Origin of the sequence: Desulfitobacterium dehalogenans ATCC 51507 (assembly GCF_000243155.2) — a bacterium.
Classification (GTDB): Bacteria; Bacillota; Desulfitobacteriia; order Desulfitobacteriales; family Desulfitobacteriaceae; genus Desulfitobacterium; species Desulfitobacterium dehalogenans.
The window spans coordinates 807403-922745 of the sequence record NC_018017.1 but is presented as its reverse complement, the minus strand read 5'-3'; the positions used below and the strand labels follow the sequence as shown (position 1 = coordinate 922745).

The window sequence follows — 115343 nt, the reverse complement described above, 5'->3', positions numbered from 1 at the left end:
TTCCTTTCTGTTTAAAAACTCATAAGGTCTTGGTAAAACAATTACTATTTTTATAGTTTACCACGCTTTATATGAAAACTCCAAATTACTGCCTTCAGGAGGGAATATCTCCCGAGTATTGCTTACAAAAATGAAGGGCGCCTCTTAAGCACATTGCGCTTATAAAGCGTCCTCTAATAGCCCTTCACTGCCACAGTTCTTATATAAGAAACATAATGAGTTGGTATTCCGGTATACTTTTGATGTATTCAGAGTTGCTTGAAAGCATGCCGGACATTATCAAATCAAAGGTCAGGGAACGGTCGTTGGCTAATACGATGACACCACTATCTCTTAACGGATTACCAAACTGCCCTTTTAGAGTTAAAAGATGCTTAAAGGGCTTTCCACTTAAATCCTTCGCACTGGAATCAAATAAATAGTAGTAACCCTCCTTGTAGAATAAGTCAGTAAAAAATGGGTTGCCTTCATGCTCTGAATAGAACTTTGCCATGCGCAGAGAGGCAGTTTTTCCCTGGGAAGAAGCCGCCAGAAAACCATCCCACAAACTACCGTTGGCAACTACCTCTGAATCATTCATGACGTAATATCCGGCATTTTGAGCCATTTCAAGCGTGTACCTTGATGGTAAACTATTAAATCCAGTGTACTGGTCCATATTGTCGAAAGAAAAATCAAGGGGAGAGCTTTGCTGTACCACGGTAACGCTGCCTGTAAGCAACACTAAGAAGCAAGCCAGACAAACGACAATAGAAGCCCCTTTCTTCATCATTAATCCCCTTTCATCCACGCCGATACACGGCATCTGATTCATAGTTCCTCTATATCCCCGGATTCCAGGTCAATAACATAGTGCTTCATAGTAAAACCCCAAAAACCAAAGTACATTTTTCCATCCCTAATACGGTTGACCCGGATAACGTCATATGAATAATTCGGATAAAAGCCCAAGGAGTAAGTTCTTTCAATAGCCGCTGTTCCTAAATCAATTCTCATCAGTTTATCATTTGCAAACAGATATCCTTTTTCACCATCGATAGCGGCTCTGATTACTCCACCTTCGATTAATTTTCTGTACTTTTTTGTTTCTAAATCAAGTACTCCGAAGTAACCCGGTCTGCCTTCACTCGCCGGTTCCCAAGTATCGGAAAGAATATATAATTTATTGTCATACTTGCCTAATAGGTTATAAGTATAATTTCTATCACCTTGATACAGGCGTTCGGTTTCACCGGATTGACGGTTGACACGATGTATTGACCCTAAATATTCTTTAATAGTTGCATAGGCCGGCTCATTATTTCTGGGTGGTAGAAAATCCTTATCTCCGTAGTAGGACCACAGCTCATCTTCATAAATCACATTTTGTTTTTCAGATGGCGCATATTGAGTCTTTGGCATCTCGATGGGTTTATAATCCGGACTAAAATACTGAGCTATTTGCTCTACCGACAGCCATGTTTCTTCTGCACCATATAGTGTAAAGCCAACTTGCCTGTTTCTAGCATAACCCTCGTGATCACTTTCCCCCCACCAATAAGCACCTTCCCTAGGTTTCACATCAAAAATGATCACTGCGTCTATCCGTCCGGAACGATAGGCCTTCTTAACTTGTACGGTTTTAAGGTCATACTCCGATACTGCGTAATCCGGATTGCTGCTGTATAAGAAGTTGTCGAGAAGCAGCTCTGCATAGGCTTTAGGAGCCTCCTCATAGGATGCTTTTATCTGCTGTATATAACTCATCCCATATCCAGAATCAATATCCAGCAAAAAATCCCCGGAAGGATTAATCGTTACCTTTCCTCTTGTCGTACACCCGGATTGAACCGAAGGATCAACTTCTGCAACATTGACCTGATGGATATTTCCCCGTTCATCTACTGCCAACCAGGTATTATTTGTTTTCTTGATAAACACTACCTGAGTGGTGTACTCCTCTGCTAAATTTAGTTTTTCTGCTTCTGGAATATCTAATGATGTGCCTGCCTCTTGTACGCATCCGGTTACACCAAATATCAGTACAAATATTAGTATTAGAAGCATTAGCATTATCCTTCTTTTTCTTTTCATTTTCATTCCCCACCCCTTTAAAAATTGGATATGAGGATTTCCCAAAGGAATTATAAAAAAGAAAAGTATACTATAAATAAGTTGGCGACGAATAGAATTCCCATGAGCATATTCCACAATATATCCTCATCTGAACTTTTGCTTAATATAATCGAAAAGAAAACGATTATAAGGAGCAGCGCAAAAGCAACAAGTGCAAAGGGTATGAATGGATTTAAACCCAATAGTAATCCAGGATCTGTGTCCAACACCAATACCCTATACCCATTGAAAGTGTTAACAGCCGCCAGCATATAGAAATTCATGATATAAGCTTTTCTTCCCTTCCTATATAGGTTTCTATCTTTCTCAGCACAGTTTCGATAGAAGTGTGGATTCAGAAAAGAAAAAAATCTATGATAAAAATTTTCATTAATACTCAGCAATACAGCCAGTATCAAAAAGCTAAATCCCAAGGCTAGAGAAGATGCACCCGTTTTAATGATTAGCATTACAATAATAATTTGCAGCAACAATGCCAAAATACCAAATGATTTTAGATTTGACTTTAGATCCATTCCATCTCCCCCCGACCCTTAAAGCTGCCCTCTACGTATTCGGTTCATATAATTCATTATACTATTTTTACCCAGGAGCATCTTTTTGCTTTAATTCAATTTATCTTTATCCCGGGCTCTTCTATCCAATGTCAATAAAATAGCTGAAGCTAAATAACCAAGTGAAACCAACAAAAAAGGTCTAAAGGCGCTAGGGGTCATTACTAAGTAAAGACTTAGTGGCAAGGAGTAAATAAACACAACATACATTAACCAAATTACTCCATAAATCGAAGCAACTAATCCGAGAATCGCCGGGAGTCCAAGTCCTACAAAAGTTATTGGCAGCACTTCTTTAAATATATTTAAAATTGCCCATAATATAATTCCGCTCACCGAAGCTGCTAAACCAATAAATGCTCCAACTCTGCCTATCCTATTCATTTTTTGAAATGAATTTATAAGGCTTATCACTTGAACTCCTCCCCTCTTAGTTACATTTTCTATTCCAAAACCCAGATGCCATCCCCAAATCAAGTTCACTTAAGCTCGGCCCTAGCCTTGGTTTTTGAGCATATCCCCTAATTTTGTATCAGGCTCGTGATAACGGCGGTAAATATGGGTCAATGTCGTGTAGGTGCAAAGCTTGTTAAGCAGTGAAATATGAATAAGCCAAAAAAGAACAAGATAGGCTATAAAAAGTGCAAACAAGATGTAACTATAATTAAGCAGAGCATTAACAACGAAAAAATAGGGTCCTGTGGGCATGAGCTCACTAAGTCCATTTAATATATAGACGGATACCGGCAGTGTCGTCAAAAAATACAAGATAATGGCAAAGGAGTGACTCACTTCAACGGCTTTGTTAGGGCAATAACCCATGCATCTCATGCAGCTTTCACAAGTAAATGTCCAATATGGCCGAGGTTTGATATTTCCCACCATTTTTATAGCCTTAACCGGGCAGCTTTCAGCACATAAACCACAACCTGCAATCCTCGGAAGCAAAAAACAGTTTCGACAGAAAAAAACGCCCCTAAACTCTTTTTTCCCTTCTAAAACGCTGTTCATAAAAACATCAGCCTTAGCCTTTGCCCTGTCAATGATGAATCTGGAATTTACAAAATTCAGCCCCCGGTGCAATGCCATCCAGTTGGATGGCATATCAAGTCCCATAACTCCCCGAACACTGTACCCCTTTAATTACATGCCAAGGTGCTGTAAACCGATGGGTCGGAAACACCACTCCCAACAGATCACCAGAGCCTTTATCCAAAGCAGACTCATTCCGGCATCTGGTGATCGGATATAGTTCCGACCTTATCCCTCTTTGGCTACCCACTTTCGTCATCCATGCGGCGGCTCTGAAGGAATTTCCTGTTCCACTCATAAAGTTTATTATCAGGGATTTATAGTCCATACCTGTCTCCCATTGCCTGACTATTTTTGCTCAATTTCGGTAACACATTCGTTTTTAATCTTCCCTACCAGATATTGGAGAGCATCCACCACATGAGGCCTGATGTCGCCCCCTATCAGTACATACATAATGTCATCTCCTAATTCAAGCTGGCCTTCATTAAGCCAAACCCTAACATAAAAAATCCCCTTCATCTTATAGGTTTCGGCAATCACCTCATCAACCTTTGCTGCATCGTAAGCGAATTCCATTCCCTTAACCATGGACCCGTCATCAATTCCTTGGCGGACCTTTGCTTTAGGCGTTTGGCGCACAACGCCATTATGAACTAAGAACATCCCTTCCTGTATAGCCACTGGGTCAGCTTTTGCCTCTTTGAGCCATTCATCAATTGATGGCGATACTTTTTTCATTTTTCCATTAGTCATAACCTAGAACACTCCTTTATTTAGTGCTTTTAAAGCACTCTCTTTCCCGCAATACCACTCCCTGGGCAACTAAAAAATCCCAGGTATTAGGTAGGCAATATAAAGCCCAAGACCAAAGGATACTATATTTGCAGTCAGGGCATATAGAATAGCAAGTCTTTTTTTCGTCACTACCATACTACTATACTTGGGGAGAAGAATAGAATATATTCCTGCTTCAATGATAAACACGAATGCTTCCATCCAAATATAGTAAAAAACAAACATCATACTGCCTTGACTATAATTGATGACATTAAGCAAAATGTTAAGTATGGATTGAGTAACAATATTTACAGCCCCTATAATCAACAGTTGCTTTTTGGCTCTGAAACCAAACAGTAACGCAACCAAAATTTCAATTGCTATGGTTGCAATAATTCTGACAAAAAGAGAAATTAGTTCCCAGGTATAATCATAGTTCCTTACGGCTTTTATATTCTCAGTGGGTGTAATTGACCCTAACTCCAAACCTTTCGCATCTACACTATAATAACTGTGAAAAGCATAACGATCATAGACATCTTCACTAACAGCAAATTGGTCGTATTCAGGGAAGTAAATTAAGATTTTAAACTCAGGTGGAGGATAATACCCCCAGGTGAACTGGGAGGTTTCACTGCATTCTCTGAAGTACTGCAGAAAATAATACCCGTCTTTATCCTGATAGGAAATGAACTTTTCCCAAATCTCATAGTCTTCATCATCTTCATGATATCTCTGGTTATTAGGATGTTCACCTAAGGCACTATGAGGCCCTGTGGAAGCTATTTCAGATAGTAATGTTACATAATATTTATCATTTCCAAGGCCTTTGAAGTCAATCACCACTGAAGGTTTGGGCCCCATATCTGCATAGGCCGGTGCGGGCATGATAAGTATGCTTATTAAGCACAACATTATGAAAAATACTCTCTTTTGCAAAAGCTTCACCCACTTCCACTAAACCTACCCTATGGAACATCGTTAGAACGACTCATAGACCGCAAAATTCTTGAGCCGCCCTATTCTAAATCTCCGCTTCAATTGCTGATTCTTTCTTTAATGAAAACGAAGTGCCTATAAATTCAATAATTAATGAGTTAATTAATAGTAAATTCCGCTGCTAAATAGTAATTAGTGTACTCCTCTGTACCGCTAACCCCTTTTATTATGCGGTAATCACCTGCTTCCAAAGCCCTATAAAGATGACTCCAATCGACTGTCCATTCCCGCGCATATCCAGGAGATACTCCATAACCTATAAGATGAAATCCGTAGTCACCCTCTATGCTAACCGGAACCTTATACCATATTCTGTTGATTTTCTTTTCTAAATCAAAGAAATCTCCATAAGTACATTCATTGTTTGAGTTATTCACAATAGTTACTGTCAATTTGGTTGTGGGCACTGTTCCTTTCTTTATGGTCATAATAACGCCATCAAGATTATTGACTGCATAGTATGTTGTAGGCTTCCAGTCTGCTATGTCAATAGACTCCCTTGAAGCTTTTTTATTTATAGGGATTTTTATATTTACAGTCGAAGTACATTCATCAATAACCAAACTCCCTGTAATAAGGATTAAACACGTGGCCATAAAAATTAATGTTGATAGGCGTTTCAGTATAAGACTCCCCCCCTTTCTCTACATCCCGCTATGATAAGCGGTACTAAAAAATATCTATCAATTTAATTATTTGATAATTATTAAGTTATCTCCCACTGAAACTCAGCTTTCAGCCAAATCCCTGTTCTTCATTTTATATGCCATGCCCTTATGTCGTCCGTTCCACTAAATAATCATTTTATTATACGAAGACAGCAGTCTGTATCCTCAAGTAGTTCAAAACGAAGATTATTGGTTTGGGACAAACTCCACTTATGATGCACAATATTATCCATTTCATCTCCAAACCATAATGACCAAAGCTCTATACCACCTCCTTCATTAATATTCGAATGGAGATATTCCAAAAGTTGATTGATACATTTGTTCATACGAAATTTTCCATTGAGCCAATAGATATACTCCTTTTTAACATAGTTCTCCAATCCGTCAGGAGGGTTGGTACATAGTGAAACGGAGAGTCCACCTGTATCATTTTCATCTGGAATATACAGTGCTTTACAATCATCAGGAAGTTCATCAAGGTTCCAAAACGATTGAGGCCGGGGATTCATCTCTTTCAGATCCTTTACAGTCAGCTCTATTACACCCGAATAATTAACCTCCGGCAACTGATAGTCAGATGCCATAAAAGTAAATCTACTCAAATAAATCGCCCCATTCCATCCCGCCATGAATGGCGGGTCTTCACATTATTCTGTGGGTTTTCGCACCATGAATATTGACTCAACACTTTCAAAACCAAATTGTTCATACAACCCATGAGCATCTCTAGTTACTAAAGCGCTCCTGACATTTTTGAACTCCGGCGTTTCCAGAATACATGCTATTATTTTTTTGCCAAGACCTTTTTCCCTATGAATTCTATCTATATAAACATCGGATATCCATACTATCGTTGAATAGTCGGTCACAACACGAGCAAAACCAACTAACTCTTCTTCATGATATACTCCGTAACAAAAAGAATTCTCTATAGTTTTTTCAATAAGCTCTTTTGACCTATCCCTAGCCCAGTAACTATCGGACAAAAACTCCTTCACCCGATCCGCAGATATCAGAGATTTATCAGTATTTATTGTGTATCTCCCAAATTCCCATCTCAATCATAAATCCCCCAAAACAATTTCTGTTATACGAAGCTTATTATTTGATGCGCAAATGTCCGGGAAAGTATATCATATGGGACAAATATAGATTTATATCCTAAATCTCTTTGCGCAGCCATAGCCCAAAGGGAAGGTCCCTTTTCATCACCATAGTATTTATTCATTCCATATACTAATCGGTCCAGCAATGACTTCATTGGTGGCGTACAAAACCAGGAATAAATAGGTGTAGCTAATACAATTACATCACAGTCACATAGCTTATCAAATATTTCCTGCCCAGCCCTTATCGTAGTAATAATCTTACAATCATGAAAATTCATTTTTTCAATGATCTCTGTGTCTAAAGATTCTGATACTTCTTTGTGGTATTCTTGATATTCCTTCAGCGACTAATCTTTAGGGCTTAAATCTAAAAGTTTTAACTATATCGTCAAACAACCTTTCTTCGACTTCATCTCTGATTTGGTTATGCGAGTATATGGTAACCGTGAATCCGTATGTACCATCACTGATCATATACATATGAGGATACCACTTTCCAACCTCTGTGCCCATTAATAAAATAATTTTTGTTCCTTTATACTTATAAAAAGATATAGGTTCTTTCGTAAGAATTTGTCCCTCAATGGTTTCATAATCCAAAAACTGTATTTCTTCACCCTGTTTGAGCAAGATGACCGGAGCTATTTCAGCCACCTTCTTTTTATTGCTGTCTTCAAATACCGTGCCCTGCAATGCCCAATCCGCCGGAAAATTCATGGAATATTCGACTCTTTCATCTCCTGCTAAGTTTGTAGATCCCCTGCTCTCCCCATAAAAGATCATTTCGCTTAGCGAAACCTTAGCCGAAAGCTCTTTCCACTCATGATTCAATGTTGTAATCGTGAACTGATCTTCATGTGTTGATGGTGCTCTTGCCGATTCTTCTTCCGTCTCATATAAAGAGGGGTCTGATTGACTTGAGGATTGTTGTTGTACTTCACTATTTTCTTCACTTCCACTGGATGACATTTTGGTAAGATCTAAATCGCATCCAGTGACTAAAATCAATAAGGTCAGAAGCACTATAGCCCAGATTCCCTTCTTCATCCTACTCTCTCCTTTTCTAACTAGGCGGTTCCCAATACCATCTTTTTTCATTTCTTGTACGATTCTTACTATATGATTGGTGCCATAAATCGTTTCCCCAGCCAGATAAATTATTTTCTTTGACGCTTTTTATAAGTAAGGTATAAAGATATGACTGCAACCACAAAAACTTGCGGAATTAAAAACAACAATGCCAGACTCCGCGTTTCGTAATAGGTTAACACATCCTGAAATACAATGACATCAACTATTACCGTAATCAGTATCGACAACCAGATTAACTCTCTTTTTAAAATGTAGAACATAGCCAGGGAAACTATTGGTGGTATAAAGAACATCCCCACCGAAAAAACCCCTAAATACTCAAATGGTATAATTTTGATCCACATAGCTTACCCTTCCTACTCGAAAGCTTCATTCAAACTCCATTCCCAATAACACATATTCCTCATTGAAACCACATCTTCGATAGAATCCTTGCGCCACCATATTTGTCTTCTCTGTTCCTACTTCAATTTCATCAAAACCTCTTTTTAAAGCTTCTTCTTGAGCCATCAGAACCAACCTTTTTCCAATTCCTTTTCCGCGCTCTGCCTGCGTAATAATTAATTCATTAATAAGTGCTGTGCCACCCTTATGGAAAACCGTTCTATAAAAAATTACCGAGATGAATCCAACTACTTTTCCCGAAAACTCTGCAACCACATTCAAATATACTTCCGGCAGTTGCTCCATTTCTGAAAAAACTTTGCTTATACTTTGAAATGTGACTTCATCACCCTGAGCTACTTCCCTAAGCTCATTCATCAAAGTAACTACGCCAGTCAGATCATCCGTTTCACACAGCCTCACAATTACTTCCGACATAAAGAGTACCTCTTTTCGTTTTGTTCCAACAATCATCACCTACAGATGCGCGCTTTACTAATTCACTTTCTAAGCCTTGATTCCGGCATTCCTCATCTACAACTTTCTGTGATAATATTGCTTCCTTGCCTTCATAATTCACCCTGGCATATCCATTAACCTTTCCTTTAGTGCAGCCCCCTCCCGAAGTCTGGTTAATAGATTTCTTTGCGATGCTGTAGGTGAATGCCAATATGTCCGATCCCTAAAATCACTACCGAAATCAAAAGCCAGACTACTTTCCCATATATACCAAGCAACAAAAACGCAATAACAGGCAGTGTCGCACCAGCTACAGGTACACCGCAAAAGCTGCTATAAAAATCCCTCAATGTCTTTTGGCTTCTGAAATATCTAACCCACCAGCCTTCATACATGAGCATTAATATCACTGCGGCAATAAGCCACAACGTCCATGCCGACCACGGACGAAGATTAAAGTCTGAGAAAATGAGTGCTGTACAGGTAACAAGAACCTGACCGACACGTTCAAAGATCAGCAAGATCTTGTTTTCACTTTGAGAATCATATCCCTTTGGCTGATGTCTTATCCATATGAGATTAGGAATTGTCAACATCAGCAAGAAAATCAGTCCTACGTATGAAAAACCTAAATGCCCCATTGCTTATCCTCACTCGATTCATGTTTATCTGTATGTTATATGAATATATGCGATCACAATAGCCCCCAAAAATAATATCTACAAAGGAGTCTCCTAACCCACACATGGACATGCAGCGTTTAGACCCGAGGGACTTCTACTTTTTCTTACACTGGTATCTCTGAGTAATAATCTTATTCATCGCATGTTGGTGCGGTATACCAGAGGAATCACAGTCAACAATCACTTCTGAGCATTCTTGAATCAGCCAATCATGATAATATGTGAACAGTTCTCCTGAAACCCATTTACACGCAGTCGGCTCCTTTTCAGGAGGTGGATCTATGAATGGTTTGTTTACGAATACATTAAAAACGTGCAAACCATTGGGATTAGTAAATTGTTTATAGTTGCTAAACATTTCTTCCCGCAATTGAGGTTTCACATAATGAAAAACACCACTGGAAAATAGAATATCAAAATTAGTATCCAAGCGGAAATCTAAAATATCCGCCTTAAAAACTTTAACTTGGACGCCGGCATTGTCAGCGAGACGTTTGGTCTTCTCTATACCAGCATCAGAAATATCAAATGCAGTTACGTCATAACCATTCCTTGCAAAGAACACAGCGTCCTTCCCTTCACCGCATCCGATATCTAATAGTTTTAAATGAGTAGATGGCGGCATTAATTCAAGTACACGTAAACACATTTTTGAAGGCACCATACCCCAATAATATTCCTGAGTCTTATATTCTTCTTCGTAGATGGTTATTTGCTTATCATAAGAGATGTAACCCAGTAATTTATCAATACTTATGTCCAATACTTGTGACAACCTTGGCAACAGAGTTATATCAGGTAAAGTCTGAGCCGTTTCCCACTTTGAAACAGCTTGAAATGTCACTCCCAGCTTTCTAGAAAGCTCCTCTTGTGTAAACCCTTTTTCCTTACGATATCTGCAGATATTTTTAGCCAATTCCTCTTTCATATTTTCACACTCCTCTCTATAGGATTTATTTTATTGTTCGGAAAGGTTCGTTTCAATAACTCAATAGTTGAAAATCCAGTATATTCAACCTATGGTTGAAAAACTTTAAGGATTAAACGCTCGTTTCCGGCTCATCAAAATTATTTTAACTTCTTCTTAAATCCCTTATATACTTCCGGTCTATATCCTACAGATTCATAAAAATTACATGCATCAATTCTATTCGCTTCAGTAACAAGAATTATTTGGCTACATTTTTCTACTGCTCTTCTTTCAATCTCTGATATCAAAGCCCTACCAATTCCACGATTTCTATGGTCTTTATCGACTATCATATTTTCAAGAACCAAAAACGATTTACAATCCCCATACAATTCTTCACAAATCACCCCCATAACAGAACCAATAAGCTGGTTATCCTCAACTGCACTAAGTAATATGTGAGAACCATTTTCTTGAAACTTCTTAAACTGTTTGTACATCGTATCAATAGAGGATTCCTCTCCCCAAAATTGTTTATATAATTGAGCCAGTTGAGGAATATCCTCTATAATCATGGTACGCACTATCATTGAAATCTTCAACCTTTCTTAAAATGCTAGACCTCCCCAGGATTCCTGAGCATCATTACGTTCATATGTTCTAACTTTCTCATCGGCGCACCCCAAATTACTTATGTACCTTATACAATAATTGAGGTATCATACGTCCCCTTTTAAGTAATGATTCAACTTCGCCAAGAAAAATGGCACCTAGCTTTATATAAAAATCTTTTGCTTGTGGGCTTGTTACTATCACGAACTCACGAATTCTTAAGTTTTCACAAGTAATATCCACCATATGGTTCCATAATAATTTTCCATACCCCTTACCTATGCATCGGGGTTCGATAAAGAAGTATTCTAAAGAACTCACTTTATCGTTTACTAACAGACCATAGAACCCAAACACACCACAATGATCCTCAATCACATAAGTCTCATTATTCTTTATAAAATATTCAGTTACCTGATACATTGATTTGAACTTTTCCATATAATCGGAGTCATATCCCCAATAGGCCTCGGAATGATAAGCTATGTCCGATAATAATTGCCAATCACAAGCCTTGGCTCGACGAATATTTAACATTTGCTTCTTCCCTTGCTTAAAATAAAATTCCTATTCAATGCAACCAATGATCATGCTTATAACCTACCGACAAATCGGAATTTATCCTACAAGCTTAGCTCCATACCTTCCGCTGTCTTTGAAAATCCCAGCTTATAATATAATTGTTTGCCAACTTCAGTTGCATCTAGATTTAGATGGGTAACACCTTTTTCTTTCGCTTCGAATATCAGTAGCTCCATCATTTTTTTCGCAATTCCCTGTCTGCGATATGCATCCCGCGTATAAACATTCATAAAATGTGCACGCTTGCCAGTAGGATGACTGAATGTTGGCATTACATCGATATAACATATCGTCGCGCAACCAATAGGCACCATCCCATCCATTGCTACTATCGTAGTCTGATTTCCGTTAACAAAATAATCTTTTGTAATATGTCTGAAACCCTCATTGAACACATGATTATCCAACTTATTGACTTTCATGAGCATTTCATACCGCAAGGCTAATACTACGTCCAAATCAGCCGGAACTGCCCTTTTTATGCTTATCATTGATCAAGATCACCCCCTTAAGATGGATGATGGTCCACACCTCATGTGCTCCCGGGCCCCAAATTCAGCCGAAAATCAATTTTACTTTGCTAACCTTCCAAAACCTTCTAAAGGCCAATATCGAATGAAAACCTTCCCTATGATCTTCGTCTTAGGCAGTACACCCCAATAATGACTATCATTACTATTGTTCCGATTATCACCCATTACGAAGTAGGTCTCTTCCGGAACAATTTCTGGTCCATATGTATAGTTCGGTTCCTCCATTTCATACGATTCAATTAATTCTTTTTCGTTGATAAAGACTTTTCCGTCCTTAATCTCAATCTTATCGCCGGGAAGTCCAATAACTCTTTTTACATAATCGACTCCTTTTTGATCTACATTTAATGGAGCATGAAATACAACAATATCTCCCCTATTAATGTCTTTAAATCTGTAAGAGATCTTATCAACCAGCAACCTGTCATTAACTTGAATTGTCGGAAGCATTGATGGGGTTGGTACAACTCTAGCATCTACCACTGTCGCTCTTAGTCCCCATGAAAGAACAAATGCAAATACAATTATTTTTACAGCTTCTTTAATTTGCTTTTTGTATTCTTTCTTCATATATTCAAATCCCTACCTTCTCTCGAAATTTCCCCTTAATCCGAAAGTATCACATAACGTTTGAGGGTTTGCGATGTCGGTTATTACATTCATAGTACTCCCCGTTGTCGCAAACCCTCTGCTAAATGACGCTCCCGTCCTTATTCCACTCATTTAAAATTCAACATCCTTTGTAAAGGATCTTATCGAAAAACTTATTATGGGCTTAGCCAACTTATTGAGCCGCTTTAAGATTAATTATAATCTTTCCATCCTCATATTGAATTAAGGGACTTGACTTTATTCCAGCTACGCCAATGTTATCACTTACCAAACCACCGGTACGGAATATTGAAAGCAAAAATCCTATCAGACACATATTTATTAACAAGGCTCGCCCGCCGTAAGAGATTAAAGGTAATGACACAGGACCAAACAGTAAAAAGCCTAAATTGGAAGCAATATATGTCAAGAATTGTATAGCAAATGTTAAAATAATCGCTAATGAAACTATCTGACTAAGGATACTTTTTTGTCTTTTACTGATGATAACAGATCGAACAATAAAGGCTACAAAAACGAGTAGAATACCGATCAATAAAATCCAGCCAAATTTATAAGTCAAGTAAGTTAACAGGAAGTCAGTATTTATTCCAGGAAAAATCTTTGCTATCGGATATTGTCCATAATCACTTACAGGTAACCCCTCTCCAAATAGTTGTGAATGAAGCAGTAACCTTCGGATAAGAGTTGGCATATATCCGACTCCCATGGGGTCTGACGACGGATTCAATGCAAGTTGCAGTCTAATTCTAACATAATCTTGATTTATCATCATAAAAAACATAGTTAAAAAAATAACCGCGGAGGAAAGATATAACATAAGCAAAGCGTATAATTTTCTTACGTTAAACCATCCTTTGGCAATGGCAACTGTCAAAATAATAAGACAGGAAGTACCAATCAGAAAAAGAACCGTTGAGTTATGGATAAGTAATATTAAAAATACCGGGACAATTACTGACGCCCCACAAAAAGCAAGACCCCAATACCCCTCATTCCGCATCCTGTAAACAAGCCCAGCAAATATGGTAGGAAACAACAAAAACGGATAAATTACGGTATTATACCCGGCAGCTCTGACACCGAAAAACCAATAATCACCTAAGGTTATGGCAATGAGCAGCAAGTAAATAATCAATGAGTATTTCCCTACGATCGTAAAATCCAAAAAATAAGCGACCAGAAAAACTATAACGGCCAGTCCGGCCCAAGTAACCTGTCTGTAGAACATTTCCATTCCATTGTTGATATCCGTTCCCACAATGAATTGAAGAGTGAGACCTAAAATAATCAGCATCGCTGTCATGGCCAGCAGCGGCCAATCCGGCTTGGGCCTATGAGTACGGTCAAGCTGCTCACCGACCACCACAGGATCACCCATTTCTGCTATAGCCTTAATCGTAGCCATTTCCTCGTCAAATCCGTCTCTTTGAAACGCATCCTTTTGATCAGCCAGGTGGTTTTCGATTTCTTCTAAAACATAGGTTTGAGCCCTTTTCCATCGTATCTGCTGGCGGACAGTTTCCAAATAATCGGCAAACTTATTTGACTGTAGCAAAGTCTACACCTCCCAGGACATTATTTACGGCAGAGGTATAAACTTTCCATTCTTTTGTTTTCTCGCTCAAATACTTGCGGCCTGTTTTTGTAATACTGTAGTACTTACGCACCCTCAGATTGCCCGAGTTTTTTTCGTAAGAAGTGAGCATATTTTTTTGTTCCAAGCTGTGGAGTAGCGGATATAATGTTCCCGCTTTTAATTCAAATATGTTCTGCGATTTCTTGCTTAGTTCTTCAATCATTTCATACCCATACCTATCCGTTTCTTCCAGTAGTTTTAGGATAAGCATGGTGGTGCTACCGGTTAATAGACTTTTATCAATTGACATAAGAACAGCCTCCTTATATAGATGATCTATATAAGGGTATGATATATCGACAATCTATATATGTCAATAAATTCGACTCTTTGAGTTCCCAAATGTCACCCCCGGATTCGCTGTATCCGATGCCGTACGCCCTCGTTCTAGAGGCCGCCATGGATGGCGGTCCCTTATATACATCTACTTATTAGATAAAGTAATTACTGATATTTCAGGTTTATTAAAAACTCGAATGCCAAAGTTGCCGTTTCCTAATCCTCTATTGACTATCATATTTCGATCCTCAATAGAATAAATACCTCCATAATATTCAGGAAAAAAATCTCTCTCCGGTGAAAGCAGCCCTCCTTTGAATGGTATAATTACTATTCCTCCGTGAACATGACCTGATAAGGTTAAATCTGCTCCCCACTTAGCATAAGTAGTAAAATACAAAGGATTATGAGTTAAGAGGATATTATACTCATTGGAATTGGAGCTACCCAGCGTCTCCTGCATTGTGTCAAGATCATAATAAAGATCTTTTGTATAAGGATCATTCCTATCTTTATAATACTTGAGATTGAACCATAATCCGTACAAATTAATATGATCGTTTCCTCTCTCTATTTTAACCCCTTCATTATCTAAGACTGTAATTCCGTTATTATTAAGAAATTGAACAATTCTATAATCCATTAGAATTTGTTCATGATTACCAACTATATAATATATTTTGTATCGTTTAGCTAAATCAGCTGATAATTGATAGAAGACATCATAATTTTCATCAGAGGTATTGACCATATCACCCGTCATTACAATGATGTCAGGTTCTTCTTTATCTATTATTCGAATCAGTCTCCAGCTCTCCCTGCCAAATTGTTTGCTATGCAAATCAGATAACTGCAGAATTTTGAAATTATTAAATTCAGCCGGCAACCGTGTCGTGCTAATTTGATACCTGGATACTCCCACCGTGTTATTACCGAAATATAAAGCCCCAATAATCATTATCAAAACAACAATTAGAAAATGTTGTATCTTCTTTTTTCTATTAAACTTCATTTAGATAGCCTCCGTCGGAGATTAAGAAACTCCTCTGTTATTCGATGCTGTATACCCCCAGACCCAGAGGCCGCCAATGACAGGGGCCCCTTGAACTTCCGCATATTTTGGTACGCTTTAATAAGAAATGCGTGCCAAGTAATTTTATATTTTGGTATCTTTCCGACCAAAGTATGGTCCACATAGCAAAGTTTCATGTGTCTTCACATAAGTCCAGCTAAACTCTTTATCCACAACATAGATATCATATTCGTCCTCTAAATCTTCTGAGTCCAATATATATGCATTCTCAAGAATCAAAGCATGATCTGTGTGTTCCCAAAAAATATAGCAGGAGCCTTTATTCTCATTATTAAAGGCTTTTTCAGCTTCTTCGCCCTTTAGACAATCTCTTTTCTTATAACTAAACAAATGCCATAAGTATCCGCAAAATTCACTATTGTCCCAGAGACAGATATTCTTTTTCTCTTCGTTACTTAAATGATTAGCAAAATTATTTTCCCACTGCTTTCGTAGGAAAGCTCCCCTCTTCGGCATTTCAGTTACCTTAACCTTCTTATTTTTAAGCATATTTACTATCTCCATTATCTACCCTTCCTTATAGCTTTGTCACACAATTCCTTACAAATGTACACCAGCAAAGCACTCCGTAATCCGTGCATAGATGCGCGGCTCTGGAACAATGTGTTATCCATTAAACATTGTTTCTATATCCTCAAGTTGTTCATAAATAAGTACTTTCTTTGAAATCCCGAGCATTGTATTTGAGATTTCAGAACCCTTCTTTGCAATTATGTAAACTGGTATTCCTTTTGCATATGCGTATCCCGACTCTATTCCTAAACCAACACCTTTTTCGGTTACATCGATTACAACAACGTTGCTCGAATCAATTTCTTTGAAAGTTATTTCCATTAGTTCGTTTGGAGTAACCGTCACTGATCCCCATTTTTCTATGTCTCGGATGATGCAACTGGTCTCGTACCCTGCACCTTCGAGAATCGAAGATATTTTTTCGATTATAACCCTATTTCTGCAGTCATGATGATACTTAATTCCAATATATGCTTTCATAAGTCAACTCCAAATAATAAGTATTGCTTGTTAGAAGCTGGGCGGTACGCCCCCCGGAGCCAAGCATGTACAGCTGCCACACACCCAGTGCTACCCGAATGATCTCATTATGTTAGAGTAGTTTTTCATATAATTTAAACCAATTTAATCCGTAGTTTCCTAATCCTAAGTCAACCGTATCAATATATTTAAAACCACATTTTTCATACAACCTTATGGCAGGTATATTTCCTTCGTATACATCCAAACGAATTGATCTGACTTGTGATTCAATACCATGTTCCATTGAAAAGCCAATCAATGCATTACCTACACCACATCTCCAAAAGTTTGGGTGTACAACAAATGTATGTATAACAAAAACATCTGAATAGTCAGATTCATATTCCCATTTAGCTTTATAGTATGCAACTTCAGGTACATGATTTAAAATTACCGAACCAACTATTTTACTATTATATTTTGCCACATAGAGATTACCCTGCTCTATTCCATCAATTGCATCTTGTCTTATAGGATAAACCCCCTTTTTCCATCCAGGAAAGTTTATTCCTTTTGCCAAGTGGTCATTCAAATCATTATAAAGCTGTTCTAATTCATCAATATCATTTGCTTGTCCCAATTCAATATGAATGTTCATAATGTAACCTTCCCAAATTTACCTTAGATTTTATGAGTAACATTTATCGAAATTACTTTTACAATATCTTCTATATCTCCATTGGATCCAACGATTGATACAAAGCCTTTGTTCTTCTTGAAATAAATCTTTCTCCCATATACTCCAAAAGAATCAATATCAACCCATTTTAACAAACTCGGAAATGGATTTAAAATTATAATTCCTTTTTCTCTTATAGTTTTTTTACTTATTAAACTATGACTAATCATATATACACCTATCAGAAAAGTGGATATAGCATAGTATCCGTATCCTTCACCTCTTATGAAAAATAAATATATACATCCTACAAAACAAATTAGGCTTAATGCGGCATAGGGAATTGTCTCAAGACTTTTTACCCTAAGTAAAATTCTCCCTGACTTTTTTATTAAAACCAATAAAACAATAAGCATTACTAAAGGTAAGAGTCCCATTAAAGTGCTTAATATAATTTGTGAGTTCATACCTTTTAACCATCCTAACTAAATATTTTCAAGAATTATCTCAAATAGAATATGTAGCTTAGAACACTTCACAAAGACAACACATTTGCTTATAGGGGTGTCGTTTAACGTTCTAGGTATTCCCGACGTCCACCCGCCTTAGATAGCTCTTATCTTAGGTGGGGAGATGTGGTGCCTGAACCTTCCTCAAACTTTCGTATCTGACCTGCAAAATCATCTTTGCCGGTAGTTTTTCTGATTTAAATAGGTCCTACCTGATCACCTCCTTAGACGACAGCTCAAAATCGTACCAGTGACGATTTTGAGGTTTATCAAGGCGTGGTAGCTATAGACAGCTTGTCTTCCCCTCAAATTCCCAAGCGTTTGGGAATTTGGTCCATTAATGGGAAACTGAGGAATGCCTAAAAATACACTATCTATTTCTCGTATATTCCGCACATGGATGAGCGGCTCTTTGCGTACAGTTTCGGATAACGTCCTGAGGAGCCCCTCAGCGTCCCAACCACATTCATCATCCTCTAGTTGAGGGAATCCCCTGTTATCCGATGCCGTACACCCCTGGATCCTGAGGCCGCTATGGGCGGCGGCCCCTTGAACCTCCGTGTCTTTTTGTACACATATTTAATTGCCTCAGGAATACATTTCTGTTGCCGTTTTTGGTAACTCTCTTACATGGTTTAAATGTGCGGTCACACGTCTATCGTCACTATATGGATATATAAAGCCAAATTGGTCTGCAACCTTTTCTGCCATAACCCTAAATAAATTGCCTGCCGTAAATAAAGCTTCCCATAGGTTTTCATAGTTACTATCACAGTACGTTTTGAGGTACATATCCCAAACTTCAGCTTCAAGATATTTCTTAAAATGTTTCCCGCATTTCCCTACGCTAATAGTAAAATCCGTCTTTATGCCTATATACCACAATATCATTTTAAAAAGCATATCCCTAAGAAGCCTATCATACATGCACATGGCGTATGGTAGTTCATCACGCCATATTCCTTTGGCTACATAAGTACATATCCACCAAAACTCATTACAGCAGTCATTGTAAATTTTCTCGGTCGGCTGCTTAACAATAAAATCGGAATCACTCGTAGGGGGAAACGGTTCTATAATTGCGTCCTTATCTAACAGAAGTAGACTTTGACTCTCTCGCTTCATAAAGCTGATTTTGTCAACTTGATACTCGTATTATTCAATTGGTAAATTGTGCTGTTTTAAGAAAGATAGTTTATCCCAGTAACCTCTCTGAAATAATATCTTATTATTCACTATCTGAAAAAAGCCACAACCTCTCAAACCTAATGGGTCACGCCACTCCAGTATTGCCCATTGTCCATCTTCAAAAATATTTTCAACAATACAAACCATTTTTGCTTGAGAAAACTCTTTTTCAAACATTTTCTTTATAGCCTCTTTACCGATAACTGGCTCATTAGCAACCTGGTGGTTTATTGCATTATCATCATATAGATTTGCAATAGTTTCTGTATCTGCATTGTTAAATGCATCAACCCATTGACAAAGTATTTCTTTAGGTTTCATATAAGTTACCCCCTGTTATGTAATAATCTTTACTTCACCTTATTCTACAAGTACGAAATAAGCTCTTGTCTAAATCCAGCCATGGACGGCGGGCGGTCCTACAGGAAATGTCATATAACGTTCCGAGGAGCCCCGCAGCGTCCCAACCACATTCATCATTCTCTAGTTACGGGACTCCTCTTTTAGACGATGCCGGTTAGGCGGCTCAATCAAAAAATGGCTTTTTCCATTAAGATTGGTCAATAGAAATAACTTCAAGTGGAAAAGGTAATGTTCCTCCTGAATTCAATAAGTTAAATTCAGGAAACAAGATATAAGCGCCAAAGACCTTTTTAACATTTCAATCCTCCTTAGTCCCAGTATTAGACTTAGATGTAGTCTAACGTTTCGAGGAGTCCCACAGCGTCCTAACCACATGCATCATCCTCTAGTTGTGGGCCGTACGCACCCAGATTCAGAGGCCGCCATCGACGGCGGAGCTTTGAGCCCTTCGTCCATTTGTTTCACATTCTATGAATACCTCGAAATAAACATATACGGGTAACTCAATTTTACTCAAAATATTTTTACTTGTTTATGAATTGAAAAAGAAAAAATAAAACCACAATGATTATAACTGTAGTAATAATCTGATTAAGGCAACCACCTTGTGTTAGTCCCCTTAAGTCACCAAACTGTGCACGGTTTACTGAGTCTGCAAAATTTATCATTGGATTTTTTCTATATTCTTCTCTTTTGCGTTTCTCATGTTTATCCTGTTCATCTTTTATATCCAAAATTTCACCTTCCTGTTATTTTAGTCAGCGGTGAGTTAGCTACAAAATCCTACAAGTGTGTAAAAATCGCACCGATTCCTAATCCGCGCATGGACACGCGGCCTTTGTGTACGGTTTCGGATAACATTTCGTGAATTCCCGAAGTCTGGTTATTACATTAATAATATCTCAGATTTTAGGAATTCGCTGTTAGGCGACGAACTATGCCCCAAGCTCAGAGACTACCATGAATGGAAATTCCTAAAACAATTCAAATTTTACTATGTTTATCTTCAAGATTTCGTATATGCTTGATTCATGTACTTCTGTTAATTAGAATCCAGTTTCATAATAATACCAATTATCTATAATCTTCTCGGTATACATCCAATTATCACTATTTGGATTTTCCCACTTTTCCTCCCATCTCCAACCATCCCCATCTAGTTTAAACTCCACAGGTTGAGCTTGAAATCCCAAAGGCTTATCATTACTGATGTAATAGAAACCATAATAGACAGAATTCGGAACTAATCCACTTCCAGAACAATAGAAATCAACAAATTTCTCTTTGTTACGCAGTGGATATGGGGTGATCTTATTTATTCCTATTATTTTGCTTGCTTTCTCATATGTCTGGTTCTTGATGCATTCGTTTAAAAAACCTTTATGGGTATATACAATGAAGAAAATTTTCTCTTTCTTAAAACCAAAAAACGACATTATAATAATTAAAATAGAGATAAAAATGATTATATTCTTATATCTTTTGATATTTACATGCTTCAACATCTGAAACACTTCCTTCATTACACACGGATTGAATTATCTCGGTACCCTTGCATGGTCTGTCGCCTAACGTTCAGGAGTTCCCGACGCGCCCTAACCACATTCATCATCCTCTAGTTGCGGGAATTCTGTGTTAATTGAAATTGCCCTTGCTAAATACGCTCATAACCCTAAATCAGAAATTCACCGTAGTATTAAAGTCTTTTTCTTTGTAATTATCAAATATCCTGTTATCCGATGTCGTACGCCCCCAGATTAAGAGGCCACCATGGACGGTGGACCCTTTAGCCTCCGCATTTTTTAGTACGCTATGTAAGAATATTGCGTAATAAACTTTAACAGTTTGTTTCTAAGCCGTTTGAATTTGTACTCAAAGAATTTATAAAATCATCTTTTTTAAGTACTATAGGAGTAATGGAATCCTTATAAAAATTTATTGGCTCTCCTACTACTTTACCTCCAAACTTTTCTAATATGCCTACAGTAACATCTCTTGCTTCAATAGAAATTTTCTCAGCACCAAGATTGAAAACTTCATTCAGTGAAAACATGGCTAATTTTTTACCTATGCCTAGGCCTCGCATTCTTTTATTAACTGCAAATCTCCCCCAATGCCATTCTTCTTTTTCAATCCAACTAGCTACTATACCAACAATCTCCGAATCAATTTTTGCGTACCACCAAATTGGTTTTAAGTCTTCATTTATATAATGTAACTCTACCGGAATATTCTGCTCATCAGTAAAAACTTCTCCCAATAGAATAAGAGCTTTTTCCTTATAATTTCGTGGTAATCTCTCTATTATGAACCCCATGTTATTATTACTTCCCTTCTTACTGCATTACTAAAGAGAGTCCTTACTTCGTAATATCCTACAAATGTGCTATAACCAGCAATTTCTCAGGCTAATCCGCGCATGGACGCGCGGCCCTGCATACGGTTTCGGATAACGTTCCGAGGAGTCCCGCAGCATCCCAACCACATTCATCATTCTCTAGTTGTGGGACTCCTCTGTTATATGACGGTTCCTGCCCCGCGAAGCCGGACTACATACCAATATATCAATCATATTCATCGTTCAGTTTGCTTTATATTCAATTTGCTTCATATGAAGAATCATTAAAAAGTTCTCCTCTATATCTCCCTTTTCCACTTCAGTACTTTCGATTTCTGATAATGTTGTTTCGTTAGTATCCAGATTTGTCGTCCTGATAGAAGAACCATGAGTTTTATCTCAAAAGAACCTTCTTCACTTGTTGCTAGATACATATATAAACCGTCATCATCTAAAATAGATTCAAGATACTCAACTTTTCCTGTTTCAAGATTGGTTATTTTTACTTTTTCATAACCCTCTCTTTGTTCCATAATTTCTGTCTTATAGATTTGATGTGCTGATATCTTTATATTAGCAAAGTAAGATGTCGTACAAGCTAATAATAATGAGACCACTAAAACAAAAAATATAGTCCTTTTCATTAAAAACTCCCCCAATACAATAAAGAACAGTTTTTGTGTTCCCGCAGCATCCTAACCACATGCATCATCCTCTAGTTGCGGGACTTCTCTGTTATATGACGTTTCCTGCCCCACGAAGCCAGAGCGCCATGGACGGCAAGCCCTTTCATACCGCTTATTTTTGAATAAAATATTCACTATCCAAAATAGAGTATACTACCGAATCTCTCCACCGCCCTTTAATCCATCTATGTTCCCTATAGCAACCTTCTTTTATCATACCTATCTTTTCCAATACTTTTATAGATGAGGCATTTCTTGAATCACACATTGCTTCAATTCTATGTAATCCTAGCTTTTCAAATCCCAAGCCTACAACCTCACTTGCTGCTTCAGTAGCATATCCGTTTCCCCAATATTTTTTATTAAGCCTGTACACAAGCTCCCCTTCTTTGTGTTGGATATTGGGCATATTCAAACCACATTCTCCGATTAAACAATTACTAAGTTTTTCAATTATAGCAAATCGCACAAAGAATCGAGGATTATCTTTCTGAAATTGAAGGAACTTCTTTAAATACGCATTTGAGCCTTCTTCCGTATTAGTATCTTGCATCATAAATTGAAGAACTTCTGAATCAGATAGGTAATGATGCATTTCATTTAAATCTTCTTCTCTAAACTCCCTTAAAGTTAGACGTACGGATTGTATTGGAAGAAATATACTCAAGTGATCAGCTCCTGCAAAAATACTAAAAAGTATAATCAACAATAAATTCCGCCACATGTCTTATAACGTCCCTCGGCAGTTCCCGAAGCGTCATACTACATTCATCAATTCAAAGTTTTGGGAACTGCCTGTTATACGATGCCGGTTAGGCGACTCAATCAGAAAATAGCTTTTTCCATTAAGATTGGTCAATAGAAATAACTTCAAGTGGAAAAGGTAATGTTCCTCCCGAATTCATACCGCCGTTAGAATCTTTGCTTCTTGTACAGTCGCGCTACCAGGAACCTGAATTCCTTCACCACTTATTGGATTTGCTACCAGCAGGTTCGCTAATTGTCTATCATCTAAGTAAAAACTCACTCTCTGACCAATTAATTTCTGTGTGGCAGTTTCCAACTTCTTTTCGGCTTCATCTGTAAATCTAACTTCAAAAGTTTTGTATGTTTCATCCATGCACGGTGTAGCACTTATTAAATCTTTTTCAAATAGAATAATTTCGTTGTTCGGCCCTACAAGTTTGAATCTATTTGGTTTACCGACGATTTCAGCAATCTGTTTAATATCAGGATTACTTGGCGTTAATTCTACCCTCACTTGATTAGCAGCTTGATTTATAACTATTGACTCAAAACCCAAACTCTTAAATCTGGCTGTAAGAGGGTCCTTCATAGATGAAATGATTTCGTTCGTAAAAGTAGAGCTTGTATCAGCTTCATATATAATAACATTTACCTCTTGGGATGAATTACCGGTCTGTATCGGCGAACTGCAACCAAGTAAAGTTAAACTCAGCAAACAAGATATAAGCGCCAAAGACCTTTTTAACATTCCAATACCTCCTTAGTCCCAGTATAAGACTTAGATGTCGTCTAACGTTTTGTGTATTACCGTCGCGTCCCAACCACATTCATCCTTTCTAAGGTATCGGTAATACACTTTCTACGACGTATCGTGCCCCCAGACTAGGACAGCGCCATGGACGGAGCTGTCTTGAACATATCATCCGTTAACCATTAAGTCAAAAAATAAGAACAATTACGCCATTGATGCCACTGCCATTTTAGATATATTGGCCCCAACATCTTCAGGCCTATGCGCATCAGAGGCCGTAAGCATAATCACTCCTCGTTGCTTAAATATGTTTAGCATTTTGTCATTCATTCCTATTGTTGGATAGCCATAGTTCAATGCAAGCCCTCCGCTTTGTTCGGCATACATGTTACTATTTCTTAATGCATTGGCAAGTAGTTCATATATAGGAGTCAGGTCAAATGATGGAAAACATTTGAAACATTTAACCGAATCTGGATGTGCAAGACCGGTGAATAATTTGCTATCAATGAGTTGCAACATAAGCTCATAATATCGTTTATATAATTTATCAACATCTACACCGTTCCATAATTCTGCCTTATGGTCAAACCCAAACCCGTCTACCCAATGTATTGAACCTGTTATAAAATCAAAACTATTTATTATATCTGAAATCAGTTCTTCACTTTCAGGGAAATAACACACCTCTAACCCCCACTTGACTTGAATTGGGAATTTGTACTGTCGAATTTCTGTAATTAAAGATGTGTATTCGTTAATTGATAAATTACTCTTCCTTTGAAGCCAGACTTTTTGATAATCACTATACTCCTTCACGGACTGATACATGGGTTTAAATTCCTTGAAACGATGAGAATGTTCCAGCAAATATATTTCATCTAAACCCATTTTCACAGCTTGATTGATAAATTGCTGAACCCATTCTTTTGTATATTGACCTCTTTCGATATGAATATGAGCATCTATCATTTTTGTTTCCCCTTAAAAATACAAGTATGCTTATGTCGCGTTATCCTACTTAACGCGAAAGGAAATCTAGATTCGTTTCCCGGGCCATGAACGGCGCGGCCTTTGCACAATATGTCGCATATCGTTTCGAGGAGTCCTGCAGCGTCCCAACCACATTCATCATCCTCTAGTTGCGGGACTCCTTTGTTATACGATGCCGTACGCCCCCAGAGCCAGGCATTCATAGCAGTCCTGCCCTGTATCCACCGTATAATCTTTTTTATACAATAAGAAAATTAGGTACTAAATTACTGTACAGAATTGTTTCTCTTGTACTTATCTAATCTTTTTTAGCAATACATGATTAAAAAAGGAGATATTTATAAAATCTCTTATATCCGATACCTTCATTTCAAGGTCAAACATCTTTTCTTGCCAATTTGTGTCATATCTAACTTCATTGTTTGAGTGTAAAGCAAAAAACGCTCTAATTCCAAGTACTCTCTCAATATTAATGTCTAAACCACTCATCCACTCTTCAATATCATTCAACTCATAATAATTAACTTCTCCAAAATAAGCCGCTTCGGCCTTCCCCCCGTTGAGTAACATGATTGCCGCATCCAAATTATTTTCAAAAACAACTTTTTGCATGATTCTTCCTGCATGATTATGTTTTACGATAGATAATACTCCATTGGGTTTAAGCACTCGGTAGAGCTCTTTAAATATATCGTTTCGCTCTTTCGTATATTCTAAAACATTGTGGCATACTACAACATCAAACGAAGCATCTTGCTGCTGTCTTAATTGTTCTAAATCCCCTACTATCTGTTGATAACCATTTTTACATATTCGCATTTCCACCATTACAACATTTGGTTCAATTGCAACCACATCATTGTTCTTTGATAAATAATCTGCAGTAATTCCCAGTCCACTTCCGAAGTCAAGAATTTTAGAATTGATTATGGGATGAATTCGAGATAGTTGTTCCCAAACAATTCTATAATATAGAGTATTCCAAGGTTTTTTTATGTTTTCATAATATGTTTTTAAATCATTACTCATCATGTTTCTCCATTAATATAAACCATCTTAATTCGCAATATTTTACCATGTGAATGCTGCAAGCTTTCTCGTAATCTATTGCGTACAGTGTCGTATAACGCCCCTGGGATCCCGTAGCTGTTTATGGCAAACTAGAAATACAGAAACCGGCAGCATAAACGTTTGCTCTAACATGTGTTAATTTTGTTTTATTGGTCTATTCCTCCAACATAAGAATATTATTGCCGTCAAGATCTTTAACATTAAGCTCTTTCCCGCCCCAAACAGCAGTAATTGGCGGGTCAAGAATGACACTTTTTTTCTTTTAGTTCATGGTATGTTTTATCAAGATCATCGCAACGAAATCAAATGTAACTGCACCAAAATTTGATTTATCCCATTTATTTTCGTTCCAAATCCAAATAACAGGTTCTTTAATATTGACCACGGATGGTAGCCCCTTAAACTTCCCCTCCCCAAGACTTGGCGATAAATAACCAATCAATTATTAAAGGTATTTTCAACAACACCAGGTAATAAACTATATATAGAAGTTCCTATTAGCTTTTCAAGGTACTGCTTTATTTCAAAGGTAGCTTTCCACTTAGGTATAATATACTCGTGAAGTCCGTGCCTTAAGGCAACATCGATCATTCTTTTTTCCATTAGTGAAAAACCACTTGGTAAAGCTAGCGCATCACATAGCTGGATTAATCTATCATAATCATCGTATACTACAGATCTCAAATAACTTTCAACAAAAGCATATTCTTCATTACTGCAGTCCCACTTTCCAAAAGCTTCCCTCATATTTTTTGTTGGACATGAATGCGTTAAGCATATTTTGCCTAACACATCATACCCTTTTCCTATCGAAAATGTATATCCATCTAAACTATGCCGCATGTTTGTTACACCAAACCTTCTGCCTATGTCATGAAGCATTCCCAATATATATGCTTTTTTCGAATCCAGCTCCTTACAATTACTTGCTATTATTTGGGCCGCTTGCGCCGTATAAATTGAATGTTGCACCCAAGGTCCTGGATTCAACTGCGAAGCCTCTTCAAGTATCATTTGTGCTTCATCTAGTGCAGGCAATCCCTCTTTATACATATTCTTACCTCTCAACTATTCTTTATATGATAAACTAACTCTTCAACCGCTGCTTTTATAATCTGCGCAAGGATGCGCGGCCCTTTGCCTTATCTGTCAGATAACGTTTTGAGGGTTTGCGACGTCGGAATAATACCCAAGATGTATTCCCCGATGTCGCAAACCCTCTGTTATATGAAGTCGGCTATCTTATAATCTATACCCAATTCCTTTAGATAATTGATGAATTATCAACTGATTCAAACTTACATTTTCATCCTTAGCCATTTGTGAAAGAGTACGATGTAATGATTTAGGCATCCTAACTCTCAATTGCCCCGAAAATTCATCAGTTGTGGGTTCAGGAATTTCTCTGCCTAATTCCAAGCTGGCCTCAATCCATTCCCTTTTCGCACCGCCTAGATTCTCAACTGCTTCTTCTAAAGATTCACCGTCTGACATGCAACCAGGAAGTAAAGGTATTTCTGCAAACCACCCGTCACCTTCTTCTTGGGAAAGCTTCTTAAGTTTAATTTCATATTCTAGGTTGAGGTAATACTCTAAATCTTTACCCATCATTCTTCGCCCCTATCTAATCGTTGGATCGCACTAATCGCTTTCTTTACATAAACTGCCTTAATGGGTCTGTTCTTCGGTATAGTCAAAATATCGGGTAGTGAGCTATGAAAATATGTGTAATGACTCGATCCACCCTTAGCATTCCTGCGCTCAAAACCATAGTACTTCAAAACTTTATCAATATCTTCAAATTTAACATCTTTTGGATTATTGACTATCTCTGCAAATAGCTTGTCTAGTTTAGTCATTATATCTCCCCTCTAATTATATGATGCCACATATGGAACCATGAATACATGAGATAATTTGTTCGACCCTTAAAATTATCAAGCAAACCGATTTCATATAACGTTCCCGCCATTCCCGCAGCATCACAACCGCATCCATCATCCTCTAGTTGCGGGACTCCTCTGTTATGCGCCGTTGGCAGAGGAATACCCTATTATATCTTTTCCTCTGAATCATTTTCTCTTTTAATACCCGCACTCCTCATCGCTTTAAGGAAGTTAACTAAGCCTTGTGAGCCGAGAAAAATTCCTAATCCTATAATAAATTGAGTTAGTATCCCTCCTAGGCCAAGCATAAATATTGTCGTAGAATTAGGGGCATTCGTTAGAAAATACATATTTATTAAAGATGATACTAACTTAGGTAATGAACTCCCTATAAAGTAGAGTCCAAGAACTGAAAAAGCTACATAACAAAATTCCACAAATAATGTAAATTAGTGCGAAACAAATGTTTAACAAACTTTGATAACCATTCAAGCCCGGCGTTGAAGCTGTAAATGAAATTATACTGGCCAATGTATTCGTCCCTTGTACAATAAAGAAGATTCCGAGAATTTTACAAGCAATGTTTCCAATTTCACGTCCATTCACTCTTCTTCCCTCCTCCTTTTAATGACCCAAATGGCGCATAACGTTCTGAGGAGTCCCGCAGCGTCCCAACCACATTCATCATCCTCCAGTTGCGGGACTCCTCTGTTAGATGAAGTATTTGCCTTCGAAGCATTGCTCAATACTTATCTTTTGCCATCATTTTGTCTAATTGCGCGATTAGCATTTCTTTGGTAACTCCAACTTTGCTACTCATATCATCCGTAAATCTTTCAAGTTTGTTATCAGTTATTTTTGCTTGCTCTATAAAATCTTTTAATTCAATTATCATTGAGTCTCTTCCATCTTTACTGTATGCTAATGCAATTCGATCTTTAAAGTAATCGTGAACAATAAAATTCCTCTTTTCCAATATTGTTTTATGTTGCTTAACCTCATCATCTTCAAGCCAAAAAATCTGTTTTATTTCGTTAATCAATTTCCCCATCGTATTTGATAATTTTCTTGAATATAGTTGTTCAATATCATTACTCGTAATAACTTCTTTTTGTAAGTATTTCATTAGAACAATCATGTTCACCAGTTGATGTTCTAAAACTTGAGCATGAAAAACTGCTAAACCAAAGTAAGCATATAATTCTTTACTATGCTCATCTTCGTTATATTCTTCTAGAATCACTTTCATCACCTTTAGCAAATATTTCATCTAACGTTTTCGCCATTCCCGCAGCGTCATATTACATTCATATTTTCTAAGTTGCGGGAATGAACGTGTTATATGACGTTTCCTGCCCCACGAAGCGAGAGCGCCATGGACAGCGCGCCCCTAGGTGTTCAATTGTTCAATTATTACTTTCTACCAATGAGATAACTTCTTCAAGCATTTTTTCACTATCCTTAATCTTATACCCACCCTTGTCACTACTCTCATATACAACATTTATTTCACCTAAAATGATATGTATTGGCTTGTTATCATAAAACCCATCAATCATGTAAAGAACATCTTGCCCCTGATAGGGTGAGAAAGAATGGGGTATTCGACTGCATTTATAACGGCCGATAAGTTCCTTCAGTAAATCTAAATCTATTTGCTCTGTGATATCAGTACGTTCTTCGTTATCTACATTGTGGATGACCGTATCTATATCTAGTAAATCTATATCTTTTGCTATCAATCTGGGTTGTAAAAGGTAAATAGAAATACCTACAAAGGCGATTGCTATTACAACTGTCAGAACCAATTTCTTTTGCAAGCAAATCACCTCCAATAATAATCTTCGTTGCATATTTTCCTATTTTTACGACGTATTATGTGCATATAAAAGCTTACCGGACCCTGAGTTGCTAAAAAGCCACGGTGCTGGCTGCAGCAACGTTCAAAGAGTCCACGTTATGGGACATAGGGATGCACGCGGTGTAATCGCAGTCAGCAATCGTGCAGGGCGCCAGTCCATTACCTTCTGAACCCAATACGATAGCAAGTTTTTCTTCTGCCATGAGCTGCGGATCGTCTATGCTGACAGCGTTATCATTTAAAGCCATGGCAACGGTCTTAAAGCCCAGCTTGCGTAGACTCTTCATGCCCTGCTGCGGCCACTGCGAGGGCTCGCTGCCAATACGGGCCCATGGCACTTGAAAGATGGTACCCATGCTCACCCTCACCGCACGCCGGCACAGTGGGTCACAGCATGAGGGGGTAAGCAACACTGTATCGATGCCTAGTGCCGCAGCCGAGCGAAAAATGGCACCGACGTTGGTAGAGTCCGCAATACCTTCAAGCACAGCCACTCGACTTGCACCGGCACACGCCTCCTCAACGCTGGGTAGATGAGGACGCCGCATGGCACACAGCACACCGCGGGTCAGCTGAAAGCCAGTCAGCCCTGCTAGCAGGTTGCTATCGGCAGTATAGACGGGGATATCTCCGCAGCGGGTGATTATACCGTGCGCCTGCCCTGCAATGTATTTGCGCTCCATCAAAAGTGAAATAGGCTCGCATCCAGCGTCGAGGGCAAGTCCAATTACCTTGGTACTCTCCGCAATAAAGATGCCCATCTCCGGCTCCAACCGGTTGCGCAGCTGCGTTTCCGTCAGGCGAGCAAAGACATCCAAATTGGGCAATGAAAAATCGCTTATCTCAATGATATTTGACATCTTATCGCCTTATGTTCGAGGTTAGTGGAAACATATAAACCTTGATTTTTTTGCAATATAAAATCCTTTTTTACCGTAAGTAAGAATTACACCACCATCAACATACTATACTATTAACTACACTATATTGCATATAAGATACATCTTTCTACCACTACGAAACAATAATCTACAAGTACGAAATTAAGTTCTCGTCTATATCCCGCCATGGACGGCGGGCGGTCTTGAAGGAAATGTCATATAACGTTCCGGGCATTCACGAAGCGTCATACTTCCTTTATCTTGGCAAGTTTCGTGAATACCATGTTATGCGATGTGGTGCCCCCAAACCCAGCCTATATTAGTAATGAACGTTTTCCGTTAACAGTTTAATCCCTATTTATATCCGATATCCGATGTTAGGCCAATTTTACTTTTCATAAAGTTTCCCGTTCCGAAACCTGCAACCTTACCCTGGTCATCATATAGAGTTGATTCTGATATAAATAGGTTCTGAGATTTAAATTTCAACTGACCAATCGCTTTGATTATTCCCTTACTAATCGGGCGTAACAGATGGGTGTTGAAGGAAACCGTATATACAAATACATCTTCTACAATAGAGTTCACCGCAAAAAATGCAGCATCGTCTAACAGTTTAAAATAGACGGAACCGTGTATAGCATTTGCCGCATGAAAATAGACCGGTTCGATTTTAAGAGCGATCTCCGCAGCCTCTTTGGAAATGGTTATATCAATACCTTTATATAATTGACTATTAATTGGAGCGCTTAAGTACATCCGTTCTAGCTTTCTATAATGATCATTCATAATTCCCATTTTCCCCTCCCCAAAAATTATCATAAGCACCATTTCGCATAACGTTTCGCCATTCCCGCAGCGCCATATTACATTCATATTGGCAAGTTGCGGAAATGGACGTGTTAGGCGACGGAAATCACTTCCTACTTTTCTCCATATACTCACTGTTTCCAATACCCCTCAGGGAAGAGTTGCCATATGATTTCGCCATCTTTACTGACACCGCGAATTTGAAAGTACTCCTTGCTTCCTTGGACCTTTTGGTAGGCAACGAACCTACGAGATTTCACCTGAATGATAGTCAATTGTATCTTATCCTTTTGCGTTTCATAGTCCACGTAAATGATGTTTGGATCAATGACTTCTATTATTCCGAATTGGCCTCCACCAGATATCCTCACTGGGTCGTTAGATTTGTAAGGTGATTGCCCCATGGTTATCTGGTTCCATTTATCAAATCTCACTTCGTAAACAACCGATTCCAAAATCTTCGTTCCGTCTGCAAACTCTCCGTCGAAGATTTCAATTTTCCCCTTTCTATCCTGGGTTAAAAGTCTAAGAACTGGTCCCTGGTCACCAGTACCAGTATCTACAACAAACTGATGTGCAGAATTTATTGATGACGTATCTAAAGTAGAGCAAGCTGTTAAGACAACTAATCCGCTAAACATGATATAAACAATACTCCGATATATAGCTTTGCGAATTCTGATCGGTGTTCTAATTGTTCATCCCCCTAGGTCATTCCTTCGATAGACCCCAAATCAATTTCTGTCGCCTAACGTCCTGAGGGTTCACGACGTCGGGCCACCCCAAAAGTTGCTCTTACCCGATGTCGTGAACCCTCTGTTATACGATGTATGGCGGGTGCCCTCAAACTCAGTGCGGCCATGGAGGGCCGCCCTCGATTTTCACCTTTTTGTTGCAATAAAAACTATGTCAGCAAAATCATTTATCACTAATGCTTCTGGATCATTTTTAATTCTATATTCCATCATCTCTAGTCCGTGATGATACTCTGCATCACTGATCAATGTAAGAGCAGAGATGTCGCGGTTATAGACATGATCCATAAATTCAGTTATCTTATTGCTTTTCATTACAAATTCCATGCGAACGTTAACGTCGAACCCCCTACTCAACAACTCATTAAAGATCAATTCTTTTGACCAAAATCGTTTAAGATCTTCGTAATACGTGGATGGAAAAAACTCATATATCCACCAGTGCCTCATGTCATGAATTGAAATGTTATGTATCTTTAGAACTCCGTTTTTCTTTATTACCCTGAACACTTCGTCTAACACATCAGCTTTCTGACAAAAATGGTGGAACGCATAGTTGTTGATAATAAAATCAAATGAGTCTGATTCATACGGAAGAGCTTCCGCCAAGCCGTTAGTAAAACTACATCTATCAGTTTTACTTTTAGCTATGTGTAACATTTCCTCTGATGCATCTAGCCCATGCCAATCAATGCTAGCATTCTGGAAAATGTTAATTTGATTTTGCAAATAGATTCCAGTACCGCAGGCTAAATCAAGAACATTTATACCTTGGCTAGTCCATTTATCAACGTACCTCTTCAAGTCTTCATCTGGTTTAATTTCTTGTCGGTACTTGTTCTTATCATACTTGTCGGCAATGTTTCGATAATCAGTTTTCCTCATCCGCACTGCTCCTTATCCCAACCGCCAAGGATGGCGGTTGTCTGCACTCGCCACATATTGTATAACATTTAGGAATTCCCGCAGCGTCCTAACCACATGCATCATCCTCTAGTTGCGGGGAATTCTGTGTTATATGACGTTTCCCTGCCCCGCGAAGCCAGAGCGCCATGGACGGCGCGCCCCCAGACAACTCCTATAACTAGTTTACAATTTAAGAATAATGCGATACATGCCAATTTGGATTTGCTCTCTAAAGGACAAATATAGTATTAATTTCCTCAACGCAACAGTATTGTATTAGTAATTCACAATACCTATCGATCACCTCTTGCAAATCACTTTTACCATCGAATGAATAAATCACGGTCATAATCGTTCGATTTCCCGTCTGAATCATTGCTCTCCTACTATCGCTTGTAGGATTGCCAAAAGCACTCAGCCTATCGTAAAGCGTTGGCAAATGCTCAATATTGACTGCCTCCTTCCCTATTCCCTGGTAGTTTTCTCCGTCGGGCGCCCTTCTTAACTCCACTAGTTCCGAAAGCTGCTCAGTATCATACGAACCAATGGAATAACCTGTTGTGACAGACATCAAATTGTTAATATCAATAACATTATTGATATGATAAAGACCATTACTCTTTACGATTCGACGAAGCATTGCCTCGGCAGCATTTCTGTAGTCTGAAGGAGATTTGCCCAACGCTTTATAGGCATTTCGTGTTGACCGAATATGTGGTATATCGGCAATTTCAGGCATCGAATACTGATTATTCAATTGATCAATCGTTCTCTGAAAGAACTCGACCAATTGAGGAGAACTCCCCTCGACGTTGGCAGAATATATCAATACGCCTAAACATACATTATCCCATCGTTCTTTTAGATCGTGGCTGATCTGAACTTGCATTAAAAGGGTACCCCCATTCATTATTTAGTAAAAACCTACAAGTACGAAATAATCTCTTGTCTAAATCCCGCCATGGACGGCGGGCGTTCCTGCTGGAAATGTCATATAACGTTCCGACAGTTCACGAAGCGTCATTCTCCATTCATATATTCAGAGTTTCGTGAACTGTCTGTTCTACGACGTATCATGTCCCCAGACTCAGCAGCGCCACGGATGGCGCTGCCTTAAACAATCACTGGACGAAGGATTACATTTTTGTCATTACTTTCGAGATAACAGGTGATCTTACTGAAAATTTAGGTGATCTACCTTTTGAGATAATGATTACGGTCATAAGTGAGGACTATAAATTAGCTATTCTCTCGATGCTGAAGTGGTTGAGGTAATGCAAATCCCTTTTTCCTCCAGGTTGAACTGATACCAGAAAACAATGCGCCCGTCGGCCATAACCCCCAGGATATGGGGCTCTGCTGCCGTAATTGAGACGATCTCCTGTTCGGGCTCAAGTGTCTCCAGCTTAATCCGGTTCAAGTAATGTCTATCATTTGCTCTATCGCCACCGGACCTTTTGCTCGTGACAAAGGCCGCAAAGTCCTGACCGACATAGCATTGATGATCAGAGCGGATGTAACCTGTATCTCCCGGTTGGCCGATCTCTATCTCCGTTACTTTGCCGGTATGAAAGTCCAGGAAGAAAGTTTTATACTGATCCGTTTTCCGGTTATTCTCCCCGACGCTCTCATCAGGCCAATACTCATTAACAAACAAAAGACCGGTATCATAACGAATGGCGCCGGTTGCAAAGGATCCTTCCGTTATGATATCATACGTTCTGCTTGTTCCTTCTTCCAAATCGCAGAACGTAAAACCTGAAGTCCATTCATAACCGGTCAGCGTCGTGATTATTTTCCTGTCACCCGCGACAAACCGGGGGGAAAAGTGATAAGAAGGGCCAACAGGCGCCCCCCTGGACGGCTCGGGTAGCTTAGGCTGAACCGTTTTGGCGAGGAGCGTTTCTTTTCCGTCTTCCAGCGTGACCAGTTTGACGCCTATTTCATCGGAATAGACAATCCGGTTCAAGTCGGAGGCTATGTCATAACCACCGAAATATACTTCTGAAAAACCATTTTGATCATATTGTGGTTCCCTGTCAATTTTAGCTGTAATGACACCGGGCAGGGGGATTTCATTCTCAACTTCCAAATCTCCGCGATATATTAATACCTTATCCTTGAAACGAACGACCAATCTGCCGCCTTTATATTCTACTTCGGTGCCGTTAATACTGCCTTTTAGATTCACTTTCTTCTCAATCTTCATATTATCCGGATTAAGCAGCATCAAAGCAGGGCTTTGGTTCTCATTGTTCGGTGTGTAGGAAAGAAGCAGTTTCCCTTCCACCTCTCCAACCATATAAATTTCCTGTAAATCACCGTCAAAGCCGTCGATTGCCGGAAAATCCTTAACGTCCCCGGTCAAGGCTACCAAATGATTATTGATAAACTCCCTGCGGCCTTCCACAAAATAGAGGCTGCCGTTAGGACGCTCTTTTAAAGTAAATGTCTGCCTGCTGTCAACGCGGCGGTTTTCATATGTATCATAGTGTTCCAACTCAACCGTGAGGGTACCGTCAGCGCCCCTGGTTACTTTAGCCGGATGAACGCCCCAACTGTTCCGTTCCGCATAACCGGGCTTGGGTTTTTCCGAATTCTTTCCCAATACAAAGGCCTGTTTTTCCGGGTTAAAGTAATGATTCGGTATCTTGCTCACTTCCAGGGTTGTTAGGTTAAAATAGCGCTCGGCGTACTTCAGGGCATCTGCCAGCGGAAAAAGCAGGCTCATGTTCTCCTCACTCACTGTCTTGAGATTGGCAGTATCGTTTTCTTCCTGATATTTCACCCAACAAAACTGAGCCACGACTGCCGGGTCGATCTCCTGCGCCGAATGAAACTCCCAAGTACTACCGATGGTATAAATGGCATCATATATATACTCCTGCCAGAGATGCTCCAGCTCAGCCGGATCGGTAATCTCAACGATTATCGGTTTGTTGTCCGTGAGAACGTTTTCGGTATCGGTTTTTCCTTCAGAGTGTTGGGCGCAGCCTGCAATAGCGGAAACCATAACCAGAATTAGTCCGAGGCATAACAATCCTCTGATATATTTTTGCAAAGTGCGCACTTTCAACTCACACCATCTCCATCATTGATTTCGTTTCAAAAACTACTGCACAAATCATATTTCATTATTTTACATAAATATACCATACCCTTCGAGCCAGCAGTGGGCTATTGCCACAATATGTCTATAATCTTTACTACACATTTTCCTACAAATATGAAGGAATACCCCAGTTTTTCATCCGCGTCAAGGATGGCGCGGTCTTTACATGATATGTCGTAGAACGTTCTAGGGAGTCCCGACGTGTCCGTCCCGCTAGGGCTGGCGCAAGACTTGCTTCTCTTTATTCAACTCTAAATTGCAAGTCTTGTGACAGAGGACATGTGATACGGCATACCCCAAAAGCTTTCTTTACCGCACCCTCGCGGGAATCCTCGTGTTATATGCTGCCCGTCGGAAATACCATAACAATCGAAACATGAAGCATGCATACTTCCCCGGGCTAATCGAAGCTTGCATGACTTCCCCAGCATAACCAAAATCGTATAGTACCTAGCCCCACATAAATTTCGACTGCACTCCTGGCCAACATGCGCATTTACCACTTCGTGGAGAATTGACCAAATCCTTCTTAATCTTGTAAAAAAGCTCGGATTGTTTCACATATACGAAACTACCCAAGCTAATAAAAATAATCAACATGACTAGGGTTGCATATAACGTCCTGAGAATTGCCGAAGCTTCCGAACAACATTCATCTTTGCGAAGTTTCGGCAATTCTCTGTTAAATGAAGTTGGTCGCCCCATACTCGAAGTCGCCATGGAGGGCGACTCCTCAAATCCCGCTTATTTTCGGGATATAGCACTAGATCGACGAGCATATGCAAACCATGTGATAGATGCAGCCAATAGTGTCAACGAAATGAAGATTGTAAGGATACTATATGTTTGCCAAACAAGAATCGTTGACCAATCGTATCCGATGAACATTGGTAAAACCCAACATAATAAAGTACTCATGGCAACAGCAAGCGTCAGCCAAGCAACTGTTATGAATATTTTCTTTTTTGTTATTGGTTGCCGCTCATTCTTTCTCTTTGTGCGCAATCCCAAAGCAAAGAATACCACCGCCAACAGGCAGGCAATCATTGTTGCGGAGGAAAGTGCTACATCCAAAAGCTGTGTACCACTCATTGTATATGTTTGAGATAGGTTGCCGTCCAGAATCTCTTTGATATTCATCACCAAGCCAATATTCGTGCTTGCACCGTTGGATAAAAGACAGATGGCTATTTGCTCATTCGGAAATATTGCTACTTTGGTTGCGAAATTGGGATTGCCCCCCGAATGCTCGATTATTGTTTTATCGGCATTTACCATCCATCCTGCCCCATAATACATTCCGTTGCTATCTAAAACTGTCATATTTCCTTGATGTGAGTTCCTAATAATCGCTTTGAACACGTCGGGTATATCTTGTACAACGCCCATCTGTATGCCCATCCAACGCGCCATATCCGTCGTACTGGATATGATATATCCCGCTGGCTTGTTACCGCCAAAATCCGGCGCATCATATGGAGTTGTTGTGAAAAAAGAAGTACGATAGCCTTGCGCCAGCTGCCCTATTGCTTGCGCATCTTCTTTGTAAACGTAAGTATGAGATAACCCTAAGGGCTGGAACACCTGCTCCGTCATAAATCTTTCATAGCTTTGATCCGACACAACCTCAATAACCAAACCTAAAACGTCATAATTTACAGTCCCATAATTGTATTGCTCGCCGGGCGCAAATGCCAGTTCAGCATCCACCAACATTTCTACGGTTTTTCTCAGCATATCCGGCGTACTCCCTTGCGGAATGTTTTGAGCATGCTTGATATTTGTCAAGCCGCTGGTATGATGCAAAAAGTGATTAAGCGTAAGGCTTTGCATATCAACAGGTGTCCCTTGATACTTTAATGTAAACCAAGGTAAATATTTTTCAATAGGGTCGGTCATGGACAGTAGCCCCTGCTCCTCCAACAACAAAATACCCGCACCGGTAAAAGCTTTACTAACCGAAGCCAGTTCATATAGAGTGTTTTCATTCGCGGGCAACCCTCTCTCTCGGTTTCCGTAACCGGAAGAAATGTAAAGCGTTTCATCTCCGTTGATGATTGAAGTTGATATGCCCGGTACCCCAGATATACGACAGGCATCATCCAACAATTTTTGTATTGCTGCAGACTGCGTGTCTGATAATGCATAAACCGGTACTGTGAATCCGGTGAATAGTATAAGTAGTGCTGCCATAGTAACGATAATATTCTTCATTCGAAATCCTCATTCTAAAACCGTCCATATTATATAACTAACTGGAACTTTAAATCGTAAATTCCTTCAAACCTACCTACACAACCCGCGCCATGACGGCACGGCTTTGCGACCAATTTCATTTAACGTTTCGAGGAGTTCCGCAGCGTCCTAGCCACATGCATCATCCTCTAGTTGCGGGGCTCCTCTGTTATATGACGTTTCCTGCCCCGCGAAGCCAGAGTGCCATGGAGGGCGCGCCCCCAGACAACTCCTAATCAACTAGTTCACAGTTTAGGAATTTTACGATGCACTATAAGAATATAAAAGTTTACCGGGCTCTGAGTTGCCAGAAAGCCACTGCGCTTGCTGCAGCAACATTCAGCGAGTCCACGTTATGGGACATGGGGATACGTGCGGTGTAATCACAGTGGGCAACCGTGTTGGGTGCCAGTCCATTACCTTCTGTACCCAGTATGATAGCAAGCTTTTCCTGAGCGATGAGCTGCGGATCGTCTATGTTGACAGCGGTATCACTTAAAGCCATGGCAACGGTCTTAAAGCCCAGCTTGCGCAGACTTTCCATGCCAGGCTGCGGCCACTGTGAGGGCTCGCTGCCAATACGGGTCCATGGCACTTGGAAGATAGTTCCCATGCTCACTCTCACCGCACGCCGACACATTGGGTCACAGCATGAGGGGGTAAGCAGCACGGTATCGATGCTTAGTGCCGCAGCCGAGCGAAAAATGGCACCGACGTTGGTAGAGTCCGCAATACCTTCAAGCACAGCCACTCGACTTGCACCGGCACACGCCTCCTCAACGCTGGGTAGATGAGGACGCCGCATGGCACACAACACACCGCGGGTCAGCTGAAAGCCAGTCAGCCCTGCTAGCAGGTTGCTATCGGCAGTATAGACGGGGATATCTCCGCAGCGGGTGATTATATCGTGTGCCTGCCCTTTAATGTATTTGCGCTCCATCAAAAGTGAAATAGGCTCGCAACCAGCGTCGAGGGCAAGTCCAATTACCTTGGTACTCTCAGCAATAAAGATGCCCATCTCCGGCTCCAACCGGTTGCGCAGCTGCGTTTCCGTCAGGCGAGCAAAGACATCCAAATTGGGCGATGAAAAATCGCTTATCTCAATGATATTTGACATTTTATCTCCTTATGTTCGAGGTTAGTGGAAACATATCAAACCTTGATTTTTTGTAACATAAAATCCTAGAAGTATGAAATAACGCTCTTGTCTAAATCCCGCCATGGACGGCGGGCGGTCCTGCAGGAAATGTCATATAACGTCTCCGGCATTTACGCAGCGTCATATTACTCTCATATTGACAAAGTTACGTAAATACCGTGTTATACGATGCCGTACGTCCCCATATTCAGAGGACGCCACGGACGGCGGCCCCTTTAACAATTCGATAAGCCCTATTTACATCAAATAAGAATAATGGAAGTTCACAACGCCTCAGGATTAGTCAGTCAGAAATATTATATGATGTATTATCTGACTGATAAGTCTCAAATTTTTAATAGTATTTTTTTATTGACTTTAAGAGCTCATCTTCATTTGTGTTTTCGTGAACACAATCACCGCGTTTTCATAGTTGGCTTCGGTGTATGCTATAGGATCTTATCCGTTACAAAATATCGGCGTAACATCCGTCTTTGGTATGAGAAAACATAACTTTTGAGGGAAACAAGTTCTCTCCCATATTGGCAAATCCGACTAAAGTCATAGCCCAGTCTGCTAACTCTGTTGGAAGCCTATAGCACTTGGCTTCGCTTGCTTCCGCTATCGTTATTAATGGAATCATCTCTCTGCTAAAACCGACCGCCAAAACGTCACAGACAATCCGACCGTTTTTGAATTCAAGCAACGGTTGCTTATTGCTATCATAATAAACTTTTGCGCCCCTTTGATTCAGGAAGTAATCATTTGAAGTATCGACTATGGGGTCGATAGACAGCTTGTTTCTCATTCGTTCGTAGTAGTCAGCCAAACTTTTGCAAGAATAAGCGTTAAAATACTCACCTTGCATATCAATGTCACTTTTTATTGCTTCCGCCATTTCAAAATGGTTCATAAATTGCAAGAAAGCAATAAGCACAATCAAGTCATCTGAGTATGTTCCTGCGAACGCTTTATAGCAAGCCTTGTTTAGCTCGACCACTACATTGTGCATTTTCTTGTAAAGCGCAAGCTGCCGCTCGTTAATCATAAACCAGCTTTTATCGAGAATTTTTTTGTGAACTTGTTCTTCGGGCAAAGTGTATTGTAGGGCATTATGCAGTGCTTTAAGCAATTTTGAAATCACACCCGCCAACATATCTGCCATACGGATTCCGAAGGAGTTAAATGAATCTGCTTCTGCAATAGTGCGTAGGCCTACCCGCTCCGCCGCTTTTGCCGTGTTGCCATTCTCGCCCTCTTTATCTATAGTTAATGAATAGTTACCTATTGCTTTTTCGGCAAGGTATTTCTTGAAACCTACGAAAGAAATGTCGTAATTCCAGTCTATTGTTCTAATTGTAGATACGTTATCTAAAAGGATTAGTATTTGGCTGAATTGCTCAATTTCCTTTTGCTTCAATGATTCGTTTGCCTTGTCCTTTTCAATTTGAGCCTTAAAGAAAATTTTCAGTAGAGTAACAAGTTCGTCAGTATTCTCATAGAGGCCCTCTATTATCTCCGTTGGCTGATACAAGACTAATGCCTTTGTGATGGAGTATTTCATTGCGTCCATGTCTACAAAAAGGCTGTTTTTATAGTCTTCAAAAAGTTGCCTGATGATATATTCTATTTTGCTTATGACTGCGTAGTATATGAGGGTTTTATCATCAAACAAAGCCAAAAAATCTTCCAACAAACAAATATTGTCATGGTTCAAGGATGCAAAGCCGCTTTTCAGTTGACTTTGTTTGATAGTGGTGCTTTTTAATTCACCTTTTGACTGCCTGTACTGGTACTTCTCTTCAAATGCAACATACCTTCTAAGCAGGTCAACCTCATTTTCGGAGTTTCAGCCAACGACCACAGCAATAAAACTGTCGTAGTAGTTATCCGCTGTTATTGTTTTTTGGTTTATCTTCCTACTATGCTCTGACTCGTCATAGTAGAAATTGTAATTACCCATCAGCTTGCCTCCTTTGGTAAATCATCATTTAGAGAAGATGGCACAAGCCATTTTTAAGTCGTGATTTGTGGAGTATGAGCCGTGCGGTGGAGAACAACCTGAAGCCTGGCAAGAAGTTGCTTTAGATAGCCTAACAACTCTTATCATTCGTGGTATTACACAAATATGTTGATGAATTAGATCAGATAGTTGTGAATCAAAAATGTATTCGCAATCATACCATTGATTTATCAATTTCGCGTACTCATTTGCCGAGCATTAATGAAAAAAGGCTAGAGTTTGTAGATCTCTTAGTCAACTCCACCGGACATGACACATTAGGCCAGTAGCACACAAACCAATATTACGGTGGATTCTCATATAACAATAATGACGCCCCGCAACGAAGGAATTGATCTACTATATGAGTCTGTGGGGTATGTCCCACGAAAAAGAGATTGAGTCCCTGCACACTGGGAGTACAGTTCAAACCGAACTGCCGCGAGTTAGAGTCAAGTCGATGCAAGTACTTTTGCCAGACTATGATGTTCTGCACAATTTTATTAAAGTAATTGGACCGACCTATGGCAGCTTGCAGTATTACAAATCAAGTTGAGAATCAAAACTCGCTGCTATAAGAAATTCCTTGCTTCCAAAGCTCATGTTTGGTGAGTTGGCAGTTTCATACCACTAGGCCGCTAAATGATGATTTTTTCCATACGCTTAACCTCAAAACAACAAATTCCAATTTATCTTTGTGTGGCAAATCCTTCATAGATGGGTTCATATTTATAATGAAGTGCCGCTTCAATTAGTTCCAATGTGAATATTCCTAAATCCGAATCTAGTAATATATCTACCCTACGACAATTGTTTTTTATCCAATCACCAACATTATTTTCAGTTATACCTTTATCTTGCATCCTCTTATCTGACAAAACCGATGCAGCTAGGGTGCTTTGGGCTGATTTGGGATTATAATGCTGACTCAAAAACCTTGCATTACTACTAGGTCCCGCTTTTCCTATTTTTAAAAATTCGCCTTCATACCAAAAGGTGTAGACCCCCATCATTCGGGTCGGCAAACTTCTTGGTTGATGCGGTATTCCTCTATCGATAATTTCATATTTGGATTTATCGATAGACTTTCCCAATACACTGGATACATCACGGATGATTTTATCAAAGTCATTTACTAAATCCATTATTAATCCCTCTCTCAAGATTCCGATTTGGCCGAAGTCACTTGCTACTTTCCCTACAACAACCGTTGCCACACCCATCAAGGCAAAGTCAAATATCAATTTTAATTCGATAAAATTGCTACCCTACCGCAGCCGGTTGCCACTCAAATCCAATTCTTGTAGGATAAAGAGTACTAAATGGCTCCTCAAAGAGCTCTTGTATGTCCTCGTAATCGTATCCACCTCTATTTAGTGTAATGTCCAATCTTAAAAAGTTATATTTTTCATTATCCTTCATATTTTTACTCCTTTCATATTAAAAAAAGCGAATCTCTTTGCCTGCAGTACCATAGGACGCATCCTACCGAAAACCTTCCACTGACATATAGTACCCAAAACTCACGCTAGGATAGCACGCTCTATCATATAACGTTCCGCGTATTGCCGACGCGTCCTAACCACATCCATCTATTCTAAGTGTCGGCAATACGCCGTTATATGATGCGGCGCCCCCAAAGCAATACTTAAACAAACTAACCCTTTATAAATCCGTTATCCACCAGCCAGTCAATTGACGGTTTAATATCCACAGAAAGGGTCTCTATTGTCCAGAGTGCTTTTGGTGAATGTACTTTTAACAACTCTAACGTATTTAACATATCGATTTCACCCATCCAAAGGCCAAAGTGATCGTCAAATTTTCCATTGTTATTATGCAGGTGAACGTACCTAATCCTGTCATTTAGACCTTGTATCCAATTGTTAAGCTCTTTCGTGGAGTTTGCATTAACATGACCTAAATCTAAGCAAATTGAAAATTTAGGATCACCTATTGCATCAACTAATTCTTTAAGAAGGTTAAAGTCATCTTCATATACATTCTCTAGGTGGATTTCCATTGAATTGGGTTTATTAGATAAAAAGTCTGTCCAAAACTTTGTGGAATTGTCTAACCAATCTTTGGGAAAATATGTTTTAGGTATAAATCCGCGCCGTTTCATATAACGTCCCGGCAGTTCCCGAAGCATCATACTACATTCATCAATTCAAAGTTTTGGGAACTGCCTGTTATGCGAAGGCCTGACTCATACCCCAGATTCTTCTTCGGAATATATCGTAAAAGATTTCTCTTTTCCCTCTTTCTTAAGATGCTTAATCATCTCTTCATCAGATGAAAATATATTTAATTCATCAGGAATATTATTTTTTTGAAGTTTTGTATTTTTAGCAGAGCACAGTGGTATGTGTATCTCACTTAAAAATGGTAACAAATAACCAAGAATAAAGTGTCTTTGCAATTCAAACATGTCATTATCATAACCACCATTTTCGTTTCTGTGTCCATCAATATCTAAATATAATGCTCTATTCAAATTGGGTTGGGTTTTTTGAGCAGTTCTAACAATCTCGAAGATCATTTGAGCCGACTCTTCGAAACTTTCATTTTCAAATACCACATGATAAAGTGCTATACCTTTATTCTTAAGACTGTTTAGAAAATATGGATCTTTTTCAATCTCTAGTAATGCTCCATCATTAGTCATAATAGTATTTTCAACCAGTTCAAACCAATAATCTCTCATTTGCTTTATTTGTTTTCTTTTATATGGATTGCCTCCATATAAGTCATGACACGAGGAACACAAAGGTGCAGCATTATCTAATGTATCTGGGCCACCTTCCTCTTGTGGAATAATATGGTGTATTTCTACAAATGGCTCCCTACATACTACACATCTAAAAGCCGATTTTCTCTTTGCTTCTAATTTCACTTTCTCTGTAAATGACATCTACATCCTCCTCAAAAAAACCACAAATATATCACAATTAAAACTGAGTCAGGTTTTCGTATAACGTTTAGGAGTACCCGCAGCGTCTCAACCACATTCATCATCCTCTAAGTTGCGGGTACTCTGTGTTATCTGAAGGATGCCGACCCCAGACTCAGAGGTTGCCTTGGACGGCACCCCCTTGAACACTTTCTATTGCACGATATCAACAAATGAAACTTCTGTAAAAACGCTTCCATATTTACGCAAATCATTCAAATCGCTCTGTAATATACCATTTTTATCATACAGCTCAACAATCTCAATATCAGATAAAGTTTTCGAATAAATAATATAGCCCAGGCCCACATTCTCCTCAATTATCTCTCCGTTTTTAAACTTAACTAAGATGTTCTGTATATTTACAGGTTTCTTAGTGTCAGTTTCCATTTCCCATTTCGTATTATTAAAATTTCCAAATGCTATGGTGTTATTTTCATACTCCAATAAATTTACACTAAAACACATACTAATTGGTGTAAGACCAGTTGCCCTCTTCTCAATTCTCTTATCGTTATTTATTAAAAACAGCTCAGTGCACGAATGCCCATCACCTGAGTATTTTTCTGCTAAAACCAACGTTTTATTGTCTATTGGCTTCTGAGCAAGAATCTTTAAGTCTCCTCTGTTCGTTGGCTCAAACCTCTTATAGTAAGAATCAACTAAGTCATTTACGGTACTTGATTTAGACTCTGAGTGTTCAGTGCACCCTGTCAAACTCAGTAACCCAGATATAATAAGAATGCAAATTATTGATAACCGTCTTCGAATCATTCTTATATAACTCCTCCGATTTACCACAATCTTACGCGCCATGGATGGAGCGTTCTCAGGCATCTTTCAGATAACGTTTAGAAATTCCTGCAGCGTCCCAACCACATGCATCATCCTCTAAGTTGCGGGAAATTCTGTGTTATATGAAGCCCCGGGCTTCAAAGCATTTCTCTAAAAATTGAATGTTGAAAGGACTACCTTAATAACAAAATAAATCCGAGTAGCATTTCTATATAAAAAGAATGCTTATAGATTCGATTCAACATAAGAAATGCCTATAGAATTACCCCAACAAACAGAATGCCTAAAGACCAACCACAGCAAAACGAAGCCTTGAAATGCCCCAAAAATAATTCCCTTACTCTTTTCTATTGAACCTTATCAGCTCATCTATCTTATTAATTAATGCTTCATCATTCCTTGTCTTTCTCTTAAAGAATATTATTGCGCTTATCATGAAGTAAATTACCAGCCCGAAAAATGCTATGTAAAATAAAAATGTAAGTGATGCAAAGAGCCCAAAACTAAAGTGTGTTGAAGCTGTCATTTCATTCTCCTCCATTTCAAATCATACTTTATATTTATTATCTATTTTAAGATCCTAAAAGAATTCTCCGAAACCGGGGTTTCATATAACGTTCTGGGTGTTCCCGTAGCGCAATACCACATTCATATTGGCCAAGTTACGGGAACACCTTGTTATAAGAAGTGGTGCGCCCCCAGAGATTGACTAAATCCTCAAAAACCTACACGAATGAATTTAAGGAATTCCTTTCCAAAGTCGGTTATGTATAATACTGTTAATCCTTCTTTTCCCAAATCTCTATGTGTATTCCCTGTAGTTTTTGAATCGATTAACAGTGATTTTGAAATTAGATCACATATATAATACTCATATTTTCCTTCAGTCTCTAAAGTAGTTAAATCAGGTGAACACTCCTTAATCCTTTCTTTTATTACCTCTTTGCAAGATTTACTCGTTAATGTGGATACTACTGCGATAGATTCACTAGTTATATCCATGCTACCGGATCTACCAGTATCCTTAAACATCTCCAATATTTCAATTTCTACAAAATCTAGCTTCATAATTAAATCTAAATATGTTTCTCTAAAATCTGACTTATAAGTTCTTTGAATGTTACCGATTAGGATGTTTTTGAATATTTCGAGTTTATATTTGCAGTTTGTTTCAACAACACGCTTAACGATAGAAAAATAAATATCATTAAAGTTCTCAGATGTAATCTTTTCCTTATCAATATAGATCCCTAAATCTCTTATTGAATCTATAAAACTATTAGTAAAATCGTTTAACCTTTGCTGTGCAATCCTACCCCTTATCTCAAAGAGGACTTCATTTAGCGCACCGCCCGCAACGGGAATAGCAGATAAACCTGATTTCAGTACACCAATCATTAACTCTTTTGTAGTACTACTCATAATATTCCTTTCCACATCTTCCGAATAAGCTCTCTTAACCGCGCACCATTTCTTATAACGTCCTGTGAATTCCCGACGCGTCCCAACCCGCATTCATCATCCTCTAAGTGTCGAGAAATCGCTGTTATGTGTAGTGTGGCAGACCTCAAATTTATACCGTATACGTACCATCAGCTAAATACTTTATCCATTGCTCACCTGAAAATGTACAATTTCCGCACAAAATTGTAGTTCTCGGCATCTGAGCTATAATCTTCGTTATTGCAAACCATAGATCTACATCACTATCCTTATTTTCAATATGAAGAAATAGCCTACCTTCTTTATCTTCAACATGAAAAAAGAAAACACCAAAATCAGTTATCTTCACTTTATCGGTTTTCTGTAAGAACCAGCCGGAATAATCAGGATAAGAAACTTTTTCGGGTAGTTTTGCCTCACTCCCAGCAAAACGCCATGACACATTAAATCCTTCTTTTTGTAACCAACTTATCCATTCCTCAGGTAACGGAACTTCCCTTCCAGGAATGGTAGCTATATACTCCCGCTCGCTGAGCCAAGGCTTTGTGATAGACTCAATATCAAATGGCCTATTTACAATTAACTCTTCACAGATAAGCGTTACAATTTCGGGAATATCGAATTGAATGCCCATACCATCATCTAAAAGCTCAATGCCCTGCATGCAATGTTCTGGATTAAAACAAGTCTTATCATCATAAGTCCACAATTTAATACCGCAAGCTTTAATAGTGAACTCTCTGACCGTACGAGGATTTCCTGCTCGGTAATCTCCCGCAATCTGATAGCCAATTCTAATATGGACTGACGAAAGTTTATTATCTGATAAGACTTCACTATTAAGCTCAGTTATATAACCATCCTCAAACCAATGGTTTTCTTCTAGAAAAGATTTCAATTCAGCCCGAGAGTTAATTCGTATCATCTATTCACTCTCCAAAAATTATCTCCGTAAGCCACATTACACATAACGTTTTGGGTATTCCCGGCGCGTCCTAACCACATGCATCATCCTCTAAGTGTTGGGAATGCCCTGTTATGTGCAGTATTGGCGCTTTCATACTTCAAGAGCGTCTTCTAAAAATTCAGATACTATAAGCCTCTCTCTTTTTACGTACACTGGCCCTTGAGGCGCATTAGTTGTATCTTTTACTGGGATAGGGTTAGTAAGTTTTTGCGCATTGCCCTTAAAAAGAATCATATATTTGCCGGTGTCTTTATATGGCTTTATTTCATGTACCTCCGCAATATAAGTCACTGCACTAACGGGCACAACTTGATAAGCTGCAGTATACTTTATTCGATCTTTCATGGCTGCACCTATGCGAATAGCGTACCATTGAGAATTGTTTAAGAACTCAGTCTCAAATCCTTCTTCCTTAGCCGGAACTACAATGGTATCTGAATCGGCCCGCCTTTGAAGTCTCTTATTTCTATCAAGGTTAGCAACGTTTTTTGTTTTACTACTAAGGATTATTTCTGGTTCTTCATAGTCTTAATATAAAGTATCAAATTCATATGCAAATTGTCCGTGGTAGAAACAAAACACTTCACTTCTAGTACAGATATATCGGCATTAATCTTTTCTAAAACCCGATGTAATTCTGGTCGTGCTTCATCTATTAGAACCAATCCTTTGAACTCGTTGTAGACAACCTTATCTAAGTAGTGATCAATGTTTCGGCTATTAGATGCTTTGCATCCTTGTTCGAGCCTTTTCAATTTATCTGGGTCCTTACTGATATGATTCATTAGAAATCCACGGATCGATGTTTGACTCTCTTCGAAACTCGTAGCAAACTTTAGCATTTGAATTCCGATATGTTTGAATGGATCATGCTTAACTATTTCATTTTCTATAACGTAAAGCTTAGGATCTCCTGCACTAGTCATATCAATCAAATAACCATCTGGAATACTCGCTACATTTTTACTCTTCATCACTTTCTTAATGTCCAAGTAGATTGTTTGTGGCCCAAAGACGTAGTCGCTTAATTTGACAACTACTTGCTCAAACTCATCTTCCTTTTCGAATGTGTAATTACTTAGAACATCGTTTCCAACAAGTAAAGCCATTTATATCACCTCGTTTTAATCCATACTGCCAATATTGCACATAACGTCTTGAGAATTGCCGAAGCGTCCCAACCACATGCATCTTTGCAAAGTTTCGGCAATTCTCTGTTATGTAAAGTCGCGCGCCCCCAAACTCAGAGGCCGACAGGACGTCGGCCCCTTAAACCACCCAAAATCATACTTTATCAATAATTTCATTAATCACATTCGATAATGAAGATGATGGACTCTTTTTCTGTCCAAAATCCCACCCTTTGTATGCAGTAAAAACACTTTCAGGGACAAAATCACCCTCTTGAGTTTTCTTACTCTTGATAATACCTATCATTTCCTTGAATTCTTGAGTACCCTTGGCATACTCAAAATTCACCAAAACACGAACAACGTGAACGATATCAAACCAATGAGTAGGATATTTTAACTTTCTAAAATTCTTTCCCATTCCAAACATATAAATTTTCCGTTCATTACTTATCCGCCAATGATAAAGCATTGCATTTATACCATTTTTGACAAACTGCTCATTATGATACTCTGGTAGAAGTGAGAAAACCTTTAAAGCATATAGGGTGGCTAATGGACAATGATCTTCCTTTCTGCCAGGTCCCCTAAATTTCTCAAACGAGCTTTTGCACCGCCAACCATTTTCATCGCTAACACTAATCAAATAGTTTATAGCCTTTATTACTCGGTCATCTTTCCCATATCCCATCTTTATGAGGAAGTAAAGAAGCAATGGAAAATCACATATCATCCATCCTAATTCTGGTAATCCAGTTCCCCCATAGTTTGTTGATATTTGTATTTGAGATAAAAAAGCCCCTTCACAACTTTGATTAGACAATATTTTCTCTGCTATTTGCTTAATGCCCTCATCCTTTGTATCATAGCCAGTATCTAGCAGTAGCCCAATCCTATGTATAAAATGATTAACGTCATTATGTCTTGAAATCGGCTCTCCATCATATGTTATACAAAAATCATATATTTCTTTAACCTTATCACTTTGTAAATTCAAAAAATCACTTTCTTTCATTTGAATCTTCAACGCATCTTTATAATTAATCCGCCACACGATGTGGCGGTTCGTGCGCGCGATTTTATATAACGTCCCGGCAGTTCCCGAAGCATCATACTACATTCATCAATTCAAAGTTTTGGGAACTGCCTATTATGCGAAGGCCTGACTCATACCCCAGATTCTTCTTCGGAATATATCGTAAAAGATTTCTCTTTTCCCTCTTTCTTAAGATGCTTAATCATCTCTTCATCAGATGAAAATATATTTAATTCATCAGGAATATTATTTTTTTGAAGTTTTGTATTTTTAGCAGAGCACAGTGGTATGTGTATCTCACTTAAAAATGGTAACAAATAACCAAGAATAAAGTGTCTTTGCAATTCAAACATGTCATTATCATAACCACCATTTTCGTTTCTGTGTCCATCAATATCTAAATATAATGCTCTATTCAAATTGGGTTGGGTTTTTTGAGCAGTTCTAACAATCTCGAAGATCATTTGAGCCGACTCTTCGAAACTTTCATTTTCAAATACCACATGATAAAGTGCTATACCTTTATTCTTAAGACTGTTTAGAAAATATGGATCTTTTTCAATCTCTAGTAATGCTCCATCATTAGTCATAATAGTATTTTCAACCAGTTCAAACCAATAATCTCTCATTTGCTTTATTTGTTTTCTTTTATATGGATTGCCTCCATATAAGTCATGACACGAGGAACACAAAGGTGCAGCATTATCTAATGTATCTGGGCCACCTTCCTCTTGTGGAATAATATGGTGTATTTCTACAAATGGCTCCCTACATACTACACATCTAAAAGCCGATTTTCTCTTTGCTTCTAATTTCACTTTCTCTGTAAATGACATCTACATCCTCCTCAAAAAAACCACAAATATATCACAATTAAAACTGAGTCAGGTTTTCGTATAACGTTCTGGGATTCCCGACGCGTCCGAACCACTTGCATCATCCTCTAGTGTCGGGAATCCAGTGTTAGACGACGTATTCGCACTCTTTAGCACAACTAAACATAGAATTGTGAATTATCGACTTCAATATCTTCAGCACTAATATCAAATTCGAGAGGGGTTTCTACATCTATTTTTAGCGAAATATTAAATGGATACGAATCCTCCATTCTTAAACCGTCTCCACGTCTATAATCCCCATCTGAACCGTATTGATGCTCAATATCTACGCTTCCACAAATTGTAACATGGATATATTCATTATCGATTGATTCAATAGATATATTCTCTATCGAACTTCCTTCAATCCAATAATGCGTAGCTAACACATCTAATTCTTGTATTACATCAGATATTAAAGCCAGATTAATAACTTTCCATAAACGCATCTCATAAGCCGAAATTATTTCTTCTCGAAGACCATCTATAGAATCCAAGAATATATTCAGAGCATTAAGTGAGTTTAATACAAAGTTATCACCAACTTGAGAATCTATATTATAAGTTTGCTCTTCGATGTGAGTATACCTATTTAGGTTCTCAACTACACTTTTCATAGTTCTCCAAATTCTACCCAAATCAAAATTTAATTCTGTCACAATAAAGTCATCATCGAGTCCGCCTTTAATTGCATAAAATACCCTTTGCTTACGCGAAATTCCTTTTGGCTTATCTGTTTCATTTTTATACCATTTGCAAAGCAAAACATTTTCATCTGGAGCTAACCTAGTAAAGATATGCCTAGTTAATTCACGAAAGCTATATGCAAAGTTATTATAACGTAAGGGATTTGCGTAGTCGGTTAAACCTGTAATAGATGCTTGAAACAAACTTGCTTCAAAGTTAGCATCGAGTCGTTTGCTTATAGAAAAAACAAGATCACTTAACACTTTCTTCACTCCTACCTAGCATATAACCCCAAAGCGAATATGTCGTCTAACGTTCAGGAATTCCCGCAGCGTCCTAACCACATGCATCATCCGCTAGTTGCGGGGAATTCTGTGTTAGATGAAGGTCCGTCTTACGTCATGCATAATCTCCTATTTCATAGTTATTCCAAGCATCAATTAGCCATGGATGTATAGAGTCCAATTTATCCTTCTGGTTCCAATTCCAAGTTAAGAAGCAACTGACTGCCTCGTCAAGAGATTTTTCAAGTGCCTTCTCAAGTTCAGTCCTAAACGGAGAGTGTTCTTGATCCCAAGACATTTTATCTGCAAGGAATAATACTTTATCAAGTGTAGTTGCATTAGCACATAGTGTTGTATGGCAACTAATAGCATGAAGGAGACCGTCATTTTTTACTTTAAAAACATTTTCTGCAATTGCTGCTGACAATTTACCATGAATCAAATATGGTACCACTTTCTCAGCAGTAACCGGTTCTATACCCAATTCAATAGAGGTTTGTAGCATTTGAGACGTTGGCAAAATCAAACTAATATCATGTAGTAGTCCTGCACAATATGCGAGTTCCAAATCAACATTATAAATTTTGGCTAGATGCTGGGCTGTAATAGCAACTGTTAAAACATGTTTAGCTACGTCTTGTCGCCCATGATGATTAAGAAGGCCTAATGCATCAGAAGTAATATCTTCAGATAGTAAAAACCCTCCAAAGATATTTGATAACGATTTATGCATCGAAAAACCTCCTATTAGTTGCTAGGACTTTCATTTAACGTCTCGAGGAGTCCCGCAGCGTCATACTACATTCATCATCCTCTAGTTGCGGGACTCCTCTGTTATATGACGTTTCCTGCCCCGCGAAGCCAGAGCGCCATGGAAGGCGCGCCCCTAGGTGTTCAAGCTGTCGCACATTATAAGAAGAAGTCATAACTAAAATGCAAATTATGTTCGTAATCCTACTTCAAATCTGATTTTATTGCTTTTACTTTAGTCAACTAATAAATCAGAGAAAAACATACCTTCGATTATATTTACAAAAATAGTTCCGTTATCGTCTTTAATGGTATAGCCTTTGCCTCCCCAATATACAGTATCTTTATTCGCAAAAATATCCACCTTTTCACCGTTTTTTAAGTGATATGTAATAGTTATAAACGGAGCTTCTTGTTCAGGCGTCCCTAATTGATAATTCAAAAAATTTAGCATATTTACAGTCTTTTCGATATCTTCGTATTCAGTAAATGTCCGTATATCATCAGTCAAATTAGTGTCAGCTATCTCAATGTAAGAAACATCTTCCTTTTTGGGCTGCCCAATTAATGGAACACCATGCAACCAAAAGAAACCAATAGAAACGAATACCATGCTTAAAACCACTGGAAGAATATACTGCTTGATTATTTTTTTCATCTTTTCACAACCTTAAAAAAACAAAACTATTCTACTGCACATTTTCTACAAGTACGAAATTAAGTTCTCGTCTAAATTCCGCCATGGACGGCGGGCGGTCTTGCAGGAAATGGCATATAACGTCCTGGGTGTTCCCGTAGCGTCAAAATACATACATATAGACTAAGTTACGGGAACACCTTGTTCTACGAAGTCCCACGCTACTCGAAGCCAAAGCCAAATTGATGACGTTACACATTAATCTATTGCGCTATACTTTTAATCAAGTCAAGCAATTTCTTAAATCTGTTTTCTTTACTAACAGAATTTTCTATTTTCTTGAAATATCCAAGTTTCTCCAAGTATGGTTTTAGTTCGAGGGTGTTTAAAATTATTATCTCGTAGTTATCTCCACCAAAATATAAGCACTTACGAAGGTTACTATATGTTTTCTCTTCAAATTTCTTTGAATGATAGTAAAGTGCAGCATAATAATATTTACAAGCCTTTTCTTTATGCTGATTTTCGATTAGCTCAATAATATATAAGCAGATGTACGAACCAATGGTATAAGGTAAGAATACAACTGTAATCATACGCTGAATGAAATTATCTGTAATTGCCGAATCAAGATTTCCTAACACTTTAGTTAATTCTGATAAATCTTCAGGTTCAATTTTAAAAGTTTGTATAAAATGGATGAAGTAATTCCGAATCTCCTCAGTAAATAGAAAAAGGGTAATTGTTGCTATTGAAAAAGCAACACTAAGAACCTTAAAAGAGCTTTTTGTTTTGGAAAGTGTATAAGCTGGTCTTATTAGTATTATTGTGATTTGAATTAACAAGGATACAACGACACTCATCCATATAAATGGATAATATTGAGGTATATATATTGCCAAGAGTATTAGACTTTCCTCCCCCAATGGAGGTAATGTAGAGACACTGCCCATGTTTATTATGTAATTTAAAACAAATGCTACAGCTACAATTATATATAACAGCGATATAATTCCTACAAGGGTCGAACTATATATAAGAAGAATAGTAGCAAAAATACTGCAAAATCTTAACATCAAATATATAGCAAATATTATTAATAGGATATACATAAGTACATTTGTAATATTTGCAGTTTGCCATTCTGGTAGTAATAATGAAAAAATTAGAATTAAAGAGTATATCATACCCAGTAACATCCCGACTGTATGTGCTCGTTTTCTCTGATCTTCATTTTTATTATTTATTTCAAAACCCACAAGGGAATTGATATTCTTGTGAGCACTATGAATCGAACAAATAAATTTATAATTTAAATAAAAAAAACTCATTAGAAATATGGAGAATAAAAAAATAAACGTAGGTTTTGTTTTAAATAATGAAAAGATAAACAAACCTAGAAAAGAGAATATTAAATGCCCCCAAACTCCTGCTTTGATAAATAGTAAATCAAGAAGCTTTTTCCATGCTTTTGTCAAAAAACCTAAAACTTTGAGCCCAGTAGATAATACTTTGAATATAGTTGCCATATAACACCTCCTGTATACTTGAATTTTAAGATTAAATTAAAAAGCACGGCTACACCGCCGGAATTTTCAAACAACTTAACGATATGCTTTTTGTATACTAAAGTACCCACTCTTCAAACTTACATTGCCTTGCAGTATTAAGTACTCATAAGCGTTTGAACACAGCTATGTGGGATTTCGTAGAACATCCGAGGAGTCCCGCAGCGTCCTAACAACATGCATCATCCTCTAGTTGCGGGACTCCTCTGTTCTACGACGTATCGTGCCCCCAGACTCAGCAGTGCCATGGACGGCGCTCCCTTGAGCAGAGTCAAAGATTTCTGCGGCATAAAAAATAATAAGAAGTAGTATGATGCTGATAAGCATAGACTAACGCCGGGATAATGTAAAATTTATTGAGATTTCTTTCTTTCATGATAAGGCATTTTAGTAATTATGATTGGAGTGCTTAAATCAACATTTGGCAGTTGCTGTGGACCAGCTTTATCTGGCAGAGACAGAGCTTTTTGAGCCCCTGCGGGCAAAGGATCGTATATGGAATTTCTGATAATAACTTTTCGTTTTAACTGTCCGCTTTCTACAGATAAAGTACTTTGATCCTTTTCTTTTACACTTACTTCTACATTACTACAAACTAAAACTGAACTTAATACCAAAACCGAAGCTGTTAAAATCATAGTTTTTATCAAATTTTCTCACCCCCAAAGTAATACCCTCATTACTATATATAATGACTATAGGATGAACTATCACTTATGACTCCTTACCACGGGTATCCAAATTTCTAGGGTTCTTCAATTTTTTGTTTGCCATATGTAAAACACAATATCAATTCAATACAATATTGCTTTATTTCAGGTCCAATGTTATCTATACTGTAGTGGTTTTGTCGGCAACTTCAATTGAATTACTGTTTAAAAGGTTATCATTATGAGCCTATCAAGAACAACGGTACGATGATGCCAGAAAATAAATCCTCTTCAATTCATGCTCCCCCTAACAATTCTAAATTGGGTAATTCATTTCTTATTTATATAGACGTTTAGTAGCTTAATTTGAGCCTAAAATTTAGTTCACATTATCTTTCTAATGAAAAAATACTCCAAGTTGTTTCCCGCGCCATAGACGGCGCGGCCTTTGCATGATATGTCGTAGAACGTTTCGAGGAGTCCCGCAGCGCCCAACCACATTCATCATCCTCTAGTTGCGGGACTCCTCTGTTAGGCGAAGGACCATCTTTTAAGACATCCTATAAAAGAATGGTTGTTATTATTCCGCTAAATAGGAATCGATTACTTTCCATGAAATATCTTCGTTATTTACGCTATAATTAAGCAACATATATCCATTAATGTGACCATCATCAAAATATGCATAAACCCATTTGTCCGAAAGCACGTATATATTATCTTTGCTATAGAAACCCATTTTTCCACCTAAAACTCCATCATAAGGAATCAATTCGTTATGTTTTAAGAGATCGTCTACAATATCTTGGACGCTACCATTAAATCCCTGCCGTTTTAAAGTGTTAATAATATTTGGATTATTTGTCGCAAAGGTGCTAATTAGTCTTGAATACTTTTCTGTCTGAGCTTTAAGGTCTGAAACCTGTGAAGTCAAATTTGCCTCACTTTGTATCCATGTCTTTTTCTCAGCTTCATAATCTATAACTTTTTGATTAAGTAAAGTTAAGGTTGTTTGATATTTCATTATGACAAAAACGGAAATTGCTATAATGACCGTCAATAGTGAAAGCCAAATATTTCTTTCTCTTTTGCTCACTCTGCTAGCCATATTTTCTTCCCCCTTCTCAAAAACCTACCTCCAGACGTGAAATCTATCTAAAAATGGTCTTTCGCCTAACGTTCTGTGAATTTGCGAAGTCTGGTTATCCATTCATACCCTCTCAGATTTTGCAAATTCGCTGTTATCTGATGCAGCCGACCTCAAACAAAAACTCACACTCTTCCACCTCTGAATAAGATAATAGTGAGGTGGTTACATGAATACGAATCATAAGCATTACTTTCAAGGAACGACTAACGAAATACTTGGTCATCACCACAGGTACTATGGTGAAAGTAGCGAAGCACCGAATTTACCGAATCATGTTCATGAGATATCTGGTTGTTCCACAAAAGATGATAGACATAGACACTACATTAATGTTTTTTCTGGATTCGCTATTGAAGTTCCGGGAGGCCATATTCATTCCTACCAAGGTTTAACCACTATCGATCAGAAACATTGTCATTCCTTATCTAGTAATACCTTTACAAATAACTATGTACCCATTGTCTGAACCAGCTTCACTATACAAGAATCTATGATTATCGGTGAGTACCTTGGCATTGATTGGAGTCATAGTCCATTTGACGTTGGCCAGTTTCGAACAGGTCTGGGCGTAGAATTGGAACACGGCAGGCGCGATGCCACTACAAATGTAACTGATGATGACCCAATTACGACTGGCAAAATTGCCTTGGCCCATTTAAATGAGTTCCCAGACTACTACACGAGATTAGCGAAACTGGAGAGAGAAGCTAAAGCTTTTTGGCAAAAATAAACCGCTAAAGCATTTCCCGCCCATAATAACAACATGTCTTCTTTCAGGCTGTTTCAGATAACGGACGGGGATTCCCGCAGCGTCCTCACCGCATGCATCGTCCTCTAGTTGCGGTAATCTTGTGTTATCTACAGCGGAGACTCCACAGACTGACCACTTCATAGGAATACCCAAAACTGACTGCCCCAGCAAATCCTATACTCAGTTGTAATAAAATAGAGTACCCCAGACTTTCCTCCTTAGTGACTGCCCACAACCCTCTTTGTTCTGGATTTAAGCTACCTCTGTAATAGTTCTCTTGCCTTGCGACAATAAAAATTACTTGCATCTAGTCCGAGCGAAACAGGATAAACTTTTTTTATCTTGCATGCCCAGTTGTAGATAACGTTTAGGAATTCCCGCAGCGTCCCAACCACATGCATCATCCTCTAGTTGCGGGGAATTCTGTGTTAGGCGATGGACCGGCAAAGCATCACAATTAAAACCTCGGCATAAATATTTCATCAGGATAAGGAAGTCTAAAGTTTACATACCTCATGAATTTAAGGTACATCCGTAAATCATTTCGATATTCGTCAAACGATCCGATTTCACGATCTTTGAACGCATGAATCGCATTTCGTCTCCATTGAATATGTAAAATCCATTCATCCCAAGAATCTTCCGGTTTCCAAATCCTTTTATTAAAAAACTGTCGCATCTGTTCCAATTCGAGTTGATCAGGCTCTACTAACTTCCCTCTCTTTTTGACTTGCTCTACATCATTAAGATAGTCCTTATAAAATACAGATAATAATAATTTCATTGTCCCTTCAACCAAACTTCCCAAATTTGACCAAGCCAAAATTAATCGTCCATCCGCCTCTTCACTAACCGTTTCCTCTAACCATAGATTAAGACAATGGGAGAGCGATACTTGCCAATCCAGCCTCGAACGAGTTAATAAATCTGCCGCTTCAGGTGGTGCCCATCCTTTCGCACTGGACCAAAAATCCCTCAGGCTATAATTAAAATCGATTATTCTTCCGACTACCTCTTTTAACGACATTTCTTGAGTATCGTCAAACATATAAGTCAATGCATTTTACCCCCATTCAAAGATGACCTAGGTCTGTCGCCTAACGTTTTGAGGGTTTGCGACGTCGGAATAATACCCAAGATGTATTCCCCGATGTCGCAAACCCTCTGTTATATGAAGTCGGCTATCTTATAATCTATACCCAATTCCTTTAGATAATTGATGAATTATCAACTGATTCAAACTTACATTTTCATCCTTAGCCATTTGTGAAAGAGTACGATGTAATGATTTAGGCATCCTAACTCTCAATTGCCCCGAAAATTCATCAGTTGTGGGTTCAGGAATTTCTCTGCCTAATTCCAAGCTGGCCTCAATCCATTCCCTTTTCGCACCGCCTAGATTCTCAACTGCTTCTTCTAAAGATTCACCGTCTGACATGCAACCAGGAAGTAAAGGTATTTCTGCAAACCACCCGTCACCTTCTTCTTGGGAAAGCTTCTTAAGTTTAATTTCATATTCTAGGTTGAGGTAATACTCTAAATCTTTACCCATCATTCTTCGCCCCTATCTAATCGTTGGATCGCACTAATCGCTTTCTTTACATAAACTGCCTTAATGGGTCTGTTCTTCGGTATAGTCAAAATATCGGGTAGTAAGCTATGAAAATATGTGTAATGACTCGATCCACCCTTAGCATTCCTGCGCTCAAAACCATAGTACTTCAAAACTTTATCAATATCTTCAAATTTAACATCTTTTGGATTATTGACTATCTCTGCAAATAGCTTGTCTAGTTTAGTCATTATATCTCCCCTCTAATTATATGATACCACATATGGAACCATGAATACATGAGATAATTTGTTCGACCCTTAAAATTATCAAGCAAACCGATTTCATATAACGTTTCGAGGAGTTCCGCAGCGTCCTAGCCACATGCATCATCCTCTAGTTGCGGGACTCCTCTGTTATATGTCGTTCGCACGTTCTTGCACCTTCAAATAGCCTGCAGATGTTTGGATCCCGACCAATGTACCATGATAATACAGTTCCTCTATTTGTAAGATTGCTTTGAGATCCCCACTGAACCTAGTTTGATAATCAAAATTACCGTCTCTAAAGGAATAATCAGCTAACAGATTTCCAGCACAATCTGTTAAGTGCTTACTTCTTCCCTTCTTCAGAAATCCATAAATCTCCTTCTCGGAAACTCCTGCATTTGAAAATGCATATCCTACATAATCACATGACCAAATTGGCTTAGACTGGTCTTTTACATAGATATACTCGACTCCGCTATATGGATTAAAACCGCGGTACGAATCTGTAAATAGATAATTTCCACATGCAACCTGAAAATCCCAATCATATTTACCACCCGGAACGTATGGATTGTAAGAGGAACTTTTCTTGACATAACACTCTGTACGACCGGTGATAAGAACATTTATAAGCTCATCCTTAGTCATAAAATCACCACTCTGCTCAAAAGATTCGTATTAATTATAATGTGACCCAAAAAACAGCCCCGATATGCGAATGACATATAACGTCCCGAGGAGTCCCGCAGCGTCCTTACCGCATGCATCATCCTCTAGTTGCGGGACTCCTCTGTTATCTGAAGGTCGGCGCCCCATAGGAATACCCAATTAATTGTTCCCTTATTTGCATTATTACGTAATTACGCATATACTGTAATTAGAAAGAGCTGAAAGGGTGATATTCATGTCCGCTATCTCCCGTAGAATCTTCGTCCAAAAACGAAACCTTATAAGCCTACCAAGAGATATCAGAGAAAAACTCAATATTTCTGTAGGTGATGTTCTCGACATTAGGATGGATAACAATAAAATCATCATTGAGCCTATGAAACTAGTCCCCTCCGACCAAGCATATTTTTGGTCTGACAAAGTCCAAAACGATATGCTCGAAGCCAAAAATGACGTTGAATCAGGTAACGTTCGTGAGTTTAGTACAATTCGCGAATTCCTCAATGGTATTGAACAATGACTAGGTGCTTCAGATCTACCCGAAAGTTTGATAAGCAATTCAGGCAGCTTGACTCAAAAACATTAAAACAAGCCCAGAAAGCCATTGAGCTATTCATGTCTGACCCAACTCATCCATCATTACGATACAAAAAAATTCAAGGGACAGATAACTTCTATGAAATCAGTGTCAATATGTCGATACGTATTATCATTGAAGTAACTTCAAAAGCGAGTGATCAAATCAACACACTATATATCATCGGTACTCACGATGATGTATTCCCACCAAAGTAGCCTTAACCAGCTACTTTTTTCGTTCCGCCGACTTTCAGATAACGTTTAGGAGTTCCCGCAGCGTCCCAACCACATTCATCATCCTCTAGTTGTGGGAACTCTGTGTTATCGGAAGTCCGTTGAAATAAACTGCTCTTATTTTTGATTAAATGCAGTCGTTTTTGATAAAAAACCTATTAAAGTAATTTAGCAAAAGCTTTTTTTTGTAAATATCGAACTGAGACCCAAGCCAATACAATTCCAACCAATTCAATTACTAAGTCAAATTGGAATCCGACCTCAAATTTAAAATTAATTTGTAAATTAATAAGTAATATTTGAAATAAAGATAAGTATAATGGCATATTAGTTATTAAAATCTTCTCTATTTTACTAATTTCCGTCATTTCATTCCATGGAATATCTTTTCCATATACTGTTGAAGAAGAAAAAATATTCTTCAACTTCGTAAAAGATATCTGTGACAAATAGAACCAAGCTGCCCCCCAATAGGCTAAAAAGAATGTTGTTTGAAGGACTATTAATAACGACTCATCTATGAAAATTGAACCATTTCTCTTTGATTGATAAACTAACAAGTAAATAAATGCGGTGAAGGAGTAAATCGACAAAAAATTACCCAATACATACCTGTTAATTAGTTTTATAAATATTTTCTCCTGATATTTTTTTCTAAACCTACTTCTTTGAAAGCTTCAACTAAATCAGATATTCCATCAGAGATAAAAAAAGTTGCTGGAATTATAATGATAAACATACTTAGATGGTATGTCTCTAACGCATCCTGAGACGAGAATATATAATTAAGCAAAATTAGAAACGGTACAATAATAACTGAAAACAATATTTTCATAGATCCAATTTCTAGTTTTGCGTATTTATACTGCGACCATACATTTAAAAAACAAATTGCTACTGGCAGAAATAATGCTATTAAGACAAAATTGAAATATTCCTCACCCAATATTCTTAAAAAAAACCTATAATTGGAAGCATAAAATATATCCCAGTAACCATTTCTAAAACAGTAAATGCTGTTGGTTTTTTGAATTTAAAAATATGTGTTTTTTTGAATTGATTTACAATTTCTATTTTGGTAATTTTGTTTTTTTTACAATCCACTATTACTATAATTATTAATATAATTAGTAGTAAACAGATAAATAACACCATAAAATCCCTCTCTCTGTAACGCATTAGAAAAGTATTTAGTTAATTCTTTTAAGCTCAAATTATACTAGGATTTCCGATAACGTTTCCGCCATTCCCGCGGCGTCCCAACCACATGCATCATCCTCTAGTTGCGGGTATGGTCGTGTTAGGCGACGTACATACTACAAATATCTAAAATCTATTAAGTCCAACGTATCTATGTAGAAGTTTAAAAATCTATCCTTTTTATACGGCTTCGAGTACACAAAAACAAGTACTTGCTTCTCCCTATTTGATGCTAATTCATTTAAACAGGTTTGTAGCTTGTGCTTCCAGTAATAGCTATTAATCATTTCGTTCGAAATATATAGAGAGGGCTTGTATTTCACATCAGCGTCAATAATAGAAGATGCGAATCTGACAACAAAATCCGAGTTGTTTTTCCTGTATACAGTCGCTTCACCAAAATAAATTCTTGGATACTTGCTTAATTTGTCCAGTTCATTGTTATCAATCTTTACGAACATTTCTTTGTAACTAACATCATAGCCCTTTATTTTAATAAATCGTTGAGATAAATTGTTTTCTTTACTATGGCGCTGGAATTTGGAAATTAGCGGTCTAATCGAATAAAATTCAGGGCTTCTTTTAGTTAAGCTATTATCTCTATTAGTTTGAATTGATGTTTTAATTCCTTTATGTTTGTCATCATTATCTTTTACTGACTCTTTCCTCGTATGATAATGATTTTTGGGTCTTTCCGTTGTGAAAATATCAGTTTCCGACCCCAAATAACTTGTCCGACTTTTATTTTTTTCAGTGGACACATCCAACTCGGCAAGTTTAATCTCTTTATAAATATCACATTCATCGCTGTGTTCACCATACACTCTAAAATGCGGAGTATTCTTCATTTCTTCAATTTGTTTATCAATATTAGAGCATGTTATCTGTGCTTTGCAGTTTTGTGCGGGGCATTCAAAATTCCGCTTATCTTTTATCACACCCTCCCAAAAAAGTTCATATGCTTTTTCTGCATCCACAACATCCATATAGTCATAGCTATATGCCTCTTCAATTTTCATTATTTCATTCCCCCAATACGTATGTCGCCTAACGTCCCCGGGATTCCCGACGTGTCTGTCCCGCCAGGGCTAGCGCAAGACTTGCTTCTCTTGATTCAACTCTAAATTGCAAGGCTTGTGACAGAGGACATGTGGTGCGACTTGCTCCAAAAGCTTTCCTAACCGCACCCTCGCGGGAATCCTCGTGTTATATGACGTTTCCTGCCCCGCGAAGCCAGAGCGCCATGGACGGCGCGCCCCTATACAATTCCTAATCAACCGATTCACAATTTAAGAAAAATGTTATTTAGCCAATTCATTTTCTAAGTTAAAATATAATGCTTCATATTCATCTTTTGTAACTTCGATTTCCTTATTTGTTGATAAATCTATCTTTCTGTATTTATAATCCTTTAAGGTATAATAAACGGGTCCTCCAAGAGTATTTGATTTCTTTTCTTTCTCATAACCATAAACATAATATAAGTTGTCTTTGTTAGTGAAATATCCTTCTGATTTGGGCTGTAGAGCAATTATTTCTAACCCCTCTCTTGAATATAAGACATCTCTCAAAACATAATAGACCTTACTATCTATCTGAAAGTAATATTTTAATGCAGCCTCATTACCACTTATTATTGCTTGTGCATATTGTTCTTGATTATCTATGTCATCTTTATTTAACGAGCATTGGCTTGCCACAAGAGGCTTATAGTACCCTTTAAGTTCAGAGGCCATGAAGGTGCTACATCCAGAGATTAGAAATGCTGATAATAAAAGTATAGGTAAGCATCGATTTATTCTTAAATAACCCCTTAAATTATGCATATTTAAAATCCGACACCTCCTTTGGAACCTTGAAGATTTATTTCCCAGTACCCTACATGTGCGAGATAAGGCTGTTAGTTCCTCTCGTTTAAATCCCGCCATGGACGGCGGGCGGTCTTGCAGGAAATGTCATATAACGTCTCGAGGAGTCCCGCAGTGTCCCAACCACATGCATCATCCTCTAGTTGCGGGACTCCTCTGTTATATGACGTTTCCTGCCCTGCGGAGCCAGAGCGCCATGGACGGCGCTCCCCTCAGGTAGTTCCAGTTTGTTTCACATTATACTAATGATGCGACATATCTAAAACTTAAGCTATGCTCATTTTTCGTTGTAAGATTATCTGCTTTCACGGAATTTTTTATAAGATGCCAGGATATCACTAAGATTAGCTGTTTTATCGTATGTGAACCCGTCTTCGACATCTAACCACCACAGAGTATCTTTCAAATGAGATCCATCTTTAAATTTTAGATTTCCATCCGTATTGAGCAGAACAACACTGTTTTCGAGATACGCATTTACCTCATTCATAAAGGCTGCGATTTCATCTGTGTTAAAGGAATAGTGAACCGGGCTACCAAAATTTATATCAAATTGTACAGAACCGCTGTCGGTTATGATTTCGTTGCCTGATGAATCAAGAGAAAACAAGTCATATTGATAGTGGCACGCTCCCTGTGACATATAAGGGGTATATTTCAAAAGATAATCTTTCCCATCTGACTGGCATAGAAAAAGGGAAAGCCAGCCCATGTGAGCCGTAGCGGCCTCTGTTTTCCAGAGAATGTTTTCTTCAGAGCTGCAGATTTGTAATTCAAAATACTCCTTATCACCGAAGGCTACCACTTTTGCTGTTTCCTTGACTCCATCATGGTTAAAGTCAGCAATTGATGTGAATTCCTTTATAATTTCACCACTTACGGTGCTATCTGTTTTTTCTTGTGGAACGATTTCTACGGCACTATTTTGAATTTCATCCTGCTGAGCATTATTGTTGATTGTTGTCTCGCTCTGGCTACCACATGCAGCAAGAGTTACTATTATTGACACTATAATGATGAACCCAATCCACTGTTTCATAAGCGAGCCCCCCTTCTTTTTCGTGTCTATTTAGACGAATAAAACAAAAAAATATTCCAGAGCAAATATAGATAATCTTTGCTACACACTTTCTTACAAGTACGAAATTAAGTTTCTAGTCTAAATCCCGCCATGGACGGCGGGCGGTCTTGCAGGAAATGTCATATAACGTTTCGAGGAGTCCCGCAGCGTCCCAATCACATGCATCATCCTTTAGTTGCGGGACTCCTCTGTTATCCGATGCCGTACGCCCACAGATTCAGAGGCCGCCATGGACGGCGGCCCCTTAAACCTCCACCTATTTATGATATATAAGAATTAGGATAATCGTAACGACTTTTGAAATAAGGCATGAAGTATAAACTTTCTCTACTCCATTGGAATAAACCCCGAAAAAACGTGACTTTGTTTGGCACTATAACTATCCTCTTGCAAATTCATTCGTGCCTTCCACATCATGCTGCACCTCATATTCGAGGAGAAGCATCCCACTGGGATAGGCGCTGTGTCGGACGAGCTTTAAACGCCGACTTATTCCGTGCGGGGGGAGCAACTGCACCCCTCCTCCCAGAAGAATCGGTATAATCGCCGGTTCGAACGTATCAACCAGATTCCAGGCGAGAAGTTGGGAGAAGAGATTTCCTCCGCCGTAGAGCCAAATATCTCGACCAGATTGCGCACGAAGCTCTCGAACTCGTGCTTCTATGCCCCCGCTCACGATCTCAACATCGGGATGATCCACCGGCCGAAGCGACCGCGAGACCACGATCACTTGCTTTCCGCGAAAACTCTCGCCCGTTGCGCGTACGATCTCGTACGTGCGTCGCCCCATCAGCAATGTGTCGAACTGCGCATATAGCGCCTCAAAGTCGAACGAAGGTTCTGGCGTAATCCAATCAAAATCATCATTCGGTGCCGCAATGTAGCCATCCATGCTACATGCGACCTGGTATCGCACCCGTCTCATCCGTATATCACCTCCACATTGATCTTGTCCAACTCAAAGGATCTATTCCGTCTAATCTTAGAATTACTGGAAAGCAATAATTCCGATATTATTTACAAAATAGGTTCGTAAAATATAATTCTATACATTAAAACATCTTGGTAATTGCGCTTTTGCTACAAGAGCGCAGTAACAACCACACTCCGTTCCGCGCATGGACGCGCGGCCATTACGTGCGGTTTCGGATAACGTTTTCGCCATTCCCGCAGCGTCATATTACATTCATATTTTCTAAGTTGCGGGAATGGACGTGTTAGGCGACGGAAATCACTTGCTACTTTTCTCCAAATACTTACTGTTACCAATACCCCTCAGGGAAGAGTTGCCATATAGTTTCGCCATCTTTACTAACGCCGCGAATTTGATAATACTCCTTGTTTCCTTGTACCTTTTGATAGACAACGAATCTACGAGATTTCACCTGAATGATAGTCAATTGTATCTTATCCTTTTGCGTTTCATAGTCCACGTAAATGATGTTTGGATCAATGACTTCGATTATTCCGAATTGGCCTCCACCAGATATCCTCACTGGGTCGTTAGACTTGTAAGGTGATTGCCCTATGGTTATCTGGTTCCATTTATCAAATCGCAGTTCGTAAACAACCGATTCCAAAATCTTCGTTCCGTCAGCAAACTCTCCATCAAAGATTTCAATTTTCGCCTTTCTATCCTGGGTTAAAAGTCGAAGCACTGGTCCCTGGTCACCAGTATCAGTATCTACAACAAACTGATGTGCCGAATCTATTGATGTCGTATCCAAAGTAGAGCAAGCTGTTAAGGCAACTAATCCGCTAAACATGATATAAACAATACTACGATATATAGATTTGTGAATTCTGATCGGTGTTCTAATGGTCCATCCCCCCAGATCATTCCTTCAACAGACCCCAAATCAATTTCTGTCGCCTAACGTTCTGGGCATTCCCGACGCGTCCCAACACACATTCATCATCCTCCAAGTGTCGGGAATGCCTTGTTATATGACGTGGTGCTAACCCCCGACACGTTCCCAAGCCTTTCTAATAAATTCACCCATTGCGGCTATATCTGACTTTGAAGTTAATGTAAACTCCACGTCCCCAGTTCCATAGTGCCCAATGCTTCTAACATCCCTAGCATTGGTGGGTAGGTCTTGAAATTCCAACGGGTTAAGTTTAAGAAAGAGTAAAATCTTGTTCTTTTGGATTTCCATGCATGCAAAATTCTGAGTAACCTTATATGCAACATATTGCTTTTTAGGGGATTCCTCTACACCCTCATCAATATTGAGAATACATTCTCTTAAGTCCACAATAACATCTTTTAAATGAGATGCTGCCTTATTTAGATGATCCTCAAAGGTATACGTGATAGTAATATCTTGATCACCGATCTTTTTACCTTGACTAGCCTTATTGGGAATTGAAGCCCCTGAAGTTCCTTTCCTAAACACCTCTTCAAAATAAAAAGCTCCATTTTCAAACAAACGATACTGCCATAGTTCAATATTTGCACCCATCATTTGAACGGCATGAAGGTCATACTTCTTGTAACCTGGGGCTATGCAAATAACCCTTACATCAGACCAATCTATTTCTACATGGCTACCCAATTTCTTATTTACTGCCATCTGGAAATCTCCGCGATGATCTTTTATCCAAGATAAATAATACAAACTTTGATTGATCAACTCTGAAGACTCTACCTTCTTGTACTCTATAATCACTGGATTGCCATCCTCTGATAATGCCAGTGAATCAATTCGACCTGCATGTTCGTACCCTGTTGAAAACTCAGAAGCCACAAATTTGCAATTGAAGATAGTTTCTAGATTTGCCTCAATTAATGTTTGGAGATCTTTCTCTAAATTAAAGTTGCAAGGTCTAATTAAGCTAACAAGATTGTCCCTAATCTGAAATAATGGCATCCTATCTCTCCTTCAAATTTCTTTCATAGCACCATGTCATATAACATTTAGGAATTCCCGCAGCGTCCTAACCACATGCATCATTCTCTAGTTGCGGGGAATTCTGTGTTATATGACGTTTCCCTGCCCCGCGAAGCCAGAGCGCCATGGACGGCGCGCCCCCAGACAACTCCTATAACTAGTTTACAATTTAAGAATAATGCGATACATGCCAATTTGGATTTGCTCTCTAAAGGACAAATATAGTATTAATTTCCTCAACGCAACAGTATTGTATTAGTAATTCACAATACCTATCGATCACCTCTTGCAAATCACTTTTACCATCGAATGAATAAATCACGGTCATAATCGTTCGATTTCCCGTCTGAATCATTGCTCTCCTACTATCGCTTGTAGGATTGCCAAAAGCACTCAGCCTATCGTAAAGCGTTGGCAAATGCTCAATATTGACTGCCTCCTTCCCTATTCCCTGGTAGTTTTCTCCGTCGGGCGCCCTTCTTAACTCCACTAGTTCCGAAAGCTGCTCAGTATCATACGAACCAATGGAATAACCTGTTGTGACAGACATCAAATTGTTAATATCAATAACATTATTGATATGATAAAGACCATTACTCTTTACGATTCGACGAAGCATTGCCTCGGCAGCATTTCTGTAGTCTGAAGGAGATTTGCCCAACGCTTTATAGGCATTTCGTGTTGACCGAATATGTGGTATATCGGCAATTTCAGGCATCGAATACTGATTATTCAATTGATCAATCGTTCTCTGAAAGAACTCGACCAATTGAGGAGAACTTCCCTCGACGTTGGCAGAATATATCAATACGCCTAAACATAATTATCCCATCGTTCTTTTAGATCGTGGCTGATCTGAACTTGCATTAAAAGGGTACCCCCATTCATTATTTCGTAAGAACCTACAAGTACGAAATAATCTCTTGTCTAAATCCCGCCATGGACGGCGGGCGTTCCTGCAGGAAATGTCATATAACGTTTCGAGGAGTCCCGCAGCGTCCCAACCGCATACATCATCCTCTAGTTGCGGGACTCCTCTGTTAGACGATGTACCCGTTTGACCCCAAATCCTACTTATGGATTCGTCTTAATTCTCTTCTATCCTTAGCTTTTCGGGCATACTATAATTATTGAATAAGCCTATTGAAGGTGGTATGATATGGATAATAAGGATAGGGATAGAATTGAAAAACAACATACCGAGGAGGAATACGGGATGCCTTCAACTGCAAAGAAGAAGCCTCAAGAAAATAATTCGGCACTGAGTAAAATCACCTCCAAAGCACAAATTCTAACAGGTCCCCAGGGAATGATTAAGTTAAATCCAAAAGACCAAGCACACCAAGATTGGTATAAAGATGGTAAGTAGAACTAAGCTATGCCTGATATTAGAGAAGTTTACCGTGTAAAAATATTTTTCGAAGATGATCCCTCTCGATTCAAAATAAGACCCATCCTTATCATTGATGTGGATTCTGATTCAGAACTGTTTACAATCACAGAAATAACCAGTTCTAAGCCAAAGATTCCTCCTACTTATCATGACCGGTTTAAAGAACCCATCATTAATTGGCGTCGGGCCGGTTTAAATGAGCCATCTTATGTAAAAACCCATAAGATTTACCGTATTGAGCAAGATAAACTTTTGGAGTTTGTCGGTGAAGTACCCGGCCCCGATTTCGATAGAATTCTGGATAGAATAGTTGAAGTAAATAGCTAAGCTTGACCTCCTTATCCGGAGGTTTTATTATTTTCTGGTATAGTATAAAAGAAGTGCATGCAACGGGTATGTCGTCTAACACCTTTTTACCGTAATATCCATGCGCATTTTTTACCACCCCAGAGGGATTACCGCATGTTATTGCGGTAATCCTACCTCTATCAACAGTTCTAATTTTGGTCATTTTTCCATATTGAATCCAAGGGATTCTTTATTTTTCCTAAATCTTTATTGCTGACGTGAGTATATATCTCAGTTGTTTTCGAGCTTTTGTGCCCTAGCAACTCCTGGATATATCTTATATCCGTCCCTGATTCCAAAAGGTGAGTAGCGAAGGAGTGTCTTAAAGAATGGACCGATAGATCTTTCTTAATTCCCGACTTGGCTAAGGCATTCTTAAAGATTACCTGTATTGTCCGCTCTGATATGTGGGTTTCCGGATCTTCGCCGCTAAATAGCCACTTATTGGGTTTATAGTAGGTAATGTATTCATTCAACCTCCATTGCTGTATCAGAAAGCAGAGTATACCTGTCTTTTCTCCCCTTTCCCTGCTTGATGCGGACCAATTTCCTATCTGGATGTAAATCATTTAATGTTAGCGTAACAACCTCACTAACCCTTAGTCCTGAGGAATATGTAATTATGAGAATAGACCTGTGTTTAATATTCTTAACGGTTGAGAGAATCTTAGCTACTTCTGCCTGGCTAAGGACTTGCGGTAATTTTTGTTCCTTTTTGGGTCGGGGAATATCCATACTGTCAATACTTTGCCGTAATATGTGCTTGAACAGAAATTTTATGGAGCTAAGGGCTTGGCTTACGTAGGCATGGGCTTTTTTTCGCTCTTCAAGCTGAGCAGCCAAATAGCTTCGTATGTCATCCTTTGAGATATTTCTTGGGTCTTTCTTTATGGCTTGAAAAAATTTACTTACATGCCCAAGGTAGACCTTTCTTGTCTTATCACTAAAGCCCTTGAGAATTAACTGCTGCTCCATGGCCTCTAGGTCCTGCTGCAAAGACATTTCCTAATTAATATAATGATTCAGTTTGTTCAAGATTGATCGCAGGGTCAATTATTACCGTTTCATCTGAGAAAATTCTTTTCAATTCGTGTATTGATTCAGGTGTATAGGGAATAACCCATAGTCTTTTTTCAGGATTCCAACTTCTTATAGACATGGTTTTGATCTTCTGCACTCTTTCCTTAGTATAGGAAAAATAAACGAATAATTCTTTTGAGTTTCCCTTTTCGCAATTCAAATATATCGTCATTTGGATTGCTTCTTACAAAATTAGCTTTTATAACTTTATTCTCCACAAACTACCTATTTCCTCTTAATTTTCCTGCATCTTACACAACAACCTGCAAAGCTGTACTAAATAATGTATCTACTTGCTTTTGTGCACAGAGGAGGTACTTCATTTTACGCAAATGCACCAAAAGATAAAATGATGCAACATGACAAAGGGGCGATTCATCGACAACACCATGTCAAATGAATCGTCCCTTTAAACTTACTGCATATTTCCTACTTACTTCACGCCTCTTACTTCACCCTTCTTACCTAATCCCACTCCTCCCCATCAGATACTTATCCACTTCACGGGCTGCCAGCTTCCCTTCCTGGAGAGCCCATACTACAAGGCTCTGCCCCCTTCTGGCATCTCCCGCAGCAAAAACCTTTTCCACATTGGTTTCAAATTCTTCATACTCCGCTTTGAGATTACTTCGCTCATCCCGCTCGAGGTTCAGCTCATTGGGTATCGCATCTTCCGGGCCGAGGAAGCCCATGGCCAAAAGGACCAAATCTGCTTCCCATACTTTTTTGCTGCCGGGCACTTCTTGGGGAACCATTCTTCCTGAGGAGTCTTTAATCCAGCGAACTTCTACGGTATGAATTTCCTTAGCCTCACCTTGCTCGTTGCCCACGATCTTTTTCGTATTGATGAGGTAATGACGGGGATCTTTTCCGTAGAGACTGATGGCTTCTTCCTGACCGTAGTCAACTTTAAGTTTTTTGGGCCATTCCGGCCAGGGATTGGCGGCCTCGATCCGCTTGACAGGAGGTTCGGGCATGATCTCAAATTGGTGGACGCTTTTACAGCCATAACGGATGGAGGTAGCGATACAGTCCGTCCCCGTGTCTCCACCGCCGATGATAATGACGTTTTTCCCTTGGGCATTGATCCATCCGTTCCCCTGGCCATCTTTTTCATCCATGGTTTCCAAATGGGCAAAATTGGAGTCCAGCAGCCTTTTGGTATTGGCCTTCAGAAAATCTACTGCATAGTGGACACCTTTCAGTTCACAGCCTTCCACGTTGAGTCCTCGGGCTTTGGTGGCACCAATGCAGAGAACGACCGCATCATATTGATTTACCAGGTCCTGCGCCGGGATATCCTTGCCCACCTCGGTATTGAGAACAAAGTTGATGCCGGACTCCTTCATTAAGTTTATGCGCCGCTCCACTATATTTTTCTCCAGCTTCATATTGGGAATGCCATACATGAGGAGTCCGCCGGGACGGTCGGCCCGCTCATACACGGTGACCTCATGACCCACGGCATTGAGATAATTCGCTGCCGATAGTCCCGCGGGGCCGGAACCGACCACTGCCACCGTTTTACCGGTAGATTTTCCTTTTTGGGGCTTTACCCATCCTTCGGCAAAAGCCTTCTCGATGATCTCATACTCTATACAGTTGATGGTTACGGGCTCCATAATATAGCCTTCGGTGCAGGCTCCTTCACAGGGTGCAGGGCAAACCCGGGAGGTGAATTCCGAAAAAGGACTGGTACGGCTTAAGCGCCGATAGGCTTCTTCCCATTGCCCTTTGTAGATCAGTTCATTCCAGTCCGGAATCAAATTATGCAGAGGGCAGCCCGAAACCATGCCGTTGAGCATGACCCCGCCATTGCAGAAGGGGACGCCACAATTCATACAGCGGGCCCCCTGGGTCTTCATCACCTCAGGGTCTCTGGGCAGTTTAATCTCCCGCCAGTCCTGAATACGTTCCTCAGGGGCGCGCTTCTTGGGATCAATCCGTTTATACTCTAAAAAACCTGTTGCTTTTCCCATGTTTGTCCCCCCTTACTTAGCCGCTTCCGACGTTTTGAAATGCTCGGCAAAGGCTGCCATCAGCGCTTCATCCCCTGAGTATCCGTCTTGGAAAGCCTTATCGATATTGGCCAGCATCCGCTTGTAGTCCTTGGGAATCACTTTGGTAAACCGGGTTGCATAGCGTTCCCAATCCGCGAGAATTTTTCCTCCCTGGGGACTATGGGTATACTCCACATGCTTGCGGATCATTTCCTTGACTTCATTAAGTTCGGCTTCGGATTGGATGTTTTCCAAAAGCACCATGGATTGATTGCAATAATTCTCATCAAAATCCAGGATATAAGCTACCCCGCCGGACATTCCCGCTGCAAAGTTCCGTCCTGTCTTACCCAGGATGACCACTTTGCCGCCGGTCATATATTCACAGCCATGATCCCCTACACCTTCTACTACTGCATGAACGCCACTGTTTCTGACGCAGAAGCGTTCCCCCGCAATCCCATTGATATAGGCTTCCCCTGAGGTTGCTCCATAGAAGGCTACATTGCCGATCAGAATATTCTCTTCAGGAACAAAATCCGCAGTCCTGGGTGGGTAAACGGCGATTTTACCGCCGGAAAGTCCTTTGCCCAGATAATCGTTGGAGTCCCCTTCCAGCTCTAGAGTCAGTCCCTTTGGGACAAAGGCCCCGAAGCTTTGACCGGCTGAGCCCACAAAGGTCAGTTTAATGGTATCTTCAGGCAATCCTTGTTCCCCATAGCGTTTGGAGATTTCACTGCCGATGATGGTCCCCACGACACGATCCACATTGTTGATTTTCAATTTGGCACGGATCGGCTTTTGGTTTTCTAAAGCAGGCTGACAAACCCGCAGGAGCTTTTTCATATCCAGGGATTTTTCCAGCAGGTGTTTTTGGGTTTGGGTGTTATAGCGGCTTACATCAGAACCGGCATAAGGCTGATAGAGAATCTGGGAAAGATCCAGCTGGGATGCTTTCCAGTGCTTAATCGTCTCTTTGCTTTTCAGGCGGTCGGTACGGCCAACCATTTCATTGATGGTTCGGAAGCCCAGCTTGGCCATGATTTCCCGCATTTCCTGGGCGATAAAGCGCATGAAGTTTTCTACATGCTCAGGCTTGCCTGTGAAGTTCTTTCTTAGTTCCTCATCCTGGGTAGCGATGCCCACAGGACAGGTATTCAGGTTGCAGACCCGCATCATGACACAGCCCAAAGCGATCAGAGGAGTGGTGGCAAAGCCGAATTCTTCAGCCCCCAGCATGGCGGCGATGACCACATCACGTCCTGACAAAAGCTTGCCGTCTGTTTCCACCACCACCCGATCTCTCAGTTTATTGAGGACCAGAGTCTGATGAGTTTCGGCTAAGCCCAGCTCCCAGGGCAGTCCCGCATTGCGGATACTGGTTCGGGGCGAGGCTCCTGTCCCTCCGTCATAACCGCTGATCAGAATCACATCGGCCTTTCCTTTGGCTACTCCGGCGGCAATGGTGCCGACTCCTACTTCAGATACCAATTTGACGTTAATACGGGCATCCCGGTTGGCATTCTTCAGGTCATGGATCAGCTCCGCCAAATCTTCGATGGAGTAAATATCATGATGAGGAGGGGGAGAAATCAGGTCCACACCTGGTGTGGAGTGCCGGGTCTTAGCCACCCAGGGATAAACCTTACGTCCCGGCAGCTGTCCCCCTTCGCCGGGCTTGGCTCCCTGAGCCATCTTGATCTGAATCTCCTGGGCATTGACCAGATAATGACTGGTGACACCGAAGCGTCCGGAAGCCACCTGCTTAATGGCACTGTTTTTGCTGTCCCCATTCCCCAAGGCATCCTTACCCTCTCCTCCACAATGAGACAACACCTTGAACCGCTCCGGGTCTTCCCCGCCTTCACCGGTATTGCTCTTGCCCCCCAGCCGGTTCATGGCAATAGCCAAAGCTTCATGAGCTTCCTTGCTGATGGAGCCATAGGACATAGCCCCGGTTTTAAAGCGCTTGACGATGGAATCCACGGACTCCACTTCTTCGATGGGGATGGTATCTCCGGCATTATAGTTGAAGTCCAAAAGATGTCTTAAGGTATAGACTTCTTCTTCATTGATCTTTTTGGTGTACTCTTTAAAGAGGGCATAATTGCCTTCCCGGCAGGCCCTTTGGATCAGATAGATGGTCTCCGGATTATAAAGATGCTTTTCTCCATCTTCCTTACATTGGAAGTAACCGCCTACCTCCAGACTGTCTGCATAAAGGGAGTTCTCATCGTAGGCGCTTTCATGGCGCATTTGGTTCTCCAGGGCAATCTCTTCCAGACCGATCCCTTCCAGACGGGAGGGAGTCATGGTGAAATATTTGTCGATCAAGTCCTTCCGCAACCCCACCGCTTCAAAGATTTGGGCCCCATGGTAGCTGTGCATGGTGGAGATCCCCATCTTGGTGAGAACTTTAAGCATTCCCTTCACCGAAGCTTTAATGAAGTTCTTGATCCCTTCCTGGGCGGTCAGTCCATCAAGGAGGCCCTTAGCCGCCAGATCTTCAACGGTCTCATAGGCCAGATAAGGATTAACCGCAGTGACTCCATAACCCACTAAAGTACAGAAGTGATGAACTTCCCGGGGTTCTGCGGATTCCAGCACAATACCCAGGTTCGTGCGGATTTCTTTGCGGATCAGGTGGTGGTGAAGGCCTGAAGAAGCCAGGAGAGCCGGAATGGCCGCCTGCTCCTTATCCACTCCCCGGTCGGAGAGAATGATGATATTGGCTCCTTCAGCAATCACCTTATCCGCTTCTTTGAAGAGCCGCTCCAAAGCCCGCTCCATAGCCTTCGAGCCGCCCCCTACAGGATAAAGCATGGATAAGGTCACGGCTTTAAACTGTCCATGCTGCAAATGTTTAATCGTGTTAAGCTGTTCATTGGTCAGAATGGGATGCTCCAGGAAAAGGGATGCCGTATTCTCCTGGTCGGGGTCCAGCAGGTTTCCGGAATTACCCAGGAGCATCGTGCAGGACGTGACGATTTCTTCCCGGATGCCATCGATAGGAGGGTTCGTTACCTGGGCAAAAAGCTGTTTGAAATACAAATAAAGCATCTGCGGTTTTTCCGACAAGACCGCTAACGGAGAGTCCATACCCATGGCTCCCACAGGATCACCACCCTCTAACGCCATAGGTTGGATGGTTTTCGTAATATCTTCAAAAGTATAGCCGAAGGCTTTTTGCTGCTGAATCAGCTGCCCCTGATCTCTGCTTTCTTTCGGTTCCTCAACTATCCCAACTGACTCAGCTCTCCGCTCCATCCGGGCTGCCTCAGGTAAACTGCTGAGCTTCACGATGTGCTTCTCAATCCACTCACCGTAGGGATTTTTCCGGGCTACGCCGGCTTTCAGCTCCTCGTCGGAGATGATCTTTTGGGCCTGAGTGTCAATGAGCAGCATTTTTCCGGGCTCCAAACGGCCTTTGTATTGAACATTCTCCGGCTTGATATCGATAACTCCCACTTCGGAAGCCAGAATGACCTTATCATCCTTGGTGACATAATAGCGGGAAGGGCGCAGCCCATTGCGGTCCAGTACCCCGCCGATCACCACTCCATCGGTAAAGCCCATAGCGGCGGGACCGTCCCAGGGTTCCATTAAAAAACTGTTGTAAGCATAAAAATCCCTTTTCTCCTTAGGCATGAAGTCGTTGTTTTCCCAAGGTTCAGGAATCATCATCATCACCGCATGGGGAAGATATCTTCCGGTCAGGTGCAGGAACTCCAAGCTGTTGTCGAACATAGCGGAATCACTGCCGGATTCATCCACAATGGGATAGACTTTGCCTATATCCTCAAATAAAGGAGATTCGATGCCTTTCTGCCGGGCTCTCATCCAGTTCACATTCCCCCGGATGGTATTGATCTCCCCATTATGGACGATATAGCGGTTCGGGTGAGCTCTTTCCCAGCTGGGAAAAGTGTTGGTGCTGAAGCGGGAATGAACCATCGCCAAGGCCGAGACGAAATCCAAATCGGATAGATCCAGATAAAAATGACGCAGCTGCTCCGCCGTCAGCATCCCCTTGTAGACGATGGTCTTGGCGGACAGACTGGCCACATAGAAGGTACCGCCCTTATCCTCACACATAGGCAGAATGATTTTTTCCGCTCTTTTGCGAATGGCATAGAGCTTTCTTTCAAAGTCCATGATATCCGTAAGCAGGGGGTCCTTCTCGATGAACACTTGAATAAAGCGGGGCATCACTGCTTGAGCACTTTCTCCGATGGTACTTTTATCGATGGGGACTTCTCTCCACCCGAGAATCTTCTGACCTTCCTCCCCTACAATCCTTGCGAAGGTCTCCATCTGGGTTTCTCTAAAGTCAGCATAACGATGTGCAAAAATCATTCCTACCCCGTAATTTCCCTTTTCCGGCAGTGCGAATCCCAGCACCTCACATTCCCGCTGAAAAAAAGCATGGGGAATCTGGACCAGAATCCCTGCGCCGTCCCCTGTGTTTTCATCCGCTCCGCTGGCCCCCCTATGATTTAGATTCTCCAGTACCGTTAGAGCTTCATCTATAATCTCATGGGACGTTTCACCTTTGATGCTGACCACAAATCCCATACCGCAGGCATCATGTTCTAATGCCGGGTCGTAAAGACCCTGTTTTTGCGGCAGACCGTAATTTTGCATAGTTCTCCTCCTTCTTGTTCTATACTGCTTTGAAAATAACCCACAAACAAAAAGGCGCTCCAAAAAGACTCGTACTTATCAGGTACTTGTCCTTTTGAGCGCCTTTGCTCCATTTCTCGATTAAGTTTAACTTAGCATAATAAGGCTTAGCATTTCAACAGTTTTCGCTAATGTATACAATATTTAAGGTTTAAGCCCTTTACTATATCGAATAATAAATGACCATACTCGCCCTGGTTAATTGTTCCAATCTATTGGAATAAGTATGGGGCCTATCCGCCATGAATTTAATGGAGTCTCCTGCCTTTATACTATACTCTTCATCATCCACCTGAATGGTTAGAACACCCTCATAGACCGTAATAAATTCCTGAGTCTTTTCTCCATGAGAATTTGAAGAAAAGGAACAGCCCTTTTCAAGTTCTATCGTATAGATTTCCACTCTTCGTCCATCTTCTGAGGGAAAGATTGAATAGACCTTATATCTACCGTCGTCCTCAACCTGCGGTTCCATATCCTCTCTTGGGACAAGGAAGGTCTCCGGCTGGGGAATATTGATGATTGATGTATAAGGTATTTTCAAGCCCGATGCGATCTTCCAGATGGTTTTGATGGTCGGGCTGGATTCACCCGCCTCAATTTGTCTTAACATCCCTTTACTGACACCCGTCATATCCGCTACCTTGTCCAGGCTTAATTTCATCTCATCCCTGATTTGTTTTAAGTTATTGGCAACAATCTGATTCAAATCCTTCAAAAAGGTCTTCCCCCTTGTATCTTATCCTCCGGCAGGATATACTATATCCATTCGTATGTTATATTATACTTATTTGTCCAATATAACATACGATATTTAAAGTCTATGCTTTTTCATTATACCACTGCACTTAAGAATAGATAGACCGCACAGAGCCGGAGGGAGAAAACATGAACAGAGAACATCAGATTGCAGACAGTATCAAAGAAGGACTCATCGCTGCTCTTCCCCTTGTCTTTGGTTTTTTTCCTGTGGCTATGGCCTTCGGGCTTCTTGCCAAAAATGTTGGGATTTCGTTACAGGACACCAGTTTGTTTTCCGTGATGGTTTTTGCCGGAGCCAGTCAATTTATGGCATTGGATATGATCAAAGACGGCATTTCAGCAGGAAGCATCATCCTTGCCACATTTCTTCTGAATTTACGGCATTTTATCATGAGCGCTTCTTTGTCGGTCAGACTGCAGGGAATTAAAAAACATTGGCTTTTTGTCATTGCTTTCGGCATTACCGACGAAGCCTTTTCCTTGATCTCTTTAAGAAACAGAACCTTGAACGTCCCATTTTTGCTCACCCTGCAAATTATCCCCTATTTTTCCTGGGTCATAGGTACGATTGCAGGGTATCTTGTGGGTACCATGCTGCCGGAGACTGTTCAACTTAGCCTGGGGGTAGGACTTTACGCTATGTTTATGGCCTTATTGGCGCCTGAAATAAAAAAGTCCTTTTCTGTTTTGTTTTTAGCGGTGATGTCCGGGATCTTTTACCTGGCTGCCTCACACTTCAATCTCCTGCCCCCATCCTGGTCTTTCATTGCCGCTGTGATCCTGGTGGCCGGAATGGGTTCTTTCATTATTAAAGATGAGGAGGTTTCCCCATGAAAAGCTATCTCCTTTTAATTACCGGGATGATGGTTGTAACCTATTTGCCCAGATTGCTTCCCCTGCTTATCATGACGGGAAGACCTCTGCCCCCTGTCTTGAAGAGATTCCTGCGCTATATACCCTATACGGCTTTAAGTGCCTTGATTATCCGGGGAATCATGCAGTCTGGACCAGATATGAGATTAGCAACCGTTGTCGGTATCCTTGCCGCCGGTATCTGCTCCTGGCTGAGAGGCAGTTTAGTCTTATCCGTGCTGATTTCCATCATTGCAGCATTTATCGTTCTACAAGTATAGAAGCTCCGCAGAATTTATAGCACCTCTTTCGGCACCTCACTCTTGGCCCCTTCAATATAGACGCTCCGCGAAGGAAGGGCTACCACTATCCCCAGCTCTTCAAGCAGGGTCATAATCTTAAAGTTTACATCCTCCTGAACCTCAAGGAACTTTTTCCAATTGGTGCTGTTGGTAAAGAAATAAACGAATATGTTAAGGGAATTATCCCCAAACCGCTCAAAATAGACCAGGATGGTTTCGGGATGGACTTCCGGATGATTCTCAAGGATGGTTCGTAAGGATTGGATACATTGTTGAAGTTGTTCAGCCGTCGTTTGGTAACTTACTTTGAGTTGAAAATTAACTCTCCTCTTCCCCATCCTTGACCAATTGGTAATGGGTTCATTGCTCATCACTGAATTGGGGATGGTTACCACCGCTTGCGCAAAGGTTCTCACCTTAGTGCTTCTAAAACCAATCTCTTCGATCGTTCCTTCCACACTGGGGGTCTGAACCCAGTCTCCAATGTTGAAAGGGCGATCCAGCATAATGGTCACACTGCCGAATAAGTTTTTAGCTGTATCCTGAGCTGCGAGAGCAAAAGCCAGGCCGCCAAGTCCTAAACCTGTCAAAACACCGGTAATTTCCTTAAACCAGACTTGAGCTATGGTGATAGCCCCTAAAACGATAATCAATGCTTTAGCCCCTTTGCTCAAAAAGGAAACCAGCATATCGTCAAATTTATCCGCTGTGAGCAAGGCCCGTTTTTCAAACAAAGCTGTAAAAACATCCGTCGCCCGATAAGCCGCCCAAAATAAAGTATATAAAACCAAAGAGCGAATGACCTTGTTGATAAATAAACTGACCTCCGGGGGCAGGAGCAGCATCTGTGTCGCGATCTGTAAGCCTATGATAATAAAGGCTAGCTGTACCGGCTTATCCAGCACTTCCACGATATTATCATCGACGGCACTCTTCGTCTTTTGGGTCAATTTCTGTAGTAAGACAATGATCACTTTAGAAAATATCTTTTTCAGCAAAAAAGCCAAGACCAGAATTAATATAGCTCCGCCAATTCTCTTTAGGCTGGCGCTATAAATTATAGATTCCCATTGATTTTGCAGATCCAGTAGACCCATGTCTTACCTCCACTTAGTTCTTCATAATATTCTTAGAAAGCAGCAACAAACTACACTTAAAAAATTATACCATACTTCAAGGTCCCTCCCTGGCATGCTCTTCATATTATCTGCAGTTTTCTTCATTTTCTTTCCAGTCCCTGCCTGTGCCGACTGTTATTATAGGGGCAACACTCAAAATCAACCAAAATAAAAACCCAGATACATCCTGGGATAAGATGTATCCGGGTTTTCTTGTTTCTTCACAATAGGCTAAAGATGTGTTTTCTTACTGCCAGTTTCTTACGTCTAAGTGCTGATACTTAGGCAGTAAGCGGGTGGGCATTTTTAAAGCATCTTTCCTGAAAGGTGGGGCCAGTTGGGTTCCGTCACAAACGATTTCCAGCACGGTGGGTTTTCGGGAGGCCAAGGCTTTTTCCAGAGCGGGCCCGACTTCCTCCGGGTTTGTAACGCGAATACCCTGAGCTCCCATAGCGATGGCTACCGGGGTAAAGCTTTCCGGATTGAGAATATCTGCACCGATGAAACGGTTATTGTAGAAGTCGATTTGATTTTTCTTCTCTGCACACCAAGCCATGTTCCGGAAGACAATGGCGACCACGGGGAGATTGTGTTCTACAGCGGTACTCACTTCATGGAGGCTCATTCCCCACGCTCCATCCCCGACGATGGCGACCACGGGAGCATCAGGAGCAGCCATTTGGGCACCTAATGCTGCTGGATAAGCAAATCCCGTATTACCAAAGGTCAGAGCCGCAATATGCATTCCTTCACCTTTAAATCTCAGGTAGCTATTGGCTGTAGAAGAGACATTACCAATATCCGTGGACACAATAGCATTCTCAGGCAGTACCTTTTGGATTTCTAACAGAGCACGGCGGGGGTTGATGGGATCGCCATCCACCATAGCCAGGTCGACGATTTCCTTATCCCAAGCTTCTTGCCGGCTCTTGATAATCCTTAAGTACTCCTCACTCACTTGGGGGTTAGGGAATTTAGCTTCTAAACCCTTAAGGATTTCTTTGGCTGCTTCTTTAGCATCGGCAATCAATCCGACTTCAACAGAGTGAGTCCTGCCGATATGGCGGGGATTGATATCTACTTGAACAATCTTCGCACTGTCCGGGAAATAGTTGATGTCATACTGAGGTGTGGTGCCAAAGACAGAAAGCCGGGTTCCCAAGGCAAGGATCACATCCGCCTCGGCCACTGTATTCATGGCTGCTTTTGATCCCATATAGCCGATAGGACCTAACCACAGAGAGTGATCGGATGGGAAAGCATCGTTATGCAGATAAGTACAGGCTACGGGAGCAGTAAGAATCTCGGCGATTTTTGCAACAATATCCTTGGCTTTTGTATCGACAACCCCGCGACCGGAGATGATTACGGGGCGTTTGGCGGAAGCCAGCAGCTCAACCGCCTTAGCGATGGAGCTTAAATCACCGCATCCCCGTTGGGAAACCCGGTATTGATGAGGTTCAAGAATCTGCTCGTCGATCTCGCCATAGAAATAATCCCGGGGAATATCATAAAGAACAGGTCCCCGTTCGGCATAGGCAATGCGGAAAGCAGTCCGTAAGCAATCCGCCGCCCGGGAAGGATGGGGTACGCGAATGGTCTCTTTGGTAATCGCCTTGAAAATCTGAACGGTGTCCGCTTCCTGGAAGCCATCCCAGCCTACTGTAGGGGTCCCGGCTGAAGGACAGATCACTACCATGGGGGTGTGGGCCATATTGGCTGCCGCCACAGAGGTGACCATGTTGGTAATGCCCGGGCCATTTTGACCGATAAGTACGCCGGCACGGCCGGTTACACGGGTATAGGCATCTTCCATATGACCCGCGGATTGTTCGTGGCGGACAGGGATGAATTGAATCCCGGCCGTGGGGAAGAGATCCAGGAGGTCCATAAAAGCGGATCCTACAATACCCGTTACATGATCCACTCGTTCAGCCAGCAAGGTTTCGCAGATGGCTTCACTGGGTGTCATACGCATTTTCGCCATAGTTCTTTCCTCCAAATCTACTCCAGCATGTTTAATGCACTATTGTCTAATAGTATTGCTTTACTACTTCCAAAAGCTTTAAAGCCCTATCTACACGATCCACTTTGACTTTTCCAGTCATAAGGGCTACTGTGGTGTTCAATTGATTCTTGAGTAATTTTGAATAATCCTCATCGGAAATGGTCATGGTCAGCTCCGGTATATGCGGACAATCTTCATAGACGGTAATCCGGCTGTCTTGGATCACCATTTGGATGGGGCCGCTTTCTTTTAGATTAACTTGGAAAACGAGATCCTTCTCTTCCATATGACCGGGGTCGGCATTCATCTTTTCGCAAAATGCATAGATTTCTTCTTTGATACTCAATGCTTTGTCCCTCCAATTTATAATAGTGCTTACTTGTCTCCTTGGTTCTATCTGCTGGGAGGGCCAAATTGGGGGTCGGTGATGACGTTGACACAAGACATCTTGCCGGAGGCTAGTGCGCGGTCGATAGCATGACCGACTTCTGCGGGATCGGTGACAAATTCACCATAGCCGCCTAAACCTTCCACCACCTTTTCGTAGTGGACTTGCTCCATCAAATCCACACCGACGAATCTGGCTTTGCCACTGGCTTTTTTGGCTTCAGAGCGTTTGATCATTCCCCAGAGGCCATCGTTAAGGATGATTGTAGTGATGCCCAGTCCATAACGTTTTAAAGTATCGAATTCTGCCGAGCCATAACCAAAGGCTCCATCGCCGGTGACCATGATGACTTTCTTCTCAGGATGAGCCAGTTTAGCGGCGATGGCGTAACCCATGCCCACACCTAAAGGACCGAAACTTGTGCTGGCAATGGAGAGCATTTGTCCTGGACCATAGGCCGGAAGAACTAAGGTTGCCCAAGTAGCTGTATCTCCTCCATCTATGACTACGATGGTCTCTTCATCCACCCGTTGAGCAATTTGGTTCATCAGGTGAACAGGATGAATCGGTGTATGGGCGGGGTCACACATTTGGCCAAAAAGACCGGCAAATTGTTGTTTTACAGCATTAAGGAATCCGGCCCATTGGGGGTGACTTCCTTGATCCACTCCCTCGTTAAGCTGCCTCAGAACTTCCCTGGCATCGCCGTGGATACCGACTGTGATGTCCAGCTGATTGGTAAGCTCAGCAGCGTCGATATCGATGCGGATAATTTTCAGATCTTTACGGAAAATTCCCCGTCCTAAGGTAAAGCCAGGCCTTGTGCCGATAACGATGGCCAGATCCGCCTCGGCCATAAGAGCTTGGAGTATTGGGTGATCATAACCGGGACTAATGAATAAAGGATGTTTATCCGTAATGCATCCTCTGGCTGCATTGCGGGTTGCGAAGGGGATGCCGGTTTTCTCTACGAACTCATGGAGCTCGTGGTGAGCCTGGGAGAACCATACTCCGGAACCGGCAATAATAACCGGCTTGTGAGCTTGTTTAATCAGGTCCAGGGCGGCCTGAATGCTGGCAGGATCCCCTTGAGGCTTGCTCCCAACACAATATTTTTCTTGGAATTCCACAGCGAAGGGTTCCACTTCTAATTCCATAAGATCCCTGGGGATTTCGATATAGACCGGTCCAGGTCTGCCGGTGGTTGCATGAGCAATGGCCCTCCCCACATATTCAGGGATCCGTTTTGGCTCAGTAACGGCACGGGAATGCTTGGTCATTTGGCTGAGAATAGCCATTTGGTTAAAATCCTGCAGTTCGTTGCGGTCATTCTCCGTAACCCGGGCTTTGCCGCCGAGTGCAAAGACCGGAAATCCTCCCACATAGGAATTGGCCAAGCCGGTAAGTAAATTAGTAACCCCTGGGCCGGCTGTCCCTGTGCATACTCCCAGTTTACCGGTGGTTAGGGCCCAACCTTCTGCCGCAAAAGCAGCAGTCATTTCATGGCGAACACCGATGAATTGAATGCCCAGTTCCTCACAGCGCTCCATAGTCGGATAGATGTGCCCTCCTGGGATACCAAAGAGATATTGAGCACCTTCCTTTTTTAAGACCTCGGCAACAAGAGCTCCTGCTCTGCATTTATCTTCCATTAGTGAAACCTCCTTTTATTCTGGTTGAGTCAATCCTCACTTCATAATCTTTTTAAGTAAATAAAACTTTCCTTTATAGGGCGGGTAACGGACGGGGATATCGGACTTAAGGGATTGCTTGATTATGCTTTTCCGGTGGGAGAAGGTATTGAAGCTGGCTTTGCCATGATACCCGCCCATACCGCTTTCCCCGACTCCCCCGAAGGGTAAGTGGGAGGAGGCCACGTGGATCACCGTATCATTGATGCACCCGCCCCCAAAGGAAATCCGGCGGATGAGCTCCTCTTCCTTCTCCTTGCTCTGGGTAAAGTAATAGCAGGCTAAGGGTTTGGGTCTATTGTTGACCAGGCGGATCACCTCGTCTAAGGATTCAAATTCCAGAATAGGCAGAAGCGGCCCAAATATCTCTTCCTGCATGACTGGTTCTTCCCATTGCACCCGGTCCAGAAGGGTAGGTGCTATGAGCCGCTTCTCCTTGTGGGATGTACCGCCGCAACGTATTCTCCCCGAGGATAAATAGCCCAGCAATCGTTCAAAATGCTTGTCGTTGATAATCTTAGGTAAATCGGGATTTTCCAGCGGATTCTCTCCATAGAAGTCGCCGATCACCTGGCACATCCTGCTGATCAGATTTTCCTTAACCTGCCGATGAACGAGCAGATAATCGGGAGCGACACAGGTCTGACCGGCATTTAAGAACTTACCCCAAATAATGCGCTTGGCTGCCAGCTCCAAATTGGCATCTTGATCCACAATGCAGGGACTCTTCCCCCCTAGCTCCAGGGTAATGGGGGTGAGGTGTTCCGCCGCGGCATGCATCACCTTTTTCCCCACTTCAACGCTTCCCGTAAAGAAGATATAGTCAAACTTCTCTTCAAGAAGGGCATGATTGACTTCTCTTCCCCCTTCAATCACAGCAATGTAATCTTCAGAGAAATTTTCCCTTAAGATCATGCTCAGTATGGCCGAGGTATGAGCAGAATAAGCCGAAGGTTTCAGCACTGCACAGTTTCCGGCGGCTAGGGCGCCGATAAGGGGAATCAGAGAAAGCATAAAAGGATAGTTCCAGGGTGACATGATTAAAGTGACTCCATAAGGTTCGGGATAGATATAACTTTTCGCCGGGAAACTGGTTAAGGGCGTTCTTACTTTCTGGGGCTGAGCCCAGTCCTTCAAATGCTTTAAGATATAGCAGATTTCCTCTAGGACCAACCCCACCTCCGTTCCATAGCTTTCGAAGTGTGCCTTGTTCAGATCTTCTTTTAAGGCATTGAGGATTTCCTCTTCATGAGCTTGGATACCGGATTTTAAGCGTCGAAGTTGATCCATTCGGAAGGACAGCTCTAAAGTTTGACTGGTGTTAAAAAAATCTCTTTGACTCTTGACAATTTCTTTGATCGTTCTCATGGCTGTTCAGTTTTCACTTCCTTCCGTTTTCTTAACCTAACCCTTACCGCGCTACTTTAATTGCTACTTGGAAATAACCTTAGGGTTCGGGGGGACCAGAGTATCGTTCTTTTTACCGGTTTCCGGTAGAAATATCAGGATTAAGATGAGGGAAAGCAGTGGCAAGGCGACGGCGACAGCTGCAGCATTTCCCAAACCAAGCCAGAGGGCCATAGTGGTCACTGCGGTAGGAACGATAATCTGTCCCAAACGACCGACGATATTGTTGGACCAAGCCATGGCATTGGCGCGGATTTCCGTGGGGAAAAGTTCATTGGTTAACGTGGAGCCTACAATCAAGAAAGAATTAACAAATCCCGCGGAAATGATGCTGCACACCAGTACCGGATAGAAACTCTTTAAGGTAAAGGTTAATACACTAAAGACACAACCTACGACAATGATGATGGCAGCAGCACGCTTGCGCCCGATGACGTCCATCATTTTTCCATTCATGGCAATGACGAAGATTCCGGTAAGGGTTTGGAGAACAAGACCTAAGCTCACCATATTGGGAGTCCAGCTTAATTCGTTAACAACCCTCAGGGAGAAGAAATTTAGAGTTCCTTTCACTCCGAAATAGAGGAATACCCATACCAGGCACATGACCACCATATACTTGGCAAAGGGATTTCGCCAAGGGCCGAAAAGGTCTTCTTTCTGAAGCCGTTTGCCTTGTTTCTTCTCTTCTTGCACTTGCAGGAAGGCCTCTGTTTCTGGCAGGCGGTTTCTCATGAGAAAAACGGGGATCATCGGTAGAGAACCCACTACATAAAGGGCTCTCCAGCTTAAGCCGACACTGGTGAAGACGGGGAGCAGAATACCAATCAGCAAAGCCCCGAATACTGCGGTCAACTGGAATCTTCCTACGGCTTTGCCTCGATGCTCTGTGGAGAACTCCTCACAGAGGATGACATACCCTACGGACCAACACCCGATTAAAAAGATCCGGGCTACGAATTGAAAGAAGATAAACACTTGGATAGTCGGAGAAAAGGCTGTAAAAAAGCTGCAAAGGGAGTACATATACACACAGGATAAAAAGATTTTGCGGCGGCCGATGGTGTCCGCCATCCGCGAAACGAAGAAGGCCACCATGGTACCAAAGGCAATAATGGACAGTGCATAACCTGACATCTGGGTACTTAGAGCAAAATCCGCTTTAATATAGGGTAAAGCAATATTGATCAGTGCATCATCAAAGCCTTCGAAAAAGGCCCCCAATATAAGGATGGGCCACATGGCCTTTTGACGCGGGGTCAATACAAATTTTCTGCTCATCTCCACTTCCTCCCGAGTAAAAAGTTCCTAACTACAGGAGACCAGCGAATTCCTTTTGCCACTTATTTATTAATGTAAGAATTGAAAAGTTTAAGTTGCTCCAAGAGGCCTGCCTGCCTCTGCATGGAAACCTCTTCGGAATCCTCCGGATAGCTAAAGAAACCTTCTCCTGATTTTAAGCCCAATTTTCCTTCCTTAACTTTTTGGGTGATCACAGCGGGAACTGCCGTGTCATTGCAAAGATCAGGGAAAATGACATTATAGGCAAAGGCGCAGGTGTCCAAACCGATGTAATCCATGGTTTCAAAGGTTCCTTGCCATGCTGATTTAAAGCCGATGCAAGCTGTATTGGCGGTATCCAGATCCTCAAGAGAAACAATTCCTTTTTCATAGAGGTACAAGGCTTCCCGGGCCATGGCGGTCTGCATGCGATTGGTGAGAAAACCTTTGATAAATTGGTTAATGACAATGGGCTTTTTCCCGCATTTCTCCAATTCTTCTCTGAGCCAGGCAACTTTTTCGGGATTGGTTTTGTCATTTTTGACGATTTCGACTAAAGGGATGATTTGGGGTGGATTCATAAAGTGAGCCACGAAGAAGTTTCCCGGGCGAAAATGAGGGAATATCTCGGGCAATGGTAATGCAGAGGTATTGCTGACAATGACGGTCTCTTTGGGACAGAACCGGTCCAGATCTTCATAAACCTTTTGCTTTATGCTGATCACTTCAGGAATAGCTTCTATCACCAGATCCGCATCTTTTACTGCTTCTTCTAAGCTGGTCATGGTTTGGAAATTGCTCATAAGGGTTATGACATCCTGATCTGTGATACCCTTAGATACCATTAAGGTAAGACTATTGCGGATTTCCTTGGTTCCTTCCGCTAAGGCTTCCACTTTAATGTCTGACATAATTACATGATGTCCGCCCATGAGGAATACCTGGGCGATGCCAGGTCCCATGACACCTGAACCAATAACAACCACGTTCATTCCTTATGCCCCCTTTTAATTATGAGATCGACAGTTTGTGAACCTTTGTCTTAATTGTAGTCCCCTTGATCAGTTTTGACTAACACATAGTTTTGAATATTCTGCTATCGGCCACAAACCCCATTTGTAGCCCTATATAAAAAAATTCCGAGAGCATCTCTCGGAAGAATAATCGGTTTTTACTCATAAGCAGTGGCCATGATCAGCAACGGTAATCCTGAGTGGTTAATTTAAGATAGTCAATAAATTCCTTACTGATTTCGGTTTGGAAATTAGCCATGGGATACACCACCCCAATGGTGATATTATTGTGCTTTTCGATAGCTATGGGGACCACTTCCCCTTTCTTGAAGATAAGCTCCTTTTCCAAACCAATTCCAGTGACAAACCCCACCGCCAGACCCTCTTCAATCACCTTTTTATAAATCTGCATACTGTTTGATTTTTGGATTTGCATATGAGCAGGGTCCTGATATCGCTTGATAATCTCCAGAATCCATCCATAAAGATCCTCGGAAACGATCAGTTTTTGCTTAAAGAGTTCAGTATGGGAGATCATACGCTTGTTTTTAAGGGGGGACTTTTTCCCGGCACACACAAAAATCTTATCGTCAAATATGTTTTCGTAGCCCAAACTCAGATCATGGATGGTCTCAGAAAATCCCGGATCCTCACTTGTCCGAAAGATAATACCAATATCGCTTATCCCCTCGGCTACATTACTCATAATTTCTTGGGGGCTGTGCTCCTTTAAAACCACATTGACCTGGGGATGCAGCTTATAAAAGGAAACCAGGATATCCGGCAGGGTCATGTAAGGAACCACATCAATGCGCAGCTTGCCTTTTAGGACCTTTTTAGCGAGTGGTTCCCGGCTAAATTGGGAATAGAGTTCGTCAATCTTGGTTAAGATCTCCTGTGCTTTATTGACAAATTCCTCCCCTTCCTTCGTAAGGGCTACCCCCTTATAAGAACGCACTAAAAGCTCGACGCCGAACTCCTTTTCCAAATTACGAATGGCGACACTAAGATTCTGTTGTGACACATGAATTTGCCCAGCCGCAACAGTTAAGGACTTATTTTTGCTCACTTCAACAAGATAATATAGCTGCTCGATACGCATAAACAGCACCCATCCTATCATCCATATAGCAATAGAACCATACTAAATTAATTATAAGCCAAGTGGTTCTCCTTTCCCAGCTTTATTTGTCCCATATTTCTCATATGATGATGAACGTTGTGTTGGGATGCTCACTGATTTCAGTTTGGGAAGCAGCAAGAAGGGACTGCCACAGCAAGGCAATCCCTTTTCAAAATTGACTTATTTAACTTTCTATCCCCTTAACCAAGGCGCTTTTGTCCAATCCGTATAATATTCGGGCCATTCCAACCACCAACGATTCTTCTCCACTATCTCCGTACCATAACCAAACATATCATCAATGTCCCGGAGTAAACTGCCTGCAAACCCGGCTTTCGAAGCAGCATACACTCCCGCACTGTGCACCCATGACTCCTCTTTATTATTCCAGGGACATACCTTCAGGCAGCGGCCGCAGGAGGAACCTTCCCGGTTTGTCGTCCGGAAAATAGTGCATTTATCCGAATCAGCCGCCCATCTCATATATTGATCCTTAAAGGCAATTTGATCTTTATCACTTCCGATGGCCTCACCCGGGCAGTTTTCAGCACATTTTCTGCAATTGGAACAAAACTCCCTTAAGCCAAAATCAATAGGTCCATCCGGGACCAGAGGCAAATCTGTCACCACAACAGCAGCCTTATGCCGGAACCCTAACCGCGGGTGTATAATGCAATCTCCCGTTCTGCTCATTTCCCCCAATCCGCAGGAAATCAATGCTGGAGGAAGGGGCATGGCGTAGTTCCCATTATGGTTTGACCGGGCATTGTAACCCAGATTCCGGATGTAGCGTGCTAAAATATCCGCCACAAAGGCTGATCTGGAATAAGCCATCATACTCATAGAACCACTGATTCCATCATAACCTGTAGTTCCTAAAAGGGTTTCCAGCCCTTGGTCTACCAGTACCCCAATGCAATATTGGTACTTTTCCGAATGGACAGGAGTACCCGGCTTTGTAGCCAGCTCAATTTTATACTGTTCCCAATCTGTCCCCGTGGGCACAGGAGCCTGCTCGGAATACATCATCCAGGGGAAAAGTTTACCTACCCCGACTTCATCGGCTCCGGCATAGTAGCAAACATCCTTGATATGCTGAGTTAACTTTTCAATATCAGGCAACGCTAATTTTTCCGGGCTGGGTTCACCGTCCACCGCCTCCGGTACCCCTAAATACATGGACATAAACTCAAAAGCACTGCCTAAGGGGTGCTTGCCGATAAAGTTCATGACCTGACTCTCCGCATCCTCGCCAAGCAGACCTCTGATCGCTCTGTTAAACCCATGATCCTTTTCCATGGTTCTTTGCACTGGAGCAACAAGTTTAGATGTACCCAACCAGCCATCCTGATACCCTATTTTTTTAATGGAGGCCCCGGTTACATGGGCCTTGCTTAAAATTTTGCTATTTGTTGAATCTGCTCCCAGAACTATGTTGGGGCTAAATACCGCTGATGTCCCTGCAGCGGCGACTAAAGCGGCTCCGGCTTTCAAAAAAGTGCGCCGGCTTGTTTTTAAAGCTGGTTTAGGTTCCTGATTCGAATCCATCTCCACACCTTCTTACCCTTAATTATTGATTTTTGCAGTAATTTTCGAAGCTGGTTTTAACCCCGATATCCTGGCCAGATAAATCCCCGCGGCGATTGAAATTATGAAAAAGAGAAATGCTCCAACGGTAGCAGCTTGAACATGATTACCTGATAAGTTCACTCGGACAAAAGAAATCCCCAATAGTGTCCAGAAAAACCATACTGCGAATGCCAGCCACATATACCATTTGTGAATCTGGGGTTTGAGCCATTGTATGCCGATTGTCGCAATAACACCTAATAGAAAAATCCATAGGGTATACATCAATATCACCTCCTTGTTTACCCTTGAACATTTGATTAGTTATACTTTTCACTTTATAATGGTATCAGTGTCCCTACTATTCTGAATAGTTCACACGCTACAATGTAACATAGATTACATACCTGGTTTTATATCGCGTTGATTGGGATTCCGTCACTTAAGTGGTTAACCTCGTAATAAAATCTGCACTAAGTTCTGGGTACGGGCAAAGCCAAGCCAATTATTTAGCTTGTAATTTTATAGTTAAGGAGGATCCCTATGTCCACTTTATTAAACTCATTTAAATATTCCCCGTTTTTATGTTATGAATGTCCCCAGCTCGCTTCTTTAGCCCACCAACATGGGGAAAAAGTACTCTATCCTAAACATCATATTATTTTGACACCCGAAATGCCTGTCCACTCTGTCTATTATATTGAACAGGGCCGAGTAAGATATGTATCCATCAGCCCCCAAGGGGATGAACACATTTGGGGAATTTTAACGGAAGACTCTTTCTTCGGGCTGATCCCGATCCTTTTACTCGATCCCTCCTGTGGGGTATTCGTGATTACAGAGACACCCACGACAATTTATAAAATAGAAAAGGATTGTTTTTTAGATATTTTAAATACCTTCCCGGAATTTAATTTATCCATCATCAAAGGACTAGCCCACTTTGGTAATGAATTATTAAATCAAATTGAGAGCTTATTGTTTTACAACAATAGGGAGCGGTTATTAGAACTTTTATTGGCTTCCATCGATAAGGAAAACCCTGTAGATCAGAATTGGTATCAGCTTAAAATTCAATACACTCAGGAAGATATCGGTAAAATCATCGGTGCAACCAGAATTACGGTGACAAGACTGATTTCCGAACTCTGTAAAGAAGAAGTCATCAGGATGGTTAATCATAAGATCGAAATCAAATATACCGACCCATAAATATAGCAAAAAACACGACCCTCATCTCCAATTCCTGGTGATAAGCGTCGTGTTTTTATGTCCTGGGCCTCGGATACTATAGTGTCGAGGAAAAATGCGCCATAGCTTTCTTAAATTCCTCAACGGCTTCCGGCTTAAGCAGCTCAAAATACTTTGGCATGACTTCCTGCAAATAACTCTGGTCAAAGGTACCTTCAGCCTGCTTGGCAAAACCCTTTTCAAGCAGCGCTTTAGCCTCATCTTGCTTATCCTCTTTTACTCTTTCCATAAAAAAGTTGTAGAACAGTTCCTGACCTTGGTTCATCTCTCACTTATCCTTTCCAATGTTCTTTGTCATCAAGGCTCGCATTTTAATAAAACTTTAAATTATACTACGGTTCCTGTCAACTCTTTCATTATCATCTTTCCCCACAGCTATAATTCTATCCTTTCCGGAAAAGCCTTATCCCGCATAACACCCCACATCTTATCGATAGACATAGCCTCTCTTTTCACAATAATCCGTAATGTCGTCCAGCAGCTTGCGCTTCTCCTTCTCGGACATGGGTGGGACGGAATGATTAGAGCAACAATCTTTTCCAGACTATCCGTCAGCAAAGCTGGAGAGCCGCCGCCCTCATCATACATCTCATGCAATGAGGACAGAAGCTGCAAATGCTCTTGCAAAGAAAGGCGTACTCTCTCCACTATTATAGTGAATGAGAGTACGCCTTTGGCTATTTGCCCTTGCGTTCATCCATATCCTTCGTCCTATCCGGGACAATTCATTCATCAATATGCTCTAAGCCCTGGCGGTAAAGTTCCTGAACATGATTATCATGAAGGGAATAATAGACCATTTTCCCCTCCCGCCGGTACTTGACAAGATTGCTGCTCCGCAAAACTCTGAGCTGATGGGATGTTGCAGACTGGCTTAAACCCAGGAGTTCAGCGAGATCACAGACACAAACCTCGGCCTTCGCAAGCGCATCCATAATCCGTACCCGGGTGGGATCTCCCAGAGTCTTGAATAAATCCGCCAGTTTAGTCGCCCGATCCAGGCTCAGAAGCTGATGAGCATAAGCACGAATCACATCCGGGTGGGTACAAACCACCTCACATGAAATGTTTTCATTGTTTTCATGGCGCTTATTAGAAGTCATTGTCAGCTTCACCCCATTATGCTAATCCCTGCTGATTAGTACTATATCAGTAAATCTGCAGCCTGACAAGGGAGGGGAGATCAAAGACTCGGAAGAGCAGCGGCTTTCTCAAGGCGGGTATAACGTCTGACACGGGTTGCATTCAAAATCGCCAGCAAAGCCACTCCAACATCGGCGAAAACAGCTTCCCACATGCTTGCCACGCCCAACATGCCCAGCACAATGAATCCAAGTTTGATGATCAATGCGAACCCAATGTTCTGCCAGATCACCTTTTTCGTAAACCGTGCGATATCCATGGCACTTACCAATTTATCAGGACGGTCTTCCATCAGAACGACATCTGCCGCTTCGATAGCTGCGTCGGAACCCAAACCGCCCATGGCTACTCCAATATCAGCCCGGATTAAGACCGGTGCATCATTAATCCCGTCCCCAACAAATACAACCTTCCCTTTCCCCTTAAGCTTCTGTTGGTAATTCTCAAGCCAAGTGACTTTATCTTCAGGAAGCAAATCGCCATGATATTCCTGGATTCCTAACTGTTCAGCCACAGCCTCGGCAACGTTGTGCTGATCCCCAGTGAGCATAACTGTGGCAATCCCCGCCTGATTTAACTGAGCCACTGTTTCTTTGGCTCCTTCTTTTGAGCGGTCGGAAATAATAAGAAGCCCTGCGTATTCGCCATCCACCGCAATATAGACTTGAGTGCCGACGCCCTTCGTTTTCAGTTCGGGAACTTCTATGGAGTTCTGAAGCAGGAGATCTTTTTTACCCGCTAATACTACTTTACCTTTGAATTCTGAGCGAATTCCCTTGCCGCTGATTTCTTCGTAATGAGTGATCGAAGCGGAGTCAATTGCTTTACCCCATTTATCCCGAATGGATTTGGCAATGGGATGGCTGGAATGAACTTCAGCAGTGGCAGCAATTTCGAGCAGTTGTTCCTCAGTATAATGCTTGCTTGTTTCTATTTTGTTTACTTCAAATACCCCTTGAGTTAGAGTTCCCGTCTTATCGAATATCACTGTTTTTACTGAGGTCAGAGCTTCCAGATAATTCGCTCCTTTAACCAGAATCCCATGACGAGAAGCCCCGCCGATTCCGCCAAAATAACCGAGAGGTACAGAAATCACCAAGGCACAGGGGCAGGAGATTACGAGAATCGTCATGGCCCGATAGAGCCATTCCCGAAAATCGCCTCCCATAAAGAGAGGGGGTATCAAGGCAATCCCTAAAGCTATAACCACTACGGCCGGTGTATAGTACCGGGCAAATGTCGTAATGAATTTTTCCGTTTTAGCCTTCCGAGCACTTGCATTCTCCACCAGGTCAAGGATCTTCTGAACTGAAGAATCGGCAAACTCCCGGGTCACACGAACGGTAATCACTCCCGACGTGTTGATCATTCCCGCCAGAACCCCATCCCCGACTTTAACTGACCGTGGTACGGATTCGCCCGTCAAAGCCGATGTATCCACATAGGAAGACCCATGAACAATTTCACCATCCAAGGGAACCTTTTCTCCGGGGCGAATCAAAATCTGTTGTCCAATATGAACATCTTCCGGATCAACTTTGTTAACATCCAATCCATTCACCAGATTCGCATAATCCGGGCGAATGTTGAGCACCGCTTGAATTGAACGCCTGGAGCGGTTGACTGCCCGATCTTCAAAGTATTCTCCCACAGCGTAGAAGAGCATAACCCCTACCGCTTCCGGAAGCTCATGAATAGCAATGGCCCCCAGTGTCGCTATACTCATTAAAAAGTTTTCATCGAAAACTGAGCCACGAAGAATATTCCGGAAGGCCTTTCCCAGAACTTCATACCCGACCAAGCCATAAGCCAGTAGAAAAACAAGATATTCAAGAACCTCCAGGGAGGTATTATGCCAACGTGAGCCAAAAATCAGCCCGATGGCCAGGAAAATACCGGCTACTAGAATTTTCAATAGCTTTTGCCTTGTTTCCTTTGCTTCCTCTTCCTCGCTATGAACATTGTTCTTTACCGCTTTTTTCTCCATGGGCACAAGCTTTACCCCTGGTTCTATTCTCTCCATGATTTCCTGCGCTTTGCTCATCATCGCAGGAGGCAGAAAAACAGTCTTCATGGCATAGTTGATCGTTGTTTCACCTATACCCTCCGTTGCACTGAGCGCCTGCTCCATCTTAGCCGAGCAGTTAGGGCAAAACTCCCCTTCAATTCGATATTGAACTTTTGCCGGAGAGTTTACCGACTTTTTCTCCTTCGCTGCCACAAGTTTAACTCCGGGTTCGATTTTCTCAATGATAGCTTGGGCCTGGCCGACCATCCCAGGGGGTAAGAAAACCGTTTTCATGGCATAATTGATGGTCGTCTCCCCTATTCCTTCCGTTACGCTTAATGCCCTTTCCATTTTGGCCGAACAATTGGCACAGAATTCGCCTTCGATACAAAATTTCACCCGTTCTTCTGATTGATTACGATTTCTATCAGGCATTCCCTTTCCCTCCAAACCTCACTTATGTTTCTACATATTCACGGTTCCTCTTATTTGTTCATTTCTATATATGAATATCTGTTCATATATAGAATATCAAATCTGCTCTTTCGCTTCAAGATGTACCTTAAAATAATTTAATCATCTTTAACCTTTCCATGATTTGGTTTTAACATATACGTCTTATACTTATAGGCGAGAAATAAAATAATTTTGGAGGTATGTTAATGTTTAAGAACCTTAAAATGCCTAAGAGATTACTGGCATCATTGCTCTGCCTGGTTATGGTATCGCCTTTGAGCGCTACTTGAAGAAGATGCTTCGGAATATTAACAGAAAAGAAGTTGTGTTTATAATTACCGTTTTAATAGCGATAGGGATTCTCACACTATTGCCTACGGGATTTCAGAAGCAAGAATACCACTTTACCGAGGGCGTACGGGCTAAAGTCATTTCTGTCAATAATATAGGAATCCATAGCTCCGGAATTTTTAAACTGGGGTATCTGGAAGATTTTGATACCGGCAATGCTTTACGGCTTTAATCCACTCATAGTTGCCCTCATTGTGGGAAATGTACTTACCGTTGTTACCCTGCTCTCGGTGGCAGGATTCACTAGAAAAGCCTATGCCTCTATTATCAGTGCTGTTACTTGTTCCATCGCAACCTACCTTCTGGCCATTCTCTTTGGCAGTCTATTTAATATCCACGGCGCGGTAATCCCCATGTAACCAAGACGGCCCTTATGAAATCAGGACTTAACATCGGAAAATCCGTAGTCGGCGGCCAAACTACTACTCTGCTGCTGGCCTATATGGGGAGCTACATCACCGTGATGATGGTCATTATGGCACAAGGCACACCATTTATGAATATCCTCAATTCAAAGCCTATTGCAGCAGAAATATTGCACACCTTTGTCGGCTGTATCGGACTGGTCCTGGTATCCCCATTAACATCACTTATCTGCGGCCTTATCTACGATTGGGATAGCAACACTGCCCAAAACCAGGGATGAGACAAGACTCCACGGGGAAGAGAGTTCAAATTGTGCACCAGTGCGTAATTTGAACCACCATTCATTTCTTAAAAGCGACTTTGCCTATTTAGCCATTGAAAGAAGGCCACCAATACACTCCACAAAGATGTATTAGTGGCCTTTTCCATGCTTCTTCCATGATAAAATCAGAAGTATTTATACCTGAACCAACCCATTACAGCTTAAACAGCATGTCCGCATAACTGGGCAGAGGCCAGTATTCCTTATCCACCAGTTCCTCCAGCTGATCCACAGCCACCCGGAGAGCATTCATAGCGGTGAATACTTCATCCCGATAAAACACGCCTTGCGCAAAGACATCATCCATAGCCAGCGCTTCCTTGGCCTTCCCTTCCAGAGCCCGAAGGCTTTCATCCACGGCCACCACTATTGAAGAGACTCGGTTCAAAAGTCCTTCCTGAACAGAGACAGGAGCGCTGGAAACCGCTTTCACTGCCGAAATACCGGCGGCCAGGCTTTGAATCATTTTCAAACCGGCGGGCATAATCTGCCGTTTGACCATAGTGAGCATGGTTTGCGCTTCAATATTAATAATTTTATTGTATTGCTCAAGGAGAATCTCATAACGGGAATGGAGCTCTGTTCTACTGAGAACACCGTGTTTGACAAAGAGTGTCACTGCTTTTTCCGTGATCCAGGCAGGGATTGCATCCACAGTGGAACAGATATTGGGTAATCTCCGGCGCTCTGCTTCTTCCACCCATTCATCCGAATAGTTATTGCCGTCGAAGACGATACGGGAATGCTTCACCGCAATCTCCTTAAGCAGCTTCTTCAAATCGGCGTTAAAATCTTCCGCCTGCTCCAGCCGGTCCGCCATGTGACAAAGGGCCTCCGCCACAATAGAATTCAGAACAATGTTAGGTCCGGCGATCGAAAGCGAGGAAGGAACCATCCTGAATTCAAATTTATTGCCGGTAAAGGCAAAGGGGGAAGTCCGGTTCCGGTCGGTGGAATCCTTCCTCAAAACAGGTAAAGTGGAGACCCCAATATTCATGCGGCTTTCAGATTTTGAGCGGGTCAAGCCGCCATTTTGCAATTGAGCTAAAATATCGCTCAATTGATCTCCTAAGAAGACAGAGATAATGGCGGGGGGGGCTTCATTAGCACCCAGGCGATGATCGTTGCCTGAGTTAGCGGCGGAAGCCCGGAGCAAATCCGCGTGCTCATCCACAGCTTTCAACACCGCACAAAGAAAGGTAAGGAATTGAGCATTCTCATGGGGTGTGCGACCGGGATCCAGGAGATTCTTTCCGGTATTGGTTCCTAAAGCCCAATTGTTATGCTTGCCGGAGCCATTGACACCGGCGAAGGGTTTTTCATGGAGGAGACAGACCAAACCATGGCGGTTGGCCACTTTTTTCAGGATATCCATGATCAATTGATTATGATCCGTAGCCACATTGGTCACGCTGAAAATAGGCGCGATTTCATACTGACCGGGGGCCACTTCTTTATGCTGAGTCTTGGCAGCGATGCCCAGCTTCCAGGCTTCCACATTCACTTCATGCATAAAAGCCGATACCCGCTCATTGATGCTGCCAAAATACTGGTCTTCCATTTCCTGACCCTTGGGAGGCCTCGCTCCAAAGAGGGTACGGCCTGTAAGGACAAGGTCCATTCTCTTTTCGTAGTAGGCATTGTCGATAAGGAAGTACTCTTGTTCCGGACCTACAGTGCTGGAGACACGAGTGGTTTCCTCATCCCCAAAAAGTCTGAGAATCCGCACCGCTTGCTTGGATAATGCCTCCATAGAACGGAGCAAGGGAGTTTTATTATCTAAGGCTTCGCCGGTATAAGCGCAGAAAGCGGTAGGGATACACAGCACGATATTGACTCCTTCTTCCCTTAAAAAGGCCGGTGACGTGCAATCCCAGGCTGTATAACCACGGGCTTCAAAGGTGGAACGAATCCCCCCATTGGGAAAAGAAGAGGCATCCGGCTCACCTTTAATGAGTTCTTTGCCGGAAAACTCCATAATCACCCGACCATCGCTGGTTGGGGCTATAAAAGAGTCATGTTTCTCAGCAGTTAACCCTGTTAAGGGTTGGAACCAATGAGTATAATGGGTGGCTCCCTTTTCAATAGCCCAATCCTTCATGGCACTGGCCACCACTTCAGCCACACTGGGTTCCAGAGGGAGTCCATTTTCGATGGTATTCTTTAAAGATTTATACATGTTTTTGGGAAGCCTTTCACGCATCACACTGTCATTAAACACATTCATTCCGAAGATCTTCATCCCTTTTTCCCCTTTCAACTACAGCAAATAAAAAAAGCGCCCTAAGAAATGTACCAGGTACATTCCTTATGAGCGCCTTTGCTCTTCTTTTATAAAATTACTGAATTAAAAATAACACAGAACAAGGGATCATGACAACGGTTTTTTTAGATGTATACAATATTTATACCTCTCATTCCACCCTGAGCACTCTATTCGATAACCTTATAGATAATCTCCTCAAGCTTTAAGCGAGGCCGCATGCCGGGACTTTGGTCCGGAAAGCCCACAGGCATCAGAGCTGTAATGATGAGGTTTTCCGGCAAGTCCAGGATCTTGCTGATCTCTCTGGCCTTCATTAATTGTACCCAACAGGTACCTAAGCCCAAAGACACAGCGCGCAGGGCAATATGCTCAATGGCAATGGCCACATTCAGCATGGCATGAGGCTTATACCCCTTTAAGGTCTCAGCATCCATAGGCTTATCCGCATTGGGATAGTTGCTTACATCCTCTTCTCTAAATACTCCGGCATCCACTAATTCCTGAAGCCTCTTGCGAGTGTTGGTGGCATAGGTTGAGAGATCGGCACAGCACACCAAAAGCACAGGAGCTTCACTCAGAAATCTATTATTGAAAGCAGCTCCCTGGATTTTTTCTTTAACCTCCTGATTTTTAACCACGATAAAACGCCAAGGCTGTTGATTGGTTCCCGAAGGTGCCAAACGGGCAGCCTCCAGCAATTCTCTCAGCATCTCCTCAGGTACAGGATCTGGCTTGAATTTGCGGATACTGTGCCTTTCCAGCATTGCGGTTTTTACATCCATTGAATTACCCCTCCCAGGCCCTAGGCCCTATTTTCTTTCTATTCTCTTATGTTACAAGAATTTTCTGATAATAACAATAGGTCAAAGAGATAGAAAGATCCAAGAAAGCAAATCCTTCCTTGGATCCATTGCGGAATCTCATCTATTTGCTCATCTCCAGCATTCGATCCAATGCTACAATGGCATCCTTGGCAATCTCAGGTTTCACAGTAATTTGATTCACTACATTACCTTTCTGCAGATTCTCCAAAGCCCAGAGAAGATGAGGTTGACTGATGCGGCTCATCATGACACAGAGACAAGTGTTCTCATTGAGACTAAATACCTTTTTATCCGGGTTCTCCTTGGCCAGCCGGCTTACAAGATTGATCTCTGTTCCCACAGCCCAAATGCTCCCCTCCGGAGCGCCTGTAATTTGACGGATAATAAAATCTGTAGAACCGTCCAGATCCGCCTTTTCAACCACTGCATGGCTGCATTCCGGGTGAACTATCACCGTAACTCCAGGATATTTCGACCGGACATAATCCACATGGGCAGGCGTGAATCTCTGATGGACACCGCAATAGCCATCCCAAAGGATAATCTTCGGTGCAGCCTCCGGCAGCTCCATCTCCCATTCCTCCCGATGCCATAAGAACATGTCCTTATCCTCTAGGCCCAGATGCATCGCTGAATTGCGTCCAAGATGCTCATCCGGCAGGAAAAGGATATGTTTCCCCTGACTGAACAATGTTTTGAGGATCTTCATAGCATTGGAGGAAGTACAAGTCAGACCTCCATGGCGTCCGCAAAAGGCTTTCACCTCTGCCGAGGAATTGACGTATGTTACAGGAACGAACTCTTCATTATACTGGGCACTGATCTGTTCCCAGCACCGTTCAACATCTTCGATATCTGCCATATCAGCCATAGGGCACCCTGCCTCCAGATCGGGCAAGATCACCTTCTGCTCCGGAACAGTCAGGATGTCAGCAGTCTCCGCCATAAAGTGGACACCACAGAAGACGATGTACTCCGCGTCAGCTTGAGCCGCCAATTGAGAGAGTCTCAGAGAATCCCCCCGGTAATCAGCATAGCGGACAACCTCATCCCGTTGATAATGATGGCCCAGTATAATCAACCGGGAACCCAGCTCCTCTTTCACCTTTCGTATCCGCCGATCCATCTCTTCTTCGCTAAGGTTAAGATACTCTTCCGGTAGAGGCTGTTGCGTGGTGAACATTTTGTATTCCTCCATAAAAGCATGTTATTCGCGATGAATTTATTCTATTTAACCAAATGTCCATTTACCTGTCAACTTGATATGAATAGTATTCCTAATATTGTCCATTAAATGACTTCGTCTTTTTTACTTAGGATATTTCTTCTCTTAAAAATAACTTTAAACGTTGTCCCTTGATTCCCCGTATCAAAAATCAGCTCAGCATTATGGCGATGAGCTATCCCCATGGAGATAGCAATTCCCAGACCCGTTCCGCTTTCTTTGGTTGTAAAAAACGGAGTCCCAATCTTATCTCGAATCTCTTCAGGAATACCGCACCCTTGATCCTGAACAGCCAAAACGATAAGATTTCTTTCCTCGTAGGTCCGTATAATGACACATCCGCCCGGAGGAGTAACCTCTAAGGCATTGCGGACAAAGTTTAAGATCAGTTGACGGATTTCATTCTCATTCAGCCATAAGCTGGGCAATGGATTTAAGTTTAATATGAGCTCTTTATTGCCGTTATTGGCATCAGCCTGAATCATTGGAAAAATTCTATAGATAATCTGATTGATATCCTGTTCTTTAGTAGAATCCATATTATTTTTTGCCAAAGATAAAAACTCAGAAATAATGGTATTGGCGCGATCAATCTCCGAAATCATCAGTTCGTTGTATTCCCTTTCATCGGAATCCGAAACCTTACTGCCCCGTAACTGCAAGAAGCCCTTGACTGTAGTGAGGGGATTTCTTATCTCATGGCTGATTCCAGCGGCCATTTGACCAACGAGGTTCAGCCTTTCCAGCCGCGCCATTTCATGCTGCTGTTGCCTTTGCTCCGTGATATCCCTGAAAAAGACCGTAATTCCCTCTTCAAAAGGATAAATACTGGTATGGAAGATTCTCTCAGGAGTCAGTATTCCCTCTCCTTCAAAATAGGCAGGCTCAGCACTAATGAAGACTTCAGAAATATATTGATACGTTACTGTATGAGAAAAGTCCGGGAAAATCTCAAGGATATTTTTCATTTTTAATTCTTCATCGGACTTATCAAAATACTTTTTAGCTACATCATTATAGAAAAGAAGCCTCCACTCTTTATCTATAGAAAATAAACCATCGGAAATCCCTTCCATGATTTGTTTAAATCGCCGCTGTGAAGCCCCAAGCTCATCATTAATAGAATTTAGCTCTTGGGTATACCCCGCAATTTTGTCAAAAACCGGTTCTAACTCAGGTAGCTTCCGGAAGTTATGCTTCGATATTGATTCAGGATGAACAATTGATTCTGTAAACTCTTCTAATTGAGTTTGGATATTTCTCATATGTTTCCGAATTAGTAGGATAATCGTTCCAAGAATTGCAAAAATCGATATGAAAAACAAATTAAATTTCGAGAAAGTTATAAGGTTAATTTCAGGATTCGCAGCATAAACCCAGACATACCCCAATATAACTCCGCCGTGGGTAACAGGGCTACTAACCAAACTATAATTGCCATAATACATTTGCTGAAATCCTCGACTCTCATCAAGAGTGTCAAGGATTTCCTCAATATTTAAATTCATAGTTCCATTTTCTAAAACCAACCACTGGGCTTTGAGATCATAGTAAGCAACAGAATGGGACTCGCTATTTCCGAGCAGAGCTTTTATATCTCGATTAAGCCTTTGGTCTCCAAAGTTGCTCGAATAATCCTGAGTATTTCCGACACCCAAATAAAGGTCATCAAAATAGCCTTCAATTCTCTCCTTTACCATAAGGGCAGTGTTAAATAATCCATAATTCAATTTTATGGATTCCTTCTCCCAAAAGCTTTGTCCAAATAAAGAGATCAATATTATACTTAGGAAAAAAACACTAATTGAGATATTAAATAAAGTGGATTGAATAATTGATCGCTCAGACGATATTTTATCCATTTCCCGCCTCCAACCTTAAGAAGCTGGGGTACCCCAGCTTCTTAAAAGGAACTACGATTTATTTCTGCAATGACTTTGGTGCTTTGGGTTGATATGCCCAGAAAGTACATGCAAATACGGATGTCGCGCTGGCTAGGACCATTAATGATGTGGCTAGAGCAGTGAAGATAGTTTTTCTCATATTATCCACCTCCCCGTCGATTGAATATTGGCAGCAAAGTGAGGGATTGATAGAAAACTCCCAAACTCATGCTGATACTTAATAAAGAATTGGATGAAAGTATACTGATCACAAAAGTAATTAAGACAACACCGATAGATAATCCCCGTAAATTCCTTTTTAACTTTTTTGAATGAATAGGTTTATTTTCACTGTCTACTGGGGCCAAAATCCAAACTATCCCTAAAGCAATAGCTAAGCTTATCCATAACATATAATCACTCACAAGATTAAATTCCGCCAGCTTTTGCCCCAAAACGCCTAAAGCACTGTATATGATAGCACCGATAACCAAGCATTTGGTCGGCGAATCGAAATGAGCACCTCCCGAAAATCTGCGAAGTAGCACACCAGATACGGCCGAAATCAGCGCTGCTTTTAAAGCCCCAACTATCAATGCAAACAAAATTAATAAGAGGGTTCCCAAAATTGCAAGCAGAGAAGTTTCTATAGCGTAGGCAATAATTTCTTTCTTGTCTTCATCAAAATCTAAATCCCTCGTGATTATATCAGTTAAATTATTACTCATATCATTAAGGCTCATCTTGTTATCTCCCTTTTTGCCTAATTATAAACGCAGTAACAAAGAGCATAATCACTTGAGGTTCCGTATAAAGAATTCTTTTTACCGAATCGGAAAATACCATTTCTTGTGAGATATTAAATATCTCCGTAAGAATGGTAATAAAAACCAATTCAAATACTGCAAGAGCAACAAAGCAGATGAGCGTCGTCACTAAAGATACCGTTATCTCTTTACCTTTAAAAGTCAACCATAAAAATAAAATTAACATTAAAACAATTGTATGGGTCCCAAAAGGAATATTGTAAACTCTGATCAAGAAGGCAATAACCCCCAAGAATATTCCTATCGGAATAATCTCTTTACCTCGCATAGGCAACTTAGCAATAGCATAGGCTAGTGTAATAACTCCGATTTGTTCCGGAATCCCCTGTAACAGCAATACAATTAAAGGTATACCTATGATAACTCACCTACTTCAATTCTGACAAAATACTATGACTATTTTCACGATAAAGAGCTATTATTTCATAAATTTTCTACATAACTATTAAAAGTCCTTCTTCTCTTATAGATTTTAAAAAATTTTAACCAAAAATTGACTCAAATTCTTTAAATTGTCTTGAAATCCAGATCAATTCTCTACAAATCGTGCGACTAAAGTCCCAACGAGCAAAGACCAGACCGGAGCACTGATATTCAATAGTGTAATATTAGACAAAGCAATGACAAAGGTCAAAGCAGCACTTAATTTCATTTTAGGGTTGGAAAATCCAGTGGATAAGCTATTCCCAAACACACCTAAGAGGGCAAAACCCACCAGCAGGGAAATGAAAGGTTTAGGCAATACCTGAATCAAGGGCACCAGCTTCCAGGCAAAAAGGCCGAAGAGAAGGATAATAACCCCCGAGACTACTGCACCCATGTAGCGTTTTTCCTTAAGGCCCGCTTCAGGATCAGCACAGATGGCCGACATCATACCGGCTACATTGGCCGATTGTCCGCCGAAAAAACTGGTAAGGACAGAGAAAAGGCCGCTAAGGGAAATCACCTTATTAATAGGCGGATGGTAATCATTTTGCTCTAAGGCTCCTAAGCCAACGGCAGCATCATTGCTGAGAATAAGTAAGGCCAAGGGGATCGATACCGACAGAAAGCTTAAGGGATTAAAAACAGGAACCTGAAGAGCAGGCATAACCGGTGAGGAACCCAGAGCTAAACTTTCTAAAGGCTGAGTCAGGAATAAGAGCACCGTTGCGGTTACAATACCTGCAACCATAGGTGGAATCTTGGTTTTCCATTTGCTGAAAATTAAAAAGGTTAAAAGAGCTACCCCACCGATTATGGGAAGCTCCGTGATAGAGTTAATAAAGTTCACCATATAACGTATAATCATACCGGCCAGCATGACTGCTATAATTTGCTTAGGTACATAGTCAAGGAGCTTGGAAAAGATTCCGAACACTCCCACTGCTAACATTAAAAGGGCGGAGACTATATATGCTCCGATAAGCTCCGAATAGGAAAAATGGGCTGTGACGGTAGCTAGAAAAGCCACCCCGGTAATGGAGTGGGCTCCGACGATGGGCATCTTGTAATACCAAGGGATGAGAATACTATAAATCCCCCCAAAAACATAACAGGAAAACATCCAAAGTATCGTTTGTGAAGTTGTAAAGTTACCATTGGAGGCCGCCTCCAGGATAATGGCAGGCGGGCCTGTTATTGCAAGCAACGCCGATACAATACCCGCCGCAAAGTTCCGTAGATTTAAGTCCTTTAAACCGGCTTTATTAATTCTGCTCATGCTTATCCCCATCATTACTGCATCTCCTTGATACCGCTTACTCCGGATAATTTAAAACTTATTTTAAAGTCTGATAGAGTCTATTATAGTCCCACATTGAGCCAATGCTCAAGGACAATCCTTCGAATTTCTCCATAATTGCTTACACCTGAGTACAGAGAATGGCCGAACTATGGATTCGGCCATTCTTTAAGACGCTTTAACACACTTAATTTTCGAACTTGGAAACAATTCTTTTCAAATCTTCTGCCATGGTGGCCAGAGCTTCACTGGAGGAAGCGATTTCTTCCATAGAAGCGGATTGCTCTTCCGTCCCAGTTAAGATATGACTGACTTCAAAAGCAATCGCATCGGTGATAGCATTGACTTCATCCATAATACTGACCACATGTTGATTGGCCTCGGAGCTGAACTGGATTTGTTCTACAGTCTTTTCTATTTCAGAGGACATTTCCTCGATCAGCCCCTTGATTCCTTTAAAGGCCTCTCCCGCGTCGTTAACCACCAGGGTCCCTGTCTTGACTTCTTTAATCCCGTCATCCATTGCTGAGATAGCGTTTTCAGTCTCCGTCTGAATAAGTTGGATCAAGTCGGCGATTTGAGCCGTGGCCTCTGTGGATTGTTCAGCAAGTTTGCGGACTTCATCAGCCACAACAGCAAATCCACTTCCTGCTTCTCCGGCCCGTGCAGCCTCGATGGCCGCATTGAGTGCCAGAAGGTTGGTTTGGGACGCAATTCCCCCGATCGTATCTACAATGCCTGAGATCTGAGTCGAATTTTCACCGAGGATCTTAACCACTTCCGCCGATTTGCTCACCGTCTTCTCAATGCTGTGCATTTGGTCGATAGTGCGCAGTATACTTTCTTCCCCTTTATTTGCTGAATCCGCCACCTCACGGGATTTGCCGGCCATTTGCTTGGAACTTTCTATCATCGTCGCCATCGTGGCAGAAACTTCACCCACCGCTTGAAAGGCATCACGAACCAGTGCTTCCTGGCGGGTTGTCCCCTCCGCAACCTCACTGATCGAACGAACAATCTGTTCAGAAGTCTGAGCGGATTGGTCCAGCCCCTGATTCATTTCCTCAGCGGTAGCCGCCACATTATCGGAAGATGCCTTAGTCATAGTAACCACTTCATTTAAATTATCGACCATACGATTTAAGGACTCTCCAAGTTCACTGATGCTATCCATCCCTGTAATGTTAAACTTTTCCACCGATAATTTTCCTTGAGCTATCGCTTTTGCCGTTTCTGACATAGGGGTGATTCTCTTCGTGATCCGGTGATTGATATACAGGGAAGATAGTATTGAGGTCAAAAGAATAGCGATATAACCAAGGATAGTAAACCATAGTTCTCGATTTTGTTCGGCATTCAATTCCACTTCATAGTTCGCGATTTTTTGTTCGATATCATCCACATAGTTCCCCGTCCCAATAGCCCAGCCCCAAGAATCAAATCCCGCGGAGTATGAGCGTTTGGGCAATGGAGTCTGAGAGGGGTCTACATCTTTGGGGCGTGGATAATAATACTCTGAATAACCCCCTTCAGGTTTCCGGGCATTTTCCAGAAAAGTCTGGACAAAGTAATTCTCTTTGGCATCCTGAAATTCCGTACGCAAGGTTCCCGGTGCAGTACCTCCTACACCTGAAGCGATAAAATAGCCATCATATGTATCTGCCCAGAACATAACTCCGGATCTTGGTTTATCCTTTAAACCGCAAGCTGTTCTCTTTTCCTAAGCTCTTCGATCGCTTCAATCAGCTTCTGCCGGGTCTCATAGGGCTCTATTACCTCATCGATCACTCCATGAGAAAGGGCTAGTTCCAGATTCGCTTCCATTCCGCGGCTCAGGCTCCTCTCCAGAGACTCCGATGAAGCCGAATCCTTCTTCAACAGATTCACCGCAGCTCCAATTCCCATCACGCCGATCTCTGCGGTTGTCCAGGCATAGACACGTGTTGCTCCGATAGCTTTTGAATTAAGAGCGATATATGCTCCCCCAAATGCCTTTCTGATAATCACCGTGATTTTGGGTGCCGAAGCTTCTGCAAAAGCCTTGACGATATCTGCTCCATATCTGAGCAGCCCACTGGATTCTTGCCGGACTCCCGGCATAAAACCAACTGTATCTTCAAGGAGTATAACAGGAAGATTAAAATTGGAACAAAGCCGAATAAAGCAGGCAATTTTTTCGGAGGCATCGACATCCAGTGCTCCAGCAAGATGTTTCGGTTGATTGGCAATCAATCCACAAGCAATACCATTGAATCTCCCGAAGCCAATAATCGTATTCTTTGCATACTGCTTCTGAATCTCTATAAATGATTCATTATCCACGATTTTCTCGATGAGCTTAAGCATGTCATAAGGCTTATTCGATTCCACCGGCACAATGTTTTTTGGATCTGAATATTTAGGTGAAATGCCCGATACCATCCGTGGAGATTTTTCACGGTGATTCTGTGGCAAGTAAGAAAGCAGCCTGCGAACATCTTTAATGGCAGACTCCTCATCTGAGGATTCAAAATGGTTAACCCCGCTCACTTTTCCATGTATCTTTGTTCCCCCTAATTCTTCCGCAGTTGATCTCTCGCCGGTAATTGCCTGTACAACTTTAGGACCTGTGACAAAAAGTTTGGATTTTTCTTCAATCATAAATATAAAGTCTGTTAATGCCGGACAATAAGCTGCGCCGCCGGCACAAGAACCCATAATAACCGAAATCTGAGGTATCTTTCCTGATAATTTCACATGGTGATTAAATAACTTTCCAACGGCATCCAGCGCTAGAATACCATCTTGGATTCTGGCTCCAACCGAATGATAAAAACCAACTATGGGAACACCATCATTTAACGCCATATCCATGACAGCGATGATTTTATTGGCATGAGCTGAATCAATAGAGCCTCCTCTGGTCTCAAAGTTTTGGGCAAAGGCGTATACCCGCCGGCCATTCACCTTCCCAAGCCCGGTTAGGACATTGGTTTCCGGCATACGCTCTTGCAACTCAACAAAGGTACCTTCATCCATTAATTTATGAATAAGCTCAAGGGGCTTAACCCGGGCTATATCCTTTTCCATCCATAACTCCTCCACCTGTTCGGGGTTTAGCACTCTCAATTCTTTCTGGACATTTTGTTCAAATAGAGTTACTCGCCCAACAGCGATAAAACATGCTTGCGAATCAGACCAAAGGATCTTTCTGTACGGTCCCGGGGTCGTTCCATGGTCACCTCTATTTCTTCCACAACTCTCCCCGGTTGTCCGGAAAGAACGATAATCTTATTACCAAGGTATACTGCCTCATCAATATTGTGGGTTACCATCAAAATCGTGGGTCTTAAACGTTGCCATAGGTCAACCATATCACTTTGAAGTTTATTCCGGGTTCGGGAATCCAAGGCTGCAAAAGGCTCGTCCATGAGAATAAGCTTAGGTTGGTAAACCAAGACCCTGGCCAACGCAGCCCGCATTCGCATTCCCCCTGAAAGTTCTTTGGGATAATAATTTTCGAATCCCTTGAGTTCCACCATTTCCAGAGCATCATGAACACGCTGCTTTGTTTCCTCAGGGGGCACTCCCCTAAGATTCAGTCCGAATGCCACATTTTGTGCTGCTGTGAGCCAAGGGAAGAGCGCCCCTTCCTGAAAGACATAACCACTATCCGGCTTGGTTCCTGTCCGGCTTCCGTTTAAGCATATCCGCCCTCCTGAAGGTTGAGTAAGACCCGCTGCAAGCCGCAGGAGTGTAGTTTTGCCGCAGCCACTGGGTCCGGTCAGGCAGGTAAAGTCCCCTTCCTGAAGATTAAAGGAGATCCCTTCCAGGACGCTTTTCCCATCTATTTCTTTATATACATTCTCTACCATGAGTACCAACGTGCTATCCTCCGCCCAATCAAGCTTATTCCTTCATTCATCATAAAGCCAACGATCCCCACACAAAGAATGGCGATCATAATCTCACTCATCCTTCCCCCGATAGTGTAGAGCGACCAGATATAAGCACCAATCCCCATACGCCCGCCGACAAATTCCGCCCCGATAATACACATCCAGCCTACCCCCAGCCCGCTTCGAATACCAGAAATGACTGCTGGGACCACAGAAGGCAGGAGGACTTTGCATAGAATCTGTCTCTCATGTCTGGCCCCTAAGGTCTGGGCAGCCTCGATAAGGATGGGATCCACGCTTTGGACCGCGTGGGCTGTGGCAGTAAAGCTGGGGAAAAAAGCTCCTACGAAAACAACCATGATCTGTACCCAGAGGGTAGGTTGAGGCATCCCGGCAAATAAGATATATCCTACCGGAATCCAAGCCATAGGAGGAATAGGACGGCATAAACTGATATACACATTGAGAAAACGGCTCAGGCCACGAAAATATCCCATCAAAATTCCTAAAGGAATAGCAACGATAAAGGCTGAACCTGCTCCCGCCAGAAGTGTAGTTAAACTGGTTCCCAGCATTTGGAGCAGGGTCAAATTATAAAGAGGATCCCCCTCTAGGACTAAGCCCGCAAACTTCTGACTCAGGATATAGGGTGAGGCGACGAACTCTAAGTTAGCTGAAATTTGCCAGATAGACAGAGCAAAGAGCCCTGCGGCTATTCCTTCCCAAGGGGGTAATTGCATCCTCTTTATGTTCTGATCCGTGGTAAGCCGACTCATTCTGTCCTCTCCTTTAGGTTTCTCCATTGTCAACAAGGTCTGTTCCTTCCTAAGACGTTGAAGGCTGCCTGACTTGTTTTTTACTTAGCTTGGAGTTTCATAGTGTTATTCCGGGCGACCAAATCCAGTATATAGCTCTGAACCGTCCCAAGCCCTGGAATAGCTACCGTTTTACCCTTTAGATCACTAATGGATTGGATATCTGAGCCCTTAGCCACGACGATAGCAGAGCCTTCATCATTAGCACCCGCAATCCCCCGAAGGGCAATTCCGTCATTGAGCTGTTTAAGAACGGCTGGAGCCACGCCGAGATAAGAGGCATTTAATTCCTTCACCTTGAAGGCTTCCATGACAGCAACACCGTTAGCGTACCCCTTAAGCTGGAGATTCTGTCCGGGGACCAGACCTACTGCCTCATAATAGCCTTCTTGAGAAGCAATGAACATCGGAAGATGGTGAAGATCCTGATTGATATAACCTAAAGTAATTTGTTTTCCGCTGACTGACGGCGGTACCCATGAGGGATTCATCTCTAATTCAGCGTTGACCCGCTCCACGTAGTCCTTATTCATAAAAGCCTGGAAGAAGGCTTCATCGTTTGCATATCCCAAGGCAGCAGGTTCCTTGACCAAGGTTCCGTTTTGGCGCATGGCTCCCAGGAAATCTGCTAACCGTTCCCGATCCGGAAAGCTCACATATTTCGTATAGGTCAATGCTTCCACTACGGATTCTTTGTCTCTCCCTGTAAAATCCATAGCATATTGAAGCATTTTTTCATGGTTGTTGCCATCATTGATGAAGTTGACGGCTTTTACATTGGCCCAAGCTAAGGCCAATGCCAAATCCTCGTCTCCTTCAGTTCCTGCCAGTGCTAAGATACAACAAGGATGCTCTGCAGCGACTTCACCTGATTGCATAAGATAACGTCCTGTTCCTTCCGTGACAGCTTGAGCATTATTGGGCTCCCAGGCGACGAAGGCGTCTATCTCTCCTGTGCTTAATTGCTGCAGCATGTTAGCCGGCGAAGTCTGTACATAATAGATGGTTCCCTGTTCTGACTTCGTTCCATTGACTTGATCTCTTTGATCTTTAGTGGCACAGCCACTGAGCAGCAATGTGACCATGAGAACAGCTGAGATCACCTTTTTCATTCTCTTCCCCTCTTTCTCCATTTGTAAACTATTAAAGAATAACCGCTTCTCCTCTGACTAAAGGATCATGGCTGGTCAAGATCACCGTCTCCCTTTCTTCGCTTATATCTCTTAAACGTTCCAGAGACTGTAAGGCCTCTTGGCGATCCTCCAGAATCAAGGGCGGATTTAAATCAATAAGATTATTTGGCCGAAAACAGGCATCCCCAGTCAGAAGTACCTGCTTGTTATTTCCCCGGACCAGCATGGAACGGTGATCAGTGGAATGGCCTGGGGTTGGCAGCAAAAGAATCGAACCATCACGAAAAAGATCATAATCTCCCCTATGTCCTTGCCAGATACAGTGTGCCTCAGGGATTAGGGTATTCCCCCCGGCGTGATCGGGGTGATTATGGGAATTCGCAATGATGGAGATATCCTTATGTGAATAACCCTGCTTCTCAATTTCTCGAACCAGGCCCTCACTGTTCCCTTGCTTTGCCCTAAGCCCGGGGATAAGCTCCATGATTGTGGAACCAGACCAAAGCCGGGGCGGAAGCCCAGTATCAAAAAGGATCATGCCTTGAGGATGAAGAATCAGAAAGGCAAAAACCGGCAGTTCCAAGATAGAGTCTTTAGGGCTTCCCGTAAATACACTGCGGTTAAACTGCAATTGTCCACAATTCAAAGGAATTACCATTAAAGCTGAGCTACTCACCATGTGATCACCTCTCCCATTTACATCCCTTGAATAAATTGTTACCATAATAAAAACGTTACACTATTCAAGAAGGTGTCATCTATGAATTCTGATCTCCTGTCGGCATTGAGCATAGGGCCATTCGTGCTGGATTATTTGCGTGGGTCCAGGGATAAGGGTAGGGTACACTCTGTCTTTCATCGGGTGATTAATATTTTCTGGACAGATGGTTTATGGAGCATCTCTCGTAGTGACGTCAGTAATGGTCCAGCAAATGTCGTCACCAATCTGCCGATTTCATTGGACTTTACCCTTTATGGAATCGAACCTGGAACTTGGGTTTGTTTTGAGAAGAACAAAGAATTACTCCTTCTGGGTCGCCTCTCTATCTCCCTGGAAAAGGCAGCTTTTTGGCACCCCCCCTTATCTCAGAATAATTCCCTACTTCCCAGTGCCTTGATCAAGAACAATCTATCGGAAGTGGAAAGCTGGCTCCGCCTTTCCCCCAGATCCCCAGGTCTGGCTAAACTCTTCCCTCACTTAACTACCTTAGTACAGGGGAGCTTTTCCCTTCCCCACCCTGCAGATCCTGTTGTTCTTCTTGCGGGCCAATCCATTAGTCGCCTCGTGAAGGGGATTTATTCTTCTGACAGAGCCATGATTGAAGAGGGGGCTTGTTCACTGATAGGACTGGGCCCTGGACTTACGCCCTCAGGGGATGATTTCTTAGCCGGCCTTCTGTTAAGCTTGACAGCGGCCAAAAGAGCATTTTCTGTAACCTCTGCCGCCGCCTTACTCTTTGCTCATAAGGTTCTGAGTGATATTATTGTGGAGCATTCTCCAAGTCTAACCAATGAGATCAGCTCTCAAATGCTCTTCTTAGCATCTCAAGGCACCGGCAGTGAGCTTATGGAGAATATGGTGTGTGCTTTGTACTATGGGCTCCCCAAAATCACTCCTGCCCGGACAGCCCAAGAATTATGTTCTGTAGGAGCCAGTTCGGGCTTTGATCAACTTTTAGGGATTCTTTTGGGGGCTCATTTATTGGTTTGGGCGCCTTCCAGGATCTCATAGTAAAATTGTTCATGTTTGCGGGCTGTATCCTCCCAACTAAAGTTGGATGCGGTCATAAGCCCGCCGCTAATCAGTCGGCGTCGCAAGTTGGTATCCATGATCGTCTCGATCATTGCTGCTGCAAACTGTTCTGCATTGTCCGGGTTGACGAATAAGGCATCTTCACCGGGGGTCAGGAATTCATGGAAAACGGGTATATCCGACACGACAGTTGGAGTCCCCGATAGAAGAGCTTCCAGAGCGACCAGCCCCCAGCCTTCTTGAACAGAAGGGAAAGCAAAGCAATCCGCAGCCTGATAAATCAGTGGGACTTCCTCTTCTTTTAGTACGCCAAGATTAATGACATCTTCCCCCATCTTCAGGTTATAGCCCTCTACCATTTGAAAGAATTCCTGACGATAGGCCTGATAATCGAACAATGTTTGTCCACCGCCGATGACCAAGACTGCCTGTTTTCCTGATTCTGCAAAATATTTCCGCACATGGGCGAAGGCCGAAAGTAGCTTCTTGGTGTTTTTACGGGGTTCAATTCCCCCAATGGTTAAAAAGACCAATTTATTTTCCAAGCCGAACTTTACCTTATGCTTCTCTCCCTTTTTTACTGGGCTAAAGCGTTTTGTATCTAAACCATTGTGGATGATTCCAGCCTTTACCCCATACTCCGCAGCCAACCGTTTCTGCCAAAATTCACTGACGGCGATATGAGCATCAGGACGAAGAACGGACTTATTCTGACAGTCAATTAAGACCGGAGATGTGAAATCGTCCAGATGATGAACGGTACGGACCAAGGGAAAATCCGCTCCACTTAGCCGGTAATTGGCCAGCGCATTAGCGGAGATGCAATCCTGGGCATGATAGATGTCAAATCCCTCTGCCTTTCCGCCCACAAAGTAATCTGTATAGGTCTGAATATACGCTTCAATCTTGTCATCGAAGTGCTCGGGCAAGGCGCCAAATCGAATAATTTCATGAGGAACCTGAGGGGTGCGGAAAAATCCGCCCCCTTCTTTTTTATCCAGAGCGATGATTCGCACTTCATGCCCTCGTTTTGCAAGATTCTCAGCTAGACAAAGAGAGTGAACGACACCACCTCGTGGTTTGGTTGAGTACGTGAGAATTGCAATTTTTAACATTGGGCTAGCCTCCTAATGTGCTGAATCCCTTGCCACCTTAGCTGCAGTGTAAGAAGCCAGCAAAGCTGCGTGGGCATTGGTCGGGAGAATTTCCACCCCGCATTCCTGAAGTTTTTTAATCTGTTCTTCCTTTCCTTGAGGGTCTTTATCCGTGCCGCACACATAACCGATGAATTGAATGTTACGCTCATTGGACTGGGCAAGTACCTGAGCTTCTTTAATGACAGGCACTAATTCGGCAGCCGGATCAGGATTGGATCCATAACCCAGGACCACATCCAGTAAAATGACTGCCGTTTCCGGATCAGCGGCTTCGATTAGAATACGCTCATTGCGTAATTGGAAATCAATCATGGGGTGTGGGCGCCCTACCGTGAACTCATCTTCACCCAGGTCAATACAGGTATTTTCCGAGCTAAACAGGGAATCTCTCAGTTTTTGTTCCGGTTTTAAGGGGACATTGGAATTGACAGGGCCAATGATCTTTTCCATGAGAAGCATGGCCTCATAACACAAGGTACCTCCGGAAAACAAGCCCCTAACATATTTTTGTGACGGATTAAGGTTATGAGCCAGATCCTCGGCCCTCATGACGATATCCATCTCGATTTTGGGAATGTCTTCTTGCCAGGCATAAGGATTGGTGCCATTGGCAAGTGCAACGGCCATTGCCGCCGCTTCTTCCAATGATCCGGCAAAATATTCATTGGCGGTAGGATTATCCGAGGCTTCTCCGCCAAGAAGATTAACCACCACAGGCTTTTTCATCTGAGCAATGGTCTCACGGACCTTAGCCATAACGGCCTGTGCGGGGGGTTTGGAGATAAGGACAATGACCTCTGTAGCCGGGTCTTCATCCAGGCGGCGCATGACTTCCAGGAACATGAGTCCGCCGACTTTTTCCTTCAGATCACGGCCTCCAACCCCAATGACTTGG

126 protein-coding genes and 2 pseudogenes (1 of these 128 running past the window's edge) are annotated in these 115343 nt (G+C 41.5%); 11 read left to right on the top strand and 117 right to left on the bottom strand.

The annotated features are described in order from the left end of the window. Window positions 1-199 precede the first annotated feature (199 nt). The 70 genes and pseudogenes from DESDE_RS04440 to DESDE_RS04095 all read right to left on the bottom strand — a co-directional run bounded on the left by DESDE_RS04440 (window position 200) and on the right by DESDE_RS04095 (window position 56910). The gene (locus tag DESDE_RS04440) at window positions 200-814 is read right to left on the bottom strand and encodes a hypothetical protein (protein ID WP_014792838.1); all 615 of its coding nucleotides are present in this window, start codon (window positions 812-814) and stop codon (window positions 200-202) included. After that, on the bottom strand, window positions 811-2073 hold the full coding sequence (locus DESDE_RS04435) for a hypothetical protein (protein ID WP_242831337.1): 1263 nt from the start codon (window positions 2071-2073) through the stop codon (window positions 811-813). The genes DESDE_RS04440 and DESDE_RS04435 overlap by 4 nt, the downstream gene beginning before the upstream one ends. A 50-nt stretch (window positions 2074-2123) precedes the next feature. Then, window positions 2124-2630, bottom strand: coding sequence for a hypothetical protein (locus DESDE_RS04430; protein ID WP_014792836.1), 507 nt, complete (start codon window positions 2628-2630; stop codon window positions 2124-2126). A 90-nt stretch (window positions 2631-2720) separates the two neighbouring features. Continuing rightward, window positions 2721-3152, bottom strand: a complete 432-nt coding sequence (locus tag DESDE_RS04425) for a hypothetical protein (RefSeq protein ID WP_242831336.1) — start codon at window positions 3150-3152, stop codon at window positions 2721-2723. A 12-nt stretch (window positions 3153-3164) separates the two neighbouring features. Continuing rightward, window positions 3165-3785, bottom strand: coding sequence for a hypothetical protein (locus DESDE_RS04420; protein WP_242831335.1), 621 nt, complete (start codon window positions 3783-3785; stop codon window positions 3165-3167). A 264-nt stretch (window positions 3786-4049) separates the two neighbouring features. Then, a complete protein-coding gene (locus tag DESDE_RS04415) occupies window positions 4050-4457 on the bottom strand; it encodes a molybdenum cofactor biosynthesis protein MoaE (RefSeq protein ID WP_014792834.1) in 408 nt (135 codons plus the stop codon). 69 nt (window positions 4458-4526) lie between these two features. Further along, window positions 4527-5429 (bottom strand): hypothetical protein, encoded by a 903-nt coding sequence (locus DESDE_RS04410; protein ID WP_242831334.1) that lies wholly within the window; start codon window positions 5427-5429, stop codon window positions 4527-4529. Window positions 5430-5578: 149 nt separating this feature from the next. Then, window positions 5579-6043: an immunoglobulin-like domain-containing protein gene (locus DESDE_RS04405; protein WP_148269902.1), complete on the bottom strand. Its 465-nt coding sequence runs from the start codon at window positions 6041-6043 to the stop codon at window positions 5579-5581. A 236-nt stretch (window positions 6044-6279) separates the two neighbouring features. Further along, window positions 6280-6753: a hypothetical protein gene (locus DESDE_RS04400; protein ID WP_242831333.1), complete on the bottom strand. Its 474-nt coding sequence runs from the start codon at window positions 6751-6753 to the stop codon at window positions 6280-6282. 45 nt (window positions 6754-6798) lie between these two features. Continuing rightward, a complete protein-coding gene (locus tag DESDE_RS04395) occupies window positions 6799-7212 on the bottom strand; it encodes a GNAT family N-acetyltransferase (protein ID WP_014792830.1) in 414 nt (137 codons plus the stop codon). Window positions 7213-7238: 26 nt separating this feature from the next. Then, window positions 7239-7493: pseudogene (locus tag DESDE_RS20975) on the bottom strand (NAD(P)H-dependent oxidoreductase); the annotation flags it as partial. 121 nt (window positions 7494-7614) lie between these two features. Then, on the bottom strand, window positions 7615-8307 hold the full coding sequence (locus DESDE_RS04390) for a hypothetical protein (protein ID WP_014792829.1): 693 nt from the start codon (window positions 8305-8307) through the stop codon (window positions 7615-7617). A gap of 110 nt (window positions 8308-8417) precedes the next feature. Continuing rightward, complete coding sequence (locus DESDE_RS04385) at window positions 8418-8696, bottom strand: hypothetical protein (protein WP_014792828.1); 279 nt, start codon at window positions 8694-8696, stop codon at window positions 8418-8420. A 25-nt stretch (window positions 8697-8721) separates the two neighbouring features. Then, window positions 8722-9174: a GNAT family N-acetyltransferase gene (locus DESDE_RS04380; RefSeq protein WP_014792827.1), complete on the bottom strand. Its 453-nt coding sequence runs from the start codon at window positions 9172-9174 to the stop codon at window positions 8722-8724. Continuing rightward, window positions 9146-9316: a hypothetical protein gene (locus tag DESDE_RS22390; protein ID WP_242831332.1), complete on the bottom strand. Its 171-nt coding sequence runs from the start codon at window positions 9314-9316 to the stop codon at window positions 9146-9148. The genes DESDE_RS04380 and DESDE_RS22390 overlap by 29 nt, the downstream gene beginning before the upstream one ends. A gap of 52 nt (window positions 9317-9368) precedes the next feature. Continuing rightward, a complete protein-coding gene (locus DESDE_RS04375) occupies window positions 9369-9836 on the bottom strand; it encodes a hypothetical protein (protein ID WP_014792825.1) in 468 nt (155 codons plus the stop codon). Window positions 9837-9972: 136 nt separating this feature from the next. Beyond that, window positions 9973-10806: a methyltransferase domain-containing protein gene (locus DESDE_RS04370; protein WP_014792824.1), complete on the bottom strand. Its 834-nt coding sequence runs from the start codon at window positions 10804-10806 to the stop codon at window positions 9973-9975. A gap of 140 nt (window positions 10807-10946) precedes the next feature. Further along, a complete protein-coding gene (locus DESDE_RS04365) occupies window positions 10947-11378 on the bottom strand; it encodes a GNAT family N-acetyltransferase (RefSeq protein WP_014792823.1) in 432 nt (143 codons plus the stop codon). A gap of 97 nt (window positions 11379-11475) precedes the next feature. Next, window positions 11476-11937, bottom strand: coding sequence for a GNAT family N-acetyltransferase (locus DESDE_RS04360; RefSeq protein ID WP_014792822.1), 462 nt, complete (start codon window positions 11935-11937; stop codon window positions 11476-11478). A gap of 86 nt (window positions 11938-12023) precedes the next feature. Beyond that, window positions 12024-12473, bottom strand: coding sequence for a GNAT family N-acetyltransferase (locus tag DESDE_RS04355; RefSeq protein WP_014792821.1), 450 nt, complete (start codon window positions 12471-12473; stop codon window positions 12024-12026). A gap of 81 nt (window positions 12474-12554) precedes the next feature. Continuing rightward, window positions 12555-13085, bottom strand: coding sequence for a signal peptidase I (gene lepB, locus DESDE_RS04350; RefSeq protein WP_014792820.1), 531 nt, complete (start codon window positions 13083-13085; stop codon window positions 12555-12557). A 214-nt stretch (window positions 13086-13299) separates the two neighbouring features. Further along, complete coding sequence (locus tag DESDE_RS04345) at window positions 13300-14685, bottom strand: FtsW/RodA/SpoVE family cell cycle protein (protein WP_014792819.1); 1386 nt, start codon at window positions 14683-14685, stop codon at window positions 13300-13302. After that, the gene (locus tag DESDE_RS04340) at window positions 14669-15016 is read right to left on the bottom strand and encodes a PadR family transcriptional regulator (RefSeq protein ID WP_014792818.1); all 348 of its coding nucleotides are present in this window, start codon (window positions 15014-15016) and stop codon (window positions 14669-14671) included. Before DESDE_RS04340 ends, DESDE_RS04345 begins: the two co-directional genes overlap by 17 nt. Before the next feature lie 174 nt (window positions 15017-15190). Next, entirely contained in the window at window positions 15191-16057 is an 867-nt protein-coding gene (locus tag DESDE_RS04335) for a metallophosphoesterase (protein WP_014792817.1), read from the bottom strand. Window positions 16058-16201: 144 nt separating this feature from the next. Continuing rightward, entirely contained in the window at window positions 16202-16642 is a 441-nt protein-coding gene (locus tag DESDE_RS04330) for a DUF4275 family protein (RefSeq protein WP_041917212.1), read from the bottom strand. Window positions 16643-16744: 102 nt separating this feature from the next. Continuing rightward, on the bottom strand, window positions 16745-17131 hold the full coding sequence (locus tag DESDE_RS04325; RefSeq protein WP_014792815.1) for a nucleoside 2-deoxyribosyltransferase: 387 nt from the start codon (window positions 17129-17131) through the stop codon (window positions 16745-16747). Between the two features lie 112 nt (window positions 17132-17243). Continuing rightward, on the bottom strand, window positions 17244-17771 hold the full coding sequence (locus DESDE_RS04320) for a GNAT family N-acetyltransferase (RefSeq protein ID WP_014792814.1): 528 nt from the start codon (window positions 17769-17771) through the stop codon (window positions 17244-17246). 23 nt (window positions 17772-17794) lie between these two features. Further along, window positions 17795-18259 carry a hypothetical protein gene (locus DESDE_RS04315; protein WP_014792813.1) on the bottom strand — a complete coding sequence of 155 codons (465 nt, stop codon included), beginning with the start codon at window positions 18257-18259 and terminating at the stop codon, window positions 17795-17797. A gap of 630 nt (window positions 18260-18889) precedes the next feature. After that, window positions 18890-19426, bottom strand: coding sequence for an aminoglycoside 6-adenylyltransferase (locus DESDE_RS04310; RefSeq protein WP_050981810.1), 537 nt, complete (start codon window positions 19424-19426; stop codon window positions 18890-18892). A 30-nt stretch (window positions 19427-19456) separates the two neighbouring features. Further along, entirely contained in the window at window positions 19457-19810 is a 354-nt protein-coding gene (locus tag DESDE_RS04305; RefSeq protein WP_014792812.1) for a nuclear transport factor 2 family protein, read from the bottom strand. A gap of 566 nt (window positions 19811-20376) precedes the next feature. After that, on the bottom strand, window positions 20377-20586 hold the full coding sequence (locus DESDE_RS04300) for a DUF6366 family protein (RefSeq protein WP_041917211.1): 210 nt from the start codon (window positions 20584-20586) through the stop codon (window positions 20377-20379). Window positions 20587-20898: 312 nt separating this feature from the next. Continuing rightward, window positions 20899-21357: a hypothetical protein gene (locus DESDE_RS04295; protein ID WP_014792810.1), complete on the bottom strand. Its 459-nt coding sequence runs from the start codon at window positions 21355-21357 to the stop codon at window positions 20899-20901. Between the two features lie 332 nt (window positions 21358-21689). Then, complete coding sequence (locus tag DESDE_RS04290; protein ID WP_014792809.1) at window positions 21690-22169, bottom strand: GNAT family N-acetyltransferase; 480 nt, start codon at window positions 22167-22169, stop codon at window positions 21690-21692. 320 nt (window positions 22170-22489) lie between these two features. Then, on the bottom strand, window positions 22490-22834 hold the full coding sequence (locus DESDE_RS04285) for a hypothetical protein (RefSeq protein WP_014792808.1): 345 nt from the start codon (window positions 22832-22834) through the stop codon (window positions 22490-22492). A gap of 154 nt (window positions 22835-22988) precedes the next feature. Next, window positions 22989-23543, bottom strand: coding sequence for a GNAT family N-acetyltransferase (locus DESDE_RS04280; protein WP_014792807.1), 555 nt, complete (start codon window positions 23541-23543; stop codon window positions 22989-22991). Window positions 23544-23777: 234 nt separating this feature from the next. Continuing rightward, window positions 23778-24371, bottom strand: a complete 594-nt coding sequence (locus tag DESDE_RS04275; protein WP_014792806.1) for a SecDF P1 head subdomain-containing protein — start codon at window positions 24369-24371, stop codon at window positions 23778-23780. Window positions 24372-24578: 207 nt separating this feature from the next. After that, entirely contained in the window at window positions 24579-25346 is a 768-nt protein-coding gene (locus DESDE_RS04270) for a histidinol-phosphatase HisJ family protein (protein WP_014792805.1), read from the bottom strand. Window positions 25347-25661: 315 nt separating this feature from the next. Then, window positions 25662-26399, bottom strand: coding sequence for a class I SAM-dependent methyltransferase (locus tag DESDE_RS04260; RefSeq protein WP_242831331.1), 738 nt, complete (start codon window positions 26397-26399; stop codon window positions 25662-25664). Window positions 26400-26876: 477 nt separating this feature from the next. Continuing rightward, window positions 26877-27491 (bottom strand): HD domain-containing protein, encoded by a 615-nt coding sequence (locus DESDE_RS04255; protein WP_014792802.1) that lies wholly within the window; start codon window positions 27489-27491, stop codon window positions 26877-26879. 189 nt (window positions 27492-27680) lie between these two features. Further along, complete coding sequence (locus tag DESDE_RS04250) at window positions 27681-28046, bottom strand: toxin-antitoxin system HicB family antitoxin (protein ID WP_019849587.1); 366 nt, start codon at window positions 28044-28046, stop codon at window positions 27681-27683. Beyond that, window positions 28046-28297, bottom strand: a complete 252-nt coding sequence (locus DESDE_RS04245) for a type II toxin-antitoxin system HicA family toxin (protein ID WP_014792801.1) — start codon at window positions 28295-28297, stop codon at window positions 28046-28048. The genes DESDE_RS04250 and DESDE_RS04245 overlap by 1 nt, the downstream gene beginning before the upstream one ends. A gap of 769 nt (window positions 28298-29066) precedes the next feature. Further along, entirely contained in the window at window positions 29067-29573 is a 507-nt protein-coding gene (locus DESDE_RS04235; protein ID WP_242831394.1) for a hypothetical protein, read from the bottom strand. 157 nt (window positions 29574-29730) lie between these two features. Then, entirely contained in the window at window positions 29731-30144 is a 414-nt protein-coding gene (locus DESDE_RS22385; protein ID WP_014792798.1) for a hypothetical protein, read from the bottom strand. A gap of 91 nt (window positions 30145-30235) precedes the next feature. Then, the gene (locus DESDE_RS04225) at window positions 30236-31045 is read right to left on the bottom strand and encodes a TrmH family RNA methyltransferase (protein ID WP_014792797.1); all 810 of its coding nucleotides are present in this window, start codon (window positions 31043-31045) and stop codon (window positions 30236-30238) included. 375 nt (window positions 31046-31420) lie between these two features. Next, entirely contained in the window at window positions 31421-32011 is a 591-nt protein-coding gene (locus DESDE_RS04220) for a PaaI family thioesterase (protein WP_242831330.1), read from the bottom strand. Beyond that, a complete protein-coding gene (locus DESDE_RS04215) occupies window positions 32008-32517 on the bottom strand; it encodes a hypothetical protein (protein WP_014792795.1) in 510 nt (169 codons plus the stop codon). Before DESDE_RS04215 ends, DESDE_RS04220 begins: the two co-directional genes overlap by 4 nt. A 240-nt stretch (window positions 32518-32757) precedes the next feature. After that, window positions 32758-33516, bottom strand: a complete 759-nt coding sequence (locus DESDE_RS04210) for a class I SAM-dependent methyltransferase (RefSeq protein WP_014792794.1) — start codon at window positions 33514-33516, stop codon at window positions 32758-32760. Window positions 33517-33766: 250 nt separating this feature from the next. Continuing rightward, complete coding sequence (locus DESDE_RS04205; RefSeq protein ID WP_014792793.1) at window positions 33767-34426, bottom strand: B3/B4 domain-containing protein; 660 nt, start codon at window positions 34424-34426, stop codon at window positions 33767-33769. Between the two features lie 354 nt (window positions 34427-34780). Beyond that, window positions 34781-36607: a hypothetical protein gene (locus DESDE_RS04200; RefSeq protein WP_242831393.1), complete on the bottom strand. Its 1827-nt coding sequence runs from the start codon at window positions 36605-36607 to the stop codon at window positions 34781-34783. A gap of 786 nt (window positions 36608-37393) precedes the next feature. Continuing rightward, on the bottom strand, window positions 37394-38863 hold the full coding sequence (locus tag DESDE_RS04190) for a serine hydrolase domain-containing protein (protein WP_014792790.1): 1470 nt from the start codon (window positions 38861-38863) through the stop codon (window positions 37394-37396). Between the two features lie 310 nt (window positions 38864-39173). Next, on the bottom strand, window positions 39174-40001 hold the full coding sequence (locus DESDE_RS04185; RefSeq protein ID WP_014792789.1) for a TrmH family RNA methyltransferase: 828 nt from the start codon (window positions 39999-40001) through the stop codon (window positions 39174-39176). Window positions 40002-40488: 487 nt separating this feature from the next. Beyond that, a complete protein-coding gene (locus DESDE_RS04180) occupies window positions 40489-41739 on the bottom strand; it encodes a hypothetical protein (RefSeq protein ID WP_242831329.1) in 1251 nt (416 codons plus the stop codon). A 974-nt stretch (window positions 41740-42713) separates the two neighbouring features. Then, a complete protein-coding gene (locus tag DESDE_RS04175; RefSeq protein ID WP_148269901.1) occupies window positions 42714-43169 on the bottom strand; it encodes a hypothetical protein in 456 nt (151 codons plus the stop codon). A gap of 118 nt (window positions 43170-43287) precedes the next feature. Then, window positions 43288-43446 carry a hypothetical protein gene (locus DESDE_RS21780; RefSeq protein ID WP_014792787.1) on the bottom strand — a complete coding sequence of 53 codons (159 nt, stop codon included), beginning with the start codon at window positions 43444-43446 and terminating at the stop codon, window positions 43288-43290. A 235-nt stretch (window positions 43447-43681) separates the two neighbouring features. Further along, window positions 43682-44179 (bottom strand): TIM barrel protein, encoded by a 498-nt coding sequence (locus DESDE_RS04170; protein WP_041917209.1) that lies wholly within the window; start codon window positions 44177-44179, stop codon window positions 43682-43684. Window positions 44180-44233: 54 nt separating this feature from the next. Then, window positions 44234-44938: an HNH endonuclease signature motif containing protein gene (locus DESDE_RS04165; RefSeq protein ID WP_014792781.1), complete on the bottom strand. Its 705-nt coding sequence runs from the start codon at window positions 44936-44938 to the stop codon at window positions 44234-44236. A gap of 192 nt (window positions 44939-45130) precedes the next feature. Further along, the gene (locus tag DESDE_RS04160) at window positions 45131-45751 is read right to left on the bottom strand and encodes a hypothetical protein (RefSeq protein WP_014792786.1); all 621 of its coding nucleotides are present in this window, start codon (window positions 45749-45751) and stop codon (window positions 45131-45133) included. A 358-nt stretch (window positions 45752-46109) separates the two neighbouring features. Beyond that, entirely contained in the window at window positions 46110-46298 is a 189-nt protein-coding gene (locus tag DESDE_RS04155) for a hypothetical protein (protein WP_014792785.1), read from the bottom strand. A 191-nt stretch (window positions 46299-46489) separates the two neighbouring features. Further along, window positions 46490-47287 (bottom strand): hypothetical protein, encoded by a 798-nt coding sequence (locus DESDE_RS04150; protein ID WP_014792784.1) that lies wholly within the window; start codon window positions 47285-47287, stop codon window positions 46490-46492. Window positions 47288-47345: 58 nt separating this feature from the next. Further along, window positions 47346-48140 carry a hypothetical protein gene (locus DESDE_RS04145; RefSeq protein ID WP_014792783.1) on the bottom strand — a complete coding sequence of 265 codons (795 nt, stop codon included), beginning with the start codon at window positions 48138-48140 and terminating at the stop codon, window positions 47346-47348. A gap of 132 nt (window positions 48141-48272) precedes the next feature. Continuing rightward, the gene (locus tag DESDE_RS04140) at window positions 48273-48527 is read right to left on the bottom strand and encodes a hypothetical protein (RefSeq protein WP_050981802.1); all 255 of its coding nucleotides are present in this window, start codon (window positions 48525-48527) and stop codon (window positions 48273-48275) included. A gap of 161 nt (window positions 48528-48688) precedes the next feature. Then, window positions 48689-49291 (bottom strand): hypothetical protein, encoded by a 603-nt coding sequence (locus DESDE_RS04135; RefSeq protein ID WP_041917208.1) that lies wholly within the window; start codon window positions 49289-49291, stop codon window positions 48689-48691. 175 nt (window positions 49292-49466) lie between these two features. Further along, window positions 49467-50327 (bottom strand): hypothetical protein, encoded by an 861-nt coding sequence (locus tag DESDE_RS04130; protein WP_014792782.1) that lies wholly within the window; start codon window positions 50325-50327, stop codon window positions 49467-49469. A 152-nt stretch (window positions 50328-50479) separates the two neighbouring features. Beyond that, the gene (locus DESDE_RS04125) at window positions 50480-51184 is read right to left on the bottom strand and encodes an HNH endonuclease signature motif containing protein (RefSeq protein ID WP_014792781.1); all 705 of its coding nucleotides are present in this window, start codon (window positions 51182-51184) and stop codon (window positions 50480-50482) included. Window positions 51185-51342: 158 nt separating this feature from the next. Continuing rightward, window positions 51343-52176, bottom strand: a complete 834-nt coding sequence (locus tag DESDE_RS04120; protein WP_014792780.1) for a pPIWI-associating nuclease domain-containing protein — start codon at window positions 52174-52176, stop codon at window positions 51343-51345. Window positions 52177-52312: 136 nt separating this feature from the next. Next, the gene (gene yqeK / locus DESDE_RS04115) at window positions 52313-52930 is read right to left on the bottom strand and encodes a bis(5'-nucleosyl)-tetraphosphatase (symmetrical) YqeK (protein WP_014792779.1); all 618 of its coding nucleotides are present in this window, start codon (window positions 52928-52930) and stop codon (window positions 52313-52315) included. 252 nt (window positions 52931-53182) lie between these two features. After that, window positions 53183-53605, bottom strand: coding sequence for a hypothetical protein (locus DESDE_RS04110; protein WP_014792778.1), 423 nt, complete (start codon window positions 53603-53605; stop codon window positions 53183-53185). A gap of 242 nt (window positions 53606-53847) precedes the next feature. Next, window positions 53848-55113, bottom strand: a complete 1266-nt coding sequence (locus tag DESDE_RS04105; protein WP_014792777.1) for a hypothetical protein — start codon at window positions 55111-55113, stop codon at window positions 53848-53850. A 392-nt stretch (window positions 55114-55505) separates the two neighbouring features. Next, on the bottom strand, window positions 55506-55802 hold the full coding sequence (locus DESDE_RS04100; RefSeq protein ID WP_014792776.1) for a hypothetical protein: 297 nt from the start codon (window positions 55800-55802) through the stop codon (window positions 55506-55508). Between the two features lie 580 nt (window positions 55803-56382). Continuing rightward, window positions 56383-56910, bottom strand: coding sequence for a hypothetical protein (locus DESDE_RS04095; RefSeq protein ID WP_014792775.1), 528 nt, complete (start codon window positions 56908-56910; stop codon window positions 56383-56385). Window positions 56911-57118: 208 nt separating this feature from the next. Between DESDE_RS04095 and DESDE_RS22380 the strand changes: the two genes are divergently transcribed. Both DESDE_RS22380 and DESDE_RS22375 read left to right on the top strand, forming a co-directional pair. Continuing rightward, window positions 57119-57418 (top strand): YmaF family protein, encoded by a 300-nt coding sequence (locus DESDE_RS22380; protein WP_014792774.1) that lies wholly within the window; start codon window positions 57119-57121, stop codon window positions 57416-57418. Between the two features lie 24 nt (window positions 57419-57442). Beyond that, complete coding sequence (locus DESDE_RS22375; RefSeq protein ID WP_041952646.1) at window positions 57443-57682, top strand: DUF5661 family protein; 240 nt, start codon at window positions 57443-57445, stop codon at window positions 57680-57682. Window positions 57683-58160: 478 nt separating this feature from the next. Here the strand turns inward: DESDE_RS22375 and DESDE_RS04085 are convergent, their stop codons facing one another. The 4 genes from DESDE_RS04085 to DESDE_RS04070 all read right to left on the bottom strand — a co-directional run bounded on the left by DESDE_RS04085 (window position 58161) and on the right by DESDE_RS04070 (window position 60172). Further along, window positions 58161-58751: a hypothetical protein gene (locus DESDE_RS04085; RefSeq protein WP_041917333.1), complete on the bottom strand. Its 591-nt coding sequence runs from the start codon at window positions 58749-58751 to the stop codon at window positions 58161-58163. Between the two features lie 138 nt (window positions 58752-58889). Continuing rightward, the gene (locus tag DESDE_RS04080; RefSeq protein WP_019849587.1) at window positions 58890-59255 is read right to left on the bottom strand and encodes a toxin-antitoxin system HicB family antitoxin; all 366 of its coding nucleotides are present in this window, start codon (window positions 59253-59255) and stop codon (window positions 58890-58892) included. Continuing rightward, on the bottom strand, window positions 59255-59506 hold the full coding sequence (locus DESDE_RS04075) for a type II toxin-antitoxin system HicA family toxin (RefSeq protein WP_014792771.1): 252 nt from the start codon (window positions 59504-59506) through the stop codon (window positions 59255-59257). The genes DESDE_RS04080 and DESDE_RS04075 overlap by 1 nt, the downstream gene beginning before the upstream one ends. 165 nt (window positions 59507-59671) lie before the next feature. After that, the gene (locus tag DESDE_RS04070; protein WP_014792770.1) at window positions 59672-60172 is read right to left on the bottom strand and encodes a DUF5680 domain-containing protein; all 501 of its coding nucleotides are present in this window, start codon (window positions 60170-60172) and stop codon (window positions 59672-59674) included. A gap of 256 nt (window positions 60173-60428) precedes the next feature. Between DESDE_RS04070 and DESDE_RS04065 the strand changes: the two genes are divergently transcribed. Further along, window positions 60429-60713: an AbrB/MazE/SpoVT family DNA-binding domain-containing protein gene (locus tag DESDE_RS04065; RefSeq protein ID WP_014792769.1), complete on the top strand. Its 285-nt coding sequence runs from the start codon at window positions 60429-60431 to the stop codon at window positions 60711-60713. Window positions 60714-61164: 451 nt separating this feature from the next. Here the strand turns inward: DESDE_RS04065 and DESDE_RS04055 are convergent, their stop codons facing one another. The 8 genes from DESDE_RS04055 to DESDE_RS04015 all read right to left on the bottom strand — a co-directional run bounded on the left by DESDE_RS04055 (window position 61165) and on the right by DESDE_RS04015 (window position 68767). Beyond that, window positions 61165-61611 carry a hypothetical protein gene (locus DESDE_RS04055; RefSeq protein ID WP_041917206.1) on the bottom strand — a complete coding sequence of 149 codons (447 nt, stop codon included), beginning with the start codon at window positions 61609-61611 and terminating at the stop codon, window positions 61165-61167. Window positions 61612-62322: 711 nt separating this feature from the next. Next, a complete protein-coding gene (locus DESDE_RS04045; protein ID WP_014792765.1) occupies window positions 62323-63225 on the bottom strand; it encodes a hypothetical protein in 903 nt (300 codons plus the stop codon). Between the two features lie 282 nt (window positions 63226-63507). Continuing rightward, window positions 63508-63942, bottom strand: a complete 435-nt coding sequence (locus DESDE_RS04040; protein WP_014792764.1) for a hypothetical protein — start codon at window positions 63940-63942, stop codon at window positions 63508-63510. Window positions 63943-64369: 427 nt separating this feature from the next. Further along, on the bottom strand, window positions 64370-65113 hold the full coding sequence (locus DESDE_RS04035; protein WP_014792763.1) for a hypothetical protein: 744 nt from the start codon (window positions 65111-65113) through the stop codon (window positions 64370-64372). Between the two features lie 421 nt (window positions 65114-65534). Next, window positions 65535-66080, bottom strand: a complete 546-nt coding sequence (locus DESDE_RS04030; RefSeq protein WP_014792762.1) for a dihydrofolate reductase family protein — start codon at window positions 66078-66080, stop codon at window positions 65535-65537. A gap of 337 nt (window positions 66081-66417) precedes the next feature. After that, complete coding sequence (locus tag DESDE_RS04025; RefSeq protein ID WP_014792761.1) at window positions 66418-66921, bottom strand: hypothetical protein; 504 nt, start codon at window positions 66919-66921, stop codon at window positions 66418-66420. Between the two features lie 192 nt (window positions 66922-67113). Next, window positions 67114-68028, bottom strand: coding sequence for a DUF5655 domain-containing protein (locus tag DESDE_RS04020; RefSeq protein WP_014792760.1), 915 nt, complete (start codon window positions 68026-68028; stop codon window positions 67114-67116). Window positions 68029-68257: 229 nt separating this feature from the next. Next, a complete protein-coding gene (locus DESDE_RS04015) occupies window positions 68258-68767 on the bottom strand; it encodes a B3/B4 domain-containing protein (protein ID WP_242831327.1) in 510 nt (169 codons plus the stop codon). Window positions 68768-69208: 441 nt separating this feature from the next. Here DESDE_RS04015 and DESDE_RS04010 point away from each other — a divergent pair, with 441 nt between their 5' ends. Continuing rightward, window positions 69209-69418: a hypothetical protein gene (locus DESDE_RS04010; RefSeq protein WP_014792758.1), complete on the top strand. Its 210-nt coding sequence runs from the start codon at window positions 69209-69211 to the stop codon at window positions 69416-69418. A 9-nt stretch (window positions 69419-69427) separates the two neighbouring features. Next, entirely contained in the window at window positions 69428-69769 is a 342-nt protein-coding gene (locus DESDE_RS04005) for a type II toxin-antitoxin system PemK/MazF family toxin (protein WP_014792757.1), read from the top strand. A 170-nt stretch (window positions 69770-69939) separates the two neighbouring features. On the opposite strand, the gene DESDE_RS22685 is transcribed toward DESDE_RS04005, so the two are convergent. The 5 genes from DESDE_RS22685 to DESDE_RS03980 form a co-directional block, all read right to left on the bottom strand. Beyond that, window positions 69940-70359, bottom strand: a complete 420-nt coding sequence (locus DESDE_RS22685) for a tyrosine-type recombinase/integrase (protein ID WP_282433507.1) — start codon at window positions 70357-70359, stop codon at window positions 69940-69942. After that, window positions 70259-70765 carry a tyrosine-type recombinase/integrase gene (locus DESDE_RS22680; protein WP_282433506.1) on the bottom strand — a complete coding sequence of 169 codons (507 nt, stop codon included), beginning with the start codon at window positions 70763-70765 and terminating at the stop codon, window positions 70259-70261. The genes DESDE_RS22685 and DESDE_RS22680 overlap by 101 nt, the downstream gene beginning before the upstream one ends. A 566-nt stretch (window positions 70766-71331) precedes the next feature. Beyond that, on the bottom strand, window positions 71332-72849 hold the full coding sequence (locus DESDE_RS03990) for a glutamate synthase subunit beta (RefSeq protein WP_014792756.1): 1518 nt from the start codon (window positions 72847-72849) through the stop codon (window positions 71332-71334). Between the two features lie 12 nt (window positions 72850-72861). Continuing rightward, a complete protein-coding gene (gene gltB, locus DESDE_RS03985; protein WP_014792755.1) occupies window positions 72862-77514 on the bottom strand; it encodes a glutamate synthase large subunit in 4653 nt (1550 codons plus the stop codon). A gap of 202 nt (window positions 77515-77716) precedes the next feature. Then, on the bottom strand, window positions 77717-78271 hold the full coding sequence (locus DESDE_RS03980; protein WP_014792754.1) for a helix-turn-helix domain-containing protein: 555 nt from the start codon (window positions 78269-78271) through the stop codon (window positions 77717-77719). 170 nt (window positions 78272-78441) lie between these two features. Here DESDE_RS03980 and DESDE_RS03975 point away from each other — a divergent pair, with 170 nt between their 5' ends. Then, entirely contained in the window at window positions 78442-79149 is a 708-nt protein-coding gene (locus DESDE_RS03975) for an AzlC family ABC transporter permease (protein WP_014792753.1), read from the top strand. Next, window positions 79146-79448 (top strand): AzlD domain-containing protein, encoded by a 303-nt coding sequence (locus DESDE_RS03970; RefSeq protein WP_014792752.1) that lies wholly within the window; start codon window positions 79146-79148, stop codon window positions 79446-79448. The genes DESDE_RS03975 and DESDE_RS03970 overlap by 4 nt, the downstream gene beginning before the upstream one ends. A gap of 14 nt (window positions 79449-79462) precedes the next feature. Here DESDE_RS03970 and DESDE_RS03965 read toward each other — a convergent pair whose 3' ends face one another. The 10 genes from DESDE_RS03965 to DESDE_RS03920 form a co-directional block, all read right to left on the bottom strand. Next, entirely contained in the window at window positions 79463-80566 is a 1104-nt protein-coding gene (locus DESDE_RS03965) for a mechanosensitive ion channel family protein (protein ID WP_014792751.1), read from the bottom strand. A 268-nt stretch (window positions 80567-80834) separates the two neighbouring features. After that, window positions 80835-82574, bottom strand: coding sequence for a sulfoacetaldehyde acetyltransferase (gene xsc / locus DESDE_RS03960; protein WP_014792750.1), 1740 nt, complete (start codon window positions 82572-82574; stop codon window positions 80835-80837). A gap of 46 nt (window positions 82575-82620) precedes the next feature. Continuing rightward, window positions 82621-82941, bottom strand: a complete 321-nt coding sequence (locus DESDE_RS03955) for an SCP2 sterol-binding domain-containing protein (RefSeq protein ID WP_014792749.1) — start codon at window positions 82939-82941, stop codon at window positions 82621-82623. A 47-nt stretch (window positions 82942-82988) separates the two neighbouring features. Further along, window positions 82989-84635: a thiamine pyrophosphate-binding protein gene (locus DESDE_RS03950; protein ID WP_014792748.1), complete on the bottom strand. Its 1647-nt coding sequence runs from the start codon at window positions 84633-84635 to the stop codon at window positions 82989-82991. A 36-nt stretch (window positions 84636-84671) separates the two neighbouring features. Then, complete coding sequence (locus DESDE_RS03945; RefSeq protein WP_014792747.1) at window positions 84672-86042, bottom strand: aldehyde dehydrogenase; 1371 nt, start codon at window positions 86040-86042, stop codon at window positions 84672-84674. A gap of 63 nt (window positions 86043-86105) precedes the next feature. Further along, a complete protein-coding gene (locus DESDE_RS03940) occupies window positions 86106-87362 on the bottom strand; it encodes an MFS transporter (protein WP_014792746.1) in 1257 nt (418 codons plus the stop codon). Window positions 87363-87424: 62 nt separating this feature from the next. After that, window positions 87425-88354, bottom strand: coding sequence for a 3-hydroxyacyl-CoA dehydrogenase family protein (locus tag DESDE_RS03935; protein ID WP_014792745.1), 930 nt, complete (start codon window positions 88352-88354; stop codon window positions 87425-87427). 202 nt (window positions 88355-88556) lie between these two features. Then, window positions 88557-89477 (bottom strand): LysR family transcriptional regulator, encoded by a 921-nt coding sequence (locus DESDE_RS03930; RefSeq protein WP_014792744.1) that lies wholly within the window; start codon window positions 89475-89477, stop codon window positions 88557-88559. 213 nt (window positions 89478-89690) lie between these two features. Further along, window positions 89691-91046 (bottom strand): reductive dehalogenase, encoded by a 1356-nt coding sequence (locus DESDE_RS03925; protein WP_014792743.1) that lies wholly within the window; start codon window positions 91044-91046, stop codon window positions 89691-89693. A gap of 18 nt (window positions 91047-91064) precedes the next feature. Beyond that, window positions 91065-91352 carry a hypothetical protein gene (locus tag DESDE_RS03920; RefSeq protein ID WP_014792742.1) on the bottom strand — a complete coding sequence of 96 codons (288 nt, stop codon included), beginning with the start codon at window positions 91350-91352 and terminating at the stop codon, window positions 91065-91067. Window positions 91353-91610: 258 nt separating this feature from the next. Here DESDE_RS03920 and DESDE_RS03915 point away from each other — a divergent pair, with 258 nt between their 5' ends. Beyond that, complete coding sequence (locus DESDE_RS03915; protein ID WP_014792741.1) at window positions 91611-92279, top strand: Crp/Fnr family transcriptional regulator; 669 nt, start codon at window positions 91611-91613, stop codon at window positions 92277-92279. 76 nt (window positions 92280-92355) lie between these two features. On the opposite strand, the gene DESDE_RS03910 is transcribed toward DESDE_RS03915, so the two are convergent. The 4 genes from DESDE_RS03910 to DESDE_RS03895 all read right to left on the bottom strand — a co-directional run bounded on the left by DESDE_RS03910 (window position 92356) and on the right by DESDE_RS03895 (window position 95904). After that, the gene (locus DESDE_RS03910; RefSeq protein WP_014792740.1) at window positions 92356-92583 is read right to left on the bottom strand and encodes a hypothetical protein; all 228 of its coding nucleotides are present in this window, start codon (window positions 92581-92583) and stop codon (window positions 92356-92358) included. Window positions 92584-92693: 110 nt separating this feature from the next. Beyond that, a complete protein-coding gene (locus DESDE_RS03905; RefSeq protein WP_148269900.1) occupies window positions 92694-92966 on the bottom strand; it encodes a hypothetical protein in 273 nt (90 codons plus the stop codon). Between the two features lie 77 nt (window positions 92967-93043). Next, a complete protein-coding gene (locus DESDE_RS03900; protein WP_014792739.1) occupies window positions 93044-93421 on the bottom strand; it encodes an ArsR/SmtB family transcription factor in 378 nt (125 codons plus the stop codon). Between the two features lie 80 nt (window positions 93422-93501). Beyond that, on the bottom strand, window positions 93502-95904 hold the full coding sequence (locus DESDE_RS03895; RefSeq protein ID WP_014792738.1) for a heavy metal translocating P-type ATPase: 2403 nt from the start codon (window positions 95902-95904) through the stop codon (window positions 93502-93504). Between the two features lie 346 nt (window positions 95905-96250). On the opposite strand from DESDE_RS03895, the gene DESDE_RS22370 reads away from it, so the two are divergent. Both DESDE_RS22370 and DESDE_RS22675 read left to right on the top strand, forming a co-directional pair. Further along, window positions 96251-96448: a hypothetical protein gene (locus DESDE_RS22370; protein ID WP_242831326.1), complete on the top strand. Its 198-nt coding sequence runs from the start codon at window positions 96251-96253 to the stop codon at window positions 96446-96448. Beyond that, window positions 96432-96922, top strand: a pseudogene (locus DESDE_RS22675) (YibE/F family protein). The gene DESDE_RS22370 and the pseudogene DESDE_RS22675 overlap by 17 nt, the downstream one beginning before the upstream one ends. A 196-nt stretch (window positions 96923-97118) precedes the next feature. On the opposite strand, the gene DESDE_RS03885 reads toward DESDE_RS22675, so the two are convergent. The 14 genes from DESDE_RS03885 to DESDE_RS03825 all read right to left on the bottom strand — a co-directional run bounded on the left by DESDE_RS03885 (window position 97119) and on the right by DESDE_RS03825 (window position 112217). Next, window positions 97119-99206: a glutamine synthetase III family protein gene (locus tag DESDE_RS03885; protein ID WP_014792737.1), complete on the bottom strand. Its 2088-nt coding sequence runs from the start codon at window positions 99204-99206 to the stop codon at window positions 97119-97121. Window positions 99207-99397: 191 nt separating this feature from the next. Further along, entirely contained in the window at window positions 99398-100012 is a 615-nt protein-coding gene (locus DESDE_RS03880) for a nitroreductase family protein (RefSeq protein WP_014792736.1), read from the bottom strand. A 142-nt stretch (window positions 100013-100154) separates the two neighbouring features. Next, window positions 100155-101237: a quinolinate synthase NadA gene (gene nadA / locus DESDE_RS03875; RefSeq protein ID WP_014792735.1), complete on the bottom strand. Its 1083-nt coding sequence runs from the start codon at window positions 101235-101237 to the stop codon at window positions 100155-100157. Between the two features lie 107 nt (window positions 101238-101344). After that, window positions 101345-103141: a two-component system sensor histidine kinase NtrB gene (locus DESDE_RS03870; RefSeq protein ID WP_014792734.1), complete on the bottom strand. Its 1797-nt coding sequence runs from the start codon at window positions 103139-103141 to the stop codon at window positions 101345-101347. A 58-nt stretch (window positions 103142-103199) separates the two neighbouring features. Continuing rightward, window positions 103200-103322: a cyclic lactone autoinducer peptide gene (locus DESDE_RS20950; RefSeq protein ID WP_083838528.1), complete on the bottom strand. Its 123-nt coding sequence runs from the start codon at window positions 103320-103322 to the stop codon at window positions 103200-103202. A 1-nt stretch (window position 103323) separates the two neighbouring features. Continuing rightward, a complete protein-coding gene (locus tag DESDE_RS03865; RefSeq protein ID WP_014792733.1) occupies window positions 103324-103905 on the bottom strand; it encodes an accessory gene regulator ArgB-like protein in 582 nt (193 codons plus the stop codon). A 4-nt stretch (window positions 103906-103909) separates the two neighbouring features. Next, the gene (locus tag DESDE_RS03860) at window positions 103910-104257 is read right to left on the bottom strand and encodes a hypothetical protein (protein ID WP_242831323.1); all 348 of its coding nucleotides are present in this window, start codon (window positions 104255-104257) and stop codon (window positions 103910-103912) included. Between the two features lie 261 nt (window positions 104258-104518). Continuing rightward, window positions 104519-105706, bottom strand: a complete 1188-nt coding sequence (locus tag DESDE_RS03855; protein ID WP_014792731.1) for a benzoate/H(+) symporter BenE family transporter — start codon at window positions 105704-105706, stop codon at window positions 104519-104521. Window positions 105707-105899: 193 nt separating this feature from the next. Further along, entirely contained in the window at window positions 105900-107384 is a 1485-nt protein-coding gene (locus DESDE_RS03850) for a methyl-accepting chemotaxis protein (RefSeq protein ID WP_014792730.1), read from the bottom strand. A gap of 23 nt (window positions 107385-107407) precedes the next feature. Next, window positions 107408-108781, bottom strand: a complete 1374-nt coding sequence (locus tag DESDE_RS03845; protein ID WP_050981800.1) for an acyl-CoA carboxylase subunit beta — start codon at window positions 108779-108781, stop codon at window positions 107408-107410. Between the two features lie 68 nt (window positions 108782-108849). After that, entirely contained in the window at window positions 108850-109566 is a 717-nt protein-coding gene (locus tag DESDE_RS03840) for an ABC transporter ATP-binding protein (RefSeq protein ID WP_242831392.1), read from the bottom strand. Next, the gene (locus DESDE_RS03835) at window positions 109560-110366 is read right to left on the bottom strand and encodes an ABC transporter permease (RefSeq protein WP_014792727.1); all 807 of its coding nucleotides are present in this window, start codon (window positions 110364-110366) and stop codon (window positions 109560-109562) included. Before DESDE_RS03835 ends, DESDE_RS03840 begins: the two co-directional genes overlap by 7 nt. Before the next feature lie 80 nt (window positions 110367-110446). After that, window positions 110447-111517, bottom strand: a complete 1071-nt coding sequence (locus DESDE_RS03830; protein ID WP_014792726.1) for an ABC transporter substrate-binding protein — start codon at window positions 111515-111517, stop codon at window positions 110447-110449. A 31-nt stretch (window positions 111518-111548) separates the two neighbouring features. Then, entirely contained in the window at window positions 111549-112217 is a 669-nt protein-coding gene (locus DESDE_RS03825) for an N-acyl homoserine lactonase family protein (RefSeq protein ID WP_014792725.1), read from the bottom strand. A gap of 81 nt (window positions 112218-112298) precedes the next feature. Here DESDE_RS03825 and DESDE_RS03820 point away from each other — a divergent pair, with 81 nt between their 5' ends. Next, the gene (locus DESDE_RS03820) at window positions 112299-113270 is read left to right on the top strand and encodes an oxamate carbamoyltransferase subunit AllH family protein (protein ID WP_014792724.1); all 972 of its coding nucleotides are present in this window, start codon (window positions 112299-112301) and stop codon (window positions 113268-113270) included. On the opposite strand, the gene DESDE_RS03815 is transcribed toward DESDE_RS03820, so the two are convergent. Beyond that, window positions 113234-114406 carry an MSMEG_0565 family glycosyltransferase gene (locus DESDE_RS03815; RefSeq protein ID WP_014792723.1) on the bottom strand — a complete coding sequence of 391 codons (1173 nt, stop codon included), beginning with the start codon at window positions 114404-114406 and terminating at the stop codon, window positions 113234-113236. The two genes, DESDE_RS03820 and DESDE_RS03815, sit on opposite strands and share 37 nt — an antisense overlap. 12 nt (window positions 114407-114418) lie before the next feature. Beyond that, window positions 114419-115343, bottom strand: the 3' portion of a protein-coding gene (gene fdrA / locus DESDE_RS03810; RefSeq protein ID WP_014792722.1) for an acyl-CoA synthetase FdrA. The gene runs 653 nt beyond the window's last position; 925 of the gene's 1578 nt are visible here — the last part of the coding sequence; its start codon lies beyond the right edge, outside the window; it ends in the stop codon at window positions 114419-114421.

Bases quoted from the DNA above. Each gene is read 5' to 3' on its own strand.
- DESDE_RS03895 (WP_014792738.1), bottom strand. From the start codon at position 95,904: ATGCCTGATAGAAATCGTAATCAATCAGAAGAACGGGTGAAATTTTGT.
- DESDE_RS04140 (WP_050981802.1), bottom strand. From the start codon at position 48,527: ATGAAAGATCGAATAAAGTATACTGCAGCTTATCAAGTTGTGCCCGTT.
- DESDE_RS04005 (WP_014792757.1), top strand. From the start codon at position 69,428: ATGCCTGATATTAGAGAAGTTTACCGTGTAAAAATATTTTTCGAAGAT.
- DESDE_RS04255 (WP_014792802.1), bottom strand. From the start codon at position 27,491: ATGTATAAAGAGGGATTGCCTGCACTAGATGAAGCACAAATGATACTT.
- DESDE_RS03900 (WP_014792739.1), bottom strand. From the start codon at position 93,421: ATGACTTCTAATAAGCGCCATGAAAACAATGAAAACATTTCATGTGAG.
- DESDE_RS04260 (WP_242831331.1), bottom strand. From the start codon at position 26,399: ATGATGAGTAATGATTTAAAAACATATTATGAAAACATAAAAAAACCT.
- yqeK (WP_014792779.1), bottom strand. From the start codon at position 52,930: ATGCATAAATCGTTATCAAATATCTTTGGAGGGTTTTTACTATCTGAA.
- DESDE_RS04235 (WP_242831394.1), bottom strand. From the start codon at position 29,573: ATGAAAGTGATTCTAGAAGAATATAACGAAGATGAGCATAGTAAAGAA.
- DESDE_RS04170 (WP_041917209.1), bottom strand. From the start codon at position 44,179: ATGATGCTTCGGGAACTGCCGGGACGTTATATGAAACGGCGCGGATTT.
- DESDE_RS04030 (WP_014792762.1), bottom strand. From the start codon at position 66,080: ATGAGACGGGTGCGATACCAGGTCGCATGTAGCATGGATGGCTACATT.
- DESDE_RS04310 (WP_050981810.1), bottom strand. From the start codon at position 19,426: ATGAAGCGAGAGAGTCAAAGTCTACTTCTGTTAGATAAGGACGCAATT.
- DESDE_RS03865 (WP_014792733.1), bottom strand. From the start codon at position 103,905: ATGAGCCTTAATGATATGAGTAATAATTTAACTGATATAATCACGAGG.
- DESDE_RS04205 (WP_014792793.1), bottom strand. From the start codon at position 34,426: ATGCAAGTTCAGATCAGCCACGATCTAAAAGAACGATGGGATAATGTA.
- DESDE_RS03845 (WP_050981800.1), bottom strand. From the start codon at position 108,781: ATGGAAAAGGATATAGCCCGGGTTAAGCCCCTTGAGCTTATTCATAAA.
- DESDE_RS04440 (WP_014792838.1), bottom strand. From the start codon at position 814: ATGAATCAGATGCCGTGTATCGGCGTGGATGAAAGGGGATTAATGATG.
- DESDE_RS03915 (WP_014792741.1), top strand. From the start codon at position 91,611: ATGTCCACTTTATTAAACTCATTTAAATATTCCCCGTTTTTATGTTAT.
- DESDE_RS04430 (WP_014792836.1), bottom strand. From the start codon at position 2,630: ATGGATCTAAAGTCAAATCTAAAATCATTTGGTATTTTGGCATTGTTG.
- DESDE_RS04110 (WP_014792778.1), bottom strand. From the start codon at position 53,605: ATGAAAAAAATAATCAAGCAGTATATTCTTCCAGTGGTTTTAAGCATG.
- DESDE_RS04330 (WP_041917212.1), bottom strand. From the start codon at position 16,642: ATGGAGATAGTAAATATGCTTAAAAATAAGAAGGTTAAGGTAACTGAA.
- DESDE_RS04315 (WP_014792813.1), bottom strand. From the start codon at position 18,259: ATGAACTCACAAATTATATTAAGCACTTTAATGGGACTCTTACCTTTA.
- DESDE_RS04320 (WP_014792814.1), bottom strand. From the start codon at position 17,771: ATGAACATTCATATTGAATTGGGACAAGCAAATGATATTGATGAATTA.
- DESDE_RS03910 (WP_014792740.1), bottom strand. From the start codon at position 92,583: ATGAACCAAGGTCAGGAACTGTTCTACAACTTTTTTATGGAAAGAGTA.
- DESDE_RS04065 (WP_014792769.1), top strand. From the start codon at position 60,429: ATGTCCGCTATCTCCCGTAGAATCTTCGTCCAAAAACGAAACCTTATA.
- DESDE_RS04420 (WP_242831335.1), bottom strand. From the start codon at position 3,785: ATGGGACTTGATATGCCATCCAACTGGATGGCATTGCACCGGGGGCTG.
- DESDE_RS04150 (WP_014792784.1), bottom strand. From the start codon at position 47,287: ATGCGGGTTGGGACGCGTCGGGAATTCACAGGACGTTATAAGAAATGG.
- DESDE_RS04370 (WP_014792824.1), bottom strand. From the start codon at position 10,806: ATGAAAGAGGAATTGGCTAAAAATATCTGCAGATATCGTAAGGAAAAA.
- DESDE_RS04080 (WP_019849587.1), bottom strand. From the start codon at position 59,255: ATGGGTAAAGATTTAGAGTATTACCTCAACCTAGAATATGAAATTAAA.
- DESDE_RS03870 (WP_014792734.1), bottom strand. From the start codon at position 103,141: ATGGATAAAATATCGTCTGAGCGATCAATTATTCAATCCACTTTATTT.
- DESDE_RS04085 (WP_041917333.1), bottom strand. From the start codon at position 58,751: ATGTTTGACGATACTCAAGAAATGTCGTTAAAAGAGGTAGTCGGAAGA.
- DESDE_RS03945 (WP_014792747.1), bottom strand. From the start codon at position 86,042: ATGAGAACGATCAAAGAAATTGTCAAGAGTCAAAGAGATTTTTTTAAC.
- DESDE_RS03820 (WP_014792724.1), top strand. From the start codon at position 112,299: ATGAATTCTGATCTCCTGTCGGCATTGAGCATAGGGCCATTCGTGCTG.
- DESDE_RS04250 (WP_019849587.1), bottom strand. From the start codon at position 28,046: ATGGGTAAAGATTTAGAGTATTACCTCAACCTAGAATATGAAATTAAA.
- DESDE_RS04025 (WP_014792761.1), bottom strand. From the start codon at position 66,921: ATGTTTAGCGGATTAGTTGCCTTAACAGCTTGCTCTACTTTGGATACG.
- DESDE_RS04290 (WP_014792809.1), bottom strand. From the start codon at position 22,169: ATGGGGTTCATAATAGAGAGATTACCACGAAATTATAAGGAAAAAGCT.
- DESDE_RS04145 (WP_014792783.1), bottom strand. From the start codon at position 48,140: ATGATACGAATTAACTCTCGGGCTGAATTGAAATCTTTTCTAGAAGAA.
- DESDE_RS03830 (WP_014792726.1), bottom strand. From the start codon at position 111,517: ATGAAAAAGGTGATCTCAGCTGTTCTCATGGTCACATTGCTGCTCAGT.
- DESDE_RS04095 (WP_014792775.1), bottom strand. From the start codon at position 56,910: ATGGCTAGCAGAGTGAGCAAAAGAGAAAGAAATATTTGGCTTTCACTA.
- DESDE_RS04125 (WP_014792781.1), bottom strand. From the start codon at position 51,184: ATGTCATTTACAGAGAAAGTGAAATTAGAAGCAAAGAGAAAATCGGCT.
- DESDE_RS04215 (WP_014792795.1), bottom strand. From the start codon at position 32,517: ATGTTTAGCGGATTAGTTGTCTTAACAGCTTGCTCTACTTTAGATACG.
- DESDE_RS04165 (WP_014792781.1), bottom strand. From the start codon at position 44,938: ATGTCATTTACAGAGAAAGTGAAATTAGAAGCAAAGAGAAAATCGGCT.
- DESDE_RS04325 (WP_014792815.1), bottom strand. From the start codon at position 17,131: ATGAAAGCATATATTGGAATTAAGTATCATCATGACTGCAGAAATAGG.
- DESDE_RS04360 (WP_014792822.1), bottom strand. From the start codon at position 11,937: ATGTTAAATATTCGTCGAGCCAAGGCTTGTGATTGGCAATTATTATCG.
- DESDE_RS04105 (WP_014792777.1), bottom strand. From the start codon at position 55,113: ATGGCAACTATATTCAAAGTATTATCTACTGGGCTCAAAGTTTTAGGT.
- DESDE_RS04365 (WP_014792823.1), bottom strand. From the start codon at position 11,378: ATGATAGTGCGTACCATGATTATAGAGGATATTCCTCAACTGGCTCAA.
- DESDE_RS04295 (WP_014792810.1), bottom strand. From the start codon at position 21,357: ATGTTGAAGCATGTAAATATCAAAAGATATAAGAATATAATCATTTTT.
- DESDE_RS04010 (WP_014792758.1), top strand. From the start codon at position 69,209: ATGGATAATAAGGATAGGGATAGAATTGAAAAACAACATACCGAGGAG.
- DESDE_RS03970 (WP_014792752.1), top strand. From the start codon at position 79,146: ATGAAAAGCTATCTCCTTTTAATTACCGGGATGATGGTTGTAACCTAT.
- DESDE_RS04185 (WP_014792789.1), bottom strand. From the start codon at position 40,001: ATGTCAAATATCATTGAGATAAGCGATTTTTCATCGCCCAATTTGGAT.
- DESDE_RS04435 (WP_242831337.1), bottom strand. From the start codon at position 2,073: ATGAAAAGAAAAAGAAGGATAATGCTAATGCTTCTAATACTAATATTT.
- DESDE_RS03855 (WP_014792731.1), bottom strand. From the start codon at position 105,706: ATGATGGGGATAAGCATGAGCAGAATTAATAAAGCCGGTTTAAAGGAC.
- DESDE_RS04270 (WP_014792805.1), bottom strand. From the start codon at position 25,346: ATGATAGATGCTCATATTCATATCGAAAGAGGTCAATATACAAAAGAA.
- DESDE_RS22380 (WP_014792774.1), top strand. From the start codon at position 57,119: ATGAATACGAATCATAAGCATTACTTTCAAGGAACGACTAACGAAATA.
- DESDE_RS22685 (WP_282433507.1), bottom strand. From the start codon at position 70,359: ATGATTTACATCCAGATAGGAAATTGGTCCGCATCAAGCAGGGAAAGG.
- DESDE_RS04015 (WP_242831327.1), bottom strand. From the start codon at position 68,767: ATGCCTGAAATTGCCGATATACCACATATTCGGTCAACACGAAATGCC.
- DESDE_RS04075 (WP_014792771.1), bottom strand. From the start codon at position 59,506: ATGACTAAACTAGACAAGCTATTTGCAGAGATAGTCAATAATCCAAAA.
- DESDE_RS03990 (WP_014792756.1), bottom strand. From the start codon at position 72,849: ATGGGAAAAGCAACAGGTTTTTTAGAGTATAAACGGATTGATCCCAAG.
- DESDE_RS04040 (WP_014792764.1), bottom strand. From the start codon at position 63,942: ATGGCCTCTGAACTTAAAGGGTACTATAAGCCTCTTGTGGCAAGCCAA.
- DESDE_RS04375 (WP_014792825.1), bottom strand. From the start codon at position 9,836: ATGGGGCATTTAGGTTTTTCATACGTAGGACTGATTTTCTTGCTGATG.
- DESDE_RS04190 (WP_014792790.1), bottom strand. From the start codon at position 38,863: ATGAAGAATATTATCGTTACTATGGCAGCACTACTTATACTATTCACC.
- DESDE_RS04385 (WP_014792828.1), bottom strand. From the start codon at position 8,696: ATGTGGATCAAAATTATACCATTTGAGTATTTAGGGGTTTTTTCGGTG.
- gltB (WP_014792755.1), bottom strand. From the start codon at position 77,514: ATGCAAAATTACGGTCTGCCGCAAAAACAGGGTCTTTACGACCCGGCA.
- DESDE_RS03825 (WP_014792725.1), bottom strand. From the start codon at position 112,217: ATGGTGAGTAGCTCAGCTTTAATGGTAATTCCTTTGAATTGTGGACAA.
- lepB (WP_014792820.1), bottom strand. From the start codon at position 13,085: ATGAAGAAAGAATACAAAAAGCAAATTAAAGAAGCTGTAAAAATAATT.
- DESDE_RS04045 (WP_014792765.1), bottom strand. From the start codon at position 63,225: ATGAAAATTGAAGAGGCATATAGCTATGACTATATGGATGTTGTGGAT.
- DESDE_RS04155 (WP_014792785.1), bottom strand. From the start codon at position 46,298: ATGACAGCTTCAACACACTTTAGTTTTGGGCTCTTTGCATCACTTACA.
- xsc (WP_014792750.1), bottom strand. From the start codon at position 82,574: ATGGCGAAAATGCGTATGACACCCAGTGAAGCCATCTGCGAAACCTTG.
- DESDE_RS04285 (WP_014792808.1), bottom strand. From the start codon at position 22,834: ATGAAAAGGACTATATTTTTTGTTTTAGTGGTCTCATTATTATTAGCT.
- DESDE_RS04245 (WP_014792801.1), bottom strand. From the start codon at position 28,297: ATGACTAAACTAGACAAGCTATTTGCAGAGATAGTCAATAATCCAAAA.
- DESDE_RS04335 (WP_014792817.1), bottom strand. From the start codon at position 16,057: ATGAAGTTTAATAGAAAAAAGAAGATACAACATTTTCTAATTGTTGTT.
- DESDE_RS03950 (WP_014792748.1), bottom strand. From the start codon at position 84,635: ATGGAAGATAAATGCAGAGCAGGAGCTCTTGTTGCCGAGGTCTTAAAA.
- DESDE_RS03925 (WP_014792743.1), bottom strand. From the start codon at position 91,046: ATGGATTCGAATCAGGAACCTAAACCAGCTTTAAAAACAAGCCGGCGC.
- DESDE_RS04380 (WP_014792827.1), bottom strand. From the start codon at position 9,174: ATGTCGGAAGTAATTGTGAGGCTGTGTGAAACGGATGATCTGACTGGC.
- DESDE_RS04390 (WP_014792829.1), bottom strand. From the start codon at position 8,307: ATGAAGAAGGGAATCTGGGCTATAGTGCTTCTGACCTTATTGATTTTA.
- DESDE_RS04355 (WP_014792821.1), bottom strand. From the start codon at position 12,473: ATGATAAGCATAAAAAGGGCAGTTCCGGCTGATTTGGACGTAGTATTA.
- DESDE_RS03860 (WP_242831323.1), bottom strand. From the start codon at position 104,257: ATGCGAGGTAAAGAGATTATTCCGATAGGAATATTCTTGGGGGTTATT.
- DESDE_RS03965 (WP_014792751.1), bottom strand. From the start codon at position 80,566: ATGGGTCTACTGGATCTGCAAAATCAATGGGAATCTATAATTTATAGC.
- DESDE_RS04160 (WP_014792786.1), bottom strand. From the start codon at position 45,751: ATGATTCGAAGACGGTTATCAATAATTTGCATTCTTATTATATCTGGG.
- DESDE_RS20950 (WP_083838528.1), bottom strand. From the start codon at position 103,322: ATGAGAAAAACTATCTTCACTGCTCTAGCCACATCATTAATGGTCCTA.
- DESDE_RS03835 (WP_014792727.1), bottom strand. From the start codon at position 110,366: ATGAGTCGGCTTACCACGGATCAGAACATAAAGAGGATGCAATTACCC.
- DESDE_RS04130 (WP_014792782.1), bottom strand. From the start codon at position 50,327: ATGAAAGAAAGTGATTTTTTGAATTTACAAAGTGATAAGGTTAAAGAA.
- DESDE_RS03880 (WP_014792736.1), bottom strand. From the start codon at position 100,012: ATGGATGTAAAAACCGCAATGCTGGAAAGGCACAGTATCCGCAAATTC.
- DESDE_RS03940 (WP_014792746.1), bottom strand. From the start codon at position 87,362: ATGAGCAGAAAATTTGTATTGACCCCGCGTCAAAAGGCCATGTGGCCC.
- DESDE_RS04070 (WP_014792770.1), bottom strand. From the start codon at position 60,172: ATGACTAAGGATGAGCTTATAAATGTTCTTATCACCGGTCGTACAGAG.
- DESDE_RS04175 (WP_148269901.1), bottom strand. From the start codon at position 43,169: ATGGATTTAGTAAATGACTTTGATAAAATCATCCGTGATGTATCCAGT.
- DESDE_RS03885 (WP_014792737.1), bottom strand. From the start codon at position 99,206: ATGAAGATCTTCGGAATGAATGTGTTTAATGACAGTGTGATGCGTGAA.
- DESDE_RS04210 (WP_014792794.1), bottom strand. From the start codon at position 33,516: ATGAGGAAAACTGATTATCGAAACATTGCCGACAAGTATGATAAGAAC.
- DESDE_RS04275 (WP_014792806.1), bottom strand. From the start codon at position 24,371: ATGTTAAAAAGGTCTTTGGCGCTTATATCTTGTTTGCTGAGTTTAACT.
- DESDE_RS22375 (WP_041952646.1), top strand. From the start codon at position 57,443: ATGATTATCGGTGAGTACCTTGGCATTGATTGGAGTCATAGTCCATTT.
- DESDE_RS03850 (WP_014792730.1), bottom strand. From the start codon at position 107,384: ATGTTCTGGGCAGATACATATGATGGCTATTTTATCGCTTCAGGTGTA.
- DESDE_RS04035 (WP_014792763.1), bottom strand. From the start codon at position 65,113: ATGAAACAGTGGATTGGGTTCATCATTATAGTGTCAATAATAGTAACT.
- DESDE_RS03815 (WP_014792723.1), bottom strand. From the start codon at position 114,406: ATGTTAAAAATTGCAATTCTCACGTACTCAACCAAACCACGAGGTGGT.
- DESDE_RS03930 (WP_014792744.1), bottom strand. From the start codon at position 89,477: ATGCGTATCGAGCAGCTATATTATCTTGTTGAAGTGAGCAAAAATAAG.
- DESDE_RS04305 (WP_014792812.1), bottom strand. From the start codon at position 19,810: ATGAAACCTAAAGAAATACTTTGTCAATGGGTTGATGCATTTAACAAT.
- DESDE_RS04135 (WP_041917208.1), bottom strand. From the start codon at position 49,291: ATGGCTTTACTTGTTGGAAACGATGTTCTAAGTAATTACACATTCGAA.
- DESDE_RS21780 (WP_014792787.1), bottom strand. From the start codon at position 43,446: ATGAAGGATAATGAAAAATATAACTTTTTAAGATTGGACATTACACTA.
- DESDE_RS03935 (WP_014792745.1), bottom strand. From the start codon at position 88,354: ATGAACGTGGTTGTTATTGGTTCAGGTGTCATGGGACCTGGCATCGCC.
- DESDE_RS22680 (WP_282433506.1), bottom strand. From the start codon at position 70,765: ATGGAGCAGCAGTTAATTCTCAAGGGCTTTAGTGATAAGACAAGAAAG.
- DESDE_RS03920 (WP_014792742.1), bottom strand. From the start codon at position 91,352: ATGTATACCCTATGGATTTTTCTATTAGGTGTTATTGCGACAATCGGC.
- DESDE_RS03840 (WP_242831392.1), bottom strand. From the start codon at position 109,566: ATGGTAGAGAATGTATATAAAGAAATAGATGGGAAAAGCGTCCTGGAA.
- DESDE_RS04415 (WP_014792834.1), bottom strand. From the start codon at position 4,457: ATGACTAATGGAAAAATGAAAAAAGTATCGCCATCAATTGATGAATGG.
- DESDE_RS03975 (WP_014792753.1), top strand. From the start codon at position 78,442: ATGAACAGAGAACATCAGATTGCAGACAGTATCAAAGAAGGACTCATC.
- DESDE_RS04020 (WP_014792760.1), bottom strand. From the start codon at position 68,028: ATGCCATTATTTCAGATTAGGGACAATCTTGTTAGCTTAATTAGACCT.
- DESDE_RS04225 (WP_014792797.1), bottom strand. From the start codon at position 31,045: ATGTCAAATATCATTGAGATAAGCGATTTTTCATTGCCCAATTTGGAT.
- DESDE_RS04340 (WP_014792818.1), bottom strand. From the start codon at position 15,016: ATGTCAATTGATAAAAGTCTATTAACCGGTAGCACCACCATGCTTATC.
- nadA (WP_014792735.1), bottom strand. From the start codon at position 101,237: ATGTTCACCACGCAACAGCCTCTACCGGAAGAGTATCTTAACCTTAGC.